Source organism: Chryseobacterium sp. UF-81, assembly GCF_058245105.1.
This window is the reverse complement of the sequence record NZ_JBSIBX010000017.1, coordinates 1-82524: the sequence shown is the minus strand read 5'-3', so window position 1 is coordinate 82524 and position 82524 is coordinate 1. Positions and strand designations below refer to the sequence as shown.

At 37.1% G+C, this 82524-nt stretch carries 68 protein-coding genes and 1 riboswitch; of the genes, 21 read left to right on the top strand and 47 right to left on the bottom strand.

Translation table 11 applies throughout. The annotated features are described in order from the left end of the window. Positions 1-33: 33 nt before the first annotated feature. Together AC4IFE_RS19450 and AC4IFE_RS19445 are read right to left on the bottom strand one after the other, a co-directional pair. The gene (locus tag AC4IFE_RS19450) at positions 34-1326 is read right to left on the bottom strand and encodes an MFS transporter (protein WP_490758775.1); all 1293 of its coding nucleotides are present in this window, start codon (positions 1324-1326) and stop codon (positions 34-36) included. A gap of 100 nt (positions 1327-1426) precedes the next feature. Next, positions 1427-2179 (bottom strand): DUF3575 domain-containing protein, encoded by a 753-nt coding sequence (locus AC4IFE_RS19445; protein WP_490758774.1) that lies wholly within the window; start codon positions 2177-2179, stop codon positions 1427-1429. 342 nt (positions 2180-2521) lie between these two features. Between AC4IFE_RS19445 and AC4IFE_RS19440 the strand changes: the two genes are divergently transcribed. Then, on the top strand, positions 2522-4609 hold the full coding sequence (locus AC4IFE_RS19440; RefSeq protein ID WP_490758773.1) for a TonB-dependent receptor plug domain-containing protein: 2088 nt from the start codon (positions 2522-2524) through the stop codon (positions 4607-4609). A 62-nt stretch (positions 4610-4671) separates the two neighbouring features. Here AC4IFE_RS19440 and AC4IFE_RS19435 read toward each other — a convergent pair whose 3' ends face one another. From AC4IFE_RS19435 to AC4IFE_RS19355, 17 genes are all read right to left on the bottom strand, one after another. Then, positions 4672-5673 (bottom strand): T9SS type A sorting domain-containing protein, encoded by a 1002-nt coding sequence (locus AC4IFE_RS19435; protein ID WP_490758772.1) that lies wholly within the window; start codon positions 5671-5673, stop codon positions 4672-4674. 137 nt (positions 5674-5810) lie between these two features. Continuing rightward, entirely contained in the window at positions 5811-6458 is a 648-nt protein-coding gene (gene ribB / locus AC4IFE_RS19430) for a 3,4-dihydroxy-2-butanone-4-phosphate synthase (RefSeq protein ID WP_490758771.1), read from the bottom strand. Between the two features lie 90 nt (positions 6459-6548). Then, a riboswitch (FMN riboswitch) is annotated at positions 6549-6674 on the bottom strand. Positions 6675-7038: 364 nt separating this feature from the next. After that, positions 7039-7392: a DUF2200 domain-containing protein gene (locus tag AC4IFE_RS19425; RefSeq protein ID WP_490758770.1), complete on the bottom strand. Its 354-nt coding sequence runs from the start codon at positions 7390-7392 to the stop codon at positions 7039-7041. A 10-nt stretch (positions 7393-7402) separates the two neighbouring features. Then, positions 7403-8191 (bottom strand): alpha/beta fold hydrolase, encoded by a 789-nt coding sequence (locus AC4IFE_RS19420; protein WP_490758769.1) that lies wholly within the window; start codon positions 8189-8191, stop codon positions 7403-7405. 28 nt (positions 8192-8219) lie between these two features. Then, a complete protein-coding gene (locus AC4IFE_RS19415; RefSeq protein WP_490758768.1) occupies positions 8220-8765 on the bottom strand; it encodes a dihydrofolate reductase family protein in 546 nt (181 codons plus the stop codon). A 164-nt stretch (positions 8766-8929) separates the two neighbouring features. After that, positions 8930-9688 carry a hypothetical protein gene (locus tag AC4IFE_RS19410; RefSeq protein WP_490758767.1) on the bottom strand — a complete coding sequence of 253 codons (759 nt, stop codon included), beginning with the start codon at positions 9686-9688 and terminating at the stop codon, positions 8930-8932. A gap of 89 nt (positions 9689-9777) precedes the next feature. Further along, complete coding sequence (locus AC4IFE_RS19405) at positions 9778-10269, bottom strand: tetratricopeptide repeat protein (protein WP_490758766.1); 492 nt, start codon at positions 10267-10269, stop codon at positions 9778-9780. A gap of 18 nt (positions 10270-10287) precedes the next feature. Next, the gene (gene arr / locus AC4IFE_RS19400; protein WP_490758765.1) at positions 10288-10704 is read right to left on the bottom strand and encodes an NAD(+)--rifampin ADP-ribosyltransferase; all 417 of its coding nucleotides are present in this window, start codon (positions 10702-10704) and stop codon (positions 10288-10290) included. Between the two features lie 46 nt (positions 10705-10750). Continuing rightward, positions 10751-11269, bottom strand: coding sequence for a DinB family protein (locus AC4IFE_RS19395; protein ID WP_490758764.1), 519 nt, complete (start codon positions 11267-11269; stop codon positions 10751-10753). Between the two features lie 114 nt (positions 11270-11383). After that, on the bottom strand, positions 11384-12055 hold the full coding sequence (locus tag AC4IFE_RS19390; RefSeq protein WP_490758763.1) for a DUF2461 domain-containing protein: 672 nt from the start codon (positions 12053-12055) through the stop codon (positions 11384-11386). Continuing rightward, positions 12027-12548, bottom strand: coding sequence for a hypothetical protein (locus AC4IFE_RS19385; RefSeq protein WP_490758762.1), 522 nt, complete (start codon positions 12546-12548; stop codon positions 12027-12029). Before AC4IFE_RS19385 ends, AC4IFE_RS19390 begins: the two co-directional genes overlap by 29 nt. A gap of 23 nt (positions 12549-12571) precedes the next feature. Continuing rightward, positions 12572-13162: a hypothetical protein gene (locus AC4IFE_RS19380; protein ID WP_490758761.1), complete on the bottom strand. Its 591-nt coding sequence runs from the start codon at positions 13160-13162 to the stop codon at positions 12572-12574. Positions 13163-13357: 195 nt separating this feature from the next. Further along, positions 13358-14590 (bottom strand): DUF2268 domain-containing putative Zn-dependent protease, encoded by a 1233-nt coding sequence (locus AC4IFE_RS19375; RefSeq protein WP_490758760.1) that lies wholly within the window; start codon positions 14588-14590, stop codon positions 13358-13360. Positions 14591-14683: 93 nt separating this feature from the next. Further along, positions 14684-15583, bottom strand: coding sequence for an alpha/beta hydrolase family protein (locus tag AC4IFE_RS19370; RefSeq protein WP_490758759.1), 900 nt, complete (start codon positions 15581-15583; stop codon positions 14684-14686). Positions 15584-15704: 121 nt separating this feature from the next. Further along, complete coding sequence (locus tag AC4IFE_RS19365; RefSeq protein WP_490758777.1) at positions 15705-16601, bottom strand: Kelch repeat-containing protein; 897 nt, start codon at positions 16599-16601, stop codon at positions 15705-15707. A 138-nt stretch (positions 16602-16739) separates the two neighbouring features. Continuing rightward, the gene (locus tag AC4IFE_RS19360; protein ID WP_490758758.1) at positions 16740-17414 is read right to left on the bottom strand and encodes a hypothetical protein; all 675 of its coding nucleotides are present in this window, start codon (positions 17412-17414) and stop codon (positions 16740-16742) included. A 572-nt stretch (positions 17415-17986) separates the two neighbouring features. Beyond that, the gene (locus AC4IFE_RS19355; protein ID WP_490758757.1) at positions 17987-18511 is read right to left on the bottom strand and encodes a hypothetical protein; all 525 of its coding nucleotides are present in this window, start codon (positions 18509-18511) and stop codon (positions 17987-17989) included. A gap of 850 nt (positions 18512-19361) precedes the next feature. On the opposite strand from AC4IFE_RS19355, the gene AC4IFE_RS19350 reads away from it, so the two are divergent. Continuing rightward, positions 19362-19604, top strand: a complete 243-nt coding sequence (locus AC4IFE_RS19350) for a helix-turn-helix domain-containing protein (RefSeq protein WP_490758756.1) — start codon at positions 19362-19364, stop codon at positions 19602-19604. Positions 19605-19771: 167 nt separating this feature from the next. Here the strand turns inward: AC4IFE_RS19350 and AC4IFE_RS19345 are convergent, their stop codons facing one another. The 9 genes from AC4IFE_RS19345 to AC4IFE_RS19305 form a co-directional block, all read right to left on the bottom strand. Then, positions 19772-20254: a hypothetical protein gene (locus tag AC4IFE_RS19345; RefSeq protein ID WP_490758755.1), complete on the bottom strand. Its 483-nt coding sequence runs from the start codon at positions 20252-20254 to the stop codon at positions 19772-19774. A 216-nt stretch (positions 20255-20470) separates the two neighbouring features. Continuing rightward, the gene (gene groL / locus AC4IFE_RS19340; protein ID WP_490758754.1) at positions 20471-22096 is read right to left on the bottom strand and encodes a chaperonin GroEL; all 1626 of its coding nucleotides are present in this window, start codon (positions 22094-22096) and stop codon (positions 20471-20473) included. 55 nt (positions 22097-22151) lie between these two features. Continuing rightward, entirely contained in the window at positions 22152-22511 is a 360-nt protein-coding gene (locus AC4IFE_RS19335; RefSeq protein WP_490758753.1) for a four helix bundle protein, read from the bottom strand. 34 nt (positions 22512-22545) lie between these two features. Beyond that, on the bottom strand, positions 22546-22824 hold the full coding sequence (locus AC4IFE_RS19330) for a co-chaperone GroES (protein WP_034723531.1): 279 nt from the start codon (positions 22822-22824) through the stop codon (positions 22546-22548). 176 nt (positions 22825-23000) lie between these two features. Continuing rightward, a complete protein-coding gene (locus tag AC4IFE_RS19325) occupies positions 23001-23135 on the bottom strand; it encodes a hypothetical protein (RefSeq protein ID WP_260542430.1) in 135 nt (44 codons plus the stop codon). 261 nt (positions 23136-23396) lie between these two features. Further along, positions 23397-24116, bottom strand: coding sequence for a DUF3108 domain-containing protein (locus AC4IFE_RS19320; RefSeq protein WP_490758752.1), 720 nt, complete (start codon positions 24114-24116; stop codon positions 23397-23399). Positions 24117-24186: 70 nt separating this feature from the next. After that, a complete protein-coding gene (locus tag AC4IFE_RS19315; RefSeq protein ID WP_490758751.1) occupies positions 24187-25434 on the bottom strand; it encodes a cation:dicarboxylate symporter family transporter in 1248 nt (415 codons plus the stop codon). A gap of 195 nt (positions 25435-25629) precedes the next feature. Beyond that, positions 25630-26916: a CitMHS family transporter gene (locus AC4IFE_RS19310; RefSeq protein WP_490758750.1), complete on the bottom strand. Its 1287-nt coding sequence runs from the start codon at positions 26914-26916 to the stop codon at positions 25630-25632. Between the two features lie 18 nt (positions 26917-26934). Next, positions 26935-27630, bottom strand: coding sequence for a DUF2490 domain-containing protein (locus tag AC4IFE_RS19305; RefSeq protein WP_490758749.1), 696 nt, complete (start codon positions 27628-27630; stop codon positions 26935-26937). A gap of 229 nt (positions 27631-27859) precedes the next feature. Between AC4IFE_RS19305 and AC4IFE_RS19300 the strand changes: the two genes are divergently transcribed. After that, positions 27860-28888, top strand: coding sequence for a sensor histidine kinase (locus AC4IFE_RS19300; protein WP_490758748.1), 1029 nt, complete (start codon positions 27860-27862; stop codon positions 28886-28888). Then, the gene (locus tag AC4IFE_RS19295; RefSeq protein ID WP_490758747.1) at positions 28888-29586 is read left to right on the top strand and encodes a LytR/AlgR family response regulator transcription factor; all 699 of its coding nucleotides are present in this window, start codon (positions 28888-28890) and stop codon (positions 29584-29586) included. The genes AC4IFE_RS19300 and AC4IFE_RS19295 overlap by 1 nt, the downstream gene beginning before the upstream one ends. Before the next feature lie 198 nt (positions 29587-29784). Here AC4IFE_RS19295 and AC4IFE_RS19290 read toward each other — a convergent pair whose 3' ends face one another. Both AC4IFE_RS19290 and AC4IFE_RS19285 read right to left on the bottom strand, forming a co-directional pair. Next, the gene (locus AC4IFE_RS19290; RefSeq protein ID WP_490758746.1) at positions 29785-32175 is read right to left on the bottom strand and encodes a M1 family metallopeptidase; all 2391 of its coding nucleotides are present in this window, start codon (positions 32173-32175) and stop codon (positions 29785-29787) included. A 68-nt stretch (positions 32176-32243) separates the two neighbouring features. Then, positions 32244-32822: a HupE/UreJ family protein gene (locus AC4IFE_RS19285; protein WP_490758776.1), complete on the bottom strand. Its 579-nt coding sequence runs from the start codon at positions 32820-32822 to the stop codon at positions 32244-32246. A 69-nt stretch (positions 32823-32891) separates the two neighbouring features. On the opposite strand from AC4IFE_RS19285, the gene AC4IFE_RS19280 reads away from it, so the two are divergent. Continuing rightward, the gene (locus AC4IFE_RS19280; RefSeq protein WP_490758745.1) at positions 32892-33392 is read left to right on the top strand and encodes a DUF6702 family protein; all 501 of its coding nucleotides are present in this window, start codon (positions 32892-32894) and stop codon (positions 33390-33392) included. 539 nt (positions 33393-33931) lie between these two features. Here AC4IFE_RS19280 and AC4IFE_RS19275 read toward each other — a convergent pair. From AC4IFE_RS19275 to AC4IFE_RS19225, 11 genes are all read right to left on the bottom strand, one after another. Next, positions 33932-34528 carry an acyl carrier protein phosphodiesterase gene (locus AC4IFE_RS19275; protein WP_490758744.1) on the bottom strand — a complete coding sequence of 199 codons (597 nt, stop codon included), beginning with the start codon at positions 34526-34528 and terminating at the stop codon, positions 33932-33934. Positions 34529-34722: 194 nt separating this feature from the next. Further along, positions 34723-35484: a helix-hairpin-helix domain-containing protein gene (locus tag AC4IFE_RS19270; protein WP_490758743.1), complete on the bottom strand. Its 762-nt coding sequence runs from the start codon at positions 35482-35484 to the stop codon at positions 34723-34725. Between the two features lie 26 nt (positions 35485-35510). Next, positions 35511-36392, bottom strand: coding sequence for an OmpA family protein (locus tag AC4IFE_RS19265; protein WP_490758742.1), 882 nt, complete (start codon positions 36390-36392; stop codon positions 35511-35513). Between the two features lie 99 nt (positions 36393-36491). Beyond that, positions 36492-37841, bottom strand: coding sequence for a DNA repair protein RadA (gene radA / locus AC4IFE_RS19260; RefSeq protein WP_490758741.1), 1350 nt, complete (start codon positions 37839-37841; stop codon positions 36492-36494). A gap of 86 nt (positions 37842-37927) precedes the next feature. Next, positions 37928-38062, bottom strand: coding sequence for a hypothetical protein (locus tag AC4IFE_RS19255; RefSeq protein WP_490758740.1), 135 nt, complete (start codon positions 38060-38062; stop codon positions 37928-37930). Positions 38063-38162: 100 nt separating this feature from the next. Beyond that, entirely contained in the window at positions 38163-38462 is a 300-nt protein-coding gene (locus tag AC4IFE_RS19250) for a helix-turn-helix domain-containing protein (RefSeq protein ID WP_490758739.1), read from the bottom strand. A 32-nt stretch (positions 38463-38494) separates the two neighbouring features. Continuing rightward, positions 38495-38926, bottom strand: coding sequence for a transposase (locus AC4IFE_RS19245; protein WP_490758738.1), 432 nt, complete (start codon positions 38924-38926; stop codon positions 38495-38497). Positions 38927-39042: 116 nt separating this feature from the next. Beyond that, positions 39043-39714, bottom strand: a complete 672-nt coding sequence (locus AC4IFE_RS19240) for a hypothetical protein (RefSeq protein WP_490758737.1) — start codon at positions 39712-39714, stop codon at positions 39043-39045. Positions 39715-39754: 40 nt separating this feature from the next. After that, a complete protein-coding gene (locus tag AC4IFE_RS19235; RefSeq protein ID WP_490758736.1) occupies positions 39755-40273 on the bottom strand; it encodes a phage tail-like protein in 519 nt (172 codons plus the stop codon). A 29-nt stretch (positions 40274-40302) separates the two neighbouring features. After that, positions 40303-43236, bottom strand: a complete 2934-nt coding sequence (locus AC4IFE_RS19230) for a DUF7933 domain-containing protein (RefSeq protein WP_490758735.1) — start codon at positions 43234-43236, stop codon at positions 40303-40305. Between the two features lie 117 nt (positions 43237-43353). Continuing rightward, entirely contained in the window at positions 43354-44241 is an 888-nt protein-coding gene (locus tag AC4IFE_RS19225; RefSeq protein WP_490758734.1) for a phage tail-like protein, read from the bottom strand. A gap of 372 nt (positions 44242-44613) precedes the next feature. Between AC4IFE_RS19225 and AC4IFE_RS19220 the strand changes: the two genes are divergently transcribed. From AC4IFE_RS19220 to yidC, 9 genes are all read left to right on the top strand, one after another. Next, on the top strand, positions 44614-46029 hold the full coding sequence (locus tag AC4IFE_RS19220) for a tetratricopeptide repeat protein (RefSeq protein ID WP_490758733.1): 1416 nt from the start codon (positions 44614-44616) through the stop codon (positions 46027-46029). 17 nt (positions 46030-46046) lie between these two features. After that, a complete protein-coding gene (locus AC4IFE_RS19215; RefSeq protein ID WP_490758732.1) occupies positions 46047-47465 on the top strand; it encodes a tetratricopeptide repeat protein in 1419 nt (472 codons plus the stop codon). 296 nt (positions 47466-47761) lie between these two features. Continuing rightward, on the top strand, positions 47762-48436 hold the full coding sequence (locus tag AC4IFE_RS19210) for a hypothetical protein (protein WP_490758731.1): 675 nt from the start codon (positions 47762-47764) through the stop codon (positions 48434-48436). A gap of 598 nt (positions 48437-49034) precedes the next feature. Beyond that, positions 49035-49445 (top strand): transposase, encoded by a 411-nt coding sequence (locus AC4IFE_RS19205; RefSeq protein ID WP_490758730.1) that lies wholly within the window; start codon positions 49035-49037, stop codon positions 49443-49445. After that, a complete protein-coding gene (locus AC4IFE_RS19200) occupies positions 49421-49765 on the top strand; it encodes a helix-turn-helix domain-containing protein (RefSeq protein ID WP_490758729.1) in 345 nt (114 codons plus the stop codon). Before AC4IFE_RS19205 ends, AC4IFE_RS19200 begins: the two co-directional genes overlap by 25 nt. Before the next feature lie 84 nt (positions 49766-49849). Beyond that, positions 49850-51334: a tetratricopeptide repeat protein gene (locus AC4IFE_RS19195; protein ID WP_490758728.1), complete on the top strand. Its 1485-nt coding sequence runs from the start codon at positions 49850-49852 to the stop codon at positions 51332-51334. 99 nt (positions 51335-51433) lie between these two features. Beyond that, entirely contained in the window at positions 51434-52003 is a 570-nt protein-coding gene (locus AC4IFE_RS19190) for a YceI family protein (protein ID WP_490758727.1), read from the top strand. A gap of 294 nt (positions 52004-52297) precedes the next feature. After that, positions 52298-53905, top strand: coding sequence for a CTP synthase (pyrG, locus tag AC4IFE_RS19185; RefSeq protein WP_490758726.1), 1608 nt, complete (start codon positions 52298-52300; stop codon positions 53903-53905). A gap of 179 nt (positions 53906-54084) precedes the next feature. Further along, the gene (yidC, locus tag AC4IFE_RS19180; RefSeq protein WP_490758725.1) at positions 54085-55881 is read left to right on the top strand and encodes a membrane protein insertase YidC; all 1797 of its coding nucleotides are present in this window, start codon (positions 54085-54087) and stop codon (positions 55879-55881) included. Positions 55882-55935: 54 nt separating this feature from the next. Here the strand turns inward: yidC and rnhB are convergent, their stop codons facing one another. Continuing rightward, positions 55936-56520, bottom strand: coding sequence for a ribonuclease HII (gene rnhB / locus AC4IFE_RS19175; protein ID WP_490758724.1), 585 nt, complete (start codon positions 56518-56520; stop codon positions 55936-55938). 541 nt (positions 56521-57061) lie between these two features. Here rnhB and AC4IFE_RS19170 point away from each other — a divergent pair. The 5 genes from AC4IFE_RS19170 to argS all read left to right on the top strand — a co-directional run bounded on the left by AC4IFE_RS19170 (position 57062) and on the right by argS (position 68301). Next, entirely contained in the window at positions 57062-60091 is a 3030-nt protein-coding gene (locus AC4IFE_RS19170) for a SusC/RagA family TonB-linked outer membrane protein (protein ID WP_490758723.1), read from the top strand. Positions 60092-60097: 6 nt separating this feature from the next. Continuing rightward, positions 60098-61561, top strand: a complete 1464-nt coding sequence (locus AC4IFE_RS19165) for a SusD/RagB family nutrient-binding outer membrane lipoprotein (RefSeq protein WP_490758722.1) — start codon at positions 60098-60100, stop codon at positions 61559-61561. A 413-nt stretch (positions 61562-61974) separates the two neighbouring features. After that, positions 61975-64974 carry a SusC/RagA family TonB-linked outer membrane protein gene (locus AC4IFE_RS19160; protein ID WP_490758721.1) on the top strand — a complete coding sequence of 1000 codons (3000 nt, stop codon included), beginning with the start codon at positions 61975-61977 and terminating at the stop codon, positions 64972-64974. A gap of 12 nt (positions 64975-64986) precedes the next feature. Continuing rightward, on the top strand, positions 64987-66408 hold the full coding sequence (locus AC4IFE_RS19155; RefSeq protein ID WP_490758720.1) for a SusD/RagB family nutrient-binding outer membrane lipoprotein: 1422 nt from the start codon (positions 64987-64989) through the stop codon (positions 66406-66408). A gap of 132 nt (positions 66409-66540) precedes the next feature. Continuing rightward, positions 66541-68301 (top strand): arginine--tRNA ligase, encoded by a 1761-nt coding sequence (argS, locus tag AC4IFE_RS19150; protein ID WP_490758719.1) that lies wholly within the window; start codon positions 66541-66543, stop codon positions 68299-68301. A 94-nt stretch (positions 68302-68395) separates the two neighbouring features. Here argS and AC4IFE_RS19145 read toward each other — a convergent pair whose 3' ends face one another. From AC4IFE_RS19145 to ccoN, 5 genes are all read right to left on the bottom strand, one after another. Then, positions 68396-69328: a YihY/virulence factor BrkB family protein gene (locus AC4IFE_RS19145; protein WP_490758718.1), complete on the bottom strand. Its 933-nt coding sequence runs from the start codon at positions 69326-69328 to the stop codon at positions 68396-68398. Position 69329: 1 nt separating this feature from the next. Further along, complete coding sequence (tamL, locus tag AC4IFE_RS19140) at positions 69330-71654, bottom strand: translocation and assembly module lipoprotein TamL (RefSeq protein ID WP_490758717.1); 2325 nt, start codon at positions 71652-71654, stop codon at positions 69330-69332. Next, complete coding sequence (locus AC4IFE_RS19135; protein WP_490758716.1) at positions 71654-76684, bottom strand: translocation/assembly module TamB domain-containing protein; 5031 nt, start codon at positions 76682-76684, stop codon at positions 71654-71656. Before AC4IFE_RS19135 ends, tamL begins: the two co-directional genes overlap by 1 nt. Before the next feature lie 443 nt (positions 76685-77127). Beyond that, a complete protein-coding gene (locus AC4IFE_RS19130; protein WP_490758715.1) occupies positions 77128-78015 on the bottom strand; it encodes a cbb3-type cytochrome c oxidase N-terminal domain-containing protein in 888 nt (295 codons plus the stop codon). 18 nt (positions 78016-78033) lie between these two features. Further along, complete coding sequence (gene ccoN, locus AC4IFE_RS19125; RefSeq protein WP_490758714.1) at positions 78034-80313, bottom strand: cytochrome-c oxidase, cbb3-type subunit I; 2280 nt, start codon at positions 80311-80313, stop codon at positions 78034-78036. Positions 80314-80497: 184 nt separating this feature from the next. Between ccoN and AC4IFE_RS19120 the strand changes: the two genes are divergently transcribed. Continuing rightward, on the top strand, positions 80498-80791 hold the full coding sequence (locus tag AC4IFE_RS19120) for a helix-turn-helix domain-containing protein (protein ID WP_111955217.1): 294 nt from the start codon (positions 80498-80500) through the stop codon (positions 80789-80791). A 116-nt stretch (positions 80792-80907) separates the two neighbouring features. Then, positions 80908-82335, top strand: coding sequence for an amino acid permease (locus AC4IFE_RS19115; RefSeq protein WP_490758713.1), 1428 nt, complete (start codon positions 80908-80910; stop codon positions 82333-82335). Positions 82336-82524: the final 189 nt, after the last annotated feature.

The following is an 82524-nucleotide window of genomic DNA, read 5'->3' as shown; positions in this document are numbered from 1 at the left end:
CCCCCCCCCCCCCCACGGCTTTATGACTGATCATTAATCGTTATCCAGTGTTGAGGTCTTTTTGGTGTCCTTCATTCCGGCATAAACGATCAGGGAGAATAATATGCATCCGGTAATATACCAGTAGAAATATTCTTCCGTTCCGGCTTTTTTGAACCAAAGGGCAATATATTCTGCAGTTCCTCCAAAAATAGCTACCGTAAGGGCATAAGGAAGTCCCACTCCCAGCGCCCTGATTTCTGAAGGGAAAAGTTCTGCTTTTACAACGGCATTAATTGAAGTGTAACCGCTGACAATGATCAGGGCGGCCATGATCAGAAAAAATGCAGTCCACATCGAAGTTGTGCTACTTAGAGCTGTGAGAAGCGGTACTGTAAATAACGTTCCCAAAACTCCGAAGCCTAAAAGAAGAGGTCTTCTTCCGATCCTGTCCGACAGTGCTCCGAAAACAGGCTGCAGGCAGGCAAATATAAATAATGAAATAAAAGAGATCAGGGTAGACTGCTCTTTGGTGAGATGCACAGTATTCACTAAAAACTTCTGCATATAAGTGGTATACGTATAAAACGCCAGGGTTCCGCCTAAAGTAAGCCCAATGACAGTAAGCAAAGCTTTGGGGTGTTTCAGAAGCTCTGTCACTGTTCCTTTTTTCTTTTCACTGACTTCTTTTTTATTTTCGAAAGCCTCAGTTTCATGCAGGTTAGCTCTTAAATACAGTGCAATAACCGACAGGAATGCCCCGATTACAAAAGGAATTCTCCATCCCCATTCTTCGAGCTGGCTCTCCGTTAAAAGCAGTTTTTGCAGGATCAACTGAATTCCTAAGGCAATCAATTGTCCGCCTATAAGGGTTACATACTGAAAACTTGAATAAAAGCCTCTCCGGTTTTCCGATGCCATTTCGCTGAGGTAAGTTGCCGAAACACCATATTCTCCGCCAACACTCAGTCCCTGTAGTAATCTCGCAAGTAGCAGCAGTGCAGGTGCCAGAATTCCGATCGTTTTATACGTTGGGGTAAGCGCAATAAGAAGCGATCCAAAAGACATCAGCAGCACAGAAAAGGTCATTGCTTTTTTTCTCCCAACCTTGTCGGCAATACTTCCAAATATCCAGCCCCCGATTGGCCTCATTAAAAACCCTACGGCAAAGATTCCTGCAGTATTCATAAGCTGGGCATTAAGATCCGAATCCGGAAAAAATGAGTTGGAAAAATAAATAGCAAAAGCAGCATAAGCATACCAGTCGTACCACTCAACAAGATTTCCGATAGAGCCTCCTACAATGGCTTTGATTCTTTGGACAGTAGTTATGGATGATGAATTCATAGATTTAGCTTGTAGTATAAAAGAAAGGCAAGATACAAATTTCATCAAAAAAATAAACCGCTCCTGGAAAGAACGGTCTGGTTGTGTTTATGTGTGATTTTTAAAACCTGTACCCAATTGATAATCCGCTTCTGAAGCCTGCCCATGGCCCGTCCACTTTTATTCTGGCTCCATTGGCATTCGTTTCTACGGTGTAGTCTACAAAAGGGATATCGAGATTTTCAATTTCCTTCTTAAGCTGTGCCTGCATTTCCGGGGTCAGCACATAATTGCTGGTCATGGTGAAGTCACCTTTTCCGCTTCCGTAATGGGCCCCTGCGATCCAGAAATCAAGTACCAGATTCTGGCTTCGGGTAAGGAAGAACTGTACACCTACCATCAGGCCGCCGCTGTTTCCGCTGGTGCTTCCCTGGCCTTTAAGTGGGATCTGGTAGGTATTTCCATCAATAGCATCATAATCGTAATAAAAATCAAAGCTGTTGGAAGAAACATCGGAATACCGGTAATAAGGCGCAAAATAAAAGCCTTTTCCATATCCTTTCCCAATGTAAAACCTGGGCTCAATGGTGAAGTTTGTGGCTTTTACCCTCAGATTCTGAAATCTTTTTTCATCTTCATCTTTTAAAAAGGCATTAATGAAAGGTACTTTTCCCTGTGTCATTGTTCCAAAACCTATATTAAGAGAGAACCACTGGTTGATCGCTCTTTCGTAAGACAGGTTGATATTTCTGAATGCATAGGCTGTCACATTCGTCTTGATTATATTCATTTTTTCGGAGGAAATGGCCGGAGCTTCCTGTGCGTCTGCTTCTGAAAGCAGGAAACAGGATATTAAGATGAGAAGCTTTTTCATGATTTTATATTTTGCGTGTAACATAGTATCAGCAAAAAACGGGCAATAAATCAATGATATTTAAATATGATTCAATTTTTAAGTTAGAAATATTGGAATTGTTTTTAATTCTGTGTATTGAGTGCTGGAGTATAAAGTGAAAGTAACGACCGGAATGGTGGCTTGTGTGTGAAAAATATCAATTCAATTATTAACTTTAATTTGATAGAGTACTATAATATGATGAAAATACCTATTGGAAACTAGTAGTTTGCCTTTATTTTTCAATAAAAACTTAAAGTGATGTAACAAATACTGGATATTGTATGTCTTATTTTTATCAACATCGTTTTATTTCTGAATATGAAAAAAGTTCTATATCCTGTATTTTTTCTTTGTGGAGCCTTTGTGTTTGCGCAGGAAAGCGTAAAAAATGATACAATTGAGCAGGGAGCAGCAAAAGAAATCCAGGAAGTGATCCTGAAAGCTCAACGTAAGAAACAATTTGCAGACAAAGCTGTTTATACGTTTGATAAAGAGGCTCTGGAAAAAGCAAGATATGCAAAAGACCTGCTGCAGACTCTGCCGGAGCTGCAACTTGACCCCGTTTCTAATACCATCACGAGTACAAAAGGGGGAACTACTCTCTTTCTGATCAACGGGATAGAGGCTACAGATCTTCAGATCCGCAGTGTTGCCCCAAGTGAAGTGGTAAAAGTGGAGTACTACGACATTCCGCCTGCCAGATGGGCTTCAAGGTCTGAAACAGTGATTAATATTATTACAAGATCCACTGAGACTGGATATGTTTTTGGGGTAGATGCCATGTCGGGGTTAACTACGGGATTTGTGAATGCCTCTGCCTATGCTAATTTTACAAAAGGGAAGAATAATTTTGGACTGGAGTATTCCTTCAATTTAAGGGATTACGATGACAGAAAAGTTCAGAGCATTTATGATTATCAGCTGAACGGGGAACATTACCGTTCGGATGAGAACAGAAAAGATCATTTTGGATATACTTCCCAGAGCATTGCTTTGCGTTATACCCGAATGGTGCCTGATCAGTATGCTTTCCAGGCCAAACTGAATATGGATATCGTAAGCAGGTTTTCAAAGGGTACCGGAGAAAGTGTTTTTACAAAAGACAGTTTCAGTGAAGAACATGAAATGTTTAAAAACAGCGGTTCTAGTTATGCTATTCCCAAGCTGGACCTGTATTACTCAAAAAAGATTGGACCTAAGGATGAGCTCAGCTTAAATGCTGTAGGCTCCCATTACAGCACCAATACTACGGAATCTGCCAGAGAATGGATCATTCCGTCCGGAGTTTCAGTATATGACAATGATATGATCCTGGAAACCGAGCAGACTAATTTTGTCGGTGAACTTGCGCATACCCATGATTTTAAGGCGGGAAAACTTTCTTCCGGCTACCGTATTTCAAGTACTGCTATTTCTAATGATCTGAATAATCTTGCTGGATATTCACAGTACAGCGTTAATTATCTGGAGCAGTATTTCTATTCTGAATTTTCAGGAAAAGTAGATAAATTCAGCTACAGGATCGGTGCGGGACTGACCAATATTCATAATAAAAGCGCTGCAAATACCTTTGATGAATGGTCATTCACTCCAAAAGTTATCCTGGGTTATCAGCTGAAGACTAACCAAAGCCTCAGGCTGACGAGCAGTTACAGTCCTACAAGCCCGTGGAGTAGTGCACTCAGCAGCAATGTGGTACAACTTGCTCCGAATATTGTCCAGAAGGGAAATCCTTTTCTGAAGTCACAGCAGAATTTTTCCAATAATTTAATTTATTCTTTCAACAATAAAAAGTTTGACTTTAATGCGGCTCTTTTCTACCGGTATACGGATCGTGTCATCAACCAGTATTATGTTCTGGATGACACTTTCGGAGGGTATGCACTGACCTACGAAAACGGGAAAAATGCCCAGCGGTATGGAATACAGCTGTCCGGTTCTTATAAGCCTTTCGGAAGCAGTCTGCTTGTTTTGAAAGCTGTGCTGACGCCAACCTCAGAGACGTTAAGAACGAGTAAAGGGGCGCTGATCAAAAATGATTACCTCGCTAATAACTTTTCAGTATCCTCGGAATATAAATTGTTCAGTGTACAGTATATGGTCAATATCCCGGTATATACACTCAGCGGTGCCTTCCTTAATACAAATGAGAATCAGAACCATTTCTTTGCCAGTTACAGACTCAAAAGCTGGAGCTTTACCGCAGGAATGTACTGGATTGGCATGCCTTCAGAATATAAAACTAAGAGTCTCCCGGAAAGTTTGGTAGACTATAATGTTCATACTAAAATTATGAATAATAAATCTATGTTTGTGTTGGGTGTAAGCTTTGATTTTTCGAAAGGAAAGAAAACAGAGATCCAGAGAAAGCTGAATAACGAAACAGCTCCTGCAGCTACTTTTTAAAAACAATTTTGAATGTTAATAAGAATCCCCGCTCATTTGTAGGAGCGGGGACTTTGTTTTTATTATTTTTTGATGAATTTTGTATTCTTTGTGTCTGTAGCATTTTTTCCACTGATCTCTATGAAATAGGACGCTGGTGGAAGATCTGAGATTTGAATATTTCCGGATTTTACATCTGATGTTTTAACCAGTTTCCCATCCAGGCTGTAAATATTTGCTTTGGAGTAATTATCTGTATTTCCTTTGAAACCGATAAAGTCCTGTGCAGGGTTAGGATAAACCACTAAATTTTCTTTTTTTACTGTAGTATTGCTGGTTGACAGGAATGCTTCGTTTAAAGCTAATGCGGTGCCTACTGTCTGGTTGATACTCAACAATGGAACACTCACATTTCCGCTTGTAGAATTTAGCAGGGCATATCTGTGAGTGGCGTCGTAATAAGCATAGGATGTATTGGTAGCTGTCCCGATAGGGTTGGCATAAACAACATCAAAAGATGAATATAGATTAAGGTTCTGCGTATATTTTACTCTAAGAACATTAGTGTATGTTCGGTTACCTACGATCAGGGTTCCGTATGCATCAGCCTGGGCAGTCATTGTGCCACTGAATAATCCGTTGGCAACAGATGACGAGAAAGTTCCTTTGGCTGTATCATTTTGTGCCGGTCCATAAGTGGTAGGATAATTATTATAAGTACCATTGTCTACGCTGAAATTTAAGGTAAGCTGTGGATTTATAATTCCTGTAATTTCCAGTTTAGTAGCGGAGGCTTTATAATAAACGGTTGTTGTTCCGTCTATCATTTTGATGGTAGAACCCGGAAATGTTGTTATTTCAACAGAAGTAGGAGTGGAATAGGTCGTTACTGACGAAATTCCCATGGTAAGACCTCCGTTTGAAAACGTAGTGTTGGCTCCTGTTGCGGAGTTGTTTACGGCTCCGGTTACATGATTGTAATTGATAACGTTTCCGGAAATAGGGTCATTGGCTGCTTTTGTAAGCGTGATCTGCGCAGAAAACAGGGCAGATGCTCCTAGTAAAAGGAGTAAAGATTTTTTCATAGTTAAGATTTTTTTTGTTAAAAATAATCAAAAAATAGTATTGAAATGCCAAATTTATTTGTTTATTTTTAAATTTTTAATAAAAAAGCCTGCTGATAGCATCAGCAGGCGACTTTGTGCGTTAAAAATGTTTAAGTTTAATTGCTCATCACCATTTTACGGTAAGCATAAATGTCTTCGATGGTCACAACGCTCATCTCTTTTTGGGTAGCAAAGTTCACAATTTCAGGAAGTCTTGCCATAGAACCGTCTTCATTCGTCAGTTCACAAAGTACGGCATCATCACCCAAATTGGCCATTTTCACCAGATCTACACTTCCTTCTGTGTGTCCCCGTCTTTCGAAAACACCGCCTTTTTTAGCAATCAGAGGGAAAACATGCCCCGGGCTTGCGATGTGCCCGGCTTCTGCATTTTCAGCTACGGCTGTTCTGATCGTTGTTACGCGATCCTTAGCCGAAACTCCGGACTCAACACCTTCTTTGGCTTCAATAGAAACGGTAAATGCTGTTTGATTTTTGGAATTGTTAGTTTCCACCATCGGACGGAGGTTAAGCTGCTTACTTTTTTCTTCCGAAATACATAAGCATACGATTCCGCTGCATTCGCGGATCAGTAGCGCCATGTCCTTTTCTGTAATGGTAGATGCGGGAAAGATGATATCGCCTTCGTTTTCGCGGTCTTCATCATCTACGAGAAGAATTCCTTTTCCCTGTTGCAGTTTTAGAAGTGCATTTTCTACACGTTCTGTGGAGGTTGCTCCAAATTGTTCTAATAATTTTTCCATGTTATTTTACTTTTAAAAGTTAAAATAGTCTTCGGTACATGGAAATGAAATACGGCACAATAAGCCCGTAAGGAATCTTACTGACCGTTTCATTTTCTTCTCCCATCCAGACTTTAACTGTCGGTTTTGGAATTTCACCAAATCAGTCCCTTCCGAAGAAGAGAGTCGCGGACTGTAACCGCCGGTAGGGAATTTCACCCTGCCCCGAAGAAAACTTATACTAAGTTTTACTGTATGTTCTGATTTAAAATTTTATTTCATTGATTATATTTAACGCACAGCTGCTAATTTCGGGAAGTTTTTTGAATCTGAAGGAATTTTATCGTATTTATTGATCCGGATAAAGACAATTTTTTATGTTGTCAGAAGCCGGAAGAGTGAGGATAAGTGTAGGACAGGTATTATAAAAGCTATTCAGAGACAAAGTCTAGGAGTATCCTTGTCAAGGTTTTAAACCTTGACAAGGATACTGACATAATGATTTTGCTGTTATCATGACTTTCAAAGTAGATTCATTCTACCAGAACCAGCTCATTTTTCTGAATAGTTTTTGCTAGCTCTTTTTTATACATCTCCCAAATTATGATTCCCTTAATATTTTCTCCATCTTCTTTCCCTTTGCCAGCTCATCAATAAGCTTATCCAGATACCGGATATTTCTCATCAGTTCATCTTCAATATCTTCCACTCGGTATCCACAAATAACACCTGTGATCTTTGAAACATTGGGATTGATCTGTGGAGCCTGCTCAAAAAATGTTTGAAAATCAGTTTTATTCTCCAGAATATCCTGTAAACTTTTTTCATCATATCCTGTGAGCCAGAATATAATTTCATGAACTTCTGACTTTGTACGGCCTTTCTTTTCTGCTTTTTGAATATAATGAGGATAAACACTGGCAAAAGCAGTAGTATAAATTCTGGTGTTCTGCATGGCTTTTTACTTAATGTTTATCATTGATTTCTTTAAGAACGTCATCAAGGATACGGTTAAATTCTTTTGGATTTTCCAGCATAGGGTAGTGGCCTGTCCCGGCTATTTCAGTATAATTATAATCTTTTAAATACTTCCGGTTATTCTCTATGTGGGTAGGAAAGTTATCCGAATTGATGGCCCTTACCGGAACCTGGACTTTTGACGCAGCTTCTCTGAAGTCCTTCTTATACAAAGGTCTGAGCAGATCGATGGCTTTTTCTGAAGTATTTTGAAGAAACTCATCCTGAAGACTACGTTGCACACCGGGAGGCGTTTTTTCCGCAAAAAGATACTGAGGAAGAATATTTTCAACGGCATTTTTAAAATCATTGCGGTAATGCACGAATAAAAACTCTTCAGCCTGTTCTTCTGTGAACGCTTCGTCAAGATTTTTTACGGTGTCTATCAGAATAAGTGCTTTTACATTGGGTATCTTTAAAGAAGCTTCGAGAACGTAAGCTCCCGACATTGAATGTCCTATAAGAATGATCCCGGAAGAATCTATCTGGTCTGCGACTGCTTTGATATCATCTGCGTATAATGCACTGGTCCATTCATTCCTGGAAGTGTCAGATTTTCCGTGTCCGGCCAGATCCATCTGTACAATATGATATCTGTCCCTGAAATACTCCTGCTGGCTGTTCCACCATTCTCCATTGCCGAGCCACCCGTGTACAAATAGGAGGGAAGGGCTTCCCTGTCCGCTTTCTTTATAATGAATATTCTGTCCGTCCGAAGACTGCGCGTATTTTTCCATGATTAATATATTTTTGAGATTTAATTTATTATTTTTTTGGCTCATAGATAAGCTGTACCACTCCAGATCTGAAAACGTTTGTGGTCATCAGTTTCAGCTCCAGCCGCTCTTTCAGGTTTTCAAACAAAGGTTTTCCGTTTCCCAAAGCAATGGGATGAACAGAAATTCTGTATACATCAATAAGATCTGAATTAATGAAGGTTTTAATAAGACCCGCTCCGCCATACAGCCAGATATCTTTTCCATCCTGCTTCTTGATTTCAGCTACTTTTTCAGCAATATCAGAGCTGATGAAAACTGCTCCCGGATCTTTTCTGTCCTGTCCTGAAAAAACATATTTATTTTTAGCATGAATGGAACGCCAAAACTCCTTTTCTTCAGAATCTGCAGTTTCTTCCGGCTGATAGTTTCCCCAGGAATCGTAGCTTACCCTTCCGTAAAAGATAGTATCAATACCGTTAAGGAATCCGGCAAAATTCATATCGTCATCCATGATGCACCAGTCTGTTTCGCCATTGGGGCCTTCTATGAATCCGTCTAAAGTGACAGCCAGGTCCAGGATTATTTTTCTCATATGATAGTATAGATTGATCGTTGATGCCTGTAAAAATAAAGAAAAACGCTCTGGAGACCGAACGTTTTGGGTATGAAATTTTACCAGTTCCATCCAGAAATTGATTCTTCTCTACCATAATTCTTCATGATCTTGCAATAAAACGTTGCATTGTTATTAAAGTACTATTTAAAGCTTACTCTTTCCTCATGATAGCTCCTGATCTTACCGCTGCTTCCTTTTATAAGCTGCGGATTTACTATTCCGTCTTTTTCTGCTGTGAACTCAAAACTCATCATACTCAATGTTTCACCGGGCTTAGAGAATGTTTCTTTTTTTATGGTATAATTTCCGGAAGGGCCTATCTTTATGGTGTCTACAGCCTGTTCTACAAAGGTTTCTATATTGCTTTTTTCTTTCGTCTGAATTTTAACACTTCTGGATAGATAGAGCACATTGACATCCTGGAGTCCGGACCATTGTATCGAGTAGTCCTGGTTCAGCGGCGCATTTTCTTTATAAATAATGTTTCGCGAGCTGCTTAGTTTCAGGGAAGGGATACGGGACAGAAAAAACTTTTTCCCATTGCTCAGCTGGATCCGGAGCTCATAGCTGTCATTTTTGGGAGGTACATTTTCAGCACGGTAATCGTAGTTTTTACCGTAATACAGCTGCTGCATAATTTTGTATTCCGCCTTTTTCCCGTTGACGGTTATTTTCACAGAATCATTGCCGAATTCTTTTCCTTTTTTATCATACAGAATCACGGAAACGGAATTGTCGTTTTCATCCGTTAAACTCTGGTAGATTTCAATTTCGGCTTTTAAATCGGAAATATCTTCAATTTTCGATGCAGAAACTGGTTCTGAACAGGAATTGATCAGGAAGCAGATACAGCACAGAAGTATAGAAAGCTTTGTCTTTACATCGCTGTTGGTTTTCATAATGTGATATTTGGTGATATGGAAATCATTTCCGGACTGTTAAATTACGAAAAGTAACAGAACAGGGATGTCTGTTTCTGTGAAGTTGTCTACTTGATGAGCTCCTTGGAATAATTATACACCGATTTATTGTACCTCGGCAAATGTACGGATAGTGATTCCAGAACTAAAGACAATGCTTCTTTATCATTGTTAACCGAGGAAAGTGACAGTGCCAAAAATGCATTCACAGCATCATCCAGCTCATCGGAATAGTTTTCTTTTTCCTCTCTCAGTATTTCTATGCTTTCGTGGAATTTTCCATTATTCCGCAAAGTGCTTGCCAGCTGAATTCTTGCTCTTCTTCTTCGCAATCCCGTAAGACCCAGGTCTAAAGCAGATCTGTAAAGAGGTTCTGCAAGCTTTTCAAAGCCGGTAGAATCGTAGGCACACGCTCTTTCGAAATCCGCAATGGCAGGATAGCCATCAGAGATTTTATCCGTATGCAGTTTTATTTTTTTAATAAAATCATCATTGGGAATTTTTCCCAGCTGATTCCATATTGTTATTAATTCTTTCTCCCAGAATTCAGGATCTGTCATGATTTTAATGGTTGTTTATCAGTCTTCAATAGCTTCAATGCCCTGCTGTTTCAGCTTTTCAAGGTGGTCTTTCATGGCCTTGAGCTGTTCCGGTGAGTGTCCCTGCCACTCTTCAACTTCTCCAATAACTTTAAAAGGATGTTGGGACCGGTAAGATTTTGTGGGGTTCCCGGGAAATTTTTTGTCAGTTAAATTGGGATCGTCTTCAATAGGACCGGTAGGTTCTACAATATAAATTCTTTCTTTTCCCTCTCCAAATGCTAACTCTGCGCCCCATATTGCAGCTTCCAAAGTGGCGGAAAGATAAATGTATTTTGCTTTTCTTTGGGTGCCATAATTTGAGGTGAAACCAATTTCGATGAGGTCACCGGGTTTAAGATCGGCTTTGGTGCCGTGATAGTAAATGATGGATTCTTCAGAAAGGTTTGAATTCATTGTCCTGATTTTATGGAGTGAAAAATATAGAATATTCGGTAAGTGGTTATGCTTCAGATGTTGCCTCTGAATTTTTATAAACATTCCAGAAGTTGTAATCCGTCATTGGAGCGTCTGTTATTCCAACATTCCGTCCCATGGTAACGATCTGTCCTCTGTGGTATGTTCCGTGGACAATTACATGCTGAATGTATTCGAATTTTGAAAAGTCACACTGGAACCATTGGGATTCAATTTTTACGTTTTTTGCCAGGTCTTCTTCGGATAAGGTTTCCACGTACTCCATTAATTTCTGAGAGTTGTTTTTTATACCGGAAAAAATCTCTTCTTTAGTTACTGCAGCAGAAATTGCAGCAAAATCGAAATCGCCATTTTCCGCAATATAAGCCCACCAGTACTGCTGGGTCTGCCAGATGTGATGCAGGGTGGCCAGGATCGTCGGAAAACTTGAAATAACTTCCTGGTTAAGCTGCTTATCAGACTTTGAGGAAAGCCAGTCGATATATTTGTTGACTACCCAATTGTTGTACTGAACACTGTGCGTGATTAATGTTTTTAAATTCATGATGATTAATATTTTGTTAATAATTTTGGTGGATATAAAAATAAGTAAAATATTAACTGAATTTATACAATAGAAATCATCTTAAATTGATTTTTAGCGATTTGCTTATTTATTTTAATGTAAAGGCTCTCCATTTAAGTCCGTAGTCAGCACTTCACTCATATAATCAAAGAAGGGGCGCATGGCTAATAACGTTAGAAGGGCTTCTTTATGAAAGCTGTCGGATACAACTTCCTTGTCCGTAAATTTCCGCATAACCACAAATTGTTTTTTCCTGATTAAATCAATCGCAGGATGGTTTTTATCAAAACCTCTCGGAGCCGTTTTCACAGCATCTCCTTTGATTTCTCCAAAGTATTGTATGAAAGTTTCATCAGAAGTGATCTTTTCAATTTCTGTGGTATTAAGCTCGAATTCTTTACGGATACGGAGCAGGTCTTTGGCCTCAGGTCCCCAGAATCCGCCACCCACGAAACTGTTACCGGGTTCCAGCTGAATATAATATCCTCCTCTCAGCATTGGCTTTGAACGGGAATAACCAACCCCGAAATTGGTTTTGTACGGAGTAGGGTCCTTGGAAAAACGGACGTCCCTGTAAATCCTGAAAATATGGATTCCTTTTAAATTATCATATTCCTGAAGTTCAGTATAAATTTTAATAAAAAAAGCTTTGTTTTCTTTCACAACCGCATCATATTCAGGTTTGTGCAGGGCAAACCATTCTCGGGTGTTGTTCTTTTCCAGCTGTTTAAGGAATTCAAAGGTTTTTTTCATGGTGTCTTTCATACAGTTTTGTTTTTTCCAGTCCGTGATTATTGATTCTAATAGTTGGAGAATTTAATTGCCAATCTGGAAGATGATTATACATTTCATTGGATAACTTTTTGATTCCGGGTGTAGACCTATTGAATTCATAACTACTTTTGTCTGTAATTATTTCCAGACCTGTTTCTCTTTTATGTTTTGAAACTGGAATACTAAATGAATATACTGAAATAATTTCATCCCACTTTATAAGCTCTACCGGGTTCTTGTGTTTATTGTAAAATCCATCATTTGTATATTGAAAATCGCCATCATATTTCTCTAATTGATTGGCTTCTTTTTCAACAGAATCATAATCTTCATCCCTGGGAAAATATATTTTTGCCCCCGAAAAGCAAATAGCAATAAAACAGGTAAAAATAATAAGATAAGATATTCCGTAGCTGCCAAAAACAGGATAATTAAGAAAAATCAGTACTAAAATAATAGAACTTATTATAATTATTTTTTTCAAATGCAGTTTAATTATTATAGTTACTAATTCTCCTTCTCAATAATAAACCCATGCGACCGAAGATATTCATCAAGCTCGACATCAAAAGGAATTACAAAATTATTATCCAGATCAAACATGCCACTTTCGCCGTCAGAAGATTCTAAAAATCCCAGCATTCTGGACTGTGTTTGTTCTTTGGCATTTCTCCAGCAGTTCATTAGGAAATCAGTTTCCAGGCCGAACTGGTTTTCCCAGTAATGAGCATAATCCAGATGATTATTTTCATCAAGGTAGGCAGAATAATCAATATTATTTTCATTCAGCACCTTTTTGCATAATTCCTGAACATCAATAGGAGAGTAGTCTTTCAATGAATGCTCTTTCAAATGGAGTTCTGCAACCTGAACGGTTTTGTCAGGAGAATAATATTCATAATTAGGCAACACAATTAAGGAACTTAAAGGACTTGAAGCATTATAATACAAGCTGATCACCTCAATTTTTTTATCATCTTCCCTGAATGTATATTTTGAATTGAAAACATCAACCAGAAAATCTGTGACTACTTTTTCTCTTGGAAGTAGAAAAGTATTTTTAAAGGCTTCATCAATTTTTTGTTCTATTTTCTTCATACTTCAAGTCATTTTTATGATGTAAAAATAAAGAAACCGTTCTGGAAAACAGAACGGTTTAATGTATTTTTGAAACCGATTTGACTTTTTTCAACAAGGAGATAATTGCAATGTGTTGAACTTTTAGCGGTGTCCTTTTATTTTTATTCCGTACTCTTCCAATATAATTTTGTGCGGCGTTATTTTAATCCAGTTTTAAAACCAATTGATGATCTCATATTTTACCTTTGTATTAGGCTTTAATGTTTCTAAAGAAATATTACTGCCTTTTTCTATTCCTGAAACCTCAGCTTGTTTTTCCCAACTTCCTTTCGTGAATTTAAATTTTGCCGGGGTGTGTAATTTTAGAGTTATTACTCTTTCATAATCACTTTTTTTATTCAGTTTTATCTTATTGGGAACCCATTTTCCTAATTCTTCCTGATTTCCGGTGATATAAATTTCATCTTCTTTATTAGGAACTTTTACAATGATGGTTACATGATAAACTTCATCTGAAAATATTTTATAGAATTTATCGGGATCTTCATTGTTGGATTTTTGATAACTTTCAATATATGAACTTAAAAAACCACTTTCTTTCAAAAATTGCATCGGGTCTTTTATGTGTAGAATATCATCAATAGCCTTTTTCTTGTCTTCCTGTTTATTAAAATAGGCTTCAACAATTTTATATCCCATCCAATATCCTAAATCATTGGGGCGGTCATCTTTTTTTGACGTTTGATACAGCCAGTCTTGTGTATCTTCTCCTTTTAGTCTGCTGACAAATTCCTTACATAGTTTGTCAAGATGTTTTTCTCCATATTGTACACTTGCAGAATTTATATTTTCTCCCGAAATAAACTCTCCGATAAAATCTGCTCCTCCTTCTAATAATGATTGTTTCAGTAAAGTTTGTTCTCCCTCAACATTTTGTTGAAAGTGAATTAATTCATGAGCAGCAAGTGCCGGAAGACCATCAAGATTTTTTATGACTTCAGTTCCAATGATTAATCCGTCATTTGTAGAGGTTCCTCCTGAATATCCTAAACCATAAACTAAATAAATGGGTGGAAACTTAGCTTGAGGATACCAATATTTCAGAGCGCTATAAATGGCCCGTAACCTTTTTTCTTTCGATGGGATGTCATTGATGATGTTTCGTGTAATTTCGTATTCAGATTTTTTTCTTTTAACATGAGCATATAAAGAATCTGCGCTCATTACTCTGTAAGGAAATGCCTTTAAACCAACAGAACCGTTTTGTAAATACTTTTTAAATGGATTTTCTTTTGAAGTTTCCATTTTGTCAAATGCTGTCCAAAAATTGGTGAAATCCCGGGTTTCAAAAACTGCATTTAATGGGCTTTCTGAAAAATTGTTTTGCCCGAAAGAAAAATTAGAAATTATTAAAAGAAAAAGAATAGTTAAAACTTTGAAATTCATTTTTTTGATTTTAAACGCAATTTTGTATAGAAATGTTACAGAGAAGAAAGAGTATTGCCGAATATATAATTGCGTTAATGTTATTTTTGGTTTTTATTTTGAAGATTCAGATTTTTTAATAGTCAGGGCTTTCTGCTTTATCCATTGTACAGCAATATCAACAGGAGCCGTCACATCGCTGGAAGAAGTATTGTGTCCCATTTTAGAAAAAAGAGTGTATTCAAAAGGTTTGCCCTGAATTTTAAGGGTATTCAATTGCTCTATACATAACTTTACCGGAATCTGTATGTCTTTTTCACCGAAAAGCCAAAGCCCGGGAATTGAAAGCGTATTCAAAGAGGTTTTTGGGTCAGTTGCCACAAACTGATACCTGTCCGGATCATTTCTGGTATGCTCAATGGCATCTGCTTCCGTATGATTTTCCCAAAAACTATTGTTTCCATTCGTATAGAACTGAAACCGGAGCTGTTCCAGAGTTGTAATGGTAGGACAGCTAAATAAAACCATAAAGTCAATTTGTGGATTTTTGCTTGCAGCAATCGGGATGATCCATCCTGCCTGGCTGAAACCCACCAATCCAATGGGTATTTTTTTATCTTTTAAATGGGTCCGAAATGTTTTTACGGCTGCATTGGCATCGTGAGCCAATAGATTAAGATTAGCAGGATCGATATTATTGGTGCCAACAGATGGCCCTACATATACACCGCCAGATTCTCCAACTCCGCGTTTGTCGTATGTGAATACAGCAATGCCTTCTTTGGCAAGACGTTTTGCAAACTCCATTTCTCTTTTTACCGGATCGGATCCGTGAACAATGACAACTGCTGCAAAGGGGTTTTTAGGCTCTAAAACTGAGCCTGCGAGAGTGATACCCTGGCTTTCAAACTTTACATTCTGAATGGTAAAGTCGGTTGATTGTGAAAATACAATTTGTGGTAAAGCTATCAATAATAGCCAAAAATAGAAGTTAGAAAAAGAGTAGATTTTCATAGGTCATGGTTAGTTGTCAAATATAATATAAAAAACCGCTCTATAGAAGATTTCGGAGCAGGAAGAATAGGGGCAGTTTTGTATTGTTTGAAATCGATGAGTCGTTTTGAATATTTGATCTTCATCGGCTGCCATTTGCAGAAAGTACACTTTCGCTGATATCTGCCACTTGTATGCTTTTAATAGCCGAGCTGGTGAGAGACGTTGTACTTCCACCGATGATATATAATTTATCGTTGTATACTTCCGCTGCAGCGTGTCTTCTGGGAATCATATTGGATGATAACTGATGTAATTTATTGGTTGTTGTATCAAAATAGGCCAAAAAAGATTGATTATTAAAACTACCTACAATAAAAATTTTATCACCGTATACAGCTAATGAGTGCCCGGATACGCCAACAGGCATCGTGTACTTATCGATCCAAAGATTAGTTTTGAGGTCGTAAACATTGATCAGACGGGATGGAGTGCCGTTAAAACCACCAATAACATACAGTTTATCATTAACAATTTTGCCCTTTGCTTCTCTGGCTGTGGGCATATTGGGTAGTGGATTCCATGTATTGGAAGCAATATCATAATACTGGAATTTATTAGAAAATACAGTGGTTGCAGCTCCATTGAGCCCGCTGCCGCCGAACACATATATTTTGCCGTTATGGATGGCAGAACCTGCATTTCCTGTATAGGAACGGTTAACAGCGCCCTTCGTTATGGTATTGGTGGCAAGGTCTACAATTTCAAGATGGCTGTTTCCCCAACCGTTAAAAATGTAAATTTTATTATTGTAAGTCTCTGAATTAGCAAATCTTTTGGGAAGTAGAGCAGAATTGAGAACACTCCAACGATTATCTGTAATACTATATTTCTCAATATACTTTGCATCACTTGCTTTTTCCTGATACCCATTGCTTACATATATATTATCATTTACGATTACACTGGCTGTGGCACCTCTGCCTGCAGACATATTGGTGAGATTTTTAAAATGAAGTGTTTGTGCATGGAATAACACTGAGCCAAAAAATGAAAGGAGTACTAATTTTATTTTCAATGGTATTAAGATTTAGTGTTTGCTTTTTATACCGGACTTTAATAGAATATCGTGGTTTAAAGATAGGAAAAAGTTAGGGAGAATTTTGTGAAATTGCTTTTATTTAGGTGAACAAAAAGTCAGGATACTTTGCGCAGTGGGGGAATTGCTACGATTTAATTTTTTTAAATAAATTCTTTTGTTTCTCCATCGAGGGCCAAAAAATAAAAACTTGCTTTGATTAGTGTATACTTTTGATCTTTTTTTCAATTGCCCGTTTTTAATTCCGTAAGCAAAAAGTTTATTTCTTTGAATTTTATATTTTAAATGATAGTTAATTCCGCTTTCACTTTTTAAATCATAATTATGATAGTTGCCGGATAATATATCGGATATTGTCACTGAATCATTTACAGATTCTATCTCTTCTTTATTTTTATTGAATTTTAAATATAGGTTATGATTACTTATCTTATAAAGACCGGAAAGTTCTATATGCTGAAGATCTCCTGAAAATATATAATTAAATTCATTGTTATTTTTTAAGTCAATCTGAGTAACGAAAAATTCAAATTCAGCTTTATTGGTTTTGTAAACTCCCTGTAAGTTCTTTTGCGACTTACAAGATAAAAAAAGTAATAAAGCTAAAATTAGGCTGAGCATTTTCATGGTATTCAAATATACATAGATGATTTTAAATAATTGCTTACCCTTCTCACCAAGTACAAATGTTGGATGTCTCAGACATGTGTTTTTATATTTTCCCTTTCCTTTCAAGAATAAGGTACGCTGCATGGAGCATTTTGGTCAGGTGAATGTAAGGACTGACAATATTCTTTTCCGGTATATCAAAAGAAGGGTGATATTTTTAAACGCAAAGTTTCCATTGAGTTTTATATTGTAAGGAAAGCAAAGAGTAGCGGTTTCACCGCTGGTGAAGCAGCCTGCTGAAAAGCCCGCTTCATCAAATCAATCAAGGATTGATTCCTTCTTTGCTTCTTAAACTCTGCATTATTAAAATAATCCTTTGCGTTTATGAAATTTCTACTCGCTGATTGCTTTTACTTTCTTCCTCTTCTTTCAAGAATAAGGTACGCTGCATGGAGCATTTTGGTCAGGTGAATGTAAGGACTGACAATATTCTTTTCCGGTATATCAAAAGAAGGGTGATATTTTTAAACGCAAAGTTTCCATTGAGTTTTATATTGTAAGGAAAGCAAAGAGTAGCGGTTTCACCGCTGGTGAAGCAGCCTGCTGAAAAGCCCGCTTCATCAAATCAATCAAGGATTGATTCCTTCTTTGCTTCTTAAACTCTGCATTATTAAAATAATCCTTTGCGTTTATGAAATTTCTACTCGCTGATTGCTTTACTTTCTTCCTCTTCTTTCAAGAATAAGGTACGCTGCATCCAGCATTTTGGTCAGGTGAATGTATGGGCTTATCATATTCCTTTCCGGTAGATGATCATAGATTCCCAGTGAGAAATAGACCATGCCTGACATGAAATAATCGAATTCCTTGATGCTGTATTCTTTGAATGCTTTTTTAAAGACCAACAGAGGATTTTGGTATTCTTTCTCTGAAAGCAGGCCAAGAACCAACGGAGAAACCTCTTCCAACTGAGTATTGGCGGTCCGTTTCTTTTCATGCAGCGCTATGAGGTAGCCTGCACGAATGAATGACCGCATCGCCTGCTGAAAGTGAAGAATGACGGACGGATCTTCTTTTATCCGGCTATATCTTTTTACAGCATAATTCATAATGGTGTTTAACCGTTCTTTAGATGCTGCAAGGTCATTAAGCTGGAAGAATGTTTCCATCAGCTGTAAGCCGCAATGCTTCTTGCGGCCTTTCCCAAGCCGGGATTGAAAGTCTGTTCTGGTTTTTTTCATGAGTTTGTATTTTTTTAACTGTGATTTTCAAAATAATTAATTGGTGTACAATTTTTTAAACCAATAAGATTTTTTAAGTGATTAAGAATTATTAAAGATCATAGCTGAAGCTATGTTTTAGCGGATTGCTTCATCCATCTTTGATGGATCTTAACTTATCTTATTCTCTTCATGCTCCTTAATGGTTATCATTTTTTATGTTTCTTACTATTAAGATTTTTTAAGTGATTAAGAATTATTAATATCATAGCTGAAGCTATGTTTTTAGCGGGGTTGCTTCATCCATCTTTGATGGATCTTAACTTATCTTAATCTCTTCATTTTTCTTAATGGTTTATATTTTTTGTCACGTTTTATTGTACGATTTTACTGGCCGTAAAGGAGGAAGTCCGCCTGAACTTCCTGCCTATACAAGCCTAATGAATATGATAGAATTTGTGTTTTTCTAAAAGCCCGAAAGCCGCAATGGATTGTACACCCCATTGTAACATATCATGATACTTTATGTGGAAAAGCAGGCTTAGAAATAGATGATTGTAGAAAAACAGAACGGCATGAAAATAAAAACGGCATGAGACTCTACAATATCCGACTTGAGGTACTGGTATACCATGCAACAGATAAGAGAGCCCACGCCTAGGTCGTGAGCTTCTTGCTTATCTTCTCGTTGCTTTTAAATTACCAGTTTTCAAGTCGAGATTCTAAGCAATAGCTTCTATATTTCTTTGAAGTATCGCAAAATTACTTTAATAAGTAATCTTTTCCAAATATAAGAAATTTCCAGATTGTTACAAGCTCTTGTAACAAAATTTGCAAAAAAAATTACGCCCTTTGTATAAAGTACTAATAAATGGACGTTTTACAAGATGAAATACTAAAAAGATTTGGAGAACACGTCAAAGATTTAAGACTTAAATCTGGGCTTACCCAAGATGATGTTGTGCTAAATAGTTCAAAAATTACTAAAGGCACAGTCAGTGATATAGAAAATGGAAAAAGAAACTTTGCATTTACTACATTAATAGATTTGGCTAGAGGCTTAAATGTACAACCCAAAGATTTACTGAATTTCAAGATAGATGAGAAATCCTAAATGAGAGTTGGGATTTGTATTTATTAACCTATTAGGTAATAGAATAACGTTTTGGGGCTTGGCGTAGTGGCGGATTTCGGAGCTCAAAACTGTCAATACACCATAAATGTTGATGCGAGGTAAAATATTCAATTAACAACTTCACCCGCCATTGAGCCAAACGCCTGTTACAAGCTGCCCTTCTGTTTATATTCCTTTGGTGTGTTAATTAAGTTGTCAATTTTCTTTGCTATTTCGCTAAGCATCATCTTGTGTCTAATTATTGCAATCAACCAGTTCATTCCTCCTAACCACAAGAAGCAAAATATTCCAACCCAAATGTTTTGTGAAATTGTCGCCATAAAAACAGACATAATGGTCACCGCTATAAAAAGATGATACATATAAAATTCATAGGTCAATATAGTTCTGTCGCCTTTGTCAACAATTATAAAAACCCCTTTTTCGATAGGAACAAGAATATTAGTATTCCATCTGTTCCATTTGAAAAATTTAGACTTAAATGTCAACTTGTTGTCTTCAATAACAATGTCGTCACCTGTTTTTTCTGTTATAAACTCTTCAATAAATTCAAGAGTTTCTTTGTTTCTGTCACTTGTAAAAGTGTCGCCAAGTCGTGCTGAATATATTATTGAAAACGGAAATGTCATTATTTGCTCAGTTGTCTGTTAGGGTTGCTTGTAACTTTCTAATTTACGCATTGCATCAATGTATATAATTGCATTAATGCTGTTTTGATTTTAGTTATCTATTTGTCAATCATCAAATATAAATATACTATTTCCTCACAAAAAACCATAATACAAATAAAAAAAACCGCCCTGCAAAAGCAGAGCGGTTTATATATATTAAAGCATCGGTGATGACTACATCATTCCCGGCATTCCACCTCCCATTGGCATAGCAGGTTCAGCGCTCTTAATTTCAGTGATTACACACTCTGTAGTAAGAAGCATTCCGGAAACAGAAGCTGCGTTTTCAAGGGCAACTCTTGTTACTTTCGTAGGGTCAATGATTCCTGCTTCAAGCATGTTTACATACTCGTCAGTTTTCGCATTGTATCCGAAGTCTCCTGTACCTTCTGCTACTTTAGCAACGATTACAGAACCTTCACCTCCTGCATTGGCAACGATTTGTCTTAATGGCTCTTCGATTGCTCTCTTAACGATTTTAATACCTGTAGTTTCGTCAGCATTGATTCCCGTAAGGTTTTCCAAAGCTGAGATTGCTCTTACCAAAGCAACACCACCACCTGCAACGATACCTTCTTCAACTGCTGCTCTTGTAGCGTGAAGCGCATCATCTACTCTGTCTTTTTTCTCCTTCATTTCCACTTCAGAAGCTGCACCTACATAAAGTACGGCAACACCACCGGCTAATTTAGCCAGTCTCTCCTGTAGTTTTTCTCTGTCGTAGTCAGAAGTTGTAGTTTCCATCTGAGCTTTGATCTGAGCTACTCTTCCTTTGATCTTAGCTTCGTCACCACCACCGTTTACGATCGTTGTGTTGTCTTTATCAATTGTTACTTTCTCAGCAGTTCCAAGCATATCCAGAGAGATGTTTTCCATAGTGAAACCTTGCTCCTCAGAAATAACCTGGCCACCTGTTAAGATCGCGATATCTTCCAGCATTGCTTTTCTTCTGTCTCCGAATCCAGGAGCTTTTACAGCAGCAATTTTAAGAGAACCTCTTAATTTGTTTACCACCAAAGTAGCTAAAGCTTCACCTTCCACTTCTTCAGAGATAATCAATAGAGATTTACCGCCCTGTGCAATCGGCTCAAGAACCGGAAGCAATTCTTTCATAGAAGAGATTTTCTTCTCTACCAAAAGGATGTAAGGATTTTCTACTTCAGCTACCATTTTCTCAGGGTTAGTCACGAAGTAAGGAGACTGGTATCCTCTGTCGAACTGCATACCTTCTACAACATCTACCGTTGTATCGATACCTTTAGCTTCTTCTACAGTGATTACCCCTTCTTTACCTACTTTTCCGAAAGCCTCAGCAATCAGAGATCCGATGGTTTCGTCGTTGTTTGCAGAAACTGAAGCTACCTGCTTCACCATTTCTGTAGAATCTCCAACTGTTTTAGACTGAGATTTAAGGTTTTCAACAACAGCAGTTACTGCCTTGTCGATCCCTCTTTTCAAGTCCATAGGGTTAGCACCTGCAGCTACGTTCTTAAGACCTTCTCTTACGATAGCCTGTGCCAGTACAGTAGCGGTAGTAGTACCGTCTCCTGCAATATCATTGGTTTTGGAAGCCACTTCTTTTACCATCTGCGCTCCCATATTTTCTACTCTGTCTTCAAGTTCGATTTCTTTCGCTACAGAAACACCGTCCTTAGTTACATGAGGAGCCCCGAAAGATTTTTCAATCACTACGTTTCTACCTTTTGGTCCTAACGTTACTTTTACTGCATTAGCCAATGCATCAACTCCTCTTTTTAAAGCGTCTCTTGATTCAATATCGAATTTTATTTCTTTTGCCATAATATTAAAGCTTTAAGCTTTAGGCAGTAAGCAGTAAGCTTTTGCCTATAAGCTGTTAATTATTATTTAATAATTTTTTTCTAAGTTGTATAATTTTTTGTCTGATTAAATTCAGTTTTGGATTGAGGCTTATCAGTTGGTCCTCGGAAGTGAAACCCAAATCGCAGGAAAGTAAAAGTAAATATTCGGTTTCGTTGGTTGAACCAATACTTATTTCTAAAAATCTTGCAAATTCTTTGTCTGTAGATCTTCCGCAGCCTTCTGCAATATTTGTTGGAATAGAGACTGAAGCTCTTCTTATTTGAGAGGTTAAGCCAAAAAGTTCTGATTTTGGAAAGCTTTCAGAAATAATATAAATTTCTTTTACCAACTCGTGGGCAAGTTTCCAAACGTCATATCTTTTGTAGTCTCTCATTGCCTATTGCTTATCGCCTAATGCCTACTGCTTTTTACCCAATAACTCCTAAAAGATCCCCTTCCTTAACGATTAAGAAATCTTTCCCGTCTAATTTCAATTCAGAACCCGAATATTTTCCATAAAGAACTTTGTCACCTACCTGAACAGTTGTAGGCTCATCTTTTTTTCCTGGACCTACTGCTACTACTGTACCTTCCTGTGGTTTTTCTTTTGCGGTGTCCGGAATAATAATACCTGAAGCTGTTTTAGTTTCTGCAGCGATCGGCTCGATCAAAACTCTGTCTGCTAATGGTTTAAAGTTTACTGACATAATATATTTATTTTTTAATTAATTCTCCGTTATAATTCTCTAAATGTATGCCATGAGGCACCTATGGATGAAATGGCAGAATTTTATTTTCGATTGTGAAAATTTGGCAGAAAAAATAAAAAGACAAAGCCGGAAAATTTCCGGCTTTTTGTATTTAACTCTAATAATTCTGTGAATTAAGGGCAGTACTGTCCCGGTCCGATCCAAAGGATGCATTTTCCCTGGTCGTTCCATTCACAGCAAACAACTCTGGCCGCACCTCCAACGATGGATTTTTGGGCCTCTCTGCTTAATGATTTAGCATTTTTCATGATTAATATTTTAATTTGTTTTTATATTCCTGAACATTTAATGTCAATCAGGATTTTTGACGATTTGATGTAGGTGTTATTCAAAGATAGGAAAAATAAGGATCATATTATACACTGTTTGTAGATTTATTTTTTGAATTTGTATTTTGATTATCAGTTGTTTAATGAGTATGTTATAACAATGGAGTGCGAAGGTTTTATCATTTTGGATGGAACATTAAAAAGAAAAAGCTTACCATTACGGTAAACTTTTCAGGTCCATTATTGAATGGTTTCCAGGGTCATTTTTCTACCGCCGAGGTCTATATCCTGTTTCAGGATCTCTCGGGTTTCGGTATCTATGTAATAAGTAACAACCGTTGTCTTATCTTTAATGTCATCGGTTGTTTTTACAGCCCATACTTTTTTTCCATTGTAATCAGTTTTCTTTACGTCCAGTATATAGGCTTTAATCAATCCTTTCTTAGCATCCGGATTATAATCGAAAATAGAGAAGTCTGCAGTATAATTTTCTTTCAGGGGAGAAAACCTGATCAGCATAGGATAGCTGCTGCTGTCAAAATAATCTGCAGCATCCATTTCGATAGGATCTTTTTTCTGGGATTTTTTATCCAGATAATAGCCGGTTACTTTAGTCTTGCCGGATTTCAGAACCATATCCCTCGTCATATTAAAAGACGAATGATAGACGGGCTGGAAATTAGCAGTTTTTACGATGGTAGAATCTGTCCACTTGGCATCCGGTGCCTTTTTTAGCTTTACGGTAGTTTTGATGAGCAGATCGGTTTTGTTTAATTTTTTGAGTTCTGTAATAATGTTTCCAATCTCTATTTTTGTGCCTGCATTTTCCGCGTACCAAACCGCTTCCGATGTTTCATCTTTTATCAGCTTAGGATCAATAGTAATGTTGGCTGGGGTGAGCAGTTTCTGTGAAAATAAATTAACACTGCTTATTAATAATAATACAAGAAATGTTCTCATGATTTTTTATTAATAAGTGTTTCTGATTTTCAAAAAGTTACAAACCAGATATCAGCCTTTTTCTTTTCTATCATACAGAATCAATCTTATTTTTCTGATTCTGATTGATCTTCGAGATCACCGCTCCGGAAACAGCAATACTGATAAAGTTGGTCACAGATCTTGCCTCATTCATAAAACGGTCTACACTGTAAAGAAGGGCAATATCCGTTAGAGGGATTTTCCCAAATCTGTTCAGCGTAAAAATAAGAGCCAGAAATCCTGAGCCGGGAACTCCCGATGCCGTTTTTGATGTGATGGAAATAATGACAAAAAGCCACAGATAATCGGTGACCGTTAAAGAAATATTATAAAACTGAATAAGAAAGCAGCACGTCACGGAAATGTAAATACAGGCTCCGGAAAGATTGAAATTATACCCCAAAGGAATCACAAACCTTAAAACCTTCCTGTTGTAGCCTTCGGACTCCATTTTTTCAAAGATCAGCGGGAAAGCTGTTTTGGAACTTGATGTGGTAATAACCAGGATAATTTCTTCTTTTAAATCAAGCAAAAATTTCAAAAGCCGGATTTTGAACAGATAAGATACAATTCCCAAAACTCCGAAGATAAAGACAATATCAGCCAGGTATACCGTCGCCACAACTTTACTGAGTGGCAGAAGAGTGTTGATGCCATATACCGCAACCCCATACGCGATGTTACAGAAAATAATGATAGGAAGAATAAGATACAGATACTTGATTACTGCATAAAAAATCTTAAGGCCGCGGTCCAATATATTCAGGAACTTTTCTCTGGCACCGGAAAGATTCATAAAAATTCCGGCCAGGATAGAAACAAGAAGAAAAATCCCATGTCTGTTGAGGTACAGGCTTCCGGATAAAGTATTGTGGTTAATCTCAAATGTTTTGGGAAGGGATCTACTGATTTTCACAGTATCAATTCCGGTTTCGGCTCCGGGTCTTATGGCAAATCCGAAGATAAATCCTAAAATAATAGCCACCGAACTGATGATCAGAAAATAAAGAATAGTCTTCCAAACGATGCTGCTTGCATTTCTGATTCCGGAAAGCTGGCAGATTCCGTACATGATCGCCATAAAGATAATCGGAAGAATCAGCATTTCCAGCACCATGAAAAAATACCGGCTTACAATGCCCAGCTGAATGCTTGCCCCAGGTGCATAATATCCCGTGAGCACTCCACCGATAATTGCGGCAAATACATATAAGGTAAGATTTTTTAAATATCTTCCTGTGAATGTTTTTTTGGTTTCAAAAAAGTTCATCTGAATATACTTCTGCTTTCCGTACAAAGATCTGTTGTTTTTTTTACATCTGGAATAAATAATCAGATAGGGGAAGCATGAGGCTGGAAGAGGGAAGTGATTGAAGTTGGAAATAACAGCTTCCAGCCAGCTTCTATTAATCTTTAAAGCTACCCATTAATTTTATAACTGTGTTCAATATTAACTTCCATCCTCCTTCATCCGGCTTTCAAACTTTAATGATCAAATCACTCCAAGAATCAGTCCTGCCAGCAACATCACAATGGAAGATCCCAAAGCCCACTTTAAGGTATATTTCAAATGATCTGAAAATTCTACACCTGCCAGTGAGACTAATAAATAAGTGGATGGAACCAAAGGGCTCAGCAGATGCGATCCCTGTCCGATAAGGCTTGCTCTTCCCAGTATTTCCGGTGAAATACCCAGCTGATGCCCGGTAGCAACGATAATAGGTAAAATTCCAAAATAATAGGCATCATTGGATAAGAAAAAAGTAAGCGGAATACTGAACAGGGCTGTAACGATGTTCAGATAGCCGCCCCAGCTTTTCGGAACTATGTCGATCATGCTGTTTCCCATCGCCTGCATAATGCCTGAGCCATTCAGAATTCCAGTGAAAATTCCGGCCCCGAAAATCATTCCCGCAACTGACAAGGCATTACCTGCATGCTTGGAAATTATTTTCTGCTGATCTTTCAGTTTTGGGTAATTGATAATGGAAGCGATACAGAAAGCAATCATAAAGGCAATACCCAAAGGAACAATATCCAGGATCATCACTACCAGAAGAGCAACCGTAAGCGCAAGATTGATCAGGATCAGTTTCGGACGTCTCAGCTTAAGATCTACTTCACCGATGATGTCATTACTGTTATAATTCGTGAATTTTCCATGTTTGGCAATTCTTATTTTTTCTCTTCTTCCTAAAATATAGGCTACGAATATCACCCACAGAATACCGATAGCCATAATGGGAATCATAGGGACAAAAATTTCTGTGTGCCCAAGCTTCAGGGAACTCATTACTCTTGCTGTAGGGCCTCCCCACGGGAGAATATTCATGATCTGCCCTGCAAGCATAATAATGCAGGTGAGGACCAGCGGGTTCATTCCCTGTCTTTTATAAAGCGGAAGCATGGCAGCTACGACAATTAAGTAAGTGGAAGAGCCGTCGCCGTCCAGAGAAACCAATGCGGTAAGAATAGCGGTTCCTATTGTTGTTTTGATGGGATTGTCTCCAACTGCCTTCAAAATGATATTGACTAAAGGCTCAAAAAGTCCTGTATCGATCATCAGACTGAAATACAGAATGGCAAAGATGAGCATAACGCCGGTAAGAGCTATTTCTTTAACACCGTTTTTCATCATTTCTCCCAATTCAGGGCCAAAGCCCGCAAAGAGAGCTACGGTTACAGGGACAATGACCAGGGCTGTTAGCGGGGTCATTTTTTTGTTCATGATCAGAACCATGAAGATCAGAATCATGACGAATCCAAGGAAGGTAAGCATAGATGATTTAATTTATAGTTATTTATTTTTGTTTTTCTTTCTCCAGTCGAAACTGTTTCTGTAGCCAATGTAGCCGTAGTTGCTTGTAGATCCGGTTTCCAGCTGATTGATAAAAGCCACTTCAATGGCTGAGTTTTGTCCTACCTTCATTCCGAGCCCGGCTGTTAATCTGTTGCTGTCAAAGGGATCTTCCTTTACTACATTCATCCTGAGTTCATTTTTCAGGATGCCATACAGCTTTTCTTTTTCTCCGGCTCTGTTAAACGGAATTCTCAGGGAAATAAGATAGCGGAGCCTTACGATGAAATCATTTGGATTGTTTATAAAGCGTTCTTCCACACGGAAACGGTGCGAGACGGAAGTTCTGCCGATATTACCTCCTAATGTCACTTGCTGGAAAGGTCTTTTTTCATAACGCTCTTTTTTTGAATTGTCAGACTTATAAGAATCCAGTACCAGAAACATGAATCCGGCGGCGGGTTTCACTTCGTGGGCTATTTCATAATCTACATAGGCAGAAACCAGGAAAAGCCTGGTATCATACGCCAGATCAAAAGAGCGGTATTGTGATAGGGCTGTGAGCGTACTTTTATCTGTCAGCCTTGCCGACATCAGATACTGGAACCACATATTGTAGTTGTCACGGCTTTGCGCTTTTGTCTGTCCCATTATGGCCAGCAGTAAAATGATGGTTAATTTGAATTTAATTTTCATGTAATATTGAGTTAATATCCTGATGTCTCAAATATATTTATAAGAAGCAGCCGCAGATTTATTTTTCAATCAATGACCGTTTTTATCAGTGAACTGCAGAATGGGATGAAAAAGATGGTATATTTGAAAGATTGAAATTTGGATTTTTTAGATGTTTTTAATTATAAATATTGTATTTATATTGCTGGTTTTCAGGATTTTGTTTAATGCAAAAGTTTTGAAAAAACTAATGGACTATCATTGGGGTTTTCTGCTGAAGTTTCAGCATGTTTTTTTCCTTTTGATCTTTATTGTTATCACTTTTTTTACTGAAAACTACTTTCTGGATGTTCCGGAGCTCATCTGGAGTGTTTTATCCGTTATTATTTTTAATATCGGAATTTACAGTCTTGTCTATTTTTATCTGGTCCCTGAATTTTATCTTTCCAATAAATATCCGGAGTTCATTCTCTATGGGCTGATCAGTTTTCTGGTGTCGAGTCTTTTCAGGATTTTGCTGCAGCCGGCAGTTTTTCATATGAATTTTAATGAGACGCTTTCCAATACCAAATTCCTCTACAATGTGTATACGGCACAGGGAATTGTGATCCTTGTTGCTTCATTTCTCGGAATTACAAAAGATAAATTTCTTATTGAGCAGGATTTTAAAGATCTGGGTGAAGAAAAAGATCAGTTGTATCTGGACCTTTTGAAATCTAAAATGAATCCTCATTTTCTGCTGAATACACTTAATAATATTTATTCCAAAAGTTTCCAGCCTTCAGAAAATACTTCAGAGTCTATTTTGCAGCTTAGTAAACTGCTTCAGTATGTAATTTATGATACCGGCAAGGAGAAGATTTCTATGGCCCAGGAGTTTTCATCCATCAGATCTCTTGCGGGTCTGTATCAGCTGAAATATAATAATGTCCTGAATATTGGTTTCAATATTCAGGATGAAGAAACTCTGGAATTAATTGATATTCCGCCTTCGGTATGCCTTACATTATTTGAAAATGCATTGAAGCATTCTGCGGTGGGAATAGAACCGCAAAGCTATATCAATGTCGGCTACAGAATAGAAGACCAGAACCTTTTGTTTGAGATCCAAAATTCTGTTTCGAAGAAAAAAAATCTTGTCGGAAATATGAATGACAGTGGTTTGGGAAATGAAGCCGTAATCAATATTTTAGAAAAAAACTATGCAGGAAAATATACTTTTATATCTGAACCTGCGGAAAACAATAACTATCAGACTATATTAAAAATAAAACTGTAATGGCTAACCTGACGATCGTAAGTGTAGATGATGAATATCCCGCGCTCCAGCTGATCCAAAAATATTGCGGGAAGATGGAAGATGTAGACCTGCTGAAGGTATTTCAGGATCCGGAAGAAGCATTGGGCTATCTTACAAAGAATAGGGTAGACCTGGTGATTCTGGATATCAATATGCCCTACATCAACGGAATTGAACTTTTACATCAGCTACCTTACCAGCCGTTGTGCATATTTCTCACTCTGGAAACCCAGTATGCTGTCAAAGCTTTTGAACTGGATGTTGTCCATTATCTTGTAAAGCCTGTAGATTTTGAAACATTCAGAAAAGCGATCAATAAGGCGAAAGATTTCCTGCGGTTCAAGAATTCTGCGGAACAGCAGAAGAAGGAAGATTTTATTATGTTCAAATCCAATTATGTGATGAACAAAGTGCTTTTGGATGATATACAATGGGTACAGGGATTCGGGGAATATATTATTCTGGTAACCCCTTTGAAAAAATATATGATCCTTGAGCGGATGTCCAATTTTGAAGAGAAATTTCAAAACTTAGGATTTATCAGAATTCATAAATCATATATTGTTCTCTCTTCCCACATCAGCTCGTATGATGCGGCTCACGTCTATCTAAAAGATGGAGAGAAACTTCCGCTTGGCAGAACGTATAAAAATTCTTTGAAGGCTTACTTAAATTAAAATGAACGTTTGGAAATCTCCCGCAGATCAAAAAGATTATGGAGATTTTTTTACATAGCATTTAAAAAATTTAATACGGGTGGGCTTTAGCCCGCCTGATGTTTAATGAACATCGAAAATTGGCTTTAGCCAAATCATTAAAATAATTGCATTATAATTAAAAAAGGTTGTCTCCTGTGAAACAACCTTTTTCAGTTTTTATGATTTCTTTCCGGCGGCCTGCATCGGATTGACTTTTCCGCTGGCGCCTCCTCGTACAGGGGCTTCTCCGTGTTTCTGCTTAAACAATTGGAATTTTGAAACCTGAGTGTCTGTACCGTTACTGCTCCATAAATTATTGGAAGTATCAATATCCGCCGTTTCTCTCATCGGGTCAAGCTGTATCGACTTTATCTTTTTATCAAAGTAATACGTTTTGGAAACCTTCTGTTCATTTTGTCTCCAGATCTGTGCAGATGATTTATCGTACAGTTTAGATCCGTCTTCAAAAGTGAATTCAAGGATGATTGGCATGACCAGCCCGCCTTTATTCACAAAATCGATCTGGTAGCCGGTAAGATTTTTGAATTTTTCTTTATCCTTAGCATCCAGAGGCATACCTGCCTCTACTTTTGCAGTATATTCTTTGTCAGCATCTACTTTCTCCTGACCTCTGTCATATCTGTAATAAAAATCCTGCAGCTCTTTATCCTTATCTACATAGAACGTGATGTTTTTATCCTCTTTATTTCTGATTTTAGAAATGTCCTCAAAGGTATTCTGCTGCGGTTTTTCCAATTTATATTTTGTTTCTTTAGCTTCTTTTGGAGGCGTATTGAGATCCGGAACTGCCACAGTTACTTTATCGATGGCAATATCTACAGGATCTGTTCCGTAGAACCATCCTCTCCAGAACCAGTCGAGATCTTCACCGCTTGCATCTTCCATTGTACGGAAGAAATCTGCAGGTTCGGGATGTTTGAAGGCCCATCTTTTTGCATACGTTTTAAAAGCTTTATCGAATAATTCTCTTCCCATGATCGTCTCACGAAGAATGTTTAATCCGGTGGCCGGTTTTAAGTATGCATTCGGGCCGAATTGGATAATATTTTCAGAATTACTCATAATAGGCTCCAGCTGATCCTTCGGAAGCTTCATATAATCTGTGATCGTCCATGCCGGTCCTTTTTTTGAAGGAAATTTATTGTCCCATTTTTCCTCTGTAAGATATTGTGTAAAGGTATTCAATCCTTCATCCATCCAGCTCCACTGTCTTTCATCAGAGTTGATGATCATCGGGAAGAAATTGTGTCCAACCTCGTGTATCACAACCCCGATCATTCCATTCTTAATTCCCTCAGAATAGGTTCCGTCCTTTTCCGTTCTTCCATAATTAAAACAGATCATCGGATATTCCATTCCGTTGGCTGCTTCCACAGACTGCGCTACAGGATACGGATACGGAATCGTAAATTCAGAATAGGTTTTGATGGTGTGGGCAACAGCTTTTGTAGAATATTTTCTGTAAAGGGCGTAAGCTTCTTTTGGGTAGAAGCTCATCGCCATTACTTTATTGTTGTTTTCAGGAATGGTAACGCGCATTCCGTCCCAGACAAATTTTCTGGATGAGGTCCATGCAAAATCTCTTACATCATTGGCCTCAAAGCTCCATGTTTTTCTTTGTTTTGAATGATTTTTTTCGGCTTTTTTCGCTTCGTCCAGCGTTACGATTTCTATAGGTTCAGCAGCACTTTCAGCCTTTCGGTATCTTGCCATCTGGTCTGAAGTTAAAACCTGCTCATAATTTTTACATTCTCCGGTGCCCCCTACAATATGGTCTGCAGGTACATTCATTGAAACTTTAAAATTTCCGAATACCAATGCAAATTCGCCACGTCCCGTGAACTGGTGGTTCTGCCATCCGTGAAAATCACTGTATACGCACATTCTCGGGTACCATTGCGTTATGGTGTACAGATCATTCCCATCTTCTGCAAAGTTTTCATAGCCACCGCGGCCGCCCATTTTGATTCTGTTCGGGATATTGTAGTTCCAGTCTATTTTGAAGATCAGTTTTTCTCCTTTCTTCAATACTTTTGGCAGATCAATACGCATCATGGTCTTGTTCACGATATATTTCAGGGGATTTCCTGAAGCATCCGTCACCTTCTCCAGGTTCACGCCATAGCCGTTATCCTTTTCAGGCAGCTCTGTGACTTTCAGCTGCTGATCGTTAGAAGAAGCAGGAAGGGTAGAAGGAAAAGCAAAACCGGCATTTTTTACAGTGGACTGTTCGTTTTCATCCAGCTGAAGCCAGATGTAATCCAGATCATCCGGAGAATTGTTGTAATAGGTGATGGTTTCTGAACCTTTCAGATTTCTTTTATCTTCATCAAGATAAGCTGTAATATCATAGTCAGCCCTGGTCTGCCAATATCCCTGGCCGGGAGACCCCGAAGCCGTTCTGTAAATATTGGGAGTCGGGAGAATGGTCCCAAGCTGCTCGAATTTGTTTCCGTGGTTACTTCCAGGGTTATTCTGAATGTTTTGCGCGGTGAAGCCTGTATATGCAAATACAGAAAATGAAAGTAGGGCTGCTTTTAATTTCATTACCGAATTGATTTAATAGTTATCAAAGATAATAATAAGTCGTCGAAAAAATTGAAAATGTTTCAAAGTTAAAAAGGAATTCTTTCTAAAGTCATTTTTAATGCCAATGCGAATACTCCGGAAGATACGAAGAGAACCCAGTCTTTTTTGTTAACCTTAAAAATGCTCAGCAAAATAAATAAAAGGATAAGAATGGCACACACAATAACGATCTGCCCCAATTCCAGGCCGATGTTAAAGCCTAATAACGGAATGGCAATACTCTGGCTTTTGGCGATCATTACTCTTGCCGTATTCGCGAAACCCATTCCATGGATAAGTCCAAAGATGGCTGCCAGATAATAATTGGCCCGCATCAGGGTCTGCTTTTTATTTTTCATCAGAATATTATCCAGAGACGTGAGGACAATCGTCAACGGAATTAAAAACTCCACCCAGGCAGAAGGAACCCTGAAAATATCAAGAATGCTCAATGCCAATGTGATAGAATGTCCTATAGTAAAAGCGGTCACTAGGATCAGTATTTTTTTCCAGTCACTGTAAGAATATACGGCGATCAGAGCCAGGACAAATAATTGATGGTCCAGTGCATCCAGGGAAATAATATGCTCCCAGCCGAGGTCTAAATAGAAGAGAAAATCCTGCATCATAACGTAAAAATATAATGCGTACGAAAATAATGATTAATTTCGAACAAATTTTAAAGGTCAGTACATATGAAGAATTTATGGCTGTTTTTATTACCGGTGTTTTTTTTATTCTCTTTTTCAAAGGAGGTACATCCTTACCATGTAGGTTCTGTAGAAATTAATTATAATTCCAAATCCAAATCTTTTGAGATCACTGGCCGGTTTTTTCTTGATGACCTGGAAAACGGTCTGGGTGAAAAATATGGCAGTTCTTTCCATTTTAACGACGAAAAATACAAAGCCAGGCTCAATGAAGCTCTGGAAAAATATTGTGCAGAATATTTCAAGTTAAAAGCCGACGGCAAGTTTTTAAAAATACATTACGTAGGATATGAGGAAGACAGTGAATCAGTGAATGTTTTTCTCGAGTCGGAAACGCTTAATACTCCCAAAAAAGTGGAGGCGGGGGTCAGTTTTCTGTACAATCTTTTTGATGACCAGATCAATATTGTTCACATGATTGTGAATGGTGAAAGAAAAAGTGAAAAGCTTACCTATCCCAACCGTTATTTATATCGACAATTTTAACGGGTAATATCCCTTTGTCTGTTATAGTTGTAATCAGATATTAAATCACTAATTATTGATTAATAACCTTTGGTTGTATCAGTTATTAAGATATTGGTAATAGTTATTTTTCAATAAATTTCATATTTGGTTGTTAATAATTTAAATTTATATGTTGTTTGTTAATTAATGCTTATTATATTTTGTTTTTTGATTTAAAAAAATTATATTTGTGTATAGCTGTTTTGATATTTTTATTATTATTAATAATTTCCTAAAAGAAAAATTTTCACTAAATCATAATTCGTAAATGAAATAAAAGTCACAAGCTGATTAGGATAATTGGAAACCTTAATAGCGAAACAGATGTTCTTCAATTTATATCCCAAAGATCTTTTTTGATCAGTTAGGGATTAATAAAAGTTGAGGTCAAAAAAATGAAAACGCTAAATAACTGTTTTGATGCAATGTGAAAATTCCCGCTTATCACATTTTAAAGCAGCAGATTCTAACAACACAAATTGTTAAAAAAAAGCACTTACGTTCCCTGTAAGTGTTTTTTATTTATGATCCATCTGAATCATTGCATTGATCCCTTTGGCGTGATCAAGAAGATCAGGAAAAAAATTGTTATAGCACTCCTGAAGGAAAGGTTTATTTTCCAGAAATACTTCGAAAACGGGAATGTCAGGGTTCAGGTATTTTGCTTTATTGAGAACATTGCGCATGCTGAACTTAATGCCCCAGTCTTCACGGTAATTATACAGCCAGTCATCTTTTTCCATTTTAGCCAGCATAAGTCTGAAGTTTTCGGGAAGCCATTTTTCATGCTCATGAAGAACCCGGTATACCCGCAATGAATGTGCTTTCCACTCCGCTAAAGAATTCAGGGAGAGATCAGTGGCCACGAAGTAATCCATAGCAACATCTACAAAGGCACCTGCATACAGCCTGACTAAAGGCGAAAAGATCTTTTTTGCCTCATGAATCGCAGGGTGAGAATCTGTAAATGTATCGACCGCTCTGTGCATCGTAATTCCATCCTGAATGTCCTTCGGAAAAGAATAGCGGTCTTTGTTCCGGATAAAATCTTCCAGAAACTGTCCGACAATCTGTCCGTCATTGAAAGTAAGAAAAGAATGGGCGAGGAAATTCATTGGTTGTTTTTGCTATTTACAAGCATTGCTTTATTTATGACCTACAAAATATTTATCCAAATGTAAAGCTTTATAATCAGCTTTATGGTTAAAAAGTTACATATACTCTTAAAAAATAAAAACCAAAGCAGAAAAATTCTGCTCTGGTTTTAACTATTATCTTATACTGGCTTTTAGAACTAGCATCATAAGATTTACTTACCGGCATTCAATTGATCCTGCCAGTTTTTCAGTTCTGTCCATTGGTTTTTATAAGCCATTTCACTTTGTTTCGGCCAAGTTCCCGGATCATGGATTTGGTAATGTTCTCCGCCGGAATCTAAAATCGCTCTACATTGATCTTGTGAAAGTTCCGAAAGTTGTTTCCAGGTTTTAATACCGGCATTATGGAAGAGTTCTTCTATTTTCGGGCCAATTCCTTCTATTATTTTTAAATCGTCTTGCTTCACTACCTCCCCAAATGCCAGTCTGGCATCATCTCCGGCAAAAACATAAGTAGAAATTGCACCTGCTTCCAGTGCTGCAATTCTTGCTTTCAGGGTGGAGTTTTCAGACTTTAAAGCATTTAACTCTGCTGAATTATCTGTGGCCACTGCTGCTAAAGGAATTGCAGCTGCAGCGGTTTTCAGACTGTTTACTGTAGAAACAGAAGCATTGTAATCGCTTTCTAACTTAGCAAATTTTAGCTTCCACGCATCATTATCTGCTACAGAAGCATTATATTTTGCTTCCCAATCCGCATTAGCAGACGCAGAAGATTTTAATGATAAATAATCTTTTTCAGTAGAAGAAAATTTGCTGTTGCAGGCATTCAGGTCTGCAGAAAGCCTTCTGTTTTTTTCTATTTCTGCATCTAGTTCCGCTTTGAAATTATTGCCACCTCCAAGTAGTTTGCCAAGTAAATATCCTAAAAGTGCACTGATTAATCCTGTTAATATTGGTATTAAATAACACATATTTTTTATTTTTTATTAAGTTTATATTATTGAATTTGAACAACTGTTCTTCTGTTTTTTGCTTTTCCTTCTGCAGTTGTATTGTCTGCAATTGGTTCATTTGGACCTTTTCCTGAGGTTGTTATTTTTTCTGCGGAAACGCCGTTAGAACCCAAATATTTTGCTGCAAAATCTGCTCTTTCTTTGGAAAGCTGAATATTTTTATTGGTGTTTCCAACATTGTCGGTATGTCCTGTAATTGCAATTTTTGCATCTTTTACATGGTCTATATACCGTACAATTTTTGCCACTTTTTGTTTTTCTTCATCCGTCAAATTAATTTCAGATTGGTTGGTTTCGAAATACAAAATTAAAGGGCTTGCATTGATCTCTTCTTTTAGTTTTCCAAAATCTTCTGCAGGAGCATTTGCATTAACGTCAGAAAGGGTGTAGTTTATTGGTCCATAGAAAGTTCCATCTTTCGGGATGAGATCTTTCACTTCGCCATTAATGTCTAATTTTTCTGAAGAAATACCTTTGGAGATCAAATAATTTTTTACCTGATTGGCTCTGTCAAATCCAAGATTTGGAAACAGTACAGATTTTTTCTCAGCAGAAGTACAATATCCTGTGATCAATAATTTTTGGTTGGGATTTTTTTCGAAATCGGCTTTCAATTTTTCAATTCCCGCATCTACACATGCATCAACTGGTGCAATGTATTGTAAATCGTTTTCTTTGAAATTAAAATTTTCTTCGCATTGGTAATCCATAGAAGAGCCTTTTAGAATCATTCCATTTCCTGTATTGGCAACAATACCGGAAGTGGTTTCTTTGTCTGCGCAATGACAGCAAAATTTACTATAGAGAAAAGTGCCCAATAAAATGGTGGCAAGAATCCCTAGAATCAAACCTGTTTTTTTACTCATAATTTGTATGTTTTTATGTTTTCTAAATATATAAAATAATACATCACATTGTTATTATTTTATAACAATGTTAAGTTTTCGAGTCTGAATAATGTTTCCTTAAAAAAGTCTTTCGTGGAAATCCTCAATTTTACTCACTTCCTCGATTTTAATTCCAAATTTTCTTTTCGGTATTTTATTAAGGTTTGATACAAATATTTTTTCGTAGCCTAATTTTTCTGCTTCAGTAATTCTCTGTTCAACCTGCGCTATTGGGCGGATTTCACCACTTAGTCCGATTTCTCCTGCAAAACAGTAATGTTCGGAAATAGCAATATCGTCGTTAGAGGAGAGGATGGAAGCTACCACTGCAAGATCTAATGCCGGGTCATCTGTTTTTATACCTCCGGTAATATTTAAAAAGACATCCTTAGCGCCAAGCTGGAATCCTGCGCGCTTTTCCAGAACAGCCAGAAGCATATTCAGCCTTTTTGCGTCAAATCCGGTAGAGCTTCTCTGTGGAGTCCCGTAAACAGCTGTACTTACTAATGCCTGGATCTCCAGAAGCATGGGGCGGTTTCCTTCCAGAGTTACTGCTACGGAATTGCCGGAAAGCTCTTCAAATTTCTTGGTAATAAGGATTTCAGAAGGATTCCTGATTTCTTTTAATCCCTGGGAAACCATTTCATAGATACCGATCTCGGAGGTAGATCCGAAACGGTTTTTATTGGCTCTGAGAAGTCTGAAAAGATGGTTTCTGTCACCGTCGAAATTTAATACCACATCTACCATATGTTCCAGTACTTTGGGTCCGGCTATCTGACCGTCTTTCGTGATATGGCCTACAAGAAATACGGGAGTATTGTTCTCTTTTGCAAATTTTATAATTTCGTTCGAACATTCCCTGATCTGAGAAACGGTTCCGGGTGAACTTTCAATTAACTGAGACTGCAAAGTTTGGATAGAATCGATGATCATGAAATCCGGTTCCAGTTTTTTGGCTTCGTGGAGGATCTTTTCCAGTGAAGTTTCTGTAAAAAGAAAACAGTTCGGATTCTGAACATCTGTCAGCCTGTCCGCCCTCATCTTAATCTGTGAAGCACTTTCCTCCCCGGAAACATAAAAGATCTTTTTCTTCATCTTGAGTGCCAGCTGAAGAAGAAGGGTAGATTTTCCGATTCCGGGCTCTCCACCGATCAGTGTGACAGAACCCAGCACGATGCCTCCGCCAAGAACACGGTTCAGCTCCTCAGAAGGTGTTTTTATTCGCGGTTCTTCGCTGGTCTCAACTTCAATAATGTTGATGACGTGCTGTTTTGATTTTGAAAATGGGGGAGTCTTGGATGAGGTTTTCTCTACAACTTCCTCCACAAGGGTATTCCATTCTCCGCAGTTTTTGCACTGTCCCATCCATTGGGAATATTGAGTTCCGCAGTTTTGACAGAAATATGCTGTTTTCAGTTTAGCCACAGTTTGTATACAATTTTTTCGAACTGCAATTTACAGAAAATATTAATGTATCTTTTCATTACGGCTCTGTGCTATTACCGGAAATACTATGCAAAATACCTGTCTGTAATAATGGTGTATATTTTTTTATACTCTGCAATTGTATTTCTGCTCATTTTAAAATGGGCAAATAATCGGAGACTCCATTCTCCAATATTTCTTTCAGTCAGGTTTACATTCATACAAATATTATTTAAAAAAGACTTCAATAACGCAGCCTTCATATCGGTTGTTCTTTTATTTAATTGATGCTTAACTATAGGAATTGAACTGGTTCCTCTGTTAATGTGTTGAAAAATTCCCGGTATAAATTTTTTTCCATTTTGCAATGGTATTTCGGCTGATTTTAAAATGATTGGACACTTGCGTATTATTAAGCATATTGATTCTTTGATATTCTAATATTTTATAAACTGCATCTTTATCGTAAGATTTATGCTTCTGATTGAATGACGCATCTTCCTTTCCGGTATGCCCGAAAATTATATTTTCCAGCATGATTACATCGAGAACACTGAGACAATCTTTTGATAGAATATTTTTGCATCTTTCTTTTTTTTGAGGATATCTTTTTAAGATCATATCCAGATAGATTTTTTTGTAGTCAGGTTGCCTTAATTTTCTATTTTGTATTTGCTGATCCATTTGTATAATGTGGTTTTGGGAATTTTATATTCATTAATGATTTCCTGCCTGGTTTTTTCTTTTGTTTTTATTAAACTGATAATAAAATTGATTACTTCTTTTGTGTAGATACCTTTTCTAAACTCCGGTAAGACAGAGGTATTTTCCAATATCCTTTTTCCTGAGGAAGGAGGAGCATATAAAATCAAATGCTGGCTATAGAGCCTGAAAAAATCATATTTTAACAATTTTGACCAACGAAGCAGTATGTCCGAATCCAAAGATGGAGCAGTATACATTTTCAGGATCTCATGTTCTTCTTTTTTCAGAAAACTGCATATTCTTTCCATGGGTATCTCTAATTCATTGATTCTTATTTCAATGTATTGCCCGATATTTATTTCTGTTAGGTTGGCATTCATATGGATGGTAGAAAAAAGATCTGAATAATATTGCTTCTTATTTTAGATTTGTGCTTCTTCTGAAGGACTGGTACAGAAACAATATTATTTCAAATCTTTAGAGTTGGATTTTGTGATTAATTCAATGCTATTACACTAATTCTCGCTTTAAAAGCCTGTGCATCCGAAGCAGTTGCCCCTCCGTATCCGGATGCGATGGGATCGGTATTAAAACTGGTTGTATTCACCCAGCTTTTGGCCTGCAACTTTATGGTATGGGTTCCTGCAGGGAAATTGCTTATTACTTTTTGTGTCGTAGAATAATTTCCAAGTCTTACCAGGCCGGATGGCGCATCTGAAGCTGAGTAATAACTTGAAATCGTTTTTACACCATCCACGATCAAATCAATACTTCCCTGAACAGGAGCTGTAGCAGCATTAGGTAAGGGAAGAGCACTATATGTTATCAATGCTGTCGTAGTACCAGTCGTCGTAAAGGTGAGGGTGGCTCCGTTAATATCAGCAGTGACATTTTGTGCGATAGTTTGCGGGGTTGTACCAATAGCTTCTTTTATTAATTGTATAGATCCTGCTGCGGCTGCGATCGTTTTTAAAACACCGGCAGCATCGGCAACTACAACTTTGTCTGTTGTGGCACCCATGTTACTATTGATAGTACGGACACGAACATTTCCTGTAGCTACATCTAATGTTTCAGTGGGTGTTGTTGTATTAATTCCCACATTTCCCGTTTGCGAATAAACAGCAAATGGTAATATGAGTAAAGCCGTAAATACTATATTTTTCATCATGATATTTTTTATAAGTTAATAATTGGGAATAGTGTCATTAAGGTTTCCAGAAGGACCATACTGTTCCGTTGAAAACAGCCAGCTGATGCTTTACATTATCATAAACAACCATCCCTGCAGAAGGACTGATGATATTGACATGGGGACTGTCCACTTTTGGAAGGATCATTGCTTTGTTAATATCTGTCAATACTAAAACACCCGGAGTGAGATCTGTGGCAGCATTGGTTCCTATTGCGGTTTTAGCAGAGGCTTTTTCAACAAGCGGATCCTGCAGTGTGGTATCCACATTTCCTGTAGCGTCTACACTCAGGTCAAACCAGGCTCCGTTTTTGCGGTATTTGATCTTTTTATCGGTGATATCATAAATCATTGTACCATCTACAGCTCCTGTTACTCCTGCTGCAGAAGTTACCCAGGGTAACAAAAGTCCCCGGTTTTCTGCTCCGAACTCCAGTGAAACGGAAGAATTGGTCACTGAACTTTTGCCTATTGCCACCTGTGAAGAAACACAAATAGAAATAACAGCCATTATTGAGATGAATATTTTTTTCATTTTGAGAATATTATGAGTTGAGAGGGTTACTAATAATCCGGACAGGTCTGTGTATTGAAACACTGCCAGCTGAATGAAGTTCCGTTATTTGTGGTGGTATAAATTTTTAAGCAGTCAGCTTCCTCATCATACACCATCATTCCTTCCACAGGAGTGGCAATGGCATTCACCTGGGCTGTGGTAGGAATCCTGTTCACGACAAATCCTTTGGTTTTGGCTTCCAGTGCCGTCCAGGCTCCTTTACGAACCACTGGCCAGTTGCCGTTGTCTGCTCCGGCTCTGCCGAGTGCTGTTATACCAGATTTAGCGTCCAATACGGTTCCGGCCATTACTGCAGGCTTATAGCAGAAACATCCCGAGCTTATGGAAGCGTTCCCGGAATCTCCTGTGCCTTGTCCTATATCTGCAGAACCATCTGTATTATCAGCTATTCCGGCAATTCCTGATGAGTTATTGGCTGCATTATTTACCAGTTCCGGCACTCCGTTAGCTGCTGGTAATGTACTGATTATTCCAGAAGGAGTACTGGTAGTTATCCCGTCTGCTTTTACTTTTATCTGTCCCGGATGAACAGAATCCGATAAAGGGTATATCTGTGAAGCGGTAACATTTTCAGAGCCTTCAAGTGCATCAGGACAACCGTCGTTATCACTGTCCGGATCTAAATAATCCGGAGTTCCATCTCCGTCTGTATCTCTATGATTACAAAAAGTAATTGTATTCTGCGAAATACTTATGAGACCTCTTCCGGCATTAAGGGCTCCTGAGCCGGCAGTACTTGTAAATGCAGTATAATCCCAAGTATACGCGGTACCATAATTTACAGCTAAGGGCAATGTAGTAGCTCCAGCTGCAGGATTTACCGTGTTTTGAAGCTGCATTTTGGCATAATAACCGTTAGGTAATGCTGTTGCTGGAAGAGTCGCATTAAAGCTTGAAAATAAATTTAATGGAGTATTACTACTGTATGAAGATAAACCTGTAACAGCCGGTAAATTCCCTATGGTTGTGGTAAAAGTTCCTAATTGGGTTATTCTGTTGGTACTAAGCAGATACCTAAACCAGCCATCAGGTGTACTTGGTGAAGCTCCGCTGGCATTCTCAGTAGTGCTATTATTGCCGGGCAGTCCCGTGTATAAAGGCACAGTAGTAGGAACAATCGAAAAAGTGGTGGCGTTACTGCCAAATGACTCCCAGGTGTGATTCTGAAGATTGACAGAATTATTAAAATCAGAATAGGTAAAAGGAACGTTAAAATTATTTCCTAATGACGCAACAGCAGTACCGGAGGTAAGACTATACACTAAATTAAAAGTTCCGCCGTTGGCACCAAACGTAGCTCCGGCAAGCGTAGAAGCCATATTTAAAGTATACACCGACTGGGAAGCACAATAACCTTCTGCGGTATCTAAAATACCATCGTTATCATCGTCCAAATCATTAGTGTCAGGAACACCATCTCCGTCTGTATCCGTATATGTTACTGCTAGACACTGGGGAACCATACCTGAAGTATCCAGAACTGGTGATGAGGCAGGAACGGTAATATTTGAAGCACTGTTTGTAAAGGCAGGCTGACCTGTACATACTGGATTAACCTGTCCGGGTACATTGGTAATGTCTACTTTTATAGTTGCACTTTGTCCCGGAGCTAATTGTAAATTAGCAATAGTAACCGTTCCGGAACCTGCGCCAGCAGTAATTGTACCTCCTGTTCCCCCCGTAATACTGGCGTTAGGAATAGCCGCAACTATTATATTGCTTGGCAGATTATCCGTAAAAGCAATGGTCTGAGGAATTGCATCCGGTGCAGTATTGGTTACCGTCCACGTATAAGTACTGGTACCACCGTCACTAATGGTAACCGGAGATACTGTTTTTGTAAGCAATGGAGGTACGGCTATATCAACAGAAACAAAATAAGAACCACTGATCAATATATCTGCATTTGTGCCCTGTTGTTGAAGGGTTACACTGATAGGAGTAGCTGAAGGAGCTAAAATTCCTGTCGCATCAAAAATATCTGCATCATAATCATAGGATTCAGAAGCACCATATAGGTGTCCTGCACTAATAGGATTACGTCTGACATAATTGCCTACGGGAACGGCTACACCATCAGCAAGCACATTATTATTGCTGCCCCAGGCAATCGAACTGTTTAAGGCGTCATTGGCAGCACCTGTCATAGGGTCTTTAAGTGCAGTTAATGCAGTAGCAGTCTTCCCAAAATTTAAGAAATCTGAAAACCCTCTGTCTCCATAAGTTCCTGTAACTCCTACAACAGCTTTTACAGTGCCAACGGGCGGAACTTTTATTCCCGGAATTGTTGTGCTGATGCTTGTATTAGTGAAATATTGCCAATTATCGGCTACTGTAACGTTTCTGAATTTTGAATTTGGATTTTTATAGACGACAATGATAGACCAGCCTCCCATATCATAGGGAGCAGGAAGAGGATCAGCCAAAAAATAACGTCCCGCAGCTCCACCGGTTGCTGTACTTACATATCCGGCGGCAGGCATCATCGGGGTGATGTCCCAAATCATCTGACCGGTGGGCCAGTCGGATGGGAGTGTAGTTCTATTAGCAATACTGGTCCCTGAAGTTAATATGGTGTAGGATGCTGCACCCGGAACTTTTAGCTTTACGGAAGTAAAAGCAGGTGGATCATTAGTAAAGTCATCTTTTTCTATAGATAAATACGCTTTTTCAATGGTAGATCCTGCAGGAAGAATCAGATCTGCCGAGGTAGACCAGGTAGTAGTGGCATCTCCATCTATATCCGGTGTTAACCTTGGTGAGCCTGTATTGCTGGTACTATAGTACCAGCAATTACCGATTATTGTAGCACCTCCCTTTATATCCTGGTTGTAGCGTACAACGGTCTGAGACCAGAATAAAACTGAACTAAAGAGAAGGAACCCTGAAAGGAGGTTTCCTAAATAATTGTTTTTTTTCATCAGTGTTTAATTTAAAATGTTTTTTATACACAAGAAGATCACAGGGAATGCATATTGTGATTAAATCTTATGTATTTCCCTAGTTTATTACCACCTTAAAGTGTATTAAAAGGCTTATTAAGGAATGTTTACTGAGCTTGTCTGCCCATTAATTGTTAAGGTCAGTGTACGGGTAGCATTGTTGAAATTCATACTATAGGCTACTATATCAGATGAGCCCTGAAATGTCCCGCTGGGAGTAGTTATTGTAGAGGTCATCTGGTTTCCGCTACGGACAAGCGTGTGGCTTGTAACCCCGGAACCTAACCCTGAATTAAATTTTACCCACACCGAACCGTCAAAATAATAATACCCCGAAGACGTTACATTTACTGTTTGTCCTGATGGAGTAGTATCGGCTGATGTCGCATAAATTATCGCTCCTGTTTGTGCTGCTGTATATAATTTCGGACTTAATTGATTACCTGTAATTCTGGGAGCAATGATGCCGTCAAATGCTGTAGTAACAGTAGGTTTCCCAACCACATCTAAAGTGGCTTGCGGTGTAGTTGTACCAATACCGACTCTGTCATTAGCGGCATCTACAGAGAATGTTGTTCCGTCCACAGAAAAACCATTGGTCTGGTTGCCTGTGAAGGCCAGTGTATTGGATGCTTGTATTACAGTTCTGTTACCGGTTAAAGTACCATCCGAATTATAAATATTGACACCAGAGCCTCCGGGATTACCCAGTAATATCCATTTCGTACCATCATTATAATATAAGGCAGGTATAACATCTCCTGTAGTAAGTGTATTATAGACAACCATTCCGGCTACATGTACACTTAATGGAGAGGATGAGATAGTAGAGGTCAATGCGATACGAGGAGGTAAAAATCCTTTGTTGGCAGATACAACATCCAATACCGCATCTGGATTTGGAGTACTTGTATTGATTCCTACTTGAGCTGAAAGTATCGAACATGAAATAATACAGATAGCTGTAAAAAATAATTTTTTCATCTTTTAATGTTTTTAAAATTAAATCATTTGTTTTCTGAGAGCAAAGTAATTACAAGAAATGCAATTCATCATCAATTATAAAGACACATTCATATTACATGAAAAAAAATAACGTTACATATATATAACATCTGCTGTTTTTAGTTGATAATCAGTATTTTGTATGCGAATAAAATAGACGTAAAAGTTGATATATCTCTGCGTTCAGTACCAAAACAATTATACTTTTGCACTTGTAGTTATTGAATTTCATTGAGTGCTGTAAAAACCGTATCTTTATTAGGAAGACTTCCGTTGGAACTTTTAGAGAGACAGATATATTACATGCAGCATTTTCTGAGTATTTATAAACTATTTTATAAAAACACAACGATGAATATTTCTAATGCCTTACAATTTTTTTTGGCCAGCTTTTGTATAAGTCTGTTTTCCTGTGGCTATTCGCAGCACCGTAATGAAAAACAGATAGACAGCATACAGGCTTATGGAAGTCTTGCCCTAAGAGAAAATGGAGAATACCAAAAACTGATCTTGTTGAATCAGCAGCTGATCCGGGAGTCGGAAAAAATCAATCATGCAAAAGGGGTAACCAAAGGATATATTAATATAGCCAATGCTTTATTTTTATTGGGAAACTATAAGGAAAGCTTACGCTTTCTGAAATTGGCTGAAAAGCAAGAATATTTACAACATGATTATCGTCTTTTAGATGCATTATATGTAGAGTATGGCAAAATATACGACCAAGTAGGTTTTTATACAGAAGCCGATGAAAGCTTTGATAAAGCTATACAGTATGCTAAAAAAATAAATGACAAAGATTCTTTAAAAAATAACAGTCTGGGATATGTATATTGTTGGAAGGCGTTAAGTACAAAGATTAAGAAACGTCCCGATTCGGCACTATACTATTTACATAAAGCCTATAAAGCAGAACCAGTTCCTTCAACAGCCGTCAATATATCACAGAAATATCTGGAATTGAATAATATAGACTCGGCGGAATTTTATATACAAGAAGCCTGGCAGAAAATAGTTGTCAATCCTGATCTGAAATACCATAAAGCAGCGGCTCTGTGGGGGTTTGCTGATATTTATTTCCGGAAAAAACAATTCGAAAAGGCCCTGGAATATTATCAGCAGTCTTTTGAAATTTATCGGCAGATGGACAGAAAAGAAGATATGCGGACACTTTACCAGAAGATGTCTGTTACCTATTACAGCCTTCAACAACCGGAGAAATCTAAAGAATATCTGACAAAATATACTGTTTTGAACGATAGTCTCAATACCACACAAAAACAGGTCCTTAATATTTCCGTGGAAGATTTTTTGAACGAGCAGGAACAAAAAAACAGTTCTTCACAACAGAAACTGTATTATGTTATTGGTAGTATAAGTGTTGTTGGGCTTATATTAGGCTTTTTAGGTTTTAAGTTTTATAAAAGGAGAAAGAAAGAGCAAAAAGTAAAAATATCTCATCTTGAACAAAAAGTAAGTGTAGCGTATGATGAGGTAGTACGGCTTGCTAAAAATAATGATCCCGCATTTTTTGGCAAATTCCGTGAAGTATATCCGGAATTTTGTGATAAGCTCTTAAAAATAAACCCGGGGCTCGTAAACAGCGAGCTGAAATTCTGTGCATTACTTTTTCTTAATTTCTCCACTAAAGAAATAGCGACCTACACCTTTGTACAACCCGGGGCTGTAAGAATGCGAAAAATCCGTATCCGGAAAAAATTAAATATCCTTTCTGACCAGGATATTAATGTCTGGATGCATAGTTAAATCAATAATTAACATGAATGATGAATATTTCTACTTTTTCAAAAAGATTTTTTTTAATCTTTTGTATTAATCTTTTCTTTAATGTTTATGCCCAGAATTATACTGAAAAACAAATAGACAGCTTGCAAAATGATGCTATACTTTCGTTAAGAGATAAGGGAGAATATCAAAAATTTATTCTGTTAAATCAGCAAACAATTAAAGAATCAGAAAAAATATACTATGACAGAGGAATTACGAGAGGCTATATCAGGATTGCCAATGCATTATTTTTATTGAGTAATAATAGAGAAAGTTTACGGTTTCTCACACTGGCAGAAAAAAATGATTGCTTAAAAAATGATAATATATTATTGGCTGAACTGTATGTAGAGTATAGCAGAAATTATGAAGTATTAGGTTTTTATGAAAAAGCTAACCAATATCTTGACAAAGCAATTTACTATGGACGTAAAATAAAAGCTACTCCGAATTATGGACTTAATTATGCTTATAGTTACAAAGCTACCAACAGTGTAGTAGCTAAATTTCCGGATTCTGTTCTTTACTATCTTCATAAAGGCTATGCAATAAATCCTAATCCTATAGATGCCGGTAAAATATCTTTTTGGTATATAAGCAACAAAAAACTTGATTCTGCAGAATATTATATTAAAAATGCATGGGACAAAGCCAGCAGGCAGCCGGATCTTAAGTACCAGAAAGGATCTGTTCTTTGGGGGATGGGGAATTTTTATTATGCAAAGAAGCAATATGATAAAGCCTTAGAATGCTATCAACAGTCTCTCGAAGTTTATGACCAGATTAGAAGGAAAGAAGATGTATGTGCATTGTATAAGATAATTTCTAATGCTTATGACAGCTTGAAACAGCCTGATAAAGCAACAGAATATCTTGCCCGTTATACCGTTTTGAATGACAGCCTGAGCCAAAAACAGAAGCAGGTACTGGATGTTTCAGTAACCCATTTCTTAGAAGAGCAGGAACAGCAGAATCAATCTTCAAAAGAAAAGCTATACTATATAATTAGTATGATGTCTGTTACTGCATTGATTTTAGGAAGTATAGGATTTATATTTTACAAAAGGAAAAAGAAAGAAGGAAAAATAAAAATCTCAGATCTTGAACAAAAAGTAAACGTAGCCTATGATGAGGTAGTACAGCTTGCTAAAAATAATGATCCTGCATTTTTTGGCAAGTTCCGTGAAGTATATCCGGAATTTTGTGATAAGCTCTTAAAAATAAACCCGGGACTCGTAAACAGTGAGCTGAAATTCTGTGCATTACTTTTTCTTAATTTCTCCACTAAAGAAATAGCGACCTACACCTTTGTGCAACCCGGGGCTGTGAGGATCCGAAAAAACCGTATCCGTAAAAAACTGGATATTCCTTCCGATCAGGATATTAATGTCTGGATGTCCGGATTAAATCAATAAAATCAATACCCACTTTATACTTTTTGTGAAGCATCTCTTATTATTTGTTTGAGAGGTGAATGTATTATTGGATTTTTTATACAATTGATAATTAGATATTTACATTCGTTTAATTAGGATTGAGTATCTGATGAGTACTCCTTTTTTGTTTTTTTTGATGGTTTTTTTATCTATTTGTTGAAGAAATTTAAAAACAGAAAAACACACTCGGTTTTAATAAGTAGGGATTAGTACAGTGAATAATTTAAGAATTATATAAAATTTTTTGAAATAACATTAATCTTAAAAACAAAAGGATGAAAAAAAAGATTTTTACAGCTGCTGCTTTGATTTTTGCTGCAGTTTCTTTCGCTCAAACAGGCAATGTGGGTATTAATACGACGACCCCCACGGAAACATTAGACATCGCTACGGGAAATATGCGTGTCCGTAATATTAACACAAATACAGGTGCTTCCACAGACAGGCTTGTGGTAGCTGATGCTACTGGTGTTTTTAAAACTATTCCGCCAGCAGCGGGATCTATACAGTTGATAAAAGAAGCCATTGGCACAACTCCGCAAACTATAGCCTCGGGTGTTACTGCAGATATTAACGGAGCCACTATGACTTTTACCACAACTGGAAATACAACTGCACTCATCACTTATAGCGCTCTTCCTCTACCGACTAATGCAGGAGCTCCTGCTCAGGGAAGTATCGATCTTATTGTAGATGGTGTTAAAACTATTTCAAGTTATTATTCCGGTGCAGATGCCCCATCTGTATTGGTCAGGCTTGGAAATTATTCCACAGCCCAAAAAGTAATCAGCAATTTTCCTGCAGGAACCCATACCATAAAGCTACAGGCCAAAAGCTGGGTGAATACCACTAGTTTTAATACTGATCCTATAGCATCCACATATGTAGGTGCTCTTGCTTCAGATGCTCAGGCTTTTAAAGCGCGAATTACTATTATTGCATTAAATTAACTTAAGCGAAAATAATTTTCTAAAATAATATTGGCTTTCTTAGAAAGCAAAAACACACAACTGATGCAAATTTAAAAGCCAATATTATTTTGATAATTAGAGTAAATTTATAAAGAACACTTATCTGACGAAAGGAATATCAGAAAACGCATCAAAATAATGTTTAATCTGGATACTCCGCCCGGAATGGATAGAATTTGAACAAATTAAAAAATTATTCTGCCATTGCCATTATAATTCCTCTGAATGTCGAAATACTCTAATTTTTTTGCCCATGCCGAATCTTGGATTATGTTACAAAACTTAATCAGGATGGTTCTACTTAGTAATGCACTTCCATCCAAGATTATCGCTGACTTCTACTACTTCTGTCTGCCTGTACTACAGGAATGATACCATACCTTTTTCCTGCTATCGACTTTTTTCATTATCAATATGGAAAAATAGAGAAACTCTATCTTCATATGATTGCTTAATAAAAAATAAAAGAGCTTGAAGAAAAAATATTAAACTGGAAACGAGCATACAGGCGAATGGGGAAAAGAGAAAAACAATATAATTCAATTTAATAATAATAATCAATGTTAATTCATAAAATATGCAATTCAAGGATATTTATATAGGCTCTATGATTAATCAAAAAGTTATAGAACATGGGATAGAAATATCCCGCATTTGCAATTTCTTTAAGCGCCAGGAAGATGAAATAGAAGAAATGTATCAGGCAAAAAATATAGATTCTGAGCTGCTTTTGCGATGGAGCAAGCTGTTGGAATATGATTTTTTCAGGATATACTCCCAACATTTGATTTTGTATGCTCCTTATTCGGTAAAAGAAAAGAGTAAAACCTCTCTTCCGCAGTTTCGTAAAAATATCTATACCAAAGAAATCATTGATTTTATTTTGGAACAGATCAAGTCCGGCGAAATGACAAGAAATGAAGTTATTAAAAAATACAGAATTCCTAAAACCACTTTATATAAATGGATAAGCAAGTACGAAAAGTAATACCGGATTACAAACTTATTTATACTGATATTTTAAATAAAAAATATCCTGAAAAAAAAACAAAATGCGAAAACATTCTCTCTAAAGATTGTATGACCATTTTGGATGTGATAAAGCTGGAAAGCATTATTTTCAATCAATTAAGAAAAGAAGATTTAGTTTTCAACCAGCAGCATAAGTCTTATGATAAGGAATCAATTAGGGAAATCCTGAATTATCAGGAAAAGCTTAAATTAAATAATACACAACTGGCTATGCATTTTAAACTCAGTAGAAATACCATCGCTGAGTGGAAGAAAAAATTTGCTGCAGAATTTTAAAATTATCAATTAAAAAATGTCAATATCATTAGAAAAATGATTTTATCGGGGAATTTTAGTAATTTTATATTATAGTTTTTAAAAATGAAATCGGTTAAGTTTTTGTTTTTTTTACTGATCTCATTTTTCTCTTTTGGGCAGAGCAGACCGGAAAGGGAAAAAATTGACCGGATGCTGGCTATTTCCGATAGCTTATATTATGCAGATCAATTCATCCCCGCATTAAAAATAGCCCGGCAGGCTGTAAAGCTGGCAGAAAAAAATAATTATTTCAAAGGTTTGTCTGTTGGTTATTGGGATATATCCTGTATCCTGTATGAGTTTGGAATGATCAAAGAAAGCTTGCATTATGCTGAACTTGCTGAAAAATATGTTGCTGAAGAAGATTATGAGATGAGGGCAAGATTGAGAAATGTGATAGGGGGCAACTATTTTACATCGGGATTATACGACAGAGCCCTTGCTGAGTTTCATCAGGAAATAATATTGGCTCAGAAAAGCCATGAAAGAGAAGGATATAAATATGTATATATGGCCTATTTGAATATAGGGGGGGTGTATGATGAAATGAATAATATAGACTCCAGCAATTACTACTACAGAAAAGCTTTAGAGGGATACAGGAAGATGGATCAAAAAAGCAAGCAAGAATATTGCTATGATTTAAGTATAACAAATGCCAGTATCGGGTTAAATTTTCTTAAGGAAAAAAATACAGATTCGGCGGAGTTTTATATTAATCGATCAATAGAAATACAAAATTTTTATAAGTGTTCATCGAGATCAAGGTTATTTTTTTTGAACGCATTGGGCAAGCTAGCCCTTGAAAAGAAAGAATATAATAAGGCATTGGAACTTAATTTTGAAGCCATAAAAGCTGAAAGAAGTATTAATCCCAAAGCTGATATTATTTATCTATACGAAAGCATTACCGAAGTTTATGCTGCAATGCAGAATGCAGAAAAGGAGAAAGAATATTTGGTAAGGACTATAAAAATGAAGGACAGTATAGAAATAGAAAAAGCCCGATCAACAGATTTTATAATTAATAATATTCTGAATGATGAAAAAGTGGAAAACAAACATCTGCTGAGCAAAACATACTGGATAGGAGGGATCATTTTTATATTAATCCTTGCATTATTCTATATCGGTTATACAAACAACCAGAAATATAAAAATAAAAAAGAAGCAGAATTATCAGAAAAAGATAAGGTATTGCAGTTAAAAGAAGAAGAAACCAGACAATTGGAAAGAAAAATAAACGTTTCTTTTGAAGAAATTGTTCAGCTTGCCAAAGAAAACAATCCTGAGTTTCTGACACGGTTTATAGAAATATATCCCGAATTTATAAATAAACTGCAACAGATCTCTCCCCAACTGCAGGCCAGCGAATTAAAATTCTGCGCTTTACTGTTTCTTAATTTCTCTACCAAAGATATTGCAGAATTTGCCTTTATTTCTTACCGTACGGTTCAGAACCGTAAATATAATCTCCGTAAAAAACTCAAGATTCCTTCCGATGAAGATATTAACATTTGGATGAATACTATTGTAAATGGAGATTGATATAATAAATCCTTTTTATGATAAAAATGATTGCGATAGAGCAATATTTATTTTAATAATATAGCTTATCTTTGAAAATATTATATAAAAAGTAATATTATGAAAAAAGTATTTTTATCTTTCGTTTTCACACTGTTAAGTGTTATGGGCTTCGCACAAACCGAATGGGCAGTAGATCCTATGCACTCTTCGGTAAACTTTAATATCAAACATATGGGGATTAGCTTTGTACAGGGACGTTTTGATTCTTTCAAAGGAAGAGTAACGAGTGAAGGTGCTAATTTAGATAATGCCGTTTTCGATTTTGGAGTAGAGGTGAACTCTATTAACACAGGAGTAGAAATGAGAGACAAGCATCTTAAAAGCGCTGATTTTTTTGATGTGGATAAATACCCGGCAATGAGCTTTCACAGCACTTCTATTACCAAGGATAAAAATAATTCATACATTGTGAAAGGAACCCTGAAAATCAAGGAAACTGTGAAAGAAATAAGTGTTCCGGTAACATTTGGAGGAGTCACCAAAAACCAGCAGGGAAAAGAAGTAATGGGCTTTCAGACAAAATTCACAGTTAACCGTTTAGATTATGGAATTAAGTATGATCCAACCGGTGCAGGAGTAGCTAAAGATGTGGAAGTAAGTTTATATTTTGAGTTAACAAAACAATAATTTTATAAATAATTGAATTTAAAAAGGTTTTTCAAATGGTTGGAAAGCCTTTTTTTATTATGATTAATTTTTTTTTTCTCACATACTGAACAATAAAACCGGGTGAGAAAGAATCTTCCGGAATTTTGGTTCTAATTTGTCTACCGAAATCATAGAATTTTGTCACTGCATTTATGAAAAACAGATGAATTTTTAAGCAGAATTTATAAACGATACAAGAGGATTTTCGGTTTTCAAAACTTAAAAAATTGCTTTGTATCTCTTTTTCCCATAACTTTGCACAAACCTAATCTAATGAGTAAAAAGAATACAAAGTACATCTTTGTGACAGGAGGTGTAACTTCATCTTTGGGAAAAGGAATCGTGTCTGCTTCTCTGGGGCTTTTGTTAAAATCACGCGGTTTTAGCGTAACAATCCAAAAACTGGATCCTTATATCAACATCGACCCCGGAACACTGAATCCATATGAACACGGAGAATGCTATGTAACCGAAGATGGTGCAGAAACAGATCTGGATTTAGGTCACTACGAGCGTTATCTGGATGCTCCTACTTCCCAAAACAACAACGTTACTACAGGGAAAATTTACCAAACAGTTATTGAAAAAGAAAGAAAAGGAGACTTCTTGGGAAAAACGGTTCAGGTAATTCCTCATATCACCAACGAGATAAAAAGAAGAATTAAAATGCTTTCCAAGCAGAACTACGATATCATCATTACTGAGATCGGAGGAACTGTAGGGGATATTGAATCCCTTCCGTACATTGAAACTGTACGTCAGCTGAAATGGGAGCTTGGTGAGAAAAATTCTATGGTGATTCATCTTACTCTGTTGCCTTATCTGGCTTCAAGCGGTGAATTGAAAACAAAACCTTCACAGCATTCCGTTCGTCAATTGATGGAAAGCGGAATAATGGCTGATGTTTTGGTTTGCAGAACAGAACATAATATTCCAAAAGATCAGAGAGCGAAACTGGCTCAGTTCTGTAATGTGTCTCTGGATAACGTCATTGAATGTAAGGATCTTGAAACAATCTATGAAGTTCCAATGTATCTTCAGAAACAAAATTTTGATGATGTAGTTTTAAAAGAACTGGACCTGAAAAATGATAAAGAAGCTGATCTGAAAGATTGGAAGACTTTCCTTAAAAAATTCAAAAACCCTAAAAGAACTGTAGAAATTGCTTTGGTAGGAAAATATATTTCTCTGCAGGATTCTTATATTTCTATTGCCGAAGCTTTTAAACATGCAGGGGCAAGTCTTGAAACTGAAGTGAAAGTAAGATGGGTATACAGTGGAGATATCACCGCTGAAAATATTAAAGAGATTTTAAATAGTGTGGACGGAATCCTCATTGCTCCAGGTTTTGGCGATAGAGGAATCGAAGGAAAAGTGCTTACAGCTCAATATGCAAGAGAAAATAAAGTTCCGATGTTGGGAATTTGTCTGGGAATGCAGATCATGACGATTGAATTTGCAAGAAATGTTCTTGGCCACACCAAGTCGAATTCAATGGAATTTGACACTTCCACACCGGATCCTGTAATTTCTATCATGGAAGAGCAGAAAAATATCGTAGACAAAGGAGGTACAATGCGTCTGGGAGCTTGGAAATGCTCATTGAAGAATGGTTCCAGACTATATGATATCTACGGAACTAAAAATATTACAGAAAGACACCGTCACCGTTATGAATTTAACAGTGATTATCTTCAGGAATTTGAAAAGAACGGGTTCCTGGCGACAGGTACCAATCCGGAAACGGGTCTGGTAGAGGCTCTTGAGCTTCCTGATCATCCGTTCTATGTAGGAGTGCAGTATCACCCTGAATACAAAAGTACAGTAGCAACGCCGCACCCTCTGTTCAGGGCTTTCATCAAGGCTTGCGAAAAGAAATAAGGTAATTATTTACCATAAACGTCTTAAAATAAACTCAGGCTGATTATTCTCAGCTTGAGTTTATTATATAGTAACATGGTAATGCATAGAGTTTTGATAAAAAAACAGTATTTTTGTCAGCTCAAAAAGCAGCATATGGTGATGCTTGATTAAATTTAAAATTTTAATATAAAAATAAAATGCAAGAAAACAAAGGAATCGATAAAAGTCAAATGATCAGTTTTGCGGTTTTATGTTTGGTTCTTTTCGGATTCATGTTCTATTTCCAGAACAAACAGTCGAAAGAAGAGCAGATAAAAGCTCAGGAGCAGAAAGTCGAGCAGGTGAAAAATGCTGTAAAACAGACTCAGGCAAGCAATATCAATCCAAATGTAACTCCTGGTGCTATCCAGACAGCCAGTTTGAAAAACAAAGAACTGAATGTGGAGTTCTCAAGCTTAGGAGGACAGGTTTCTAAAGTGCAGCTTTCGGAATATAAAGCATATGATCATAAAACGGATAAGGCGGATCTTCCTCTTTATCTGATCGACAAAAAAAATTCGAACTACGGTTTTCAGTTTAAAGACAAAACAGGAAAAGTAATCAATACTAAAGACTTGGTTTTTACACCTGCTGTTAATGGAAATACTGTAACGATGACGGCTAATTACAACAATGCTGTTATTCAGTTTGTTTATACATTGCTTCCAAAATATACACTTGATTTTAAAGTAAGAACGAAAGGACTTGCTGCTATTACTGCTGATAACAAAGCAGATTTTATCTGGGATTACAGTGTAAGAAACCTGGAAAAGGGTAGAGCACAGGAACAGTCCCACTCAGAATTCTCTTATGCTTTCAATAATTATAAAGATTATGATTATGATGGAAGAACAACAATGGAGGAAGAAAAGGAAACTCTTAACTGGATTGGTGTAAAACAGCAGTTCTTCTCCTCCGTAATTGAAGCTAAAAGCGGTTTCACGCAGAGCAAGGGAAATCAGGAAACTATTGAAGAAGGCGAATATCTGAAGAAACTTAATTTTGAAGGATTCGTACAGATGACAGGAAGCGAGCTTAACCAGGACTTTACGTGGTATTTTATGCCGCTTGATTTACCTCTGTTAAAATCATATGATAAAAACTTTGACGAAATTTTACCATTAGGATGGTCTTTCATTGGATGGATGAACCGTGGGTTCTTCATGCCAATGTATAATTTTATTGCAAGTTGGGGATTGACAGCAGGTTGGGTAATCTTCTTAATGACGATCATTGTAAAGCTGATCTTATCACCCATTATGTATAAGCAGCATAAGTTGAGTGCGATGATGAAAGTGATCCGCCCTGAGATTGATGAAGTAAATGCCAAGCTGAAAGACGCTGATCCAATGAAAAAGCAGCAGGCTACTATGGAAATCTACCGAAAGGCAGGAGTGAACCAGATGGCGGGATGTCTCCCTGCATTGGTGCAAATTCCTATTTTCTATGCCTTATTCCGTTTCTTCCCGAACTTTATCGATCTTAGAGGGAAGGGGTTCTGGTTTGCAAAGGATTTAACGGCCTACGATGATCTGATCAAGCTTCCGTTTAAAGTACCTTTCCTGGGAGACCATTTAAGTGTTTTTGCTTTGGCATGTACAATTGTGATCTTGATTTATACGGTAATGACTTCAGGAAATATGCAACAGCCTCAGCAGGAAGGAATGCCGAATATGAAAGTGTTGATGTATATTTTCCCTATTACATTCCTTTTCTTCCTAAATACCTCGGCATCAGGTCTTTCATGGTATTATTTTGTATCCAATGCGATCAATATTCTTATTATTCTGGTTATTAAGTACTGGATACTGGATGAAAAGAAAATTCATGCACAGATACAGGCAAATAAAGAGAAACCAAAATCTGAAGGCAAGTTCCAGAAGAAAATGAGAGAGATGATGGAGAAAGCTCAGGATCAACAGAAAATTCAGGAGCAGCAGAAAAAAAAGAAATAAAATAAATAATCTATTTTAAAAAAGAGAAGCAAATTGCTTCTCTTTTTTTATATCTTAATCATATTCCAGTCTGAATGATCTTCGGTGGTGTTTTGTCGGACCATATTTTATTAAAGCCTGCTGATGGGCTTTCGTGGCATATCCAAAGTTGGTGTTCCAGTTATATTGTGGAAATTCTTCGTGGAGTTCAATCATCAATTGATCCCTGTAGTTTTTGGCAAGAATAGAGGCTGCTGCAATAGAGAGAACTTTTGCATCTCCTTGTACAATGCACTGATGAGGAATGTAATTATAAGGATGGAATTTATTTCCGTCTACTAAAATTAACTCCGGAATTATTGTTAATTGGTCTAATGCACAATGCATAGCATGAATACTCGCATTAAGGATATTATGTTCATCGATAAAAGACGGAGGTAGTTCTGCTATGGCGTAATTTTTTACATTGTCCTTAATATAACTGTCCAGTTCCATCCTCGTTTTGAATGTCAGCTTCTTTGAATCATTAACCAAATTTGGCTTAAAGCTGTCATCCAAAATAACGGCTGCTGCAACCACAGGACCACTGAGACATCCCCTTCCCACTTCATCACATCCAGCTTCGATGTAGAGATCCGTCCATTTTTGTAATAAGCCCATAAGTTTTTACCATGTCATAAGTGTGTAAAATTACTAAAAATGCATTTAAAATGGATGTATTTATTGTAGCATTAATAATAATATTCAGAATTTACCCTTATTAAGGAATATGGTATTCTGTTTAAATTTCCGCATCAGATTTTATATTTTGTTGTTTCTGATTGCAGTTATTTCCAAAACAGTAGTTAATGGCTCAAATTAAATAAAAAAAATATTGTATGCGCTGCATTGTATTGTTGGCTGAATAAATACCATTTTATCATTGGAATGTAATTAATTTATTTGATAATCAGATTGTTATATTGAAATTGCATTAATATTTTGTATAGAAATTATCAATTAAAATCATTTGTGTTTTTCTAAAAAAAAATATTGATAAAATGATTTGTTATTGTTAATTATTTTGTTTTTAACTTAATTTAACAATATTTATAATTCTTATTTTGTAAATAAGTGAATATTTGATATTTTTTTAAGATTTTGTTTTGTATTTTTAAGAAAGTTTTACAAATTTGTAGAGGATACAAAATTAAAATTTGATATGAAGAAACTAACAACAAGTCTACTTGTTTTGGTATTGTCTTCATCTGTTGCCATTGCTAACGCTCAGCAGAAGAATGATACTGTAAAAACAAAAGAAATTGAGGGAGTAGTAGTAACTGCACTCGGAATTAAGAGAGAGAAAAGATCTCTCGGGTATGCAACCCAGGAAGTAAAAGGAGAGGCTGTTAACAAAAACCCTACTACTAACTTCTTAAATAACCTATCAGGTAAAGTAGCTGGTTTAGAAATTAAGCAGAGTACAAACTTTGGAGGCTCTATTAATGTTGTTACAAGAGGATATAAAACCATATTAGGAGATAACCAGGCACTCTTTGTAGTAGATGGTGTACCTATTATGAATAAAAATATTAATACGGCAAACCAAGCTACTGGTGGTGGTGGCTATGACTATGGAAGTTCCGTATCTGATATTAATCCTAATGATATAGAGACTCTTAATGTTCTTAAGGGGGCAGCAGCAACTGCTTTATATGGCTCTAGAGCACAAAATGGTGCTATAATTATTACCACAAAAAGAGGAAAGAAAAATAAGGAAGGTATAGGAATGGAGTTTTCCACTTCTATTACTATGTCTACGATAGATAAATCAACATTTCCTGAATATCAGACGCAATATGGGCAAGGGTATACAGGAAAAAGTTTTAGTAGCACATTGTACCAGGGAAGCCCTAGGGTAGCTTTTGGAAATGATGCTTCATATGGTTCACCTTATGATGGTTCAATGGTATGGCAGTATGGGGCATTTATTCCAGGTTCTCCAACTCAAGGGCAAAGGACACCATGGCAGATGGCAAAAAATGGACCGATTAAATTCTTTAATACAGGAACAAATTATGTAAATAGTTTATCCTTCAATGGGGGAAATGATCAGTCAACTTATCGATTAAGTTACACGAATACTGACGCATCGGATATCATGCCGAACAGTTCATTAATTAAAAATAACTTCAGTGGAAATGCATCATATAAATTAACAGATAAATTAACTGCTAATTTATATGCAAATTATATTACTCAAAAAACAGTTGGTCGAAATACTACTGGTTATAACGATAATATAATGACCAATTTCAGACAATGGTGGGCTACAAACGTAGATATTAAGGATTTGCAATATCTCTATAATGCTTATAAAAAGAATTATACATGGAATATGAAGAGTATGACAGATCTGACACCGGCATTCTGGGATAACCCATATTTTCAAAGATATGAAAACTATCAGAATGACTCAAGAGACAGATTTGCAGGAAACTTCAGTTTAAATTATGATGTAACAAAAGATCTTAACTTTTTAGTAAGAATGGGAAGAGATGGATACACTATGATTACTGAAGACCGAAAAGCTGTAGGATCATATATTGGAAATGATTTTGGGTTAAATGGAGCTGTTGATCAGCCTTCAGGTTATGCTACTAACCAATATAAATTCTCTGAGACCAACTATGACTTTATAGGTACATATAAAAAGAATATTACAGATGACTTTAATGTTAATGTCTTATTAGGAGGTAACATTAATGTACAAAAAACGTATTCTAATCAGCAATCAACATCAGGAGGACTTTATATTCCAGGAATTTATACTGTTGCGAATTCGAACTCCGCACCGGTTAGACCTCTGATTTCAGATTTGTCGAAATATGTTTATGGAGTATTTGGTCAGATATCCCTTGGATATAAAAATACATATTATTTAGAAGGAACATATAGAAGAGATCAATCTACTGCTCTTCCTGAAAATGATGCTGTTTACTGGTATCCATCATTATCTGCCAGTATCGTCTTCTCAAATCTATTGAAAGCAAATTGGCTGAATTTTGGTAAAATACGAGCAGCTTATGCAGAAGTAGGATCAGATACAGGAGCTGATCAGTTACTAAATAGATATTTTTCACAACCGTCATATGGAGATATCCCAATCTATGCTTACAATACCACGCTTAGAAACTTTGAGCTTAAATCGCAGGGACTTAAAAATATAGAATTAGGTATTGAAACAAAAATGTTTAATAATCGTCTAGGTTTTGATGTTGCTTGGTTCCAGAACAAAGCATATGACCAGATTTTACCATTGCCTGTATCTTTTGCTAACGGAGCTTTGGCTAAGACTCAAAATGCAGGGGAGCTTACAACGAAAGGTTTTGAAGTATCAATTAATGCTACTCCTATAAAAACAACCAATTTCTCTTGGGATTTTACAGTAAACTGGTCTAATCCATGGACGAAAGTTACAGAGCTTGCTCCTGGTATTGAAAATATTACAATGGGTAGATCTCAGGGTGGAGTCAGTATTAATGCTCCTCTTAATGGAGATTACGGTTCAATATGGACATCAGATTATGTTTATGATTCAAACGGACAGCGTATCGTTGGAGAAAATGGGGCATATTTAGTAACAGACACTCCTACATATAACCAAGGAAGCTTCCAGGCCGACTGGACAGCTGGTATGAATAATACATTAACATACAAAAACTTGTCCCTAAGCTTCTTAATTGATTGGAGAAAAGGTGGTAAAGTATATTCCTTAGATCAATATTATGGATATGGAACGGGGATATATCCTGATTCAGTAGGATTTAATGATCTAGGAAATCCAATCAGAAATACTCTAGCCAATGGTGGAGGGGTAATTCTTCCAGGAGTGATGGAAAATCCTACTAGTCCTGGAACTTATATTCCAAATACAATCAGATTGGATAGATCACAATCAAGCCAAGTTTTGGGAACTGATCTTCCTGGGGCAGCTTATGTATATGATGCAAGTTTCATAAAACTGAGAGAGGTGGCAATAACTTATAGATTTAATAAAGAATTCTTTAATTCTAAATTCATACAAGGGATGTCCGTTAGTTTAATTGGCAACAACTTATGGATTATGCATAAAAACTTACCTTACTCTGACCCAGAAGCAGGACTTTCCTCTGGAAACCTTCAGGGATATCAATCTGGGCCAATGCCAGCTACTAGAAACATTTCATTTAATGTAAAAATTAATTTCTAAAAGAACATGAAAAAATATATAATAACATCAATATTAGCTCTTTTGTTTGTCGGATGTACAACAACTGATGACGTCAATTTGGATGAGCATGCATTTTATAATACAACTCAGGAATCCTTGCTTACTTATGCACAAAAAGAGCTTAGTGATTATATGAATACGCCTAGTGTGAATGAAAACAACTTTAGGCTCACTATGCAGTACTGGACAGAAACTATTTATGTAAATGAAAGTAATTATGATTTTACAAATAGAAATGTATCTAATAATGTTTGGACTGACAATTATGTTAACGTACTTAAAAATTTAGATCAGGCTGAAAGAATAATTAATGCTTACGCGCCGACTCCTTCAGAAATAGCTTCATGGCCAGGTAAAAAGAAAAATCAGCTGGCTATAATTGATATGATGAAAATCTATACATATCAGGTTTTAGTAGATACTTATGGCGATATACCTTATAGTCAGGCATTAAATATAGATGTTTATCCACTTCCAAAATATGATAAAGCTTCTGATATTTATTCATCTTTAATTTCTAAATTGGAGATAGATTTAAATAATCTATCAAACAGTTCCAAAGGATTTACTGAAAATGGAGATATTTATTATGGTGAACTTAATCCAGCTACAGGTAAAAAAGAATCCAACATAACTAATTGGAGAAAATTTGGAAACTCATTACTTCTAAAATTAGGTATTACTTTAGCTGATGTTAATCCAAGCTTAGCTCAAACAACTGTAAACAAGGCTATAACTGGTGGTGTAATTATGTCATCACAAGAAAACTGCCAATTCCAGTATCTTGGTGCTTCTCCTAATGAAAATCCTATGTTCCAAGAAACTGGTTCAAGAGATGATTTCATTGCTGGAAAAACTTTGGTAGATTATATGAATACTAATAACGATCCAAGAATCAGTGCATATTATACAGATGTTGACGGTGATTATATTGGACAGGTTATCGGAACGCCTGGAGAATTTGCAGACTTTTCAAACGCTGGAGAATTTGCATATACAGCCACAACACCGGGGATAATTTTAAGCTATACGGAAGTATCTTTTTATCGTGCTGAAGCTGCTGCAAGGTGGGGCATAGGAGGAAGTCCTGCTGCATTATATTTAACGGCAATTACATCATCTTTTAATGATTGGGGATTAGCATCAGATGCTGCTGCTTATATTGCTGCACATCCATACAATGCTGCAAACTGGAAGAAATCTATTGGTGAGCAGGCTTGGGTTGCAATGTATAATCAGGCAGTAACTTCTTGGAATTTTTACAGAAGATTAGATTATCCTCAATTAGTAGCTCCTTCAACTGCAATTCCAAATGCAGAAGGAAAAGTTCCTGTAAGACTTCAGTACCCTGCTGCGGAGGCAACTACTAATGGTAGTAATTATGCAGCTGCAAGTGCTGCAATCGGTGGTGACAAGCTAACCACAAAAATATTCTGGGATATCAACTAAAGATATATTTTAACATTCATATCAAAAACCGCCTTCGGGCGGTTTTTTTTGTTAAGATTTATGATAAGACAGTTTTTATGGGATGAAATATAATATGCATTACATTGTTAATTTTGTGAATTATTTTTGCCTTACTCATTTTTAAGTGAGTAATTATTTTATAATCAGTGACTTATTGTGTATTTAGAAATATTCTATATAGAAAATATCAATTAAAATCAGTTGGGTTTTTCTGAAATATAATAAGGGTTAAATGTTTAGTTTTTGTTAATTATATTGTTTTTAACATAATTTAATGAATTATTGTTATTAATTCTTAAATTTAATAAATATTTTATAATTTTTTTATGATTTTACTTTGTGCTTTTAATAAAGTTTTACAAATTTGTACAGTCTTAAAATTAAAATTGGATATGAAGAAACTAACAACAACTCTGCTTGTTTTAGTATTGAGTTCATCTTTTGCTATTGCTCAGGCACAAGAAAAGAACGATACCATTAAAGCAAAAGAAATTGAAGGGGTGGTGGTAACTGCACTTGGGATCAAAAGAGAAAAGAAATCTCTTGGTTATGCTTCCCAGGAAATTAAAGCAAGCGCTCTCTCTGATGGTACCACAAATACGGGGAATATTGCGGCGCAATTATCTGGTAAAGTAGCGGGTCTTAACGTTACTACAAATAACAACTTTGGAGGATCTTCCAATTTGGTTATCAGGGGAGTAAAATCATTGGGAGGAGGTAACCCACTTATTGTTATTGATGGATCGCCTGTTAACAATGGCACTACTCGAGAGAATTCAATCGATTATGGAAATGCGCTTTCTGATATCAACCAGGAAGATATTGAATCTATCAACGTACTAAAAGGAGCTGCAGCATCTGCATTATATGGGGAAAGAGGATTAAATGGAGTTATTGTAATCACTACCAAAAATGGAAAAGGAAAGGATGACGGCTCTTGGGGAGTGACATTCTCTTCCGCTACTCAGGTAGGATTTATTGATAAATCTACCTTCCCGGAATATCAGACAAAATATGGTGCAGGATATTCTCAAGTATTCGGATCAAAGGCCGGTGATGGTTTAAATTATGCTAACTTTTCAGCAGATGCATCATGGGGCCCAAAATTTGATCCCAATTTAATGGTGTACCAATGGGATTCTTTTAATCCTTTATCTCCTAACTACCAAAAAGCAACACCGTGGGTAGCGGCAAAAAATGGGCCAATTAAGTTTTTCGAAAATCCGACCTCATATATTAATAGTGTAACATTAGAAAAAGGGCAAAAAGGGAAAAACATCAGTTTTACTTATGAAAATATGATGTCTGATGGATTAATGCCTAATTCTCATCTTAATAAGAATAATTTCTCTTTAAAGATTAATTATGATCTGACTCCTAAATTACATTCTTCTTTTTATTCTACGATGACTTTGCAAGATACTAAAGGAAGAAGTATTACAGGATATTCAAATAACATAGCAACAGGTTTCAGACAATGGTGGCAAACCAATGTAGATGTTAAAGATCTTCAAAACTTATATTTTGCGAATGTAGATCCACAGGTTGCCAATGCATCCAATAATTATGGTAATGTTACCTGGAGCAGAAAGTCTGCGACAAATGGAGCGCCAGCATACTGGAATAACCCATATTTCCAGGCCTATCAAAATTATTCCTCAGATAAGAGATATAGAAATTTTACATATGGACAGATAACATATGATCTGTTGAATAACATCTCTGTTACTGGAAAAGTTTCTTATGACAGATCTAACCTTATGGCTGAAACAAGATTAGCTGTGGGGTCTCTGCCTCAAGCTTTCGGTCAATCAAATAATTCAATTGGTTCAGGGTATGGTAGACGTGATATATTACAGACGGAGACTAACTATGATTTAATGGTGAATTATAAATTTGATATAACGGATAATATTAACCTTTCTGGAGTTATTGGAGGAAATATACGTAGAAATTATAATAATTCTGTATATGCTTCAACCGAAGGAGGATTGGTAGTTCCAGGAATTTATGCTTTATCTAATTCAAAAAAAGCACCTTTAGCATCAGATGAAACCGAATATACTACACAAACTAACTCAGGATATGCAACTGCTTCATTTGATTTCTATAAGAAATTCTATTTAGATGCAACTTGGAGAGTGGATCAGTCATCAACATTACGAGATGGTAATAATGTATATAACTATCCCTCTATAACAGGGGCATTAATTATGTCAGAAATACTAAATACCAAAAAATGGATGAATTTCTGGAAAATAAGAGCAAATTATGCAGAGGTGGGAGGAACTGCAAGTCCATACCTGTTAGTTAATAATTATAGATCTGCAGGGATTTTAAGTGGGGTAGGAATTTATAACTCCATTTTAAATCAACCCTTTTTTAATTTAATGCCTCAAAGAGCTAAAGAATTTGAAATAGGAACGGAAGCTCATTTCTTAAGAGACAGAATTACGGTTGATTTTGCATATTATAAAACTAAAACTACACCTCAGATTCTGGCACCACTGCCTACATCAGCTGCTATTGGATATACAGGTAAAATATTTAATGCAGGTAGAATTGATAACAGTGGGGTTGAAGTACAGCTAGGGTTGGTACCAATCAAGACAAAAGACTTTACTTGGAATATTGATGCCAACTGGTCTAAAAACCAGAATAAGGTCGTAGAGTTGTATCCGGGGATTAACAATTACTTATTGAACAGTTTCCAAGGAGGAGTTTCTTTAAATGCGAGAGTAGGTGAAGCCTGGGGTACATTAATAGGATCCGATTATACCTATGTGAACGGACAAAAAGTCATTGACCCCAAGACAGGAAAATATTTGCCGAATCCTAATCAGGTGATTGGTAATACAACACCAGATTGGATTGGTGGTATCCGTAATAGCTTCAGTTATAAAGGATTCTCTTTAAGCTTCTTAATTGATATGCGTAAAGGAGGCGATGTATTCTCAACCGATATGTATTATGGATTATCAACAGGTCTTTATAAAGAAACAGCTGAAGGAGATTATAGAGATAAACCTATTGTTTTACCTGGTGTCCTTCCTGATGGTACCCCAAATAATATTCAATTATCACCGGTGGATAATAATGGTGCTATGGGATATAAAACACAGCCTTCAAGAGAGTTTGTTTATGATGGTTCATTCATTAAGTTAAGAGAAGCAAGTATCGGTTATACACTTCCTAAATCCTTATTGGAGGGAACTAAAATTTATGATGTAAAATTTTCAATTGTAGGTAGAAATTTATGGATTATTCATAAAAATTTACCATATGCGGATCCCGAAGCTATGGTAGGTGGAGGCCTTAACTCTTACGGCTGGTCTATTGGTTCTATGCCAACAACAAGAGATCTGGGTATCAATGTTACATTTAAATTCTAAATTACTTTAAAAATGAGAAATATTATAAAAATAAGTTTAGTGTCTGCATGTATTGGCTTGGCTTTAAGTTCATGTCAAAGTGATTTAACTTCTCTTAATGATGATCCTAAACATCCGTCAATTCTTCCATCTGAAAACTTATTAGCGACAGCTATGTATCAGGCGTCTTATTATATGGATAACCCAAGTGTGAATTTTAATAATTACAGATTTTTTACACAACAATGGGCGGAAACTCAATATCCGGATGAAACTCAATATAATCTGGTAACCCGTAACCAGCCTCGTAATCATTTTAACAGAATGTATGTTTACAGTATTAATAACCTGAAACAGGCAAAAATGAATCTGGTTAATGAAGTAGAGACAGATGATATCCGTGCCAATAAATTAGCTACCTTAGAAATTGAAGAAATTTTTATCTGGGAGAATATTGTTGATACATTTGGAGATGTTCCTTATTCTGAAGCTTTCAAACCTGATGAGATTTTAACCCCTAAATATGATGATGCCAAAACTATTTATCTTGACTTAATCAAAAGAATTGATGCTGCTACTGCTACTATAAAGCCTGCAGCTACCGGTTATGCTGATCTGGTATACGGTGGTAATATGACGAAATGGAAGAAGTTTGCTAACTCTATTAAATTAAGATTAGGAATGAATTTGGCAGATGTTGATCCAGCATTATCAAAGACAACTGTTGAGTCAGCAATTGCAGCAGGTGTTATCTCTTCTGATGATGAAGCCTATAAATTTAAGTATGATGGAAATACATTTTCAAATCCTGTATTTGATAACTTAGTGGCTTCCAATAGAAATGATTTTGTACCTAGTGAATTAACTATTAACACTATGAAAGCTCTTTCCGATCCAAGAATGGATGTATGGTTTACAAAAGTTGGAGGAGTTTATAAAGGAGGAGTTTTCGGAGAATTAAATGATCCTTATACTAATTTCTCTCAATTAAGTCCTTATTTCAGATCTGCAACGACTGCATCAAATTTATTGAGTTATGCGGAAGTAGCCTTCTTAAAAACTGAAGCTGCAGCAAGAGGATATTCAGCCGGAGGTACTGCCGCAGATCTTTATATTGCTGCTGTAACAGAATCTATGAGAGAAAATGGAGTAAGTACGGCCAATACAGTAACGTATTTAGCTGCTAATCCATTTAATGTGGCAAACTGGAAACAATCTATCGGTACACAAGCTTGGATTGCAATGTTTAACAAAGGATTTGCCAGCTGGAATTTTACAAGACGTTTGGATAGTCCAACACTTGTTAATCCTCCAAAGTCTAATTTATCATCTGTACCTTACAGAATGCCATATTCTGATCAGGAGTATGTGTTAAACGGGGCTAACGTTAACGCAGCTGCCAGTAAAATTGGTGGAGACAAAGCAACAACAAAACTTTTCTGGGATAAATTTTAATCCCCTTAGTATATTTAACATTCATATCAAAACCGCCTTCGGGCGGTTTTTTTATTTCCGTATATTTGTATCTCAAAATTTGAGATGAAATAAGGCTAGTCCATGTGGCCCTTAAAAAAGTAATACATACACATGAATATTAAAGATAGTATAGAAAAGAAACTTGCAGAAGTTATTTTAAATGTATATCAGTTAAAAGACATTAATCTGGAGGTTCAGGAAAATAAAACGGAATTTGAAGGCGACTTTACCATTGTTACCTTTCCATTGGTGAAACAGTTGAAGAAAAATCCGGAAAGAATTGGCGTTGAGCTGGGTGAAGCCTTGACAGAACAGTCTGATTTGTTTGAAAGTTTTAATGTGGTGAAAGGCTTCCTTAACGTTAAGGTACAGAACCAGCTTTTTGTAGATAATTTCAGATCTGTGGGCAATGATTTTGATACCATAGAAAAGAAAAATTCAACGGTGATGGTGGAGTATTCTTCTCCAAATACCAATAAGCCACTTCACCTGGGGCATGTGAGAAACAATCTCTTAGGTTTTTCTGTCGCTCAAATTTTAAAAGAGGCAGGTTATGAGGTGATTAAATCGCAAATCATTAATGACAGAGGAATTCATATCTGTAAATCAATGTTGGCCTGGGAGAAGTTCGGGCATGGAGAAACTCCTGAAACGACGAATACAAAAGGAGATAAATTTGTTGGAAACTATTATGTAGAATTCGATAAGAACTATAAAAAAGAAGTTGCCGAACTTGTAGGCCAGGGAGTAGAAGAAGAACAGGCTAAAAAAGAGGCTCCTTTGATCAAAGAAGCTCAGAAAATGCTTGTAGATTGGGAAAACGGAGATCAGCAGGTAAGAGATCTCTGGAACGAAATGAATTCCTGGGTTTATAAAGGATTCAATGAGACGTATCAACGACTAGGAGTAGATTTTGACCAGGTTCAGTATGAAAGCAATACCTATATTTTAGGAAAAGATCTTATCCAGGAAGGATTGGACAAAGGTATTCTTTATCAGAAAGAAGATGGCTCCGTATGGTGCGATCTTACCGATGAAGGTCTCGATCAGAAGCTTCTGCTTCGTTCAGACGGAACATCGGTTTATATGACTCAGGATTTAGGAACAGCTGTTCAGCGTTTTAAGGAAAATAACATCCAAAAGCTGATCTATACAGTAGGAAACGAACAGGATTATCATTTCCAGGTTTTATTTAAGATCATGAAAAAGCTTGGGTATTCCTGGGCAGATCAATTGTTCCATCTTTCTTATGGAATGGTCGAGCTTCCTGAAGGTAAAATGAAATCCCGTGAAGGAACGGTAGTAGATGCAGATGATCTGATGGCAGAAATGCACGAAACTGCCCGATTAAAAACGGAAGAAATAGGTAAGCTTGAAGGATTTTCTGAAGAGGCTAAAGCAATATCTTATGAAATAATTGGGATGGGAGCACTGAAATATTTCATGCTGAAGGTAGATCCTAAGAAAAAAATGTTGTTTAATCCAAAGGAGAGTATTGAATTTAATGGAAACACAGGTCCGTTCATTCAATATACCTACGCACGTACTCAATCTTTGCTGGCAAAAGCGGATTATGAACATAAAGAAGTTTCAGATGTTGCCTTAAACCAGTTTGAAAAAGAATTGATTATGCTGCTGGCTAATTACAGAACAATTGTAGAAAAAGCAGCGGAAGCATTAAGCCCTGCATTGGTTGCCAATTACGTTTATGACTTGGCTAAATCTTACAATTCATTTTATCAGAGTAACATCATTCTGAAGTTGGAAGATGAAAATTTAAAACAATTCCGTTTGAATCTATCAGACATTACAGCTAAAACGATCAAAAAATCATTAGCATTGCTCGGTATCGGAACTGTAGATAGAATGTAAAAATAAGCCTCCTGAAATTTTTTGGGAGGTTTTTTATGTAAAATGTATTAGTGATAAATACTACAAATCTTTGTAACTGTACAGCCCGAAACTCTTAGATTTCCTGCATTTCATTTTCTCTCTTACTATCCCTGTACAACTTTGCGGCACTCCATTTTGCGTGTTTGGAAAGAACAACTTTATAACCTTTTTTGTAGTTATACACTTTTGTAAACTCGGCTCCGAAAAAGATAAGCATGCAGGAATAATTAATCCACATCATTATTAAAATCACGGTTCCTGCGGCCCCAAAAGTAGAAGTAGGTTTAAAATTACCAAAATACAGACTCAGTAAAAATTTTCCCAGCGTAAATAAAACGGTAGTCAGTAATGCACCTTTCCATACGGGTTTCCAACTGATTTTGATATCAGGAAGTACTTTAAACATAAGCGCAAACAAGAGCATCACCAATCCAAAACCAATGGCAAAATTCACCAGCTCTACAAGCATATATGTTTCAAGACCAAAATAATTGGTGATCCAGTTGTTAAACAGACTGATCATTGAAGATAAAATCATTGTGATCATCAGTAAAAACCCTAAAATCAGGATCATTCCCAATGAGTTGGCTCTATCTAACAGAAATTTAACCAAAGCCTTTTTAGGAGCAGCTTCCACATCCCAAAGTGTATTTAAGGTATGCTGCAGCTGAAAAAATAAAGTGGTGGAACCAAAAACTAAAGATCCGATTCCTACAATTTTCATGAAAATATTCTGCTTGTCAATGAGTGCTCCCGCGATCATTCCTTCAATGCTTTTAGCAACGTCTTTTCCCATCAATCCGCTGATCTGGTTACTGATCTCTCCGCGGATGGCTTCCTCACCAAAGAAATTCCCTGCGATCCAGATAATAATGATCAATAATCCCGGGATTGAAAAAATCGCATAATAGGCAAGGCTTGCCGAATCTTTTGATGCGGAAGAATTGTTCCATTCAGCGAAGGTATCTTTCAGTACCTCCCAGAAAAATTTGATTGTATTGATCATATTAGAAAGGATATCCGATGGCTATATTTAAAACTAAATTATCTTTTCTCCAGCTTGAGTCTCCAAAATTAATCCGGTCAAATGCCCATCGGTCTCCTTTTTCATAATAAGGAACCCTCAAAGGCATCGCCAGGTCAAGTCTCAAAATCAGGATAGAAAAATCAAGTCTTAGGCCAACTCCGGCTCCCACTGCAATTTCATTTAAAAATTCTTTGGAAAATTTGCCTCCGGGCCTGTCCTTATCGCCATTGATTAACCAGACATTTCCTGCGTCAACAAAAGCAGCAACATTCAGAAATTTATAAATATTGGCCCTGTATTCAGCATTTAATTCTAATTTGATATCTCCGGCCTGATCTAGCAGAGTGCCTTTTTCAATCGTCCGGGGATCAAAACTTCCAGGACCCAAAGTTCTTGCACGGAAAGCACGGATACTGTTGCTTCCTCCTGCGAAAAACTGTTTGGAGAAAGGAATGAATTCCGAATTTCCATATGGATAAGCTATCCCGCCGATAAACCTGCTGGCGAATGAACTTTTTTCAGTGAATTTATGATAGAACCTGAAATCATGTTCCATTTTTGCATATTGGCTGAATGGAACGCCGAATATTTTTTTCTCTTTATCTTTTTTTACGTTGGCTCCCGTTACCAAACCGGTAATATTTCCTGCAAGATCCAATGTTCCCTTATAATAGATGGTATTCGTTTTAGGAAGCATTGTATTGGTATACGTATACGAATAAGTTGGTCCGAAAATAAGCTGCTTTTCAACCACTCTTCGTGCAGCGGGAGTGGTTGCCTGCTGAAGGAATTCATCGGTTACTTTGGCAGGAGAAACTAAGGTAATATCAATGACCTTCAGATCATGTTCTTTTCTTGCATTCTCTTTCCATACATATCCAAATGAAGCCGTAAAATTATTAAGCGTATAAAATTGTGTGCGGTTCTGAAATTCATAGCCCAACGTAATATTCGTTCTCGGAACAAAAGCACTTGAAGAATTGAAACGGAAAGGCGCTACAATCCTTGGAATCGAAAGCTGAACATTTGTTCCTGCGCGGAAGAGATTTTTTGCATTTTCCTGGCCTCCCATCTGGAAATCAAAAGCTCCGTAAACAGCTGCCTTAAACTGTTCGGCTCCTCTGAAAAAATTTCTGTGTGTCCAGTTCAGGTTTAATTCACTTCCTGCATAATTGGCGGAATTGGTTCTTCCTAAAGCTTCCAGCCTCAGCGACTGAATTTGTCTCGGTGTCAGTAAATAATATGCATCAAACTGATGTTGTAAGGAATCCGAAACAATAAATTCATTTTTTACAAATTTGAAAACTCCCAGACTGATCAGACGGTTAAGCGTAAGATTGTGATTGGAACGGTTATAAAGATCTCCTTTCTTAAAATACAGAGCTCTGTCGAAAATCTTCGGTTTGAATTTATGCTGAGGATCAATTACGTAAATATCATTGTATGCATATTTAGAAAGCGAATCCGTATTCATCGGAACACTGTATTTGCCTCTTTTTACATCCTGTATATTATAATTCGGAAATACAATGACCTTGTCAATACTGAACTGCTTCGTTGCCAGATCGGGAGTATTGTCTTTTAATTTCACATTAAGCTCAACCTTGTGGTTTTTACTTACCGTACTGTCTGCCTGAACAATAATATTATCAGGATTGAAATAATAAAAACCTCTTTCTTTTAAGCCGTTATCAATACGTTCCCTTTCATCTTTAATCACGTCCAGGTCAAAAGGTTTTCCGGGCTTTAGCAGAGTTTTATCCGTTAAACTTTGAATTTCTCTATTGATAAGGGAAGAATCCTGCTGGAATTTAACATTACTGATGAAGTATCTTGAGCCCGGCCTTAAAGTATAAATTACCTTTGCCTTTTTATTTTTGGAAACCGTATCATAGGTAGCTTTTGCATTAAAATATCCCTTGTTTTCAGAATAGTTTTCAATGATTTCTCTGTTAAATTCACGATCGACATCTCCCAAAAGAACAGGTTTTTCGCCGGCCTTATATTTCAGCCAGTAATTGAAGCCTTTGTTCTTTTTAGGCTCTTTGGCAATGTTATAGAAATACAATCTCGGGCGGAGCCCTAATATGGTTGAATTGGGCTTTGGAACCAGATTTTCTTCCAATGCAGACTGAAGCTCTTTTTTCTCCTTCTTGGAAATGGTATCATTATCTATTTTCACTTCCCCTCCTACGTAAAGCATCTGACCTTCCTTCAGGAATTTTGTATTGCTGCATGAGAAAGCAACAGCCGCAAATCCTGAAACAAACAGATATTTCCAATATATATTAAATCTGATTTTCATTATTTAAATTCTACCACCTGGTTATTTTTGTTTTCTTTTTTACGTCTGTCCTTCTTAGATTTCTGGAAAATCTCACGGAATTTATCATAGTCTAAAGTGATGATAAATCCTAACCCCGTTTCTATAATCTGTCCCTGAAGAGCTACCTGATATTCATCCTTACGGTAAGCCCTAAGCATATATCTTCCGTCTTTTGATAGACTGTAGTCTACGGTGACGTTTCCTGCAATATTCGTTGTGTTTTCATTTTGGCGGGCTTCACCTTCCAGGGCAAAATTACTTCCTACAGAAACTTTCAGACGGTCATTCAGTAATTTTTTGCTTACCCCTACATTCAGGTCAGTTCTTGTATTCTTTGTTCCGCTTGAATAATCTTCAGAAGAATCAAGACCCAGATCAATATCAACTCCTTTAATCAGGCCTGAAGCCAGATTATTCAGCTGTTGGGATAGAATTTTACTCACACTCTGTCTGGCCATCATCTCAGCCGACATTCCTGCGCCGGATTCAAACGGGTTCTCCCCGATGAAGCGGTTCAGTAGCAAAAGAGCAAAAACCTGCTTGTTCATTTCCGATTCCTGAGTTCTGAGCTGAGTAAGCTTCTGGTCTACAATATCAGTTACCGTTGAGGAAACAGAATTATTTTTCTCATCCGTAGTAATATCAAACGTGATTTGCGGCTTCAGAAGCTCACCTTTCATTTTTAACAAAGTATTGAAAGGTATTCTCTGCTTAAACTGATTCATAACGGAGGCATCTTCACCGCTTACCTGCTGCTCAACGAGATCTATAGGCGGAGCTTCCGTTTTATAGACGGCCGTAATATCCATCATAGCTGCAGTAGGTTCTCCGGTCCATGTGATTGTGCTTCCTTTCTGGATATCAAACTTACGTTTCAGAAGACTTACAGAAAGCTCATAAGATCCTTTTTCCACCTCATACACTCCCACAAGAGTTGTCTTTCCTGACGGGTCTATTCCTCCGGTCAGTTCCGCTTCACCCTGAAGTTTTACAAAATCTCCGTTAGCTTTATCAATAACAATAGACAGTTTAGCCTCTTTGCTTACTTCAATATTCACACTCACATCCATTCCCTTGAAACGGCTTTGTGCTTTCAGGGAATCGGCATTGATGGTTTTATTTAAAACTACCTGGTCCTGGTCAATAAATTCTACAATTCCGTCTCTTTCCTGCAGAGATGGGCTGGATTGCGGAAGAACAAAAGTGAAATCGGTATCATCAGAAACCGACAGTCTGCCGTCAACTTTTGGGAGATCTAAATTTCCTCTGACATGAAGTCCGGCATCAATCGCAAGAATCCCGTACATCATCGCGTCATTGGATTTTTCCGAATTAACCACTTTAAAGTCTTTCGCGTTCACATCCAGGTTGAATGCAAAATCCCTGTAAGTCTGGGTAAGAATCTGCCCGTTGATCACAAGAGAATTTCCATCCTTATCATTTATTTTAAACTTATTAAGCTCTATTCCCCGGTTTGTAAAATCAATATCATCATTCAGTTTTCTGAAATCACTGCCTGTTTTGGCAATTTCCAGTCCGGCATCATTAAATTTTACTTTACCTAAAATATTCGGTTTGTCTGTATTTCCGGTGATCTTTAAATTCCCTGAAAGATAGCCTTCCGTATTTGTTATCGCATTCATTGAAAATCCCTGGACACTCTTCATCTGCAGTTGGTTGATGGCCATATTCAGATCAAATGTACTGGAAGAAGTATTGTAATCTCCAAGAATTTTCACATCATTGTTATTGCCGGAAAGGGCAACATCAGCATTTAAAATGTTCGGTGAAGTATTGTTTACTTTTACCGCCAGGTTTCCAACCGGACTGCCGTACACAATCAGATCTGTGATATTCAGATCAGAAGTGAAGGTCATATTTTTCGTTACATCACGGAGCTGTGCTGTCCCGTTGATTGTTCCTCTTGCCAGAACAGTATCTTTTTTGATCAGTTCAGTAATGGTTTCAATTTTAAAATCTTTTAGTGAAACATTTAGAGGGCTGGTTGGGCGGTCAGTTTCAGACTGAAGCGATATTTCACTTCCGCCATTGGACAGGATGAAATTATTTGCTAAAATTCCCTGGCTGCTGATCTGGATTTTATTGTTTTCAGCTACATTCCAGTCCGAATAATTTAGTTTTAAACCGTTCGGGTTCAGAGAAATTTCAGTGATATCGTTTAAAGATTTTGCATTTCCTGCAATCAGGAACTGTGTGGCATCTTTATCATCTTTCGTGGTAATATTATAATTGATGATATTATTGGCAACATCCCCGTTTACTGCGATTTTTTTCAGCGTAAAGCTGGAACTTTTTAAAGAACCTGCATTAAGGCTGTACTGTAGCGCCTGATTTTCATTGGTTACTTTTAAAGCAACATTTTCCAACGAATTTTCACCATATAATAATTGCGGAATCTGTCCGTCAATTTCTATTTTTTGAGAATCTGCATCATAATTTCCGGCTAGATTGATGGTTTCAAAGCTTTTCAGATCCGGAACAAATTTCCTGATCAGGTCATCATTTTTAATCTTTGCATTGAATGTGAAAAACTGTCCCGGATCAATTTTCTGACCTTTATCGGGCTTCTGGAACTGATAATATTGATTCATCGTCTGCGTTAAAGCACCAAAAATCTGTGTCAGCTTATATTTTCCTTTTAAAGAAACATCAGCAATCTGAGAATTGAAAATAATCTGCGTGGAATCCTGTGTAGAAGAAGCTTTCAGATTCACTTCCTGAACCGGGTAAACCTCTTTCGTATCTGAGAATACAAAATCTTTCAGGTTTAAGTAACCGTTTAAAGCATCAGGATTGAGGCTTGAAAAATCACCATCGATCTTTCCGGCAATGATCATCGGTTTCTCATAGAATCCAAGCTTATTCACATCAAGCTTAATCACTTCACCATTGATTTTTACCGTAGGATTTTTTTCGCTGTAGACTCCGGAAGCTATTAAATTCAGATTGGCATTAGGATCTTTTGAATTTAAAATGATATTGTAGACGCCACGGTTTATTTTACCCGTTAAATCCATATTCTGGTAACGGTATCCTTTGTAGACGGCCGAGGCAACATGACCTTTCAGATTGGCATTAGCATTTTTAAAATCAAAGCTTTCACCTTTTGCTGAAATTTGTGCGGTGATTGGCCCGATATCCTTATTTTTAATAATCTTTCCTACCTGAACAGCCTGAAGATTGGCTTTTATATCATACAGTTCCCTGTTTTTTCTGCTCATATCCACATCTGCAACAATGGCTGCATTTCCAAGGGTAGAGTAGAGGTTCAGGTCTGTCTTCACCACTTTGGTCGTTCCTTTTGCATTTCCTTTGATGCTGAAATGGGAAGGCAGGGAGATATTGGAAGGAATTGTATTCTTCGGAACCAGATTGTATACTGTTTTAGCTTCTGCTGAAAATTCTCCGATCCTAAGATCATAATACAGATTTTCGGGCTTCATCGCATTCTTGACTCTTCCTGATGCAGCGACTCTCAACTGATCCAGTCCGGACACTTTAAGATCTTTGATCAGAAGGTCATTCACAATTCCCTGTACATTGGCATTGACATTCAGGATAGCGTTCGGGTACTTGTTGAAGGGGACTGTATTTCGTAAAGTAGGAACAATATTTAAAATATCAGCGAAGCCTATTTGGGAATCTTTAATGTTGGCTGAAATTTTTACAGCACCCGGATTGGAAGTCAGCTGGTCAAGGGAATCATAATTTAAGATTACCTCATCACGGATCAGCGTTTTGGGAGTCTGCAGATAAAGATCTTTCAGGTAAGCCTGTTTTTCTGCATATACAAAATCTGTATTGAATTTCTGGATATTCAGGCCTCTTCCTTCCTGGATTTCTGCTGAATTCACTGTTCCTGCGAAAGTATTGTTCTCCATTTTGAATCGCCTTACCTCCACGTTCATTTTAGAAAAATTCATGTGGTTGAAATCCATTCCCTGTCTGGTAGGAGCAATCGCAGTATTGTTGTAAATAGCTTTTACATCATTCAGCACAAGTTTTCCAAGCAGCAGTTTCATCGCTTTATCCTTATCTGAAACTTTGGAAACGTCAGGCTCTTTTTGATCTTTCGGATTGGCATCTTGCGCTGGCAGATAAAGATTGGCGTTAATATCTGCCCCGGAAAGAAAAACATTGGAAATATTGTAGGAATTGTTTTCCAGATCAAGTGTATTGACTTTCGTACTTAATTCTTTGAACAGAACTTTAGCAAAAGTTTTGGTGTTATCATCCCCGTAATCAATATTGAAATTGGTAAGCCTGATTCCTCTGAGGCCAATATTCATTGGCTTTTTATCATTAAGTGAATCTACCTTTTTCTCTACTTTTTTAGAAACCTCTTCTACAAGATCCTGCTTTAATTTTAATCTCAATCCGTCCAGATTGATATCATTAACGGCATAAGTATTTTTATTGAGGTCAAAAGTTTTAACTCTTGTATCGAATGATTTGAAATACAGCTGAATGTCATTCCTCGACTGCTGGTCAGTGAATGTTACCCCGATATCTTTTAAATTGATCTTATCCAGGGAAATAATAAACGGTTTGGAAGGACTTTCTTCTTTATCGTTGGTCGCAAATGCATTGATGATATAATCGAAATTGAATGTGCCGTTCGGTTTTCTTACCACATTGGCTCGGGCTCCCTCAAGATCTACTGAAGTAATGTCGGCAGTAGAGTTGATAAGCTTCAGCATGTTTAAGCCTACATCCAGCTTTTTTACGGCAAGAAGTGTATCCACATCCTGTCCTTTAAGGTAAAGGTTTTCCATGATAAGGCTGTTCGGAAACCCTATAGTAACCCTTTCCAGACTTACTTTGGTTTTGATTTTTTTCTCAAGATATACAACCAGTTTGTCTTTGATGAAGTTCTGAACGGCAGGAAGCCTTAAGCTAAATATCAGAAGGGTAAGAAAAACCAATATTGAAATAAAGGTTATTGCAATACGCTTTAAGAGCTTTCTTTTGTTAATTTTCAGTTTCAAATGCGATTAGGTTTCTAACAAAGATAAGAATACTATTTTATAAGTTCTTTGTTGTGGTATCCTACTAGCAATACAAAAATCCTGCCTTGGCTGCCTTATTATGGAATTTAGTTTAGTAGTTGTCAAGTGAATCAGTTGATAAAGACAACCAAGGCTTGGATTTTTTCTTTAAAAGCCCCCTTTTATAATCATTTTTAATGTTGAAAAGGTTAGCAAAAATGAAAAATTCAAATGTTAGATAGGTTTCAAAGGGGGCAAAGATATATGGAGATAATAAATTTTTATTAATTATTAATTTACTTAAGTTAAAGTGCTGGAAGCTGGAAGTTAATATTGTACACTCTTTTTAAAAGTTATCGTAGGTTTAAAAAAATAATAAAACGGTTCCGTAGGTCTGTTTTTGTACCGCAACAACTTCCCTCTTCCAGCTTCAAACTTTCTGATTAATTGTTTCCGTTTTCCCATTTCACTTCTTCACCCTGAGGAGCGGCACCGCCCTGGGCCGGAGTGATAGGAGCGGTTTCCTGGTTGATGTGATAGATATAGGCTGCAATTTTTTCAGCATCCCTTCCGCTGATGGTTCCTTCTTTTATAAAAGGCCGCATTGTAGGATTATTTGGTGAACCGTTTTCAAGCATCCAGAAAACATTTTTAAACAGGCTTTTTTCTTTGATATTGATCCAGTGTGTATCCGTAAGATTCGGACCAATGCCTCCTTTTCCGCCGTCACCGTGGCAGGTTGCACAATTGGTTTTGAAAAGCTCCTGACCTTCTGTGATATGGTCTGCGCTGTATTTTGCAGTTTCGAGATCAATCCGGGGTGCGGTTTTTTCATATTCTGCTATGGAAGCCAGCATTGTAGTGGTTTCTTTGTTTAATTCTGCCTCAGGATGGGCATATTCTGTAAAGGCAAAGGCTGTCATATACACCACACAGAAAATACATCCGAACCAGAACAGGCCTATCCACCATTTTGGAAGTGAGTTGTCAAGCTCTGTGATCCCATCAAAACCATGGTCGATAAGAATATCTTTTTCTTCGGTGGCAGACTGTTTCTTAAAAGCTGAATTCCAAATTTTCTGATAATAAGGAATGCTTTTTTCTGCTAAATATTCCTTCTTGTCCTCTTCCGACAGTCTGCTGAAACTTTCGTTTTCCACCAGATCTCCGATAGCGTTCATGATCAGAAGAAGGATAACCGCGATCACAATAAGCGCCCAGAAAAACGGAGAAGAAAAATAGCCTGAATCTCCGGCGAACATTTCAAACGCCATGATCGTTAAGCCTATCGTTGTTGCGATATATATTGAAATTGGGGTTCTCTTTTTCATTGCAGTACAATTTTAAGGTTATTCAGCACTTGCTGTCTGAATCTGTGTTGTTTTAATATCGGTTCCTAATCTTTGCAGGTAGGCGATCATCGCTACAATTTCTCTCTGCTCAAGCGGCACATAAGATGCACCTTTTGATGTTTTTTCTTTTTCCATCTGGTCTTTCACATCTGTGGCTTCAGAATAAATTCTCTGTACAATGGCTTTAGACTGGTTATCTGCCCATTGGTTTGCCGAATCTATTTCAGCTTTTGAATAAGGCACATCGAAAGCGTTTTTCATTAACCTCATCTTATCAACCATCTGAGTACGGTCTAATTTATTAGTGATCAGCCATGGGAAACGCGGCATAATGGAACCTGCAGAAGTTATTCTCGGGTTGTACATATGTTTGAAGTGCCATGAATCCGGGTTTCTGCCACCTTCTCTGTGAAGATCCGGACCGGTTCTCTTGGATCCCCATAAGAAAGGTCTGTCATAAATAAACTCCCCGGCTTTTGAATACTGCCCGTTTTTACCTTCAAACCTTACAATTTCATCACGGAAAGGTCTGATCATCTGAGAGTGGCAGGAGTTACATCCTTCACGGACGTACAGATCTCTTCCTTCCAGCTCAAGCGGTGTGTAAGGTTTCACAGCCGTTATGGTCGGAACACTCTGTTTAAGAGATAATGTTGGAACAATTTCTATTAGTCCACCGATAGCTACAGTGATGAAAGCCAGGATAGAAAGTAGCTTTGGAGTTCTTTCCAGCCAAAGATGCACGCCTTCGCCTTCTTTTCTTGCAGTACCAATGTCTGCCAATGCAGGGGCTTCTGCCGGAACGTTTTTCTGGAATGAGCCTGATCTTACGGTTTTGATGACATTAATCACCATTAAAACAGCCCCTGAAAGATAAAAGATACCTCCTAAGAATCTCATTTTAAAGTAAGGAATAATTGCCGTAACCGTATCCAGCCAGTTTTTATACATTAAAGTACCGTCCGGATTGAACTGTTTCCACATTAATCCCTGGGTAAATCCTGAAATATACATCGGAACTGCGTAAAAGATAATTCCCAATGTTCCCAGCCAGAAGTGCCAGTTGGCCAGTTTTTTAGACCACAACGGTGTTCTCCACATGATAGGGATCAGGTAATATACGACTCCGAAAGCCATGAAACCATTCCATCCAAGTGCGCCCAAATGTACATGCCCGATTACCCAGTCGGTGTAATGCCCGATTTTATTTAAAGATTTTGTAGCCAATAAAGGTCCTTCGAAAGTAGCCATACCATAACAGGTAATTGCTACAACGAAGAATTTGAGGATCGGGTTTTCTCTTACCTTATCCCAGGCTCCTCTTAAGGTAAGAAGACCGTTCAGCATTCCTCCCCAGGAAGGTGCGATAAGCATAATAGAGAACCCGGTTCCTACGGCCTGAGCCCATGCCGGAAGCGCCGTATACTGTAGGTGGTGAGGGCCAGCCCAAAGGTATACGAATATCAGCGACCAAAAGTGAATAATGGATAATTTGTAGGAGAATACAGGACGCTGTGCCGCTTTCGGCATGAAGTAGTACATCAGACCTAATACCGGAGTTGTCAGTACGAATGCTACAGCATTGTGGCCGTACCACCATTGTACAAGAGCATCTTTTACACCGGCATATACGGAATAGGATTTCCAGCTTGTGAATGATAAGGGAACTTCAAGATTATTAAAAATATGCAGCATGGCTACGGCGATCCATGTGGCAATATAGAACCAGATGGCCACATACAGGTGTCTTACTCTTCTTTTGGCAATGGTTCCGAACATATTGATTCCGAAAACAACCCAGGAGAAGGTAATCAGAATGTCAATAGGCCATTCGTGCTCTGCATATTCTTTGGAAGTATTGATTCCCATTAAAAATGTGATCACCACGGCAATGATCATAAGCTGCCAGCTCCAGAAATGGATCCATGAAAGGGTATCGCTGTACATTCTTGTTTTTAAAAGTCTCTGCATACTGTAATAAGCGCCGCAGAAGAAGGAATTACACACAAAAGCAAAAATAACGGCACTGGTATGAAGCATTCTGATCCTTCCGAATCCCATAGCACCCTGCGTGTTGATCAATCCCTGGATATTTCCGCTTCTTAAGCTCTGGATAGTGGTATCATCTGTACCGAATAAAAACTCTGGTAATTCAGGGTAAAAAAGCATCAGTGCAGCTGTAAGCCCCAGCAGAAAGCCTACCAGCCCGAATACGATAGTAGCATACAAGAATGCTCTGACAATATTATTGTCATAATTGAATTTTTGCGTCTCCATAATTCCAATTGTGTTGTACCGAAAATATTTATCCTCTGAAATCAGATGGTATTGACCTTTGATTTATATGAAAAAATAAATATCATGTAATGGGTATAATGTTTTGCCAAAGGTATTTATTAACTTTGTGTAAGTCTAGTAGGTATCCTTCTAAACTATACCGAAAACTACTAAAACAAGAACGATGAAAGTATGTGGTCAAAATATCAGGAAAATCCGTAGAAGCAAGGACTTTACGCAGGAGTATATGGCTTTTGAAATGGGCATTTCCCAAAAGGCCTATTCTGACATCGAAAATTCTAAAGTGAAAATCAATCTGGAAATACTGACGAAGATTTCCGATATTCTGGAAATTAAACCTTCAGACATCTGCAGTATTTCACATAAATGTGGTACAGATGGTAATGATGACCGGTACCAGTCACTTTTAGAGTACATGAAAAAGAATAATATTTCAATTCCGGAGGAATATTTATAAGAAATACCCATTTTCCCTTTTTTATTTATTTAAAACTGAATTTGTTGAATATTCTGTGCGCTTCATAGAACCCGAATTCCTCTAAAGTTTTATATATTTAGGGCATAATTGATTTTATGAGCAGCGAACAGAAAACAGAGTCCAATGATGGGACTCTTGTCAGAGGATTAACCAACAGACATATTCAATTAATTGCCCTCGGGGGAGCCATAGGAACGGGACTGTTTCTAGGGATCGGCCCGGCAGCAGTTTTAGCAGGCCCATCCGTTATTCTGGGATATGCTTTAGCAGGAATTATTGCATTTTTCATTATGCGCCAGCTGGGTGAAATGGTGGTTCAGGAACCGGTTTCCGGAAGTTTCAGTCATTTTGCCTATAAATACTGGGGAAATTTTCCGGGTTTTGCTTCAGGCTGGAATTATTGGATCCTTTATATCCTTGTGAGTATGGCCGAGCTTACGGCTATTGGTCATTATATTCATTTTTGGTGGCCCGAAATTCCACTCTGGGTTTCCAGTTTATTCTTTTTTGTCATGATTACTGCCTTAAATCTGGCGTCTGTAAAAGTATACGGAGAAACAGAATTCTGGTTTTCCATCATTAAAGTGGTGGCGATCATCGGGATGATTGTTTTCGGTATTTATTTATTATTAAGCGGTACGGGAGGAGATAAAGCAAGCATTTCCAATCTGTGGAATGACGGCGGATTTTTCCCCAAAGGTTTCTTTAATAAAGGGGAAAGTGGATTTTCAGGACTGTTTGCAGCTATGGCGATGATCATGTTCTCTTTTGGAGGGTTGGAACTCATTGGAATTACGGCTGCCGAGGCTAAAAACCCTGAAAAGACTATTCCTAAAGCAACCAATCAGGTTATTTACAGGATTTTAATTTTTTATGTAGGTGCTTTGGTTATTTTATTTGCTTTGAGTCCTTGGAGAGAAATTACAGAGGGGACAAGCCCTTTTGTCATGGTGTTCCAGAATTTAAATGGATTTGAATTTAATATATTCGGAAAGGTGATCCAGTTCAATGTGTTAATTGCCAATATCCTTAATCTGATTGTTCTGACGGCTGCTTTGTCGGTATACAACAGCAGTGTTTACAGTAACAGCAGAATGCTTTTCGGACTGGCTCAGCAGGGAAATGCACCGAAATTTTTAAAGAAACTGAATAAAAACAGTGTTCCTACCAATGCGATCCTGATCTCTTCCTGTTTTGCCGGAATCTGTATTATCATCAATAAACTGGTTCCTGAAAAGGCATTCGAATACTTAATGGCTTTAGTGGTTTCTACATTAATTATCAACTGGCTGATGATCTGCTATACCCATTTGAAATTCAGGAAAGAGAAAGATAGAGACGGAGTGAAGACCTTATTTCCTTCCATATTTTATCCGGTATCGAATTACATCTGTATTCTGTTCCTGGTTGCTATTTTGGTGTTGATGAGTATTACAGGAATGGAAATTCAGGTGATTTTAATTCCGGTATGGCTGATTTTCTTATTTCTGATGTTTAAACTGTATAAGCCTAAGACCAAATAATTACAATATAAAAGGACAGATTTTGATCTGTCCTTTTCTGTATCTTTATTTTACATAGCAAAGCTATTGTGAGGAGTAAACCGTTAATGATTTTAAAAACAAAAACCATCCTTTAAAAAGGATGGTTTGTAGACCCACAGGGATTCGAACCCCGACTGACGGTACCAAAAACCGGAGTGCTACCGTTAC

Coding starts and splice junctions, on each gene's coding strand:
- AC4IFE_RS19450 (WP_490758775.1), bottom strand. CDS start 1,326: ATGAATTCATCATCCATAACTACTGTCCAAAGAATCAAAGCCATTGTA.
- AC4IFE_RS19445 (WP_490758774.1), bottom strand. CDS start 2,179: ATGAAAAAGCTTCTCATCTTAATATCCTGTTTCCTGCTTTCAGAAGCA.
- AC4IFE_RS19440 (WP_490758773.1), top strand. CDS start 2,522: ATGAAAAAAGTTCTATATCCTGTATTTTTTCTTTGTGGAGCCTTTGTG.
- AC4IFE_RS19435 (WP_490758772.1), bottom strand. CDS start 5,673: ATGAAAAAATCTTTACTCCTTTTACTAGGAGCATCTGCCCTGTTTTCT.
- ribB (WP_490758771.1), bottom strand. CDS start 6,458: ATGGAAAAATTATTAGAACAATTTGGAGCAACCTCCACAGAACGTGTA.
- AC4IFE_RS19425 (WP_490758770.1), bottom strand. CDS start 7,392: ATGCAGAACACCAGAATTTATACTACTGCTTTTGCCAGTGTTTATCCT.
- AC4IFE_RS19420 (WP_490758769.1), bottom strand. CDS start 8,191: ATGGAAAAATACGCGCAGTCTTCGGACGGACAGAATATTCATTATAAA.
- AC4IFE_RS19415 (WP_490758768.1), bottom strand. CDS start 8,765: ATGAGAAAAATAATCCTGGACCTGGCTGTCACTTTAGACGGATTCATA.
- AC4IFE_RS19410 (WP_490758767.1), bottom strand. CDS start 9,688: ATGAAAACCAACAGCGATGTAAAGACAAAGCTTTCTATACTTCTGTGC.
- AC4IFE_RS19405 (WP_490758766.1), bottom strand. CDS start 10,269: ATGACAGATCCTGAATTCTGGGAGAAAGAATTAATAACAATATGGAAT.
- arr (WP_490758765.1), bottom strand. CDS start 10,704: ATGAATTCAAACCTTTCTGAAGAATCCATCATTTACTATCACGGCACC.
- AC4IFE_RS19395 (WP_490758764.1), bottom strand. CDS start 11,269: ATGAATTTAAAAACATTAATCACGCACAGTGTTCAGTACAACAATTGG.
- AC4IFE_RS19390 (WP_490758763.1), bottom strand. CDS start 12,055: ATGAAAGACACCATGAAAAAAACCTTTGAATTCCTTAAACAGCTGGAA.
- AC4IFE_RS19380 (WP_490758761.1), bottom strand. CDS start 13,162: ATGAAGAAAATAGAACAAAAAATTGATGAAGCCTTTAAAAATACTTTT.
- AC4IFE_RS19375 (WP_490758760.1), bottom strand. CDS start 14,590: ATGAATTTCAAAGTTTTAACTATTCTTTTTCTTTTAATAATTTCTAAT.
- AC4IFE_RS19370 (WP_490758759.1), bottom strand. CDS start 15,583: ATGAAAATCTACTCTTTTTCTAACTTCTATTTTTGGCTATTATTGATA.
- AC4IFE_RS19360 (WP_490758758.1), bottom strand. CDS start 17,414: ATGCAGCGTACCTTATTCTTGAAAGGAAAGGGAAAATATAAAAACACA.
- AC4IFE_RS19355 (WP_490758757.1), bottom strand. CDS start 18,511: ATGAAAAAAACCAGAACAGACTTTCAATCCCGGCTTGGGAAAGGCCGC.
- AC4IFE_RS19350 (WP_490758756.1), top strand. CDS start 19,362: ATGGACGTTTTACAAGATGAAATACTAAAAAGATTTGGAGAACACGTC.
- AC4IFE_RS19345 (WP_490758755.1), bottom strand. CDS start 20,254: ATGACATTTCCGTTTTCAATAATATATTCAGCACGACTTGGCGACACT.
- groL (WP_490758754.1), bottom strand. CDS start 22,096: ATGGCAAAAGAAATAAAATTCGATATTGAATCAAGAGACGCTTTAAAA.
- AC4IFE_RS19335 (WP_490758753.1), bottom strand. CDS start 22,511: ATGAGAGACTACAAAAGATATGACGTTTGGAAACTTGCCCACGAGTTG.
- AC4IFE_RS19330 (WP_034723531.1), bottom strand. CDS start 22,824: ATGTCAGTAAACTTTAAACCATTAGCAGACAGAGTTTTGATCGAGCCG.
- AC4IFE_RS19325 (WP_260542430.1), bottom strand. CDS start 23,135: ATGAAAAATGCTAAATCATTAAGCAGAGAGGCCCAAAAATCCATCGTT.
- AC4IFE_RS19320 (WP_490758752.1), bottom strand. CDS start 24,116: ATGAGAACATTTCTTGTATTATTATTAATAAGCAGTGTTAATTTATTT.
- AC4IFE_RS19310 (WP_490758750.1), bottom strand. CDS start 26,916: ATGCTTACCTTCCTTGGATTCGTCATGATTCTGATCTTCATGGTTCTG.
- AC4IFE_RS19305 (WP_490758749.1), bottom strand. CDS start 27,630: ATGAAAATTAAATTCAAATTAACCATCATTTTACTGCTGGCCATAATG.
- AC4IFE_RS19300 (WP_490758748.1), top strand. CDS start 27,860: ATGGACTATCATTGGGGTTTTCTGCTGAAGTTTCAGCATGTTTTTTTC.
- AC4IFE_RS19295 (WP_490758747.1), top strand. CDS start 28,888: ATGGCTAACCTGACGATCGTAAGTGTAGATGATGAATATCCCGCGCTC.
- AC4IFE_RS19290 (WP_490758746.1), bottom strand. CDS start 32,175: ATGAAATTAAAAGCAGCCCTACTTTCATTTTCTGTATTTGCATATACA.
- AC4IFE_RS19285 (WP_490758776.1), bottom strand. CDS start 32,822: ATGCAGGATTTTCTCTTCTATTTAGACCTCGGCTGGGAGCATATTATT.
- AC4IFE_RS19280 (WP_490758745.1), top strand. CDS start 32,892: ATGAAGAATTTATGGCTGTTTTTATTACCGGTGTTTTTTTTATTCTCT.
- AC4IFE_RS19275 (WP_490758744.1), bottom strand. CDS start 34,528: ATGAATTTCCTCGCCCATTCTTTTCTTACTTTCAATGACGGACAGATT.
- AC4IFE_RS19270 (WP_490758743.1), bottom strand. CDS start 35,484: ATGTGTTATTTAATACCAATATTAACAGGATTAATCAGTGCACTTTTA.
- AC4IFE_RS19265 (WP_490758742.1), bottom strand. CDS start 36,392: ATGAGTAAAAAAACAGGTTTGATTCTAGGGATTCTTGCCACCATTTTA.
- AC4IFE_RS19255 (WP_490758740.1), bottom strand. CDS start 38,062: ATGAATGTAAACCTGACTGAAAGAAATATTGGAGAATGGAGTCTCCGA.
- AC4IFE_RS19250 (WP_490758739.1), bottom strand. CDS start 38,462: ATGATCTTAAAAAGATATCCTCAAAAAAAAGAAAGATGCAAAAATATT.
- AC4IFE_RS19245 (WP_490758738.1), bottom strand. CDS start 38,926: ATGAATGCCAACCTAACAGAAATAAATATCGGGCAATACATTGAAATA.
- AC4IFE_RS19240 (WP_490758737.1), bottom strand. CDS start 39,714: ATGAAAAATATAGTATTTACGGCTTTACTCATATTACCATTTGCTGTT.
- AC4IFE_RS19235 (WP_490758736.1), bottom strand. CDS start 40,273: ATGAAAAAAATATTCATCTCAATAATGGCTGTTATTTCTATTTGTGTT.
- AC4IFE_RS19230 (WP_490758735.1), bottom strand. CDS start 43,236: ATGAAAAAAAACAATTATTTAGGAAACCTCCTTTCAGGGTTCCTTCTC.
- AC4IFE_RS19225 (WP_490758734.1), bottom strand. CDS start 44,241: ATGAAAAAATTATTTTTTACAGCTATCTGTATTATTTCATGTTCGATA.
- AC4IFE_RS19220 (WP_490758733.1), top strand. CDS start 44,614: ATGAATATTTCTAATGCCTTACAATTTTTTTTGGCCAGCTTTTGTATA.
- AC4IFE_RS19215 (WP_490758732.1), top strand. CDS start 46,047: ATGATGAATATTTCTACTTTTTCAAAAAGATTTTTTTTAATCTTTTGT.
- AC4IFE_RS19210 (WP_490758731.1), top strand. CDS start 47,762: ATGAAAAAAAAGATTTTTACAGCTGCTGCTTTGATTTTTGCTGCAGTT.
- AC4IFE_RS19205 (WP_490758730.1), top strand. CDS start 49,035: ATGCAATTCAAGGATATTTATATAGGCTCTATGATTAATCAAAAAGTT.
- AC4IFE_RS19200 (WP_490758729.1), top strand. CDS start 49,421: ATGGATAAGCAAGTACGAAAAGTAATACCGGATTACAAACTTATTTAT.
- AC4IFE_RS19195 (WP_490758728.1), top strand. CDS start 49,850: ATGAAATCGGTTAAGTTTTTGTTTTTTTTACTGATCTCATTTTTCTCT.
- AC4IFE_RS19190 (WP_490758727.1), top strand. CDS start 51,434: ATGAAAAAAGTATTTTTATCTTTCGTTTTCACACTGTTAAGTGTTATG.
- pyrG (WP_490758726.1), top strand. CDS start 52,298: ATGAGTAAAAAGAATACAAAGTACATCTTTGTGACAGGAGGTGTAACT.
- yidC (WP_490758725.1), top strand. CDS start 54,085: ATGCAAGAAAACAAAGGAATCGATAAAAGTCAAATGATCAGTTTTGCG.
- rnhB (WP_490758724.1), bottom strand. CDS start 56,520: ATGGGCTTATTACAAAAATGGACGGATCTCTACATCGAAGCTGGATGT.
- AC4IFE_RS19170 (WP_490758723.1), top strand. CDS start 57,062: ATGAAGAAACTAACAACAAGTCTACTTGTTTTGGTATTGTCTTCATCT.
- AC4IFE_RS19165 (WP_490758722.1), top strand. CDS start 60,098: ATGAAAAAATATATAATAACATCAATATTAGCTCTTTTGTTTGTCGGA.
- AC4IFE_RS19160 (WP_490758721.1), top strand. CDS start 61,975: ATGAAGAAACTAACAACAACTCTGCTTGTTTTAGTATTGAGTTCATCT.
- AC4IFE_RS19155 (WP_490758720.1), top strand. CDS start 64,987: ATGAGAAATATTATAAAAATAAGTTTAGTGTCTGCATGTATTGGCTTG.
- argS (WP_490758719.1), top strand. CDS start 66,541: ATGAATATTAAAGATAGTATAGAAAAGAAACTTGCAGAAGTTATTTTA.
- AC4IFE_RS19145 (WP_490758718.1), bottom strand. CDS start 69,328: ATGATCAATACAATCAAATTTTTCTGGGAGGTACTGAAAGATACCTTC.
- tamL (WP_490758717.1), bottom strand. CDS start 71,654: ATGAAAATCAGATTTAATATATATTGGAAATATCTGTTTGTTTCAGGA.
- AC4IFE_RS19130 (WP_490758715.1), bottom strand. CDS start 78,015: ATGAAAAAGAGAACCCCAATTTCAATATATATCGCAACAACGATAGGC.
- ccoN (WP_490758714.1), bottom strand. CDS start 80,313: ATGGAGACGCAAAAATTCAATTATGACAATAATATTGTCAGAGCATTC.
- AC4IFE_RS19120 (WP_111955217.1), top strand. CDS start 80,498: ATGAAAGTATGTGGTCAAAATATCAGGAAAATCCGTAGAAGCAAGGAC.
- AC4IFE_RS19115 (WP_490758713.1), top strand. CDS start 80,908: ATGAGCAGCGAACAGAAAACAGAGTCCAATGATGGGACTCTTGTCAGA.